Here is a 115,343-nt window from a genome sequence, read left to right on the forward strand (position 1 = left end):
ATCCTGGAGATATTACAAATATGCCACGAGCAGTTTATAGAACAGCTTATAACTGGCTTGGTTCAGATCGTTACGTTGAAGATGCCTCTTTTTTAAGATTTAGATCAGCTACTTTTAGCTATAAGTTTAGTAGCGAATTTTTGAAGAATTTAAAGTTGGATGACTTAAATCTCTTTTTTACGGCAGATAATATTTTAACTTTTACTAAGTATAGAGGTCAAGATCCAGAAGTAAACATGAGAGGTGGAGATCCTTTTGGGATAGCAATTGATTATTCTAGAACACCACCAACTAGACGTTTTACAATAGGTCTTAGAACTAGATTTTAATAATAAACTATTTGATTCATGCGAACAAAAATTATATATACTTTAGCTATTTTGATAGCAATATTAAATCTCTCTTGCGATAGCTATTTAGATTTAAAACCTGAAAACGGAACCATACGTGAAGAGTTTTGGAAAACGAAAGAAGATATCCGAGCAGCAGTAATAGGTATTTATTCATCAATGTTAAATACACCTCCAGGTTTAGGAAGCGACCGAACACTTGCAGAATTTGTTTTTATGTATGGTGAGCTTAGAGCAGATATGATAAGTCCAGGAGGATTTATGGTTGACGATCAAATAGATATGCTTACTTCTAATGTATTACCTTCTAATAGTTTTACTAGTTGGTCTCAATTTTACCGTATAATTAATTTTTGCAATACGGTTATTGATTTGGCTCCAGAGGTTTTAGAAAATGATCCAACTTTAACACAATCACAACTAAATAATTATTTATCTGAAGCTTTAGCCATAAGAGCGTATTTATATTTTACATTAGCTCGTACCTTTAAAGATGTACCTTTAAAATTGGAAGCAACACTTTCTGATGCCGATAATTTTCAATTGCCTACAACTTCACAATCAGAGGTTTTTGATCAAGTGGTTATAGATTTAATTACCGCTGAAGGGTTTGCGGTTGAGGATTATGGAGTAGAAGTAGAAAATAAAGGGCGAATTACTAAAAGTGCTATAAACGCTATGTTAACAGATGTTTATTTGTGGCAAGCAAATTATGATGCGGCCTTGGCAACAGCCAATAAAGTAATAAACACAGGTAATTTTGCATTAATTGATGGAACTAATAATAATTTATGGTTTACAACTGTTTTTGCTAGAGGAAATTCTACTGAAAGTATTTTTGAGCTTCAATATACAACTCAAAATCTTAATCCGTTTTATAGCATCTTTTTACAGCGTCCGCAATATCTAGCATCACCAATAGTTCTAGAAGGTGTATTTGGAGTTGATTTTGAAGATGCTGAGAACAAAGATGTTCGTGGAGAAAGAGCTTCTATGGTGCCAGGCACTAACGAAATTTATAAATATACTGGTCTTAACGAATTTCAGCGTAAATCGTTACAAGAATCAGATACTCATTGGTTTGTATATCGTTATGCTGATGTATTATTAATGAAAGCAGAGGCTTTAAACGAGTTAAATCGTGGTAGTGAAGCTTTAGATATTATAGCAGATCTTAGACAAAAAAGAGCGGCTATTCAACTTACAGAAGAGCAACTTGGTGTTGATGACACTCAAGGGATAAGATTATATATTCTTGCTGAGCGTGCACGAGAGTTTGCCTTTGAAGGTAAGCGTTGGTTTGATCTTTTACGAAATGCTAGGAAGGAAGATTATAAATATTTAGATATTCTTTTAGCCGTTGCCCTGCAAAGCGCTCCTGCAAATCAACAACAAAGTATAATAGCTAAGATGAAAGACTCTAATAGTCATTATCTTCCTATAAATGAGAATGAGTTGTTTACAAATAAGGAACTTGTTCAGAACCCGTTTTACAAATAAAAAAAGAGTCATGAAAAAAATATTTAATTCACACAATTTATTTAGACTTACACTAGCTGTTGTAATGACTATTTTTATTCTTAATTGTACATCTGAAAAATTTAAAGAATCTACAGATGAGACACTTAATATTACAGAATTTTTAAGAGTAAATGATGATTATTCATTGTTTTTAGAGATTTTAGATGTTACTGGTTATGCTGCTTTTATGAATACATATGGTACATACACATTATTTCTACCTACTAATGATGCCATCACTCAATTTTTAAATGAGCAAGGTGTTAGTTCTGTAAATGATATGCCATTAGAATATCTTCAAGAATTAGCAAAGCTTCATATCTTACCAGAAGCAGTAAATACCACTTCTTTTAACGATGGAAAAATAGCAAGTCCTAGTTTACAGGGGCAATTCCTAATTACTGGTGCTGCTTTTATAGATGGAGCTTCAAGTATTACTGTTAATAAAGAAGCTCGTATAGTAAATTCTAACATAGTTGTTGGAAATGGAATTATACATGTTTTAGATAAAACATTACTTGTGGCAGATAAAACATTGGCTGAAACTTTTGAAGAAGATCCTTCACTTTCTCTTTTTACTGAAGCACTTAAGGTTACAGGTTGGTTTGATAGATTAAATGAACCTTTGACGTATGATGCCGATAGTATATCCAATCATTTAACAATTCTTGCTCAAAAAAACGAGGTATTTCAAGAAGCAGGATTTAGTAATATTGATGATTTAAAATCAAGATACAGTCATTTAGATGATCCTTTGAATCCAGAAGATAGTTTAAATTTATTTGTCGCGTATCGTATTGTACCAAGTTTAAGTTATTTAGCCGATTTAGCAGTAACACCGGCATCTCTTACAAAGGCTCCTCTAGAAGTTGTAACTTTTAAATTAGCTGCTGATAGCCTATTAATTAATGAACAAACTTTTGCTGGTGTTTTAGAAAAGGGCGTAGAAATTAATCGTAGTGAAAGTGACATTACTGCATCAAATGGTGTTTTACATTATGTTAAAGAGAATTTTTTCATTAAAAAAAGATTTCCATCACCAGTTTATTTTGATGTTGGAGATCAACCAGAAGTAAGACAACTTAGCTCAGTTTTTAGAAAACCTGATAATAGAGCTTCTTTCCTAAAAAGTGAATTAAGTAGAGTTGATTGGCCAGATAATCAATCTTTAATTTATCGAGCTCCTGCAATTGGTGATGGTGCTTATTTAGATAGAGCTTGGCACGGTGATATAATGGAATTAACTAGGTTCAGAAATGGGTTTTTAGACCCTATAACTTTTGATACACCAGTAATTATAAAAGGAACATATAAAGTTTGGGTGTCTTACAGACAAAATGGAAGATCTTCAGCTGCCGTTAGTGTAAAAGTTGATGATGTAACACTTTCAAGATTCATTAATTTCACAGAATATGGTAATACATCACTTCCAGAACGTGTCTTAGAATCTCAAGGTTATAAAAGACATATTGAGCCTCATACCAACAGATTTAATTGTAGACTAGCTGGTATTGTAGAGATTAAAACAACAGGAACACATAAGTTAACCTTAGAAGCTGTTCAAGATAGTAGAAATGGTGAAACTTGGATAGATATAGTTGAATTCAGACCTATAGATATGGATCAATTATATCCTAAGTTCGAATCGGGTGGTGACGGACTCATTTATGAATAAGCATCATAATTAATATAATTAATAATATTTAAACTAATCCATTAAGGATGATATCAATTAAAACATACACAAAAGGCTTTTTGGCCAGTTTTGCTCTTATTGCAGCTATTTCTTGCTCAGACCCTTGGGAAGAACGTAGTAATACGAACGACAAAAGCCTCACAGAAAATCTAAGTGAGCGTATACAGAATACTTCTGAAACTTCTGAATTTGGTAAGCTTTTAGTAGAAACAGGTTATGATACTCAGCTATCTAATTCTAAAACCTATACGGTTTGGGCTCCTACAAATGAAGCATTAAATCAGGTTGATCCCACTTTATTAAGTGATTTGAACAGCAAAAAATTATTTGTAAAAAATCATATTGCTTTAACAGCTTTTTCTTCAGTTACAGAAGCCGATACTGTTACCGTACAAATGCTTTCTAATAAATACTTAGAATTCAAAAATGGTAATGTTATGGCACAGTCGCCTGTTGTTACTACAGATCAATATGCTTCTAATGGGGTATTTCATATTATTAATAAAGCATTAGAGCCTAAATCTAATATTTGGCAGTATATAAATGAGAAATCTGGTACTAATGAAATGAGTGCATATTTATTATCGCTAACTGAATTTAACGTATACCAATCTGATAGTATAGCTAAGGCAAGTGAAGAAGAAATTCATGAAATGTACGCAGATTCATTAACTAACTCCTATCTTAAAAATATTTATAATCTAAATAATGAGAAAAATAAATATACTTTTTTCATGTTAGAAAATGATGGTTACAATTCAGAGGTAGAAAAAATGGAGCCATATTTAACAAAAAGCAATCAAGATTCTACAACCATTTATGCTAGGTACTTTACTACAAGAGATTTTGCTTTCCATAAGGCTGTAGCACGTGAGAATCTTCCAGATACACTTGTATCAAGTTTTGGAGTTAAAGTTCCTATTGATAAGAGTAATATTGTAGAAGAAGTGCAATTAAGTAATGGTATTGTTTATATAATGAGTACGCTTGAAGTACCTTTAGAAACAAGATTATTGACAACACAAATAGAAGGAGAAGAACCAGATAGTTTTAGTGAAAATAAACGTTCTAATACATATTATAGAGAAAAAGAAGATCCGGACGGAGTTATGTTTTATGATATTATGGTTCAAAATCATAAAACCCCTTTGTTTGCAATTAATTATAGTGCAAATAATTTATACAGTACAACCTATAAAGTGTATTGGAGGGCTATTAACGATATACAAGGGAATGATTTTCAGCAAACTTTACGCTTTGGAGGTACTATTTTACCAGATGGTACAGTAGAAAACCCAATAGCTGAACTTGAGTATACAGATGTGTTACAAGATGTATATGACGAAACATTTGTAGGCGAGTTTACTCTTGATGAAGCAGGTAGGCTAGACCTAATATCTCTTGTTGCTGCAAATACAGGAACAAACGGTAATAACACTCTAACTCTAGATTACTTAAAACTAGTTCCAGTAATTAAATAAATGTCTTTTAAACCAACTATTATGCTTAAAATATTGAAACTAACTAGTCTACTCTGCATACTTTTATTAGGTGGAATTGACAGTAACCTTTATGCTCAAGATTCTACATCTGTAGATTCTAAAAAAAATAAAGGAATCCAAGTTATTGGACTTATAAAAAATGCTAAAACAGGAGAGGGCATTTCTGGAATTAATATTGCTGTTGAAGGCTTTTCTGCTGCAATTTCAGACGAAGATGGAAGCTTTTCTATTAACGTACCACATCTTAATAGCCTACTTTTAGTAAGCGGGCAAAATTATCAAACTAAAGTTTTTCCTTTAAATAATAGAAATAAAGAAATTGAAATTAATCTTTTTGAAGATAGTTATTCTCAATTTTATCAAACAGCAAATTTATCTAGTACAGAACAATTGCAATATACTAGTCCAAAAGCAGCACAAGTGGTCGATTTTGAAAAAGACCAATGGGGAAATCCTGTTAATCAATCAGTAACAAGCTTCCTGCAAGGTCGTGTGGCAGGTCTTAACAGTGTTGGTAACTCTGGTGTACCTGGAGTTGGTTCTTATTTAACATTAAGAGGTTTTAATTCACTTTATGCAACAAATAAGCCCTTAATAGTTTTAGATGGAATGATTTATGATGATGAAGATTATGGTTCAGGAATTATTCAGTATAATATTTCATCACCGCTTTCAATGTTAGATGTAAAGGATATTGAAGATATAACTGTTTTAAAAGATGGTTCTTCATTATATGGAACAAAGGGAGCAAATGGAGTAATAATAATTACTACAACTCGACCAGTTGATTTAAGTACAAAAATCGATTTCACCATGTATGGAGGTATTAATGAAGACTCTCATGAATTACCTGTAATGAACTCTGGTGAATATAGAACTTATTTGTCTCAATTATTTGCTACCGGTGGAGCTAGTCAAGAACAAATTGCTGCTCAGCCATGGATGTTAGATAATCGTGATAGTGGATCTTATTACCAATACCACAATCAAACAAATTGGCAAGATCAAGTTTTTAAAAGCAGTGCAAATCAAAGTTATTTCTTAAAAATTAGAGGTGGAGATGAAATTGCAAAATATGGTATATCTGTAGGCTATTTAAATAGTGAAGGTATTGCAGGGAACTCTGATTTACAAAGATATAATGTAAGATTGAACTCTTCTTTACGTCTTTCAGAAAAGCTTTTAGTCAATGCTAATTTGTCTTTTGTTTATAATAATGAGAACCAAAACAATCAAGGGCTTGCATATAAAACAAGTCCAATTTATTTGGGTCTTACTAAATCACCATTTACAGCAGTAAACGTTATAAACGAAACAGGAGAAGTTTCTCCAAATCTAGCAGATGTTGATATTTTTGATGTAGGTAACCCAAATGCAATTATTGAAAATGGTATTGCTATAAATAAGAATTACAGATTCTTTGGTAATCTAAAATTTCAATATGATTTTACTAAAGCATTAAAAGCAAATCTTTTAGTTGGATTAACTTATAACAAAGAGCGTGAAAACTTTTTTATTCCAGATTTTGGTGTAGCAAACATTCAATCTCCAATAGAGTTAATTACAGCGACTAATCGTAGTGGTAGTGAAGTACAACGTTACTATTCTCTTTATACAGATGGTTTTTTAAGTTTCACTAAGGACTTTAATTATAAAAGTAATATTGATGTTCGTTTAGGTTTGAGAACACAATCAAATGAGTCTGAAAGTGATTTAGGATTAGGTTTTAATTCAGCTACAGATGACTTTACAACAGTTGGAGCAGGGAGTAATCTTTTAAGACAAGTAGGAGGAGCTTTAGGAGAATGGAATTGGTATAACGCCTACTTTAGCGGACAGTATAGTCACCTAAATAAATATTTTTTAACACTTAATGCTTCATATGATGGTTCAAGCCGATTTGGAGAAGATATATCTGCTACAGGTCTAGGTTCTTTATCAGCAGCATGGTTAGTTTCATCTGAAAAGTTTATGAAAAATTCAGGTATCAATTTATTTAAACTTCGCGCAAGTATAGGAATAAGTGGTAATGACGATATTGGAAACTATACAGCACAACAATTATATGTGTCTCAAAATTTATTAGGTATTCAAGGTTTGGTTAGAGGAAATATTGGAAACCCTGAATTAAAATGGGAAACGGTGCGTAAAATAAATTTGGGAACAGATTTATCGCTGTTTAATGAGCGTCTTAATGCATCTTTAGATGTTTTTGAAAATAAAACTACAGACATGATTACTTATGAAACATTAACAACTCCGAGTGGTTTTGATTATATTGTTTCTAATAGTGGCACTATGAATACCCGTGGTTTTGAAGTTGGACTTAATAGCCGATTAATTAACACACCGGATGTGAAATTCGATTTAGGCTTAAATGTAGCTAGATATAAAAATGAAGTTTTAGATATACCTAATGATAGAATTATTACTCAATTTGGAGGTGCAACATACATAACTGATGAAGGTCAAGATGCTAATTTGTTTTATGGATTTAAAGCAAATGGGGTGTATGAAACAACAGCTCAAGCAACTTCAATAGGACTATCTAAACGTTTAGAAAACGGAAGTTTAATGCCTTTTAGAGGAGGAGATGTTATTTTTGAAGATATTAATGGAGATAAAGTTATTGATAATGATGACCGACAAGTAATTGGTAATCCAAATCCAGATTTCACAGGAAGCTTAAGTACCAACTTTACTTATAAGAAATTAAGTGTTTCTGCTTTATTCAGTTTTTCAGAAGGAAATGATTTATACAATGGTGTACGTCAAAGTTTAGAGAAAATGAGTGGTTTCGAAAATCAAAGTACGGCAATAAACAATCGTTGGATAGCTGAAGGACAACAAACTTCAATACCAAGAGCTACTTGGGGAGATCCATTAGGAAATGCTTCATTTTCTAGTAGATGGATAGAAAATGGATCATACATAAGGCTTAAAACACTTGTTATATCTTACGATATTGATGTAGATTCTAAATCTATAAAATATATGAAGGTTTATGCTAGTGGAAATAACCTATTTACATTAACTGATTATTTAGGTTATGATCCTGAGTTTAGTGCATCATCATCTATTTTTGGTCAAGGTGCAGATATTGGTTTGATGCCTCAGTTTATGACAATACAATTAGGATTACGCTTAGGACTATAATGATTTTTAAAATGAGAAAAATGAGAACAATGATTAACAATATTAGTAAAAAAATCACTCTAGGAACCTTAGTCGTTTTTTTGGGTTTATCTTCTTGTCAGGATTATATAGAAGTTGAGCCTCAAGATAAATTAAACATAGATCAAGTTTACCGTGATGTTTTTGATGCAGATGCAGCCATAGTTGGGCTTTATGGCAAATTTATAGGCCTTGCAGAGAAATATGTTGTACTTAATGAATTAAGAGCAGATTTGCTTAGTCCAACAATTAATGCTGATTTAACGCTTCAAGAATTAAATGAACATTCAGTTAGTCAAAAAAATCCATACGCAAACCCTAAAGATTTTTATGAATTAATTAACAACTGTAATGATATTCTGAAAAATTTTCTATTAATGAGGGCAGATAATAGAATGGATGCGACCGATTTTAATCAACGGTATTCTGATGTTGGTGCTTTAAGAAGTTGGTTATATTTACAGTTAGGAATTCATTATGGAAGTGTTCCTTATATTACTGAACCAATTGCTAATATTAATGATGTTAAAGATTTAACTACTTATCCTAGAATTTCTTTTGATGAATTACTTGATGAGCTAATAGCATTTACTGAGGATTTACCTTATAAGGATTTGTATGCTACTGGTAGTTCTTTACTTATTAATGTAGATGGATTTAGTACAGAGAAATTTTTTATAAATAAAGGATGTCTTCTTGGAGATATTCAATTATGGAAAGGTAATTATTTAGAAGCTGCAAGTCATTATAAAAATGTCATGGAAACAGGTACAGGCAGTGGAAATGATTCTGAAGTTTTTGATACATATCGTGTTAAATATGCTGAGATTGCTTCAAATGAAGACTTAGCAGTAGGATATTTAAGATATAGAGAACAAGATGCTACTGGTTTAGTTATTAGCAATACTAAAGGTTGGGGTAGTATTTTTGCTCGTGAAGCTGATGTTTTGTGGAATACAGAATGGGTTTGGTCTATACCATATTCTTTTGTTTTTTCTCCTAAATACCCTTTTGTCGATCTTTTTGCTAATGATTATCTTATTAAACCATCTCAAGAAGCTATTTCGTTATGGGATAATGAGAAACAAAACAACGGAATTCCTTATGATGCTAGAGGTCAGAAATTCAGCTATTTTATGGATGGGGAAAATCCTGTTGTAAAAAAGTATTTATATAATTATATAGATCCAGTGACTAATTTTTATACCAATACTATTTCTTCAAATAAAACAGGACGTTGGATGCTTTACCGTGCAGCAAAACTTCATTTGCGTTTTGCAGAAGCTGCAAATCGTGATGGTCAACACAGAGTAGCTGATGCACTTTTAAATTTTGGCTTGCAGCGTGAATATACTGTTTCAGGAGAAACTGATGTAACAAATATAGAACAAACACATTTGCCATATCCATATAATTTTGATGCAAGACAAGGTGATTTCCCTTATTTCAGAAGTGATTGGCATCGAAATGGAGGTATAAGAGGTAGAGCTTATGTACAAAGAGCTGAAGTAGTTGGAGATAGTTTAATTTCTATTGAAGACAATCTTATTAAAGAAAGCGCTTTAGAATTAGCTTTTGAAGGTAACCGTTGGGGAGATTTAGTTCGAGTTGCTTTACGCCGTAATGATCCTGCATTTCTTGCTGATAAAATTCGAGATAAACTTATAAAAGAAGGTAATGCAAATGCTGAAGCTGTTCATTCTAGATTATTGAATACTGATAATTGGTATTTGCCATTTACATGGAAAGAAGACGAATAACTAAGGATTTAGCTTCCTATAAAATTAATAAAATAGATTTTTGTAACTATACATTTACGAAAATCTATTTTCTTATAATTAACCTATAAAATATCCCCTAAATTTATACTTAAAAAAGTAATATTATGTTAAAAAAAATAGTTACAATTTTAACAATTGTTTTTACAAACTCCATGATGTTTGCAGCTGATTATTACGTTGCTCCTAATGGTAATGATACTACAAATTACGGAACCATATCAAGTCCTGTTGAGTCTATTAAAAGAGCACAAGAATTAGCTTCATTTGGTGATACTGTTTATATTAGAGGAGGCAACTATATTATGCGAGAAGATCAAATAGATAGATATAAAGATATATGGGCTTATGTTACAGAATTAGATAAAAACGGAATAAACTATTTTGCTTACCAAGATGAAAAACCTGTTTTTGATTATTCGAATATAAAACCTGCTGATAAACGCATTTTTGCTTTTTACCTAACAGGAAGTAATATTCATATTAAAGGTATTGAAATAATAGGTGTTCAGGTAACTATTACAGGTCATACACAATCTGAATGTTTTGAAATAAAAGGAAGTAACAATACACTAGAAAATATTAGCATGCATAACAATATGGCTATTGGTGTTTATATACTTGATGGCTCTAATAACTTAATCTTAAATTGTGATGCTTACGAAAATTGGGATTCAGTTTCTGATGGAGGTAGAGGAGGAAACGTTGATGGGTTTGGTTGTCATGTTAGAAATGGTGACACAGGAAATGTTTTTAGAGGTTGTCGTGCTTGGTTAAACAGTGATGATGGTTTTGATTTGATTAATTCAGCAGAACCAGTATTAATAGAGAATTGTTGGGCTTTTTATAACGGATATTCATCTGTTACAGGAACAGGGAATGATTTAGTTGCAAGAGGTGATGGTACAGGTTTTAAAGCAGGAGGTTATGGTAAGGCAGCACAAACTTTTACCCAAGTTCGAGATAGATATTCGCCTATACCAATGAATACAGTTCAATTTTGTATAGCTGCAAAAAACAGATTAAGAGGGTTTTATGCAAATCATCATTTAAATGGAAATTATTGGTATAATAATTCTGCATTTCAAAACCCTGAAAACTATAATATGCTAAATTGTAAAGCATTAAATGCTACAGATTATGGTACAGATGTTGATGGTTGGGGGCATGTAATGGCTAACAATTTAGGAGCTGGTGCATCTTCGCCTTCAGACGAAGTAACAAAAATTGATAAAGCTCAATGTACTCTTAATAATAATTATTTTGATTTAAGTGTATCTATTACACCTGAAGATTTTATTGCTTATGATATAGAGTTATTAAAGGCACCTAGAAAACCAGATGGTAGCCTTCCCGATACTGATTTTTTAAAACTGGCTGCAGGTAGCGACCTTATTGATGCGGGGTTAGATGTAGGTTTTTCTTTTAATGGACTTGCTCCAGATTTAGGGTATTCAGAATTTGCAACTTTAAGTTTAAAAAAGAATGAATTGCTAAATAACTTTTCAAATTATCCAAACCCTTTTTCAAATGAAACCAGAATAGTTTTTAATTTAAAGCAAGCTTCAAAAGTAAAAACATATGTTTATAACTTAATGGGGGTAAAAGTATTTGAATTACCAGAAAGAACATTTTCTGGAGGTAAAAATGCATTCAATTTGAATAGAAATGATTTAGCATCAGGGAACTATTTATTAGTTATAAAAAGTTCTGATGGTCAAACGAATAGTAAACTTATTAGTGTATACTAATTAAATTAAAACGAGATATTTAAAACCAAGCCTTTGTACTTGGTTTTTTTATGAAAAATATTTTCGCTTTTATATTTATAGCGAAACTTACTTTTTCTTAATAAGTTAAAAAATAAAAAAAAACAAGGGTTATTATAATCTGTCTTGTAATTTGTTTAGTCTATGATTAATTATTATAGAATATTATCAACTAAATAAATTATTATGAAACATAAATTATTAATTGTCCTACTACTTTTTAATTATTTAACAGCTATTGCTACAGAAACTACTGTAAGTACTTCACAACAAGTTTTATCTGCATTATCAACTGCGTCAGCAGGAGATGTTATTTATGTTTTAGAAGGTACGTATACTTTTAATTCAAAATTTTCAATTTCTAGAAGTGGTACAAATGGGAACATGATTTCTTTTTTATCGCATCCAGATAATAATTCTAGACCTCTTTTTGATTTTTCTTCTATGTCTGAAAGTTCATCTAATCGTGCTATATCATTATCTGGTAGTTATTGGCATATAAAAGGTATTGATGTTTTTGGTGCAGGAGATAATGGCTTATTTATAAATGGAGCTTATAATTTAATAGAATTTTGCACATTTAGTGAGTGTAAAGACACGGGACTTCAAATAGCAAGTGGAGGAAATAATAATACTGTTTTAAATTGTGATTCCTTTTATAATGCAGATTCAAGTAAAGAAAATGCCGATGGTTTTGCATGTAAGCTAGATGCAGGAACTGGTAATAAATTTATAGGTTGCCGTGCATGGCAAAACCTTGATGATGGTTGGGATGGCTACTTAAGAGGAGCTGATAATATTACTACTACTCACGAAAATTGTTGGGCCATTAAAAACGGTTATTTAAAAGATGGAACCGTTGGTTCAGGAGATGGAAATGGTTTTAAAACAGGAGGTAGCGATAAATCATCTAGTGGCGTTAAGTTATTAAAGCATAATGCTAGTTATGCAAACTGTATTGCTGCTGGTAATGTATATGATGGATTTGACCATAATAGTAATAGAGGAGATGTTGTTATTTATAATTGTGCATCTTATAGTAACGGCAGAAATATAAATTTTAGTAGCTCTAACATAGCAAATTTACTTGAAATTAAAAATACCGTTAGTCTTTCTGGAAATAGCAGCGATAGTTACAGAGCAACTACATTAGACTTAACAAATAATAGTTGGCAGAATGGTATTGTAGTAAATGCTAGCGATTATGTAAGCTTAGATATAGCCTTATTAACATCAGCTAGAAAAGCAGACGGAAGTTTACCAGATATTGATTTTATGAAGGTGAATGCAGGAAGCGATCTTATTGACGCTGGTATTGATGTTGGTTTAGCTTTTAATGGTACAGCACCAGATTTAGGTCCTTTTGAAACGTCAACACTAGGTGTTAATGCGATTAATAAGTTTGAAGGTGTTTCTAATTATCCAAATCCTTTTTCTAGTGAAACCAATGTTGTTTTTAATTTAAATCAAGCTTCAAAGGTTAAAATATCTATATATAATTTGATGGGTGTTAAGGTGTTTGATGTTCCTGAAAAGAGCTATTCTCAAGGAAGAAATGCTATTGTTTTAGGTAGAAACAAATTAGCATCTGGTAATTATTTACTAGTATTAAAAGGAAAAGACACCCAAAGAAGTAGTAAAATAATTACTATTCAATAGTTTAAATATAGTTGTTTGTTTTCAGATTTTTAGTCCATATGAAAAACCTCTTTTAAAGGTTTTTCAATGGGCGAATTATCTGGATTTGTTTCCATAATATCTCCCATATATGCCCACCATTTTTTTACTATAGGATGGTTTGGTAAATAATCTTTGTCAAAGTTTTTACTTATTTTTTGTACAGCAAAAAGTATCAAGGTTTCTTCATCTAAATAAATACTATAATCTTGTATGCCGGTTTCAGAAAGTAACGCAGAAAGTTCTGGCCATATTTCGTCGTGTCGCTTTTTATATTCTGTCTCAAAACCAGGTTTTAATTTCATTTTAAAGGCGTTTTTTATGGTGTCATTCATTTATTTTGATGGTTTTAGGTTAATGTAAACAGGTTTGTTTCTATTACAGATAATTTCTCCATTTTCGTATTCTAATTCGGCTACTTGAATAGAGCTTCTTCTTGTAGCATAAGAATCTATTTTATTATTATCTGGTGTTCTTTCAGGATGTGTAAAATAAAACACATAGGCTTTCTCTCCTTGAACAATAATATCAGGATGTCCGCCTTTTACCATGTCGTCTTTCCCAGTTCCTGGGATTTGTAAAATATTCTTTTTTTGGCGTTTCCAATTTATAAAGTCTTGAGAAGAATAAACACCTAGTCCTTTCCAGGCATCATTAACCATCCAATTTTTACCTTTCCAATAAAAAACATTTGGTCCTTCTCCTCGATCTTTTATTGCTCTTTTTCTGCTATCTACCCAATGGTATAAATCTTCACTATCTGCATAATAAATTGATTTCCCATCATTTTCATTATTGTAATACATACGCCATGTGCCATTTGGTAATTGGAAAACATCGGCATCTATACAACGTTCTGAAGCTAGTTTTAATTTGGATTCGAATTTCCAATCAATTAAATTTTTACTTGTTAAATGAATTATTTGCCTCGGGTGGTACCAATCTTCAAAAATACCAGGAACAATAGTTAAATACATATGATATATACCGTCATGTTCTAATACATCGGGAGCCCAATATGTAACATCTTTTATATCATAATTTATATTACAAGTTTCTTTATACTTCCAATGGGCACCGTCTTTAGATTCGGCTACACCTATTTTAGTACCATGTACCCAAGCAACACCTTTTGCAGAACTATCACTCGCACGTCTATTTGTATAGAACATAAACCATTTTTTTTCCTTTGCGTTCCAAATAATTGATGGGTCGGCAGCGCCATTAAAAACAGGGTCTTTAAAAAGAGGTTTATCTGCTATATTATTTTTTTTAACAGTATTATTTGTCTTGCAAGACACGCAAAATAGTAGCAATATTAAATATATGAGTTTTAACTTCATTTAATTATCAAGATTATTTTAATTCAACATTTACGGTTTTATCATCTTTAATAAATTGATTTTGAAGTAATGTTTTCATTTCAGCTAATACAGAAGCATTTTCATTAATTAAATTTTCTTTTTCTTCAGGATCTAATTCAATATTATATAGCTGATAAGTTGCTGGTGAATTATCTTTATAACGGTTTCTAATAATTTTCCAAGGCTTATGTATTAGGCTTTCTTGTTTGTGTCCACGAACATAAATGTCATGTGTTGTTTCTTCTTGAGAATTTAAAATTGAAGGCCAAGTATTAACACCTTCAACACCTTTAGGAATGTCTACATTAATTAATGAAAGTATTGTTGGCATAACATCTGAAACCGACATGAAATTCAAATTGTTTTCAGAATTTAAGTGGTTTTTCCAATATAAAATGGCGGGTACACGTATAGCTCCTTCGTAGTTAGAAGCTTTCCAGTCGCGTAGTGGTTCATTATTTCCTAATACAGGATTTGGACCATGTTCGCCGTTATATTGATAAGTTGGGTACCATTTTTCCATAGCGCCATTATCGCTCATAAAAATAACTAATGTATTATCTTCTATATTTAGCTCCTTTAAGGTTTTTAAAACCTTTCCAATACTGTGATCCATATGAGCCATTGCTGCTGCGTAATCTCTTCTAGAATCGTCTGCAATAGTCTCTAAATAAGGTTCTTTCCATTTGTTTTCTTCTTGTAAAGGAAAATGAGGAGCGCTATGTGCCAATTGTAAGTAGAAGCTTTTAGTAGTATCTCGTTTTGTAGTTAGCCATTCTATGACTTCTTTTGTTAATAAATCGGTAGTATGGCCTTCTTCTTCAATCATTTTATCATTCCTGTACCAACTCGCATCTCCATTTTTATAACGATGTGTATATTGATCTATTTGTCCGTGAAGAAACCCATACGAATAGTCAAATCCAAAGGCATTTGGGCCATTTTTTATATCTAATCCTAAATGCCATTTTCCAAACAATGCATTTTCGTAATGATGCTTTTTTAGCACTTGGGGTAAAGTTGTAATAGAATCTGGAAGTGTTTTTTTACTTTTTCCACTAATAGGAGCCACTATACCAATTCTACTGGCAGGCATACCTGTTAACAAAGATACTCGCGATGGAGAACAGGTTGGGTTTGCATAAAACCTATCTAACTGCACACCATTATTAGCGAGCCAGTCGATATTAGGTGTTTTAATTTCAGAACCATGATAGCCAACATCATTCCAACCAGCATCATCTGCTATAATAACTAGAATGTTAGGATTTTGTTTTTTTACTTTTTGCTCTGTTTTTTTGTTACAACTTAATATCAAAAAGCATAGAAAAAGGAAGAGGAGATTTATTGATTTAAACATAAATATTACTTGATTTTTAATTGAAGGGAGCTATCATTTATTTCAAATTCGTTGTTTTTCAATAGTGTTATTATTTCAGCACCAGCTAATAATACAGGGCCATAGCCATGAGCCGCATAAATATTTATAGGCCTGTAATAGTAAAATGCAGGATCAAAGCCCATACCTGTACCTACACAAGTTCCTTCAACATGGCCTTTTGTGTTTACTTTTGTTGATATGGCATTCCAAGCTAATAATGCTATTGGAGAATACACCATTTTTTCAATATAACCTCTATTTATAGCTTTTGTAATTGCGTAGGCATAAATAGCAGTTGCAGATGTTTCTAAATAAGTGTCATTTCTATCAATAAGTTGATGCCAAAAACCTGTGCCATCTTGATATTTCACAAGCCCTTTAATATGTGCTTGCAATTGTTTTAAAACATCATTATAACCTTCATGATTCTTTGGCAGTACTTCTAATAGTTCTACAAGTGTCATGACTGCCCAACCATTAGCACGTGCCCAATGAAATTCTGGGTGTTCATCCATAGCCTGCACCCAACCATGCATATATAAATTATTTTCTGTGTTGAACATACGTTCTGAAAATTGACGAACTTGTTTTACGGCATCATCAAAATATTTATCATCTCCTGTTAGTTTTCCCATTTGTGCTAAAGCGGGAACACTCATAAATAAATCATCTAACCATAATGTGTTAGGTTGTGGCCTATTTCTAGCTAAAGTACCATCTGGTAAACGAAATTGTTTGTTGCTTATATAATTAATAAAATTATCAATTAAAGGTTGAAGATTAGCATTTGACCCTGATCTTTTGGCCTTAATCATAGCAGCACAAATAGCACCGGCATCATCTAGAGCATGTGGTTTTAATGATTTTTTTATTGGAGATGCAAAATCTTTGTTGTTTGCTAGTTGTTTTGAGTAATATGGAGCTATATCTGCAAAAATTTGTAACCTTTTATTCGTGTAATCGGCATATTTTTTATCACCTGTAGCATCTGTTACGGCTAACATTCCTGCATAGGTAACACCCCATTCATAACTTGTAAGTCTAAAGGCTCCTTCTTCAAAAATAGTATTTTCGCTAAGGTCTTCTAAATTAGTTATTTCCTCTTTTGTTTTATTATCTAAAAGCTTAGAAGCAGTATTTGTTTCTAAAAATGAATATACTTTGTCTAAGGTTTTTGTAATATCTTCAACAGACCTAACTCCATATGGAATAGGGTAGTCCGGTTGTAAAGCATGTAAAGGCGCATTGGTGTCATTTTGCGGTTCTTCTACCACTTCTTTTTTTACTGAATTTGTACAGGAAACAAAACAAATTACTGATAAAAATATTAAATTTTTTTTGATACTGATGGTATTTGTAAATGTCTTAATATTCATTTCTTTGGTGTCATTTTAGTTGGTTATTTTAATATCTATCTCTGTAGAAAGTTGATTGGTTACTTTATTTAAATAGTTAACAAAAAAAGCTTCATCAACAAAACCAGAATCGCTAAGTTCCCAACCAGCAATGGCATAGTAACCAATAGGTTTATTGTTTTCAATTTTAAGTTTTGCTAAAAAAGTATTAGAAAGTGCACCTGTTTTTGGAGCTTCTGTATAACCAAGGTATAATTCTTTAGGAACAATTAGTGCCATTCCTAACCACCACTTTTTATCGTAGGTTTGTTTATCATGTGTGTATAGTGCAACGTAATTTTCATTCTCATTAATTATAGATAGTTCCTTATCATTATTAATGTTTACAATACCAACAACTAAACTTTCATCACCATGAATACCAGAAATAGACACGGTGTTTTTATATCCATATAAACCAGGATAAATTGTTGTGGTTTCTTTTACTGAATAGTTTCTGTTACCTTCATTAGGTTGCCAGTTTTGATAGTTATAGTTTAAAATAGATTTTTGTGATCCTTCTACAAGAATTTTGAAGGTTGTTTTTTCAACATTATTTATAGAATCGTTTACTGTTACACCTAGTCTCATTAATTCGTTTCTTGTGGCAAGTGCATATCCTCCAATACCTATTGAATTTCCTACTGCTAAAATATCTCTGCCCCAATCTTCCATAACATGGTAATTATCTTCTACAGCGCCTTTAGAGTTTATACCTACTTGTTCTGGAGACATGGTTGATACTTTTTTTCCAAAAAGGTCTTTTGCGTTTCTTCCATCTAAATAATGCCTAAAGCCAACTTTATCATTTTCCCAAGAAGGACCATCGGTTTGGTATTGTTGATACCCGATACTTTTTGGTAATTGGTTTGCCAACATTATTTCAGCGGTTTTTGGTACAACAGGTGTCGTTGAAGATTCTCTTTTGCCAAATCGAGCACTAGTTCTAATTTTATAATTTGGCTTTTTATTAGTCCATTTAAGAGTTATTGTTTTTTTCTCTTGTGCAGAAAAATTGGCAACAAAAAAGAGTTCGTCCCAGTTACCATCTTCATCTAAATCATTAAGTTGAGAAGGGATGGTGTCTAAAGCATTAATTAATAATGGATAATGATTAATACTGTCTGAAGATACAAGGTTTCTTTTTATAGAAATAGGTTTGTCTGTTAATTCAAAATCAGAATTATTGGTTAGTATAATTTCTTGTAGAACTTCCTTTTTACAAGAAAACAGCGATAGCGCTATGACTATTAATGAGATGGTGTTTCTTTTCATTGTTTCGTCTTATTAAGTTTTATTTATTTTACGGCAACATCCCAAACCTTTGATAGTTTAGATGTTCCTTTAGGGCCTTTAATTTCAAGTACTACAACATATTTCCCAGCTTCTTTGTATTGATGTATTGGGTTTTGTTCAGATGACGTTTGCCCGTCACCAAAATCCCATTTCCAAGATTCTATATCGCCATTTGATTCATCTAAAAATGAAATGATACGATTTTTTATGTCTATAGTTTTAAAACGCCATTTTGCTTCTATATCTTTTTTAAACGAATTTTCTAGAGGCATCAGTTTAAAAGGTAAGCTGTAGCTTGCATTTCCGTACATAGTATGCTCTTTAGATAAATTCCAGAAACCATTATTTTCTTTTGTGTTTACATCGTCGTAATCAATTACTGCCCAGCATAAACCAATATTATTATTTTCTTGTAAAATAGATTTAATAGCTCTTTCTGGATTATTACCTGCATAATCAAAAGGTGTTACCCAAAACTCAAGAATGAGCTTACCTGCTTCACCTGGTTTAAAATTATAATTATAAGCTTTGTTTGCATAGGGTAAGTCTTTAATCCAAGGCTGACTACCCCAAACCATGGTCCAATCTTTATCTTTTGCAGGAGTGAAAATATGGTAATTTTGAGCGTGAACACCATGAAAAGAAAAGTAAGCATCCATCATACTTAAGCTTTTGTTTGGGTGAAACCTATCAATAAATGGACCTCCAGATAAATCGGCATCTACAATTAATTCGAAGGTATCATTTTGTAATCCTGATAACGAAAAATTCCAATAATCATCATAGGCTTCATATAAGAAATACAAACGATTTAATCCTTTTACCCAACCAACTTTTACTGTTACATCTAGGTTTTTTAAATCTGCTTTAGAATGTTTTCCGCTATCTTCCCATAATTGATCCATACCTACAGAGTAACTTTCTGGTACTATATCCCAGTCTTTAGTATCTCCATCAATTCTAGGAATCATATTTGTTGGAAATTGAAAAACTTGAAAGGATCTAGTTTCTTGTGAAACGGCTTTTATCCATATAAGAAAACAAAGAACCCCTGTTGTTATTAGTGTTTTATTCATTACTATTTTAATCTATATATTTTTATATCATCTATTTCTTGTCTAGATTGGGTCGTTCTAAATCCAAAATATCCTTCCTTAAATGGATCTTTATCAAAATATGAGAAATATTCCTTATTATCAACAAACACTTTAACTACACCATTGTAAATAATTGTTTTTATACTATATGTTTTATTCGCTTTTAATAAGAATTTTTGATCTCTTAAATCTTTTATAAGATATCTTTCACCAGTACCTAAATACTTTCTAAAGCGTGTTGTTGTATTTGTATTACCGCCAATGCCAAAATAATAAAGTTTTAAATTATGATATTGAGAAAAGGTTCCTTTCCTAGTAAACAAATTCAGGTTTTCAGGATCATTAGCCATCCAAAATTGGTTTAAATCAGATAGTCTATCATTTAATCCATCTTCCATTATAACTTTGCGTTTATATTCTATTAAAAGATTTCCTGAAAGCTTTTTGTTTAACCAAACAGTAGCGCCACAATCTACATCAATAATTAATTTTTTATTGATAATGCCAATTTTGGTATTACGTAAAGTATCTGTTTCTATTTTCCATTCAGTAAGATTTTTATCAAAGGAGTCTTCAAATAAAAGTGCTCCTTTTTCATAATCTATTCTTTCAATTACTTGTGCATTTGATATAAAACTTAAGCATAAAAAAAATAAAAATAGGGTCCATTTATTTTGAATATTAATCATAACAAAACTCATAATGGTTTATTTCTTTTTAGTTAAAAAGGCCTTATTTATTAATATGAATTGTGATTTTATTTTTATTCGTTGCTTTTGGAGCGATTGTTAATATGCCATCTTGAAACATTTCGTTTTGTGCTAAATAGGTTTTGTTATTTACTTTAACTGAATTTGGTTTTTTATCTAAATGAAATTTTACGATATATGTTATTTCATTTCCATTAAATTCACCTTGTGTAGCATTAATATTTAGTACAATGTTGTTTTCTGAAACTTCTGATTGAATTAGGGTTGTATTAAATTCACCTTTTTGATAGTCTAAACTTTTACCATCATCATTATAAATTGTAAAAGTATTTGATGCATTAGGATACACATCTAAAGTTAATTTTGAAATTTCTTTTTCACCAACATATTGTATTGGTTCTTGAGTTGGAATAATAGCGCCTTCTTTTACAAAAATGGGTAATTTATCTAAAGGAGATAAAACATTGTAATGCTTTTTGCCTTCAAAGGTTTTACCTGTCCAATAGTCTGTCCAAGTACCTTTTGGTAAATAAACAACTCGTGTTTGCGCTCCTTTTTCTGTTACCGGACAAATCATTAAACTTTCACCCAGCATGTATTGATTGGTTATATTATAAACGTTTTCATCTTCTTGATTAGCTAATACTAAAGCTCTCATAAGTGGTGTGCCTTTAGTATGATTTATATATGAATAGCTATATAAATATGGCATTAAACTATAGCGCAAATTATCATACTTCGTAAAAACACGTAAGGCATCATCACCATAATTCCAAGGTTCTTTATAATTAGGGTGTTCCATTCCGAATAAATGGGCAATAGGACTTAATAACCCGAACTGACACCAACGAATGTATAATTCTGGGTCAGCTACATGCTCGAAACCACCCATGCAGTGTGCCCAATTACCAACACCAGAAAGACCAATGTTTAATCCAGCTTTTATTACTGGCTCAAAATATTGCCATTCACTAGGCCAATCGCCAGCAAAAATAAACGGATAACGTTGAATACCTGCAAAGCCTTCGCGGGTATTATTCATACCTCTAATATTGTTATAATCTTGAAATTTCTCATAGGCAGCTTTCGCATAAGCTAAAGGAAATACATTATGTAAAGCTTTAATTGATTCGCCTTGCGGACCTGTTTTATTGCTTTCGTTTGCTTTTCTACCAAAGGCACTTCCTTCATCGGTTTTTAAAAACATAGCACCTTGGTCGGCAACACGTTTTACACCATTTTCAAACCACCAATCGACAGATTTTTGATCGAAAAAATTAACAAATTCACCAGGGTTATTTTCTTCAGGATATACAAATCCTTTTTCTCTAGCTTCATCAAGCAGTCGTAATTTTTTACCATTATCAAATCGTGGTCTTAAATGAACACCAACCATATTCAATTTTAAATCGTATAAATCTGAAAACATTTTTTCTGGATTATCAAAAGTTTCACGCCACTCAAAGCTTGTTGCTCCTTTTCCTCCGTTTTCACCAAAAATGCGCCATGTAGAATCTAGATGTAAAACATCTAACGGAATTTGTAAATCTCTAAACTTTTGAGCTAAAGCCACCACGTAATCTGTTGATGTATCTTCTTCATGTCCCCATGTTCCTCCGCTATAGGTTCCAACTTGTAATCCTAAAGCAAATTTTGGTAATAAAGGTGATTTTCCTGTAATAGAGGTATAGCCATCTAAAATATTAGTAAATGTTGGTCCGTAAATAAAATAATAATCTAATTCACCGCCTTCAGCACTAAAGCTATAGCTATTTGAGTTAGTTGAGCCCATATCCCAAGTAGTTGGATGTGCGTTATGAAAAAAGATACCATATCCTTTTGTGCTCATAAAAAATGGCACTGGACTATAATTAGCTTTAAGCACATTGTATGCTCCAGTAATATGAGGTCTTCCAATACCTCTACCAACATCTAATCTTACTTTTTTACCACGTCTGTCTAAAAAGTCCATACGCTCACCAAAACCAAAGAAATGCTCATCTGGTTGTAGTTTTTTTATAGCACTAACGGTTTTGTTTTCTTGAAATGAACCTAAGTTGTTATTTGTTTCTGATGATAATAAATTTCCTTTAGTATCAAAAAATTGAATTCCAAAAGGTTGTTTTTGAATTTTTAATTGAAGTAGGGCAGTAGTGATGTTAATAATAGACTCCGTTTCTTCTAATTTGTAGTTTACAGCATACCAATTGTAATTAGAAACCATCCAAGGTTCGTTAGCCTCAAAATTATTATTCCAACTGGTTCTATATCTAATAATTGATGGTGTACAAAGTTCAATAATTACAGTTCCGTTTTCTGTTTGTAATTTGATTATATTTTCTTTTTCTGAAATAACTTTTTCATAATTACCTATATGCTTTTGAGCATTAGTGTTTAATGATGTTAAGAACATGAAAAAGCAATAAAAAATCAAAAAATTATATTTCATAAGAATAAATTATGGTGTTTAAATTCAAAGATATTTGTTTACTGTTTTATTGGCATCCTGTGCTATACTGGAATTTTATTTAAAAAACAAAAAGCGTTATAATAGAAATTTATTATAACGCTTTTTTAATTAACTAAACTAAACAATTATTGTGGATATCCAGGGTTTTGATTTAATTTAGGATTTGCTTCAATTGCAGCTTTAGGTATAGGGAAAATAGTTCTATAAGCTTCAGAAGCTTGTTTAAACTCCCAAGTATTTCCAAATTCACCAAAACGGATTAAATCTCTTCTTCTTTGCATCTCAAAGGCTAATTCTCTACCTCTTTCATCTAATATATCGTCTAAGGTTAATGAAGCTAATGGAGCAGCATTACTTCTGTCTCTAACATCGTTAACTATAGGTAAAGCTAAATCAAATTTACCTTGTCTAGCTAAAGCTTCGGCTTTTATTAATAATACATCTGCATACCTTATGAAAGCAATGTCGTTACCTGCACTACCTCCATTTGTTTTAGGGTCTAAGCCCCATTTTATCCATTTTAAACCAGCGTTCATTGGTTGCAAACGAATACCTGTAGCAGGAATAATAGTGTAAGGAACTGGTCCTTCTGTAGAAGTTTCAGGATCATATAAGCTAGAGTTATGATCTGGAACGATACGTTCTACCATAATTGTTTCGCCGTTTCTAGGATCTTTTAAATCGCCATAAGGTATAATAAGATTTTTTCTGTCATCTCCGTCTTCATATAAAGCAAGAACAGATGGTCTAGTTCCAAAACCATTTTGAGGGGTATATGGTAAGCCAAATAAACCACCTTGAATTCCAGGAAGTACTTTTTGTACTAATGGATGTCCAACACCACCAGATACATCAGGTGAGTAAACAGCTCCAAAAATAAACTCGTTGTTACCTTCGTTATTGGCAACAAAATTGTCAAAATAATCAGGCAATAAGCTATAAGCTCCAGAGTTTATTACTAAATCAGCATATTCTATGGCTTTAGCATTTTGTTCTGTACCAGTATATACTTCTGCATTTAAATATATAGTTGCTAATAAAGCTTGAGCAGCTTCTTTAGTAAACCGACCATAATAGCTACCGCCAGCTTCTGCTTTAGTAGGTAAATCTGCTGTTGCAGCAATTAGTTCTGAAGTAACAAAATCAAAAACTTCAGCTCTTGTATTTTGTTCTGGTAAATTTAATGCATCTACTTTAGGAAGTGTGAAAACAGGAACATTTCCAAATAAATCCATTAAAAAGAAATAAGCATAAGCACGTAAAGAGTGTAACTCTGCAAGTGGACCAGCAACTTCATCTTCTGATAAGGCAGAACCTTCTAAAGAAGCAATAAGTGCATTAGTTTGTCCAACCGTTTTGAAATAAGAATTCCAAGTTCCATTAATATAACTATGACTTGGAGTCCAAGTATGTTCCATTAATTCTGCAAAGTTAGCGCCTCCCCACCAACCTTGGATTTTCTCATGAACGACTACTTGATCTCCAGGAAGTTCTAAACATCTATATTCTACACCCATACCCGTTGTACGAGCAAAGTTTCTATATATTCCTGACAGGGATGATAAAACTTGTGCTTCGTTAGAATAAAAAGTCTCAGGCGTGTATATTGAATATACCTCTTCTTCTAGAGTACATCCTGATAAAATGACTAATAGACAGCTAATGCTAAGTAACTTAGCTCTTTTTGTTATTATTTGTATATTTTTCATACTATGTTTCTTTATATTTTTCATAGGTTTCTAATTAAAAAGTTATACTAGTTCCTATTTGGAAAGTTCTTGGTCTTGGATAAACAAGATAATCTATACCTACAGATCTTGTTTTAACTTCTGGATCGAATCCTGAATAGCCTGTAATAACAAATAAATTGCTTCCACTTACATAAACTCTAGCTTTTTTTAGGAAACTCACCTTATCTACATCAAAGTTATAACCAATAGTTAAATTGTCTAATCTTAAATAACTACCATCTTCTAGCCATTGTGAAGAAAATTGAGCTGTTTGCGTTCTACTTGCTCCAATATTTAATGCAGAATTAAGAACATTTACTCCAGGTGCTTGACTAACATACGAAAACTCAGCAGCAGTGTTGTTGTAAATGTCATTACCAATAACACCTCTAAAATTCATAGACAGTTCTAAATTCTTGTAATTAATAGTGTTATTAAAACCAAATGTCCAATCTGGGTTTGCGTTACCAATTGCAAGTTCATCGGGCCCATCAGTACCATCTACATCAAGATACGTTTCTAAACCATTAGCATCATACCCTGTAAATTCCCATCCGTAGAATGTATTTAAAGGTAATCCTGGTTTAATTATTTGGGTATTGGCATTATTACCAACTACACCAGAACCACTTGATGTTCTAATTTCATCTCTTTGAAAGTTTTCATTAGAAAGACTAATTACTTCATTCTTATTTGTTGAAAAGTTTAAGTTAGTAGACCATTTTAAATCTTCTTTATCTATAATATCAGCATTTAAATTTATCTCAATACCTTTATTTTCAACTTCTCCAACATTAGCCCATTGAGTAGGTACTACTGATGGTGCAGCAGTTGAAAATTGTAATAATAGATCTGTTGTCTTTTTTAAATAATAGTCAACAGAACCTGAAATACGTTGATTGAATAATCCAAAATCTACACCAAAATTTAGCTGACTTGTTTCTTCCCATTTTAAATCTGGGTTAGGGAAATTGGTAGGTAATACACTTGGAATCGCTTGTCCTCCAAAAACATAAACAGCAGAACCTGCAATAGAAAGTTGTTCTCTGTATAAGTTATTAGGGATTTCTTGGTTACCAGTAATACCGTAACCAATTCTTAATTTTAAGTTACTAATTTTTGAATCAGACATGAAATCTTCATCAGCAACATTCCAAGCTAAAGCACCAGATGGGAATGTTCCCCATTTATTGTTACCTCCAAATCGGCTAGAACCATCTCGTCTTAATGTAAATGTAACTAAATATCTATCTTTCAATTTGTAGTTTATACGACCATAATAAGAAGACAAACGATTCGCATCTTTAAAAGAGGTATTAGATTGAATAGAACCTGATTGGATTAAATTCCATTGCGTAGCATCTGACACAAAGTTATTTGCAGATGTAAAGGTGTTTTCTGTTAAAAATCTTTGGTAAGAATAACCTGCTAAAACTGTAATGTGGTTATCATCATCAATTTGCTTATCATAAGTTAGGTTGGTTTCAGCTAATATATTAGAGTTTTTATACTTGCTAATAGAAGCTGTTCCTCCTTGTCCTTCTCCTGCTGGGTGAGTTGATGGAATATTAGTGAATCTACTTACGTTTTCACTAGAGTGCCCTATGTTAGATGATAACTTTAAACCATCTATTATTTCAAAAGATGTATTTAAATTACCTAATAATAAAGAAGTATCACTTTCATCTGTAACATCTCTCCAAGAAACAGGGTTTACTCTTAATGCTCCAATTTGGTAATAACTACCATCTGGATTTCTAACAGGTAATGTTGGAGCCCAACGAAGTGCATCTTTCAAGATATTACCACCTTCATCTCCAATATTAGAGTTTACAGCAGCTCTTTGGTCATCAATATTAGCATAGGTTAAATTTATACCTATTTTTAATCTATTATCAATAGCAGAATGATTAGCATTTAATCTTCCTGTATATTTTTCAAGTTGAGAATTTAATAAAGTTCCTTCTTGATTATTATAGCCTAAAGAACCTGTAACATTCGTTGTTTCAGAACCTCCTGCAAAGGATAGGTTGTGATTTTGTGTTATAGCTGTTCTAAAAACTTCTTTTTGCCAATTAGTATTTACTCCTTGATCAGAATACGGTAAACTGTTGCTATTTGCGTAGTCTCTATACTCATCTGCAGATAAAAATGGAAGATATTCGGGAACACTTGAAACTCCAAGATACGAGTCGTAAGTTAAAAAATCGCCATATTTTCCTTTGTTTTTTGTTGTAATAACAATAACACCATTTGCTCCTCTAGATCCATAAATAGCAGTTGCTGAAGCATCTTTTAAAACATCAATACTTTCTATATCAGCAGGATTTATTAAACTTAAAGGGTTTATCGATTCTTCAGATAAAGGTGAAGAACCAGAAGAAACCGTCCTAACTTGATTATTTGCACTTCCAAATTGTAATGGAACACCATCAATAACATAAAGCGGATCATTTCCAGCAGATATTGAACTTGTTCCTCTAATTCGAACTGTAGAAGAAGCACCTGGCTGACCACTACTTTGTACAATATTTACACCTGCTATTTTACCTTGTAAAAGTTGCTCAGGAGTAACAGGTAACGCATCAATAAAACTTTCAGATTTAATAGAAGCAACAGCTCCAGTTACGTCTTTTCTTTTTAAAGTTCCATAACCAACAACTACAACTTCATCTAATTCCGAATTATTAGATTCCATTGAAATATTATAAGTCGTTTCAGAGCCAATTGTTTTTTCTACATTATTATATCCAATATAAGAAAACACTAAAATTTCTCCAGGATTTGCTTTAATAGTATAGTTACCATCAAAATCTGTACTTGTTCCTTTCTGAGTATCTTTAATAATAACATTTACACCAGGTAATGGAATATTATTTTCGTCTGTTACTGTACCACTAATCTGATTTTGAATAGCCGTGTTTGTAATAGAGGGCAAATCGCTTTCGTCTTTTAAAACAGCTGGCTTTTTCTTTACTATAACGGTTTGGTTTTTGCTAAACTCGAAGGTGAAATTTATAGGTGCTAAAAACTTATCTAATAGTACACCTGCTTTAATAACGCCTTTTTTTAATTGTAATTCTGGTGCTTTCTTAATTAAATCATGCCTATAAACAAACTTATAATCGGTTTGCTTATTTATAAGCTTAAATAACTGTTTGACATTTACAGTCCTATCTGAATCAATTATGATGTCGGTATCCTGTGAAAAGGCATCTTTAGACCCAAAAGCAAAGGAAATTGTACAACATAAGAAGATAAATGTTTTCATAATACATTTTAGAAGTTTATCCTTTTTACAGAATACTTCCCTAATAAAATTAATTTTCATAATTTAGTCTTGGTTTTAGTTAAACGTGGTTTTAATTAATTAATCAACTAGGAAAAAGGCTATTACCTTCGAACGTTTAGCCTTTTCCTTTTTTTATTTCACAATAATTGTTTTTTTGCTAATATTAAATTTTATGTCTTCCTCTCCAGTTGCCTGAATAAGTTCTAAAATGTTCTCTATCGATTTAGTACGTTCTAAAATTCCTGTAAAAACATAATTTTTTCGTTCTGCTGTTTCAAAAACAACTTCAACATTATACCAGCGAGACAATACTTGCATCATGTCTCCTAGAGTTTCTTCGTTAAAAGAAAAGTTTCCTTTTACCCAGGCAATTTCTTGCATCGCATCAATTTCTGATACTTTTATTGAATTAGGGTTTTTATTGTTTATAATAGATTGTTGGTTCGGTTTTATGGTTTTCTTTGTATTGCCACTGTTAACTTGAACACTACCATTTACTAATGTTGTAGCAATTTCATCCTCGTTATTATAAGCTTTAATGTTAAACTCTGTTCCTAAAACATTAATTTCTTGTTGCTTAGTAATAACTTTAAATGCATCACCATTATGATTTGTACTTGGAGATACTTCAAAGTAAGCTTCACCATATAACAGTTCTACTATACGAGTTTCACCTTTTATAAATTCTGTTGGATATTTTATTTTTGATTCTGAATTCAACCATACTTTTGTACCATCAACTAATTTGATAAAGAATTCGCCTCCGCGAGGAATTGCTAAATAATTATAAGAAGGAGATTTTTTTGTGTTTTTATTTAGTAATGTTTCAGAATACACAAGTTCTTCTCCATTACTACTAACTTTTTCCGATTTATATGCTTTTCCTTTTTCAAGATGAACTTGGTTGCCATTTTCTAAAGTGAGGATGGCTTTACTAGAGCCAATATCTATAGGTGTTGTATTTACAACTTCTATTTCCTTTTTATTATTATGTATGAAACCTAAAGTTAATAATAGAGCAAAAGAAGCAGCTATGGCTATTTTTTTGTAGATGGCTATTCTGCGTACTTTTTCAGCTTTCTTGAGCTTTTTGTTTATGTTTTTTTTTGCTTTATGCAAATCGTAATCACTCATACAAGCTGTTGTTAAATATTCTACCTTAACTAAACGGTTAAATACAGTATGGTTCTTTTTTGTTTCTAGCCAATTATTCAGTAATTCCAGTTCATTCGAAGATGCTTCCTTATTAAGGAATTTAACTATTATTTTATGAATTTCTGACTTGTTCATTTCACATGTTATATTACTAATTACGTAATAATTTGGGCTACCCCTCTATTATTTCTTAATTTTTTTTAATTTTTTTGAGTATTTGATACAAAAACCTGCAAAAAAATGAGTTTTTATCAGTGTCAAAAAAGTGCTAAATACTTGGAATCATGAAGGATTAAGGCTTGTTTTTTAAAATTTAGGACTAATTTTTAATAAAAAAAATAATTTTATTTTTATGTGTAAATAAAAAACGTAACAGGACGCTACAGGATAGCATTCCATTTATTAGATTATATATTTACAAAAAAAACTAGATAAAAAATTGAATTTTTCTGAAAATCTTACGCTTGCCCAACAATTGAAATTAGGTAATACTAAGGCTTATGATTTTTTAATGACTACTTATTACAAGAATTTATGCATATATGCTTTTACATTAACTAATAATAAAGCTAAAGCAGAAGATGTTGTTCAAAATGTATTTGTGAAAATTTGGGTAAATAGAAAGAATATTAATACTCATTTTGATATTAAGAATTACGTTTATAAATCTGTTTATAATGAATTCGTTGATCAATTTAGAAAAAACAAACCTGTAATTTATTTAGAGAAGAAATATTTAGAAGCACTCGATTTGGTGGTTGAAAATGAATATGAGAATTTAAATGAATTAATAAAATTGGTAAACGAAGAAATAAAAAATTTACCACCAAAATGCAGACAAATTTTTATACTTAATAAAAAGGATGGTCTAACACATACCGAAATATCTGAGCATCTAAATATATCAATTAAGACTATTGAAGGACATATGACAAGAGCTTTTAAAGTTCTTGCTGATAATTTAAGTCCTAAAGTTGAAGCTATTCTTTTTTTGCTTTATGACTTTAATAATGAGATGCAGGAGATTAAATAATTATAAAAGCAGCAAATTTTCTAATTATTCTTTTTTAGAAGATAAAAATTTATAAAATTAATTACCTCATTTTAAGTAATTATAAAACCTAATACCAATTCTGTATTGAAATTACTGTAAAATAAAATGATATTTTTTTTTCTTTATACAAGATAGAAAGATAAAGCATAGCTGTAGTTACGGTTTCTTTTTATATTGAAGTAGAAAGGAAAAAGGCGCGTTTTATTACGGTAATTTTAATGCGGAATTGGTATAAACAGGATGCTACAGGATAGCATTTAATTTGGTACATTTTATATTTACAAAAGATTTTAAAGCGTTTTTTTATGAAACATTCATAATTAAATTTTCAATACCCAAGGAAAGAATTAAATGAATGTTACATGTGACCAAAAAAGAATAATTATAAACACATGAAGGCTCCTATAATATATTTTTTCTTATTTATTTTACTTGGTTTTTCATGTAAAGAAAATAAAGCAACACAAGATACTATCACTCAATTAAATCAAGAACAAATTCCTGTAATGCAAACGGGTGAAGCAAGTTCCCTAGCAAAAGTTTGGATAGATTCTGAGACTGGACATAAAGTAGAAAAATTAGTTGATAGAGTTGGAGATAATAAAAGTTTTTATTTTCATAATAATCCCTTTTTGCTAACAGAAGACAACAAAGGTTGGCTCATGATTTTTTATGGAAGCACAAAAAATGGTAAGCAATTATTCTCTTTTAATTTAGAAACAAAAGAAATTACTCAAATTACCCATAAAAAAGGAAACAAAAAAGGAGAAATTGTTGGCGACAAAACACGTAAAGTGTATTACAGGATGCGTGACAGTATTTTTGCCACACATATTGATACACATAAAACCGAGTTTATTTATAAATTTCCAGAAGATATGGTGGGATCTATTGCTACCTTAAATGCAGATGAAACATTATTAGGAGGTGTATTGTCATCAAAAGAAGAACAAGAAATATTTAGGAAGAATCCTGAAAAGAGAAATTTTTTCGATAAAATCTATGAAGCTAAGCTAAAACGAACACTTGTTACTATTAATGTTTCTAATGGTAAATTAACACAATTGTTTGATGAACATGCTTGGTTAAATCATGAACAATTTTCACCTACAGATCCAAATTTATTTATGTATTGTCATGAAGGACCTTGGCATAAAGTTGATAGAATTTGGAATATATATATAACTACAAAGGAGCGAAATCTTATTCATAAAAGAACAGTTCATAGAGAAATAGCAGGGCATGAATTTTTTAGTCCAGATGGTAAAACTATTTGGTTCGATCTTCAAATTCCTAGAGGAGAAACGTTTTATTTAGCAGGAAAGCATTTAGATACAGGTGATGAAACACGATATGCACTTAAAAGAAATGAATGGTCTATTCATTATAATGTGTCACCAGATTTAAAAACATTTGCTGGAGATGGAGGCGATGAAGGGCAAGTGGCTCATGCAAAAGATGGTCAATGGATATATCATTTTGTACCAAAAGGTGATAGTCTCGTTTCTACTAAATTGGTAAATATGAAAAACCATAATTATCATTTAGAACCCAATGTGCATTTTTCGCCAGACGGGAAACAAATCATTTTTAGAGCTAATTTTGAAGGGAAATCTCAAATATATGCAGTCGATATACAAAAACACCACTAAATTTATATAATGCAAAAAACGAATTTATTTATAATAATAGCACTAAGTGTTTTAGTGCTTTCGTGTGTAGAATCACAAAACACAAATGTTTCAGATACTAGTGTATTACCTGAAATAACCAATCAGCAAAAACCATGGACACGTTGGTGGTGGATGGGTAGTGCAGTTGATTCAGTTAATATTAAACAAAATTTAATCGATTTACAAAAAGTAGGTATTGGAGGTGTTGAAATAGCACCTATTTACGGAGTTAAAGGTGAAGAAGATAACTTCATTGATTATTTGTCGCCTAAATGGATGAACATGCTTAATTATACTATTGCGGTTGCCGATAGTTTGGATATGCAAGTCGATTTAACTTTAGGTACTGGTTGGCCATATGGCGGACCACAAGTAACGCCTGAATTTGCTGCTACAAAACTGATTACTCAAAACTATGAAGTAAAAAAAGGACATACTTTTTCTAAAGAAATTAAAGTTGAAAACCCAAAAGAAAAGCGACCAGCAAAACTAAATTGTCTTTTAGCTTTTGGCGAGAATGGTACTTATTTAGATTTAACGAAACAGGTTAAAAATAATAGTATTAGTTGGAAAGCAGAAGATGATAATTATAAAATTTATGCTGTTTTTACAGGTAAAACAGGTCAAAAAGTAAAACGAGCAGCACCTGGAGCGAGTGGATTTACGTTAGATCATTATTCTGAAGAAGCTCTTAATGTTTATGTAAAACCTTTTGATAACGCATTGGTTGGTTTTGATGGAAAAATAAGATCTATTTTTAACGATAGTTATGAAGTTTACGGCACGAATTTCACACCGAACTTTTTTGAAGCTTTTGAGAAATTTAGAGGTTACGATTTAAAACCACATTTACAGTTATTATTAAGTGAAGAAGATAGTGAAGAAGGCAATCGTGTGAAAAGTGATTATAGAGAAACGTTATCTAATTTGTTGCTTTATAAGTTTGACGAACCTTGGACAAATTGGGCTAATAAGCATGATTTTAAATCTAGATTACAAGCTCATGGATCGCCAGGGAATTTAATCGATTTATATGCATCGGCAGATATTCCAGAATGTGAAACGTTTGGTTCTATGCCCTATGATGTTTTAGGGTTAAGAAGAGAAATGGAAGATATTAGAGAAGGCGATGCAGATCCTGTGATGTTGAAATTTTCGTCATCTGCAGCTCATATTTCGGGTAAACCGTTAACATCATCAGAAACCTTTACTTGGTTACGCGACCATTTTAAAGTAGCCTTATCTCAATGTAAACCAGAGGTTGAAGATTTATTATTAAATGGGGTTAATCATGTGTTTTTACATGGCACAACCTATTCCCCAAAACGTGCCGAATGGCCAGGGTGGAAATTTTATGCATCTGTCAATTTTAATCCTAATTTAGCACTTGGTGAAGATGAAAATCAATTGTTTTCATACATTGCTAATTGTCAATCGTTATTACAATCGGGGAATCCTGATAACGAAAACCTATTGTATTGGCCTATTTATGATGTTTGGAATTCGTATTTAAACAACAACTTGTTTTTTCAGTTTAAAATACATTCTTTAGACGAGTGGTTACACAATCAGCCTTTTTATGAAACCACTAAAAGTCTTATGGAAAAAGGCTATGGACTAGATTTTATTTCAGATAATTTTATTGAAACGGCTACTTTCGAAAATGGCAAAATAAAATTACCTGGAGGTAGTTACAAAACCTTGATTGTTCCTACGTCAACGAATATGCCTTTGGCTACTTTAAATAAGTTAATCGAATTAAAGAAGCAAGGAGCTAAAATTATTTTTCAAAATCTTCCAAAATCAGTTCCAGGATTTAAAAATTATGTTGAGCAGAATGATGCCATGCAAAAACTGATTTTAGATAATAAGTCAATTGTTTTTCCTTCAGAAGATATTTTTGCTGATTTGCAGGAAGCTCAAGTGCAACCTGAAAAGTTAGTAGAAACGGGTTTAAAATTTATAAGAAGAGCTATTAATGGTGATAAAATTTACTATTTAGTAAATCATACGTCTAAAATGATAGATCAATTTATTCCTGTAAATGTGAAATCTGAAAATGTTATTATTTTCAATCCTAATACATCGGTTTACGGTAAGGCTGAAACAAAAACTGAAGGCGATATTACTTTAGTTAAAGTTCAAATAAAGTCTGGTGAGAGTTTGTTTTTGAAAACAAGCAATAAGAATGATGTTGAAGCTTGGAATTATTTTACAGCGACTGATGCTGTTTATAATTTAGAAGGCGATTGGGATATTTCATTTTTAAGAGGCGGACCAACTTTACCTGAGAGCAGTAAGGTTTCAGAATTAAACTCTTGGACAACATTAAGCAAGGAAGCAGAAGATTTTTCTGGAACAGCTAAATACGAAATCACATTTCAAAATCCAGATAAAAGCGCTAAAAACTGGCTTTTAAAACTAGGTGATGTTAGAGAAAGTGCTAAAGTTTGGGTGAATAATAAGTTCATAGGAACACTTTGGTCTAACCCTTTTGAAATTAATGTTGGAACACTTCTTGAAGGTGAGAATACACTAACTTTAGAAGTTACAAATCTTTCAGCAAATAGAATTAGAGCAAAAGAATTTAGAGGCGAAGAGTGGAAGAATTTTTATGAAATAAATATGGTTAACAAAGATTATCAAAAATTTGATGCCACTAAATGGAATCCAATGCCTTCAGGTGTTTTAGGACCTGTAACTATAACAGCTTTAAAGAAAAATTAATTTACATAATATTATAAAATGAACAAACACATATTAATAGTTTGCCTTTCAGTTTTAAGTTTACAAACTGCTTTTGGCCAAATTTCAGATAAGAAGAAAGTTTTAGAAAGCATGCAACTTGCTAACGATTATTTCATGAATAAATGGCAAGATGTTGGAAAAACCATAGTAACCAATAAAGAACGTCCAAGTAATATTTGGACACGTGGCGTATATTACGAAGGATTAATGGCTTTATATGAAATTTATCCGAAAGAAGCATATTACGATTATGCTTATGATTGGTCTGAGTTTCACAAATGGGGTTTTAGAAACGGAAGTGCAAACCGTAATGCAGATGACTATTGTGCAGCCCAAACTTATATAGATTTATACAATTTAGAACCAGATCCTAAAAAACTAAAAAACACAAAGGCAACTATTAATATGTTGTTGAACACACCGCAGTTAGATGATTGGTCGTGGATTGATGCCATACAAATGGGGATGCCTGTGTTTGCTAAATTAGGTGTTTTAGAAAATGATAATCGTTATTTCGAAAAAATGTACGATATGTATATGTACACCAGAGATAAACATGGAGATAATGGTTTATTCAATCCAAAGGACGGACTTTGGTGGCGTGATGCCGATTTCGATCCACCTTATACAGAACCAAATGGTGAAGATAGTTATTGGAGTAGAGGTAATGGTTGGGTTATTGCAGCCTTAGCAAAAGTTTTAACTATTATTCCAGAAGATGCACCTCATAGAGAGCAGTATATTATGGATTTAAAATCGATGGCTCAAGCTCTTGTACCTATTCAAAGAAAAGATGGTTTTTGGAATGTAAGTTTACACGATCCTAAGCATTATGGAGGTAAAGAAACGTCTGGAACAGCTCTTTTTGTTTATGGAATAGCTTACGGAATAAACAACGGTATTTTAGATAAAGATAAATATATGCCTGTAATAGAAAAAGCCTGGGATGCTATGATTGAAGAAAGTTTACATGATAATGGCTTTTTAGGGTATTTACAATCTACAGGAAAAGAACCAAAAGATGGACAACCATTATCTTACGATAAAGTTCCAGATTTTGAAGATTATGGATTAGGATGTTTCTTATTAGCTGGTGCAGAAATTTATAGATTGAAGTAATTTATGAAATACTTTTTATCGGTTTTATGTTTGATTATTGGAAGTCAAATTTTATTAGCAACTACTTTTTCCATTGATAAAAATATAAATCAGAAAGCTTTTGAAATTTTTACTTCAGAACATCAATCTGTTATCTTATACGATAAAAATGGTAGTTCTTTAGATTCTATTTCAGCTTATTTATTAGCAGATGATATCTTTAAAGTAACAAACTACAAACCCGAAGTTCTTACTAATTTTAAGAAAGCAAAAGGGCATGTTATTGTTATAGGAACAATCAAATCAAAACTTTTAAAGAAGTTTTTATGTAAAACGAATATAAAATCAGACTTCGAAAATCAATGGGAAAGCTATTCGTATCAAACGGTTTTAAATCCGAATAAAAGAATAAAAAAAGCATTTGTTATAGCGGGAACAAATCCAAGAGGTACTGCTTATGGTGTTTTTAATATTTCAAAAATAATAGGCGTTTCTCCTTGGTATTGGTGGGCTGATGTTTCGGTTAAAAAACAAAAAGAATTAATTCTAAACGAATCTAATTTTTATAGTAAAGCACCTTCTGTAAATTATCGTGGTATTTTTTTAAACGATGAAGATTGGGGCTTACAACCATGGGCAGCAAAAACATTCGAACCTGAAATAGGCGATATTGGTCCAAAAACCTATGCCAAAATATTCGAGTTATTATTACGCTTAAATGCGAATTCTATTTGGCCCGCAATGCATCCAAGTACCAAAGCATTTTTTTATTATCCAGGTAATGCTAAAATGGCAAATTTATACAACATTGTTATTGGTACGTCTCATGCAGAACCTATGTTAAGAAACAATGTGGACGAATGGAATAAAGAGGCATTTGGCAGTTTTAATTATAAAACAAATAAATCTACTGTTCTTAATTATTGGGAAACTCGTGTTAAAGAAGCTAAAGAAATTGATGCTATTTACACTATGGGTATGCGTGGTGTACATGACAGTGGTATGGAAGGCGTAAAAAGTAAAGATGAAGCCGTTTCAATTTTAGATGGCATCATCATGGATCAAAGAAACCTGCTTAAAAATTATATAAATGATGATGTAACTCAAGTTCCTCAAGCATTTACTATTTACAAAGAAGTTTTAGATTTATATAAAAACGGTCTTATTGTTCCAGAAGATATTACATTGGTTTGGACAGATGATAATTATGGATATATTAGAAACCTAAGTAATACAGAAGAGCGTAAACGTATTGGAGGCGCAGGCGTTTATTATCATGCGTCGTATTGGGGAAGGCCTCATGATTATTTGTGGTTAAGCACAACAAATCCGGCATTGATACGAGAGGAAATGATGAAGGCTTATAATTTGAATAATAAAAATATTTGGATTTTAAATGTTGGAGATATTAAACCTGCTGAATACAATACTCAGTTATTTTTAGATATGGCTTATGATGCCGAAAAGTTCCAAAATTCAGAATATATAACAACGCATCAACAAGAATTTTATGGAAATATTTTTGGTTCAGAATTAGGGAAAAGTATTTCCGATATTAGAGCAGATTATTTTCAGTTAGCATTCGAACGTAAGCCAGAATTTATGGGATGGAGTCAAACAGAAAGAACTACACCTATTTATAATACAGCATATAACACACTAAGTTATGGTGATGAAATTCAAGAGCGTATTGATGCTTATGACTATATTGAAACAGAAGTTGATGTTATTGAAAAAAAGTTACCTGAGCATTTAAAAAGTGCGTTTACACAATTAGTTGGTTATCCTGTAAAGGCATCATCTCATATGAATAAAAAATTCTTGTTTAGAGATAAAGCGATGACTTATGCTAAACAAGGAAGAAAAAGCGCTTTAAATTATGCAAGATTATCTCATCAATCTTATAATGAAATAAAGTCTTTAACAGAGGCATACAATCAATTATCAGAAAGTAAATGGAATGGTATGATGGACATGAAACCTAGAAGACTTCCTGTTTTTGATGATCCTGAAATAATTTTAGCTAAAGTAAATACAAAAGAAAGTATTGGTATTTCAGTTGAAGATACATTAAAAACGCATAATGGAGAATTACAATTACCAACGTTTTATATAAACGATTCAATATCATATTTCATAGACATCTATTTAAAGAATGATGAAAATGGAACTTGGTCTTTTAATGAGTTTCCTAAATGGATAAAACTGAGTAAAAACATCGGTAGTTTAGAAGCTTCAAGTATTAATGAAGATCGTGTTTTTGTTTCAATTGATTGGAATGCGTGGATTGAAGTAGGAGCACCTAAATCTGAAGTATTAAATGTTCAGTTAAATTCAATAGAGAAAGTCATTCATTTAAAAATTTCAGATAGCTATAAAAAAACACATAAGAATAGTGTTGTTGAAAAAAATGGAATGGCAGTTATTTATGCAAATCACTTGTCTTCAATAAACAATGTAGAATCATTAAAATGGGAAGAAATTAAAGGTTTAGGGCATTCAAAAGTAGTGATGCAGTCTTTACCATTAGAAGCATTGCCAGTTTTAAATCATGAGGAAGCACCTGTTTTAAGTTATGAATTATTTACTGAAACAATCACTGAAAATGCTATACTAAATCTAGTAGCTATACCAACACATCCTATATCAACCGATACCGAACTTAGAGTGGCAGTACAATGGAATGAACACCCCATTCAAATAATTAGTTTTAAAACAGAAGGAAGAAGCAATACGTGGAAACAAAATGTATTGAGTAATACGGCCATTAAACAAATTAAAGTACCTATTAATAAACAAGGTAAACAAGAATTAAAAGTTTATATGGTTGACCCTGGGGTGTTGCTAGATTATTTTGTTCTAGATACACGAAATCAAAAAAGCGTTCCTTATAAATTAATGCCAGAAACCATATTAAATTATCTAAAAGAAAAGAATAGATAAAAAGGGAAATAGTATATTTAGGGGGTCTTTTTGGAATACACATAAATTAATGATTCAAGAATTTAAAACAACTAACCATGAATGGGATTAATAAAGTATTATTTTTAAGTTTAATTTTTGGAATTATCATTAATATGCATTCACAAAATAAAGAAATCAAACTTTGGGATGAGGTACCTAATTCTAAAGAAAGCAAAGATTATCAAGAAGTTTTCAGATTAGATTCAGAAGGTAAACCAAACGCTATTAGAAAGGTTGTAAATCCAAGACTTAAACTGTTTTTAGTAGATAATAAAAAAACTAATAATACGGCTGTAATAATTTATCCTGGTGGCGGGTATGCTGTTTTGTCACACGATAAAGAAGGTGATAAAATAGCAGAATGGCTTAATTCTATTGGTGTTTCAGCATTTGTTTTAAAGTACAGATTGCCAAGTGATATCATTATGAATGATAAAACTATTGGTCCACTTCAAGATGCTCAAGAAGCTATGAGAATGGTAAGGGGAAACGCTAAAGAATGGAATATCAATCCTAATAAAATAGGCGTTATAGGCTTTTCAGCAGGCGGTCATTTAGCTTCAACAATTTCAACACATTATAATGACAACGTTTATACTTCAGATGAAACCAGTGCTAGACCAGATTTTTCTATGTTAATTTATCCTGTAATTTCTATGGAAGATGGCATTACTCACAATGGTTCAAAAGTTAATCTTTTAGGAGATATCCCTTCTGAAGTATTAATTGAAAAATATTCCAATGAAAAACAGGTAAATGAAAACACACCTCCTACTATTTTAATCCATGCTTCAGATGATGGATCTGTTCCTGTTGAAAACAGCATCAATTATTATTTAGCATTAAAGCAAAATAAAGTGCCCGCAGAAATGCATATTTATGAAAACGGCGGACATGGCTTTGGATTAGGAAGATTTGGAACACATTTAAACTGGCCAAAAGCATGTGAAGATTGGTTAATAGCAAATAAGTTTATTCCTGAAAAAGAGGTTTATATGTTTTCTTATTTTAAAGGAAATGGAGAAGACGGTTTGCATTTAGCATATAGTGAAGATGGTTATACATGGGAATCGTTAAAAAACGACACTTCTTTTTTAACACCAGAAGTAGGAAAAGATAAATTAATGCGCGACCCTTGTATTATTAAAGGTGGTGATGGTTTATATCATATGGTATGGACAGTGAGTTGGACAGATAAAGGTATTGGATATGCACATTCTAAAGATTTAATTAATTGGTCTGAACAACAATTTATTCCAGTAATGCAATACGAAGAAGGGACTCGTAACACATGGGCTCCTGAAATTACTTATGACGAAGAGCGTAAAGAGTATATGATTTATTGGGCGTCTACAATCAGAGGACATTTTCCAGAAACTCAAATAGAAGAAGATGATGGTTATAATCACAGAATGTATTATACAACTACTAAAGATTTTAAAACTTTTAGCGACACCAAATTGTTATACGAACCAGGATTTAATGTTATTGATGCTACCATTAAAAAGCAAAACAATAAATACATCATGTTTTTAAAGGATGAGACAAAAAATCCTGTTCAGAAAAACCTCAAAATAGCATTTAGTGATAAACTAACAGGACCTTACACAAAAGCAAGTGATCCTATTACAGGAAACTACTGGGCAGAAGGGCCAACAGTTATAAATATAGATGGTAATTGGATTGTTTATTTTGATAAATATAAAGACCATAAATATGGGGCTATTAAATCTACAGATTTAAAAACTTGGGAAGATATTTCAGATAAAATTCAATTTCCTAAAGGCACAAGACACGGTAGTGTTTTTAAAATTTCTTCAAGCGAATTTCAAAAATTAAAAGATTAAGATTTTTAAGTGGGTATGTTATGTTTTAAGAAGCTTTAAAATGAAATAATAACTATGAATCCCCTTTTGAAGTATTAATAGATTACACTTTCATTTTACTATTATTAATTAATAGAATAATGTGTTTATTGCATTTACTTCTTTAAATGTAAATCTATTTTAAATTATATATTATTTAAATAAAAACACTTGTAAGATTTTTATTTGAATAATTAATTTTATTAAATAAAAAAATAAATAATAGGTCTTATATCCGATTAGTTGTGCATTTCGTCTAAAATTTAGAAGCTCTCAGGTAGGTGCAGGATAGTGGTACTGATATATCATAATATATTTATAAAATGTAATGGATTACATTAACTAATATTTAAACCACTTTGTACATCACATTTACATTAAAATATATTTATTAACTAATTAAAACAACTTTACTAAAATTATGAAAAAAACTTTACTAAAAAACGTATTATCGTTTTGTGCTTTAGTCTTCACTGTGGGGACTTTAAGTGCACAAAATACAATTACATGGACAGGAGCTGTAGATTCTGTATTTGTTAACCCTGCAAACTGGAGTCCTGCTGGAATACCAGATAATGCTTCTGATGTAGTTATTGATTCAACTACAATTAAACCTTTTTATATAACATCTGTACAAGATGCAGGTAATTCGGATAATTATATTTCACATTTAACTGGTTCTGGAGGTGTATTAAATATTTCTGGACCAATTTTAATTGGTGGCGGTAGTGGTAATTACTTTGGAGGTAATTTAACACTTAATGCAGGTGCAGATGTAAATATCAGAAATCAAGGTCGTTTTGGTCAAGCTGGAAACCCATCTGTAATTAATGTTTATGGAGGTCTTTTAAATACTAAAAATCAATTAATAGTTGGTGATGGTGGAGACTGTACTTTTAATATAAATGGTGCCGATGCTAAAGTAACTTCTACTGGAAATGGATTGATTTTAGGAGGTTATGCGGGTAATGGTGTTATTAACCTTTTTAATGGAGAATTAATCCTTAACGGAGGAGTAAAAATTAATGAAGCTGGTGCTGGTGATGGTTACATGGTTATTTATTATAAGAGTGACACAGATAGAGGTACTTTAAAATTGCCTGGAGATCAAAAAACTCTTGTAGATGGATTAATCGCTGCTAATAAAATAAGACCAAGACCAAGTCAAATGTTGGGAGTAATAGTAGCAAACGATACAACTTCTGTTATTGCTTATGAGCCTAAATCAACTGGCGATAATATTGATTTAATAACTTGGACTGGAGCTGAAGATACAGATTTCTTAAATCCAAATAACTGGGATTTAGGTGTTATTCCAAATGAGTTTGATGATGTGCAGATAGAAACATCAGCTAATGCACCAGTATTAGGTTCTTCATTGAGAAGTATTGATTCTGATAATAACTTTTTACAAGGTGTAATAAGTCATCTTTATGGTAGATCAGGAACAGCTCTTACTATTGCAGCACCTTTAGCTATTTATGGTGGAAGTGGAAATTATATGGGTGGAGATTTGACACTAGAAGACGGAGCTGATGTTAACATCAGAAATCAAGCACGTTTTGGTGGTTCAAATGACCCATCTTTAGTTAATATAAATGGTGGGATATTAAATTCTAAGAATTATTTAATTGTTGGTGATAACGGCGACTGTGAGTTTAACGTTAATGGAGGTGAAGTAACATCAACAGGTCAAGGAATTATCTTAGGAGGATATAATGGTTATGGAGCAGTAAACTTAAATGGAGGTAGTATGAAATTAAAAGGCTTAGCTATTGATGGACGTGCTGATCGTGCTGGTGCTGGCCACATTACTATTGATGGTGGTAGTTTAATTGTTGTTGGAGACCAAAGAGGAGAATTAGAAGGATTGATTGCTGATGGTAAAATAAAAGCAGCTCCTGGTAAAGACATCGTTTCTAGTTTCGATTTTACAAACACAACATTTACAACTGTTGATGCAGCAGGACCAAAAGAAGTAGTATACCTTACAAAGGCTAAAACTATGGCTGCTGGAGCTTCTACTGTAGATAATGATGCTATTATTAGAATGTTACAAGCTGATGCTAATTTCAATGTAACAGTTGTACAAGATCCAGATGCAAATATTGATCTTTCAGGTTATGATTTAGTTATTGTACAAGAAACGTTTGGTTCAGGTGATGCTATATTTACTGGTTCTGCTAGTATTAGAAATATTAGTGTGCCAATGATTATTAATAAAACATATGCTTGGAAAAGTGGTAAGCCTGGTATTACAGAAGCTGATGCAAGTATTGTAGAATCTACGTCTTTATCAGTATCTGTTAATCATAGTCCTAGAAGAGCTGACCCATTATTTAGTGGTATAGATTTTTCAGAAGGAAATGATATTCAGTTATTTGCTGATTTAAGTACTGATGATATTGGAACTGCAGGTGGAGGAGCTAAAGGACTTCAAGTTCTTAATGATATAGATATTGCTAATAACAACATTGGTGGTAGTACAGGTTCAATGCATGCTGAAACAGCAGACGTTACAACTCCAAGTGCAGCCATTGTATTCAATGAATTACGTGCTGGTGTTCAATTAGGAGAAGATGCTTTAGATGTACTTCAAGTACCTGTAATTGCTTTCTCAATGAATTATGGAGCAATTGCATTAGGAGATGGTGAAAATATTTCATCTGAAGCTTTAACTATCTGGAGAAATGCTGCATATCACTTAACTGGTATGATATCTCCAAATACATTATATGTAAACCCTGATTATATAGCATTAGGAATTGATGATATTACTAAATCTAATGTTTCAACTAATGTAAAATCTTATGGTAATAGAGTTTATGTTTCAAATGTAAAATCTGCAACAGAAGTAAATATCTATAGTATTACTGGAGCATTAGTAAAATCTTTAAAAACTAATGAAGATACTAACTTTGCATTTAAATCAGGACTTTGGATTGCGACTGTTAAAACAATTGAAGGTCAAAAATCTGTAAAATTTATTACTAAATAAAATACATAAAATTTAATTAATAGTATCTTTTATAATTTTAGTAAGGGTGTATATTTAAATATACACCCTTACTTATATATAGAAAACAAATGAATTGGCTAAGACTATAAAGGTTTTTCCAAATCCAACAAATGGTGTTTTTAATGTTAGTTTAAGTAATAAATCCTTAATACAGTTAATTCAGAATTGTATAGTATAAGTGGAGCTTTAATTTCATCACAAAAACATAATGTTAATCAAGATAAGATTGAGTTAAACATTACTGATAAGCCATCTGAAATATTTTTTCTTAAAGTGTTATTAGAAGAACCTGTAATATTAAAAGTAATAAAACATTAATCTTTTTTACTTTTTATTATAGATTTTAATTTAAAAAAAGCTATTTCTTTTTAAAGAAATAGCTTTTTTGTTTAGTTCTAAAACTTATCTTATCTGTTTAATTCTAATGCAGCCATTATAAATGGACCTAAACCATGAGAGTTGTTCGTTAAGATAGGTTCACTTAAATAGTATTCATAAGAACCATCTCTATAGGGATTACCTCCTAAACCTGCACTTTTACAAATTTGATTTAAATGTATTTCTCCATCTGCATCAACTGTAACTAATTTATTAATTAAACCATCAAAACCTTTATTGGCAATAGTTTCAAATTTAGCTGGTAAGTATCCTTTATGAGCACCTTTTGCAAAGGCATATATAAACATTGAAGATCCAGAGGCTTCTAAATAATTTCCTTCTCTATCTTGCATATTAGGTACTTGATACCATAATCCAGATTCGTCTTGAAAATTACTTACAGCTTCTGCTAATTCATTTAAATAATCAATTAACAGTTGGTGTTTTGGGTGCTCTTTTGGCATATAATCTAACACATCAACTAAGGCCATAGAATACCATCCTAATGCTCTTAACCATATATTAGGAGCACATCCTGTTTCTTTGTTTGCCCAATCCATTTGTTTGCTTTCATCCCAAGCATGAAAATACAAACCTGTATTTTTGTCAAAAGTTTTATCATGTAAAAGTTTAAATTGGTGAGCTATATCGTCAAAGTTTTTTCCGTTTTCAAATACCGAAGTATATCTAGCGTAAAAAGGTTCACCCATATATAAACCATCTAACCACATTTGGTTAGGATATATTTTCTTGTGCCAAAATCCATTAGATTTTGTTCTTGGGTGTCCATCAAGCTGACTTCTTAAAAGTTTTAAGGCGATTAAATACTTTTCGTCTTTGGTTTTATCATATAGATTAAAGAGTAGTTTTCCAGAATTTATTAAATCTATATTATAACTTTCAAGTTTATAACCTTTAATCGTACCTGTGCTATCAATCATCATATCAACAAAATCCTTGATATAATTATAATATTTTTCATTTTTAGTTTTCTCGTAAAGTCTTTCGTAAGCCTTTAAAACTAAACCTATTTTGTATTCCCATTTTGGTTCAGGAATATGATCGATATCCCAAGCTTGAGGATTGCGTTTTATTATTGAAAGTGCCATACGTTCAGACCATTTTAATGTATCAGAAATCGTTAGTTGTTTAGTTTTCTCTACTTTAGGACTTTCTTTTTTTTCTTGTTTACAACTATTAAATATAGCTACACAAAAAAATATAAGAACAAGAATAGAGGTATGTTTGTTAATTTTCATTGTTTTATTATTTTAATTCTTGATAAAAAATAACCCGCAACAGTTATGAAGCGGGTTATTAGTATTAAAACAAATATTAATTATTCTGATGCGTGACCGTATCCTTGAGTAATTAAACCGTTTGAAGTTGATAACGTTGTAAAAGGAACAGCTCTCATATAGCGAGGTGGTTCACCTGCTGAATAATAAGAATCTGGATACCCTTTAAATATATCTGAAGTGTATTGACTTTCATTAGCAATAATGTTAGAACCCCAATCAGATTTTTCATAACCATCTGCTTCTAAAGCAGCTGCTATAGGTCCATCTGGATCAATGTATTCGTATAAACCACGAATTGCTAAGTTAACTTTATCGCTAGAAAGCGTAGCAATATAGTCTGTCCATAAATCACTAGTACCTCTCCAACCCGGAACTAATACAGGGTATTTAGGATCTGCAGTAGTAATACCGTCAGGAGTTTGAGTTGTTAAAAGATTTAAAGAAGGATCTATGTCAGTTTTAATATTTACATATTTAGTCCAAACATAATTAGAAATTGTCATTCCAGTTTCTGGGAATGTATAATATCCATCAGCTTTTAAACCTTCTACCATAGCTATTTGTCTGTCACGAAGTGCTTTTATTCTTTCAGGCATTGTACCATAAAGCGTCATATCCCAACGTGTTTTACCTTCAGCTGCTAATTCTAACTTACGTTCTTGAGCAATAGCGTCGATTAAACTTTGTCCAGAAAGGCCATTAATATAAGCGGTAACCTTTGTAGCTTGATCTGCAGCACTAAAAGCACGACTACGTACTTTTGTTAATTCTGTTTTTGCATTAGCATCCTCACCAAGTGCAGCATATGCATAAGCAAGGTCTAAAATAACATCTCCCATTCTTACTTGTTGCCAGTTACAACCAGATTGACGTTGCTTAGTTGTGTATGGTTCAGCAAAACGAGATTCATCAAGTTTATTGTGAGCTAAGCCACCTTTTTCACGACTTCCAGGATTAAAATTGATTAATCTTTCAGAAGCTGCTCCAGAATTTGCAGTCACACAAGCTGTAACATCACGACGTAAATCTCCTGCTATGTAATCGCCATAGTAGAAACTTGCATAAATACGGCTTTGTCCATAATTTTTACATGGATAAGCATTTCTACTTCCACCACCTGATGGACGACCAAAAGAATAAGGGAAATCTGAATTTTGACCACGTGTATAGCCAGATTCATATAAAGATTCCGGGCTTATTTCTAAATCCATTAAATATTGGAAGTTACGTTGGAAAGGGTTATTAAAACCAGCACCACGCTCATCATTAGTTATTAAACGGGCAGAACCTGGATTATCAACAACTTTTCTGTAATGATCTTTAGCAATATTCATATAAGTCTGCCAATCGCTACGTCTAACATATTTTGCTTGCCAAGTTGAGTTTTCGATTCCTATTTGATCAAAAGAAACACTTCCGTAATCAAAATCTGTACGACGTAATTGATAACCTGCAGCATCAAATGCTAGTCTACCAGCTACATAATCAGCATAGGTTCCAGAAAAACGCTCAGCAGTTAGTCCGCCACCACCTAATCTATACATTAAAGGAATTGCTTTTTTAAGAGCAGCAATTTCTTTCTCGTAAATTACATCACGAGAAGTCATTCCTAAAGTATCGGTTTGAGCTGTACTTCTAATAGCATAATCATAATAAGGTACATCACCAAAATAACGTACTAACAATTTATAAGCTGTAGCACGAAATGCAACAGCTTCACCGTATAATTGTGTCCATGCACTAGGTTGACCAGCAGCTACAGCAGCTTGATAATCTTCATTAGCTTCTAGAGCCTCTAACATGATGTTAACTCTATTAATAATGATATAACATTCATTCCACTCTTTTGAAGAATTTCCATCGTTAATATTGAATTCAGAAGCAAAAAGTCCTTCTGGGATATGACGTCCTTGAGACGCATAATTTTCAGGGTGACATTCAGAATCTGATCCTACAACTTCTGTTTCATAAAACATCAATCTATCTAAATCATACCAAATTTCATATAATCCCGCAAGAACTTTAAAAGCCTCACTAGGTGAACCAAAAACAAAATCTTCATCAACACTGGAAGGTGCTTGCACCTCCAAGAAATCTTCCTTACAGGCTGTATTTAAAAGTATAAATACAGATAGTATTAAATAAAATAATTTTTTCATAATTTAATTTTTTTTTTTATTAAAACTCAATATTCACACCAAATGTATATGTTCGAGGTCTTGGGTAGGCATTTAAATCTAAACCTGGTGTAGGGAAATTACCACCACCATCATTATCATCTACATTAACTTCTGGATCGAACCCTTTATAACCAGTTAGAGTAAAAGCATTAAATATAGACGTGTAAAAACGCAATCTATTAATACCTAATTTATCAATAACATTTTGAGGAAGTGAATATCCAAGAGTAAATGTATTAAGTCTTAAATAAGACCCATCTTCAACACCAAACGTAGAACTTACAGCACTTTCAGGATAAGGTAAATAAGTAGTAGCATTTGCATTAAGTGCATCTAGTGCAGCAGGTTCAACTACTTTAGTTAATTGACCATTTACTATATCGTAAATTTTATAATGTCCAGCTAATTCTTGAAATCTATTTCTAAATAATCCAGACTCTTTATTACCTAAATATGCTTGTACTCGGTTTGCATTATAAATATCGTTTCCTACACTCCAAGTAAAATCTGCATTAAAATCGAAGTTTTTATAGTTACCACTTAAATTAAAACCACCTGTATGAGCAGGGTTTGTATCACCAATAACACCAATATCATTATCATCAATAACTCCATCATTATTAATGTCTCTTAGTTTTTGAACACCAGGATATGCCGTTTGAGCACCAGGTTTATTACTAAAAGTACCATAAATATTAGGTAATATACCACTTGCAATATCTGGAACTCCAGCTTTTAGTGTATATATTTGAGTCCCTGGATCATAGTCAAAATCTGCAGTAGTATACATACCATCATGCGTATAACCTCGTAGTAAACCTACAGGGTCTCCTACACGTAAGAAGTAGTCGTTACGAGGGTTAAGACGTACACCACCAAAACCAGAACTGTATTCTCCATTAACACTATCATCAAGTTCGTCAATATTACCTTTATTAATATTGATGTTAAAACTACCATATAGATTAAAGTCTTCAGAGCTTATAAGAGTTCCTCCTAAAGAGAATTCAATACCCTTATTACTTGTTGCACCAATGTTGTTATATCCAGTGCTGAAACCTGTAAGAGCACTTCTAGGAGTTCTTACTAATAGGTCTTCAACGGTGTTTTTATAAAGGTCTATAGCACCAGTAACATTACCATTAAATAATGTAAAATCGAAACCTAAGTTTCTAGTAATAGTTGTTTCCCATACTAAATTAGAGTTAGCGAGCTCACCAGTTGCAGGGATGTTTGATGATAGTCTTGTTTCGCCTAAAGAGAATCTAGTTTGAGCAGCTTTCCAGTTTTGTTTCCATAATTCTGAATTAATACCATCTGCCCCAACAGCTCCATATGATATACGAACTTTAAGGTCGTCTAACCAGCTTACATCATTTAAGAAATTTTCTTCAGATACACGCCATGCAAAGGCAGCAGCAGGGAAATATCCCCAGTTTTTTGTTGGTGCAAACTTTGAAGATCCATCTGCACGAAAAGTACCTGTAAATAAATATTTACCTTTAAACCCGTAAGTTAGTCTAGTAAATAAGGACTGTTGTGTTACTGGAGTGCCTCCAGCTGTAGTGTATGAGTGATTCGCAGAACCATCTTCAGGATCACGATAATATTCTTGCATATTGTTCCATGCACGTTCAGCATCATAAGCTTCTGGGAATTTTGATGCATTTATAGTAACCGTTTCACTACCAGAGTCGGCAACCTCATAACCAGCTAATAATCCTAATTTGTGGTTTTCACCTAATCCTTGAACATCATAGTTTAATGTGTTTATCCATCTGTAGTTCCACCCTTGTTTTTGTTGAGTTCTAGCGGCACCAACTAGGTTTATGCCGTCTTCAGTAACTTCATTTTGAGGACCACCAGACCAAGATTTACTATTACTCCATAAGCTTACTAAGCTAAAATCTGTTTTTGCAGTAAGACCTGGAATAACTTCATAGCTCAAAGATGTATTGGTAACTAATGAGCGTGATACACCATCATTTTGATTATTATTTAAAGCAGCAATTGGGCTAAAGTCATCATCTAAAACACCAAGATAATCACCTAATTGTGTATTACTTGTTATATCAGAATCACCAAGAATATCAGCAGAATTAATAGGGCGGAAGTAGTATGCTGTAGAATTACCTCCATTGTCACCTTCACTTGTTTGTGAATAACGTGTGTTAAGTGAAAATTTAAGTTTGCTTCCTAAGTTTTGGTCTAATCTTAATTGAAGGTTTGTTCTTTCAAAAAATGATCCAACTTTATTTCCTTCTTGGTCAAAATGATTTAATGCTAAAAGGTATTTAGCATTTTCGTTTCCACCAGAAACATTAACATTATGACTATGTGAAAAAGCACTATTATATAGTTCTTTAGTATAATCACGACTAGTAACATTTTTGTAATAATCAATGCCTGCAGAATTGCTACCATTTTGACTACCAATTAACCATAATCTTTCCCAAGCATCACTGTATTGACTACCAATAGCATCTGCATAAGACCAGTTATAAGCTATATAATCATATCCATTCATTACTGGTAAGTATTCTGGAATTGTACTAAACTGCGTAAAACCATCGTATGTTACTTTTGGTTTACCAGATTTACCTCCTTTGGTAGTAACTATAATTACACCATTCGCACCACGAGCACCATAAATAGCTGTTGAAGATGCATCTTTTAATACATCAATACTTAAAATTTGGTCACCAGGTATATTATCTATAGAACCTACAGGGAAACCATCAACAACAAAAAGTGGTTGGTTACTTTGAGTAAGAGAACCACCACCACGAACACGTATTGCAATATTTGCACCTGGACGTCCATCTTGAGTTGTAACTCTTACACCTGGTAGTTTACCTTGTATAGCTTGTGCAGCATTTGCTACAGGTACTTTTACAATGTCTTCTCCAGATACAGATGCAATAGCACCAGTAACATCACGTCTTGTAGTACTACCATAACCAATTACAACAACTTCGTCTAATTGACCAGCTTCTTCTGCCATATTAACATCTATGGTAGATTTACTGCCTACAGTAATTTCTTTTGAAGTATAACCAAGGTAACTAAATACTAAAACGTCACTAGAATTAGCTTTAAGGGTATAGTTACCATCAAAATCGGTGGCTGTTCCTGTAGTGGTGTTTTTAATAATTACCGATACACCTGGTAAAGGAATTCCAGATTCATCTGAAACTGTACCTTTAACAGTATTTTCGTTTTGCCCATAAATAGGTAGGCATAGTATTAATCCTAATAAAAAGAAGTAATACTTAATGTTTTTGTTTGTTTTCATTCTTTTTTGTTTAGTTGTGGTTTTTAATTTTGTTTGTTAGTTTGATTGTTTTTTTTTTCATACGCGATTTGTTATTAAGTTATTAAATCATTCCATCGATTGCTATTATATAATAGTTACCAAAATTCACGAATAGTAGAAGATGCATTTTTTTGGTAAATACTTTTTTGTTTGTAATCGATTACACAAATGTATTAAAAAAAAGATATTTTGCAAATATTTTAGGATAAAAACAATGAATAGGTGTAAATATTATTGAATTAATATTTTAAAGATATTCAAATAACTGAATATACTGTAAGTATTAGCTTTTCTATAATCAAAAAACAATTATTACTCTTTATTATAAATAAGCAAAATAAATATAAAATAGAGAAAAAATATAATATGTAGAATGTTTTTTATTGTATGATAATTTATACCTACTTTCTATATTTATTAATGCGCAAAATATTTGTTTAAAAAAACCCACTTCAGTTAAGAAGCGGGTTTATAAAAAAGTTAATTTTATTAACTATTACTTTTAGATTAAAACTAAATATTAGTTATAAGCTGGGTTTTGAGGAAAATCTCTATTTTGATTTAAATCTAATGCAGCTTGTGGTATCGGTCTTAAAATTTTAAGATTTCCACCAGCTCCTGCAAAATTACTTTCTTCAATTTGGTTATTATACATTGAAGCTCTTTCAACTAACTTACCAGTACGTTTTAAATCAAACCATCTGTGATATTCACCAAATAATTCTCTCGCACGCTCATCTAATAAATAATCAATATCAAACTCGCCTAGAGTAGCAGGTGTAACACCAGCTCTTCTTCTTACCTCATTTAATCTGGCCAAACCAGTTGTAGGGTTACTTTGTAAATAAGCTTCAGCAGCTACTAAGTATGTTTCACCTAATCTACCAAGAATAATATCCCTAGTACTTGATCTACCTCCAAAAGCAGTAGTTGGACTTGGATCATCAAATTTCTTTACACAGATTACTTCGTAATCTAATGTTACTTGATCTGTCCATTCTGATGAGAACTCTCCCCATTCATGATATTCGAATCCAGGGGCAAGATTTTTAGTTGCTAAATAATTTGCTCTATCTGCTAGAGTAAACCATTGTGGCTCATAAAATTCATTAATAGGTAGGGTTGCATGATCTGCTTTAGGACTTCTATAATATTGAAAGTATGCAGGTCCAGCATAATCGTCATTATTAACATAAAAAATCTCAGTCATAAATGTAGATTCCCAACGTGTGTCGTCTTGAGTAAATAAACTTAAAGCAAAATTTGTTGGACTTGTTGAGTAATCTCTTGCTGGAGCATACCCTTCAACTTCAGCACCTCCAAGATAAGAACCGAAATATGCATATTGTCTACTTCCTAAACCATCATTATCTGAACTAATTGAACCAGCATCAAACTGAACTGAAAAAATAACTTCTTCGTTCATATCATTTCCTGGAGTAAAGACTTCTTCATGAGTTAAGTTTAATGTTTGTCCAGCAATCACTTCATCTGCTAAAGTTGCAGCTGTTGTAAAATCACTAGCAGAACCAAAAGACTCGTATGCTCTTGTTAAGTGTACTTTTGCTAATAAATTTTTAGCAGCTCTTTTATTTACACGACCATCATAAGCACCATTGCCTACTGCAGCAATAGATTCATTTAAATCTGTAATAATTTGAGCATATACTTCTTCTGCCGAATTTCTATCAAACTCTAACACAGCAGTATCAATATAATCAGTTATAGCAACACCTCCATATGTTTGAACTAGTAAGAAGTAAGAAAGCGCTCTTAAAAATTTAACTTCTCCAACTAATTGACCTAAATCATCTGTTTGTTCTGTAATCTCAGAATAATAAACAGCTCTGTTAGCAAGTTGTATAGCGGTATAGGCTGATTTGTATAAATCATCTATAGCACTATTAGTAGAGTTTAACTCGGTATACTCTGCTAAACCTAGATTTCCACGTCCACGTCCTTTTGAGTATAAATCTGTACCTCCAATATATAGCCATGGTGAATCTCCATAAATTTTTCTTAGTTGTGCATAGTTTGCGTTAACCAGAGAATTAAAACCATCTGGTGTTACATAAAAGCTTTCAGCAGAAACACTAGAAAGATTTTCTTCCTCAATAAAATCACTACAAGAAAAAAATGTAGCTATAAGTATTCCAAAAATTAATATTTTTTTCATTTTCTTTTTTTTAAAATTTTAAACTAACACCTAATTGATACGTAGTTGAACTTGGTCGACCTGTTCCTAAACCTGCGGAAGCCCATTCCGGATCCCATCCATCATAATCAGTAATTACAAAAGGGTTTAAAATATTAGCATAAATTCTACATTTACTAATTTTTAATTTTTTAAGTACATCATCATTAAGTGTATAACCTAAATTAATATTCTTAATTTTTGTAAATGAAGCGTCTCTGTAGAACCCAAAATTAGTTCCCCAGAAAGAACCTTGACCTCTAGGTCTAGGATTTGTATTAGATGCTTGTACAGGTAATCCAGCACCATTAGCAGGAACATAATAGCTATCAAAAGCTACTTTTTGACGTCCTCTATCATTCGTATCAGCAAAATTATCATGGAACCTACTTAATACATGTACACCTTGATTTGTTATAGCTGTAATTGAAAAATCAAAATTCCCTACTTTTAAATTTGAAACAATACTACCACTCCAATCAGGAGCTTCAGTTCCTAAAATAGCTCTATCGTCATCAGCGCTAATCTTTCCATCATTATTTAAATCTTTTGGTCTAGCTTGTCCTTCTTTCATTCCGTATGATGCTGCTTCAGCTACTTCATCAGCTTGCCAAATACCATCAAACACATAGTTGTAATTTGCAAAAAGAGGTTCACCAATAAAGAAACGGTTTCCAGGATCATCAACTTCACTTTGTCCATATACAGATTCTAAAGCATTTGTGTTTTTAGTAAATGTAAATGTAGTGGTCCATGATACATTATCTGTTTGAATATTTCTTGTAACTAAACCAATTTCAAAACCTTTGTTACTTACCTCTCCAACATTATTATTGATAACTGGGATTCCAGACTCAATAGGTAAATCTTGTTCAACAATTAGAGCCTCAGATAGTCTGTCGTATACATCTATACTACCAGAAATTCTTCCCTTAAAAAATCCAAAATCAAGACCAAAGTTTAATTCTCTAGTTTTTTCCCATCCTAAATTTTTGTTAGCTATTTGATTTGAAATAAACCCATTAACAGTAGATCCGTCAAAATCGTAATAAGTTTGTGAAGGAATACCGTTCAATGTAGAATAAGGATCTACATTATCACTTCCAGTGTATCCAATACTAGCTCTAAGTTTTAAGTTAGAAATAATGTTGTTGTCATTTAAAAAATCTTCGTTAGAAATTTTCCAACCTAAAGCTAAAGAAGGGAAGGTGTCCCATTGATTTCCTGCTGCTAATACTGAAGAACCATCCCATCTATTAGATGCCGTTAGTAAGTATTTGTCTAAATAAGTATAATTTAAACGAACAGCATACGAACTCAATGTATTCTTTGTAAAACCTGAAGTTAGATTATAAGTAGATTGTGCTCCAGACCCTAAATTATACCAATCTGTCTCAAATGGTTGATTTGCAGATTTAGCAAATGATCTTTCTGTTCTATTTGAATATAAACTTTGAAGTCCTAAAAAGTTAAATACATGATCCTCATTTAATGTATAATTTATATTAAATTGATTATCCCAAGTGTAATTAAAGTTTTCACTATTAGAAATTTGTGAATTATTTCCATTACCACCACCTGCGTTAGATAGCTCTCCATAAGCGATACCAGTTCTATTTGTAGATAGACCAGCAGATAAAGTTGTTTTAAGTGTTAACCAGCTTAAAGGTTTGTATTCTAAAAACATATTAGTAAGTGTTCTCCATTTTCTTTTTTCTTGAGAAGAATTAGCTATTTCTAGCAAAGGGTTTCTTGTACTTGTTTTGTTAAAGGCCCAATCTCCATTAGGATATTTTAATTTTCCAGGTTGAAACCATAGTTCTCCCACTAATTGATTACCATCGGCGTCTATAGCCCAAGGAGAAGTTAAAGGATTTAACCTCATAGCTTCCTGCATGGCTCTATCACTACCTAATTGATCTATTTGATGTGATAATGTAAGGTTTACGCCCGCAGAGAATTTATCATTAATTTTATGATTTACTCCTGCTTTAAACGTATACTTATCAATAGATTCTTTATCAAGTAAACCTTTATCATTTTGCATACCTAAACTTAGGTTATATGACAATCCGTTAGCTGCACGACCAGAAGCCGATATATAATTATTTTGCGAAACACCTGTTTTAAAGACAACATCTGCCCAATCAAATGAATATCCTGCTGCTGCTCTTTTTAATAGTTCAGGACTATTATTACCTGCTAATCTTAAATTATTTTCAGGAGTATCTCCTAATGGGTCATTCTGGTTTAAATAAGCTACTTGATGATATGCCCACCATTCTTCACCAGTCATAAATTCAGGCATTCTAGCTATCTGGGTCATACCAAAAGAACTTTCTACCGATACATTGAAACCTGCTTTAGCCTCAGTACCTCCTTTTGTAGTAACTATTACAACTCCATTTGCTCCTCTAGATCCATATATTGCTGCAGAAGATGCATCTTTTAAAATATCTATTCTTTCAATATCTTGAGGGTTTAAAAAGTCAATAGTACTCGTAGGGACACCATCAACTACATATAATGGAGTTGCTCCTTGAAATGAGTTTTGACCTCTAATAGAAACATCAAATCCATCACCAAGACGTCCTGATTTGTTTGATATAACTACACCAGGGATAGAACCTTGAATGGCTTCAATTGGATTATTAAGGTTTCTTTCAGTTATTGTTTCTGTATCAATACTACCTACAGAACCTGTAAGATCTGATTTTTTTACAGAACCATAACCTACAACAACAACTTCATCTAATAAACCAGCTTCTTCCACTAAACTTATATTTAAAGTAGATTTACTGTTTACTGATACTTCTTGTGTTGTATAACCTAAATAGCTAAAAACTAATATAGCATCAGAACTTGCTTTAAGTGTATAATTACCATCAAAATCGGTAGCAGTACCTGTCGTTGTATTTTTAATAATTACTGAGACACCCGGCAGCGGCATACCTGTTTCATCAGTAACTGTACCATTTATATTCGCATCTTGTGCATAAATTGGTAAGCATAGTAGCATTCCTAGAAATAAGAAATAATACTTAATGTTTTTGTTTGTTTTCATTCTTTTTTGTTTAGTTGTTTTTTTTGTTTGTTTAAATCTTGTTTACAGGTGTTTTTTCACATAGGCACTATTTTTTAATATTAAATAATTGATTTTTTGTTTTTAAATATTTAATAATTACTCATTTTTTTGTACAAAAAAAGCGTAATTAATTATTGCAATCGATTGTATTTAATTATGCAATCGATTGGCTAAAATAAATAAAAATATATATATTGCAACTCGTTTTGATAAAAAATCATAAAATTTAGTTAATAAAAGTATAAACAGTGTTAAAAATTTATATAATGTTTTCTTATCAAAGTAAGTGTCATTATTAATCTATTTTATATGTTATTAATTTTATTAATGTACTTTTGAAAATTCTATCCAAATATTAAAGATGAAAAAAAAGACAACTATATATGATATAGCTAAAAAGCTTAATATTACTGCAGCAACAGTTTCTAGAGCTTTGAATGATAATTCTAAAATAAGTGTAACTACCCGGAAGCTAGTACTAGAGACTGCTAAAGAAATGAATTATGAGCAAAATAAACTGGCTCTAGCATTAAAAAGTGGTAAGAGTTATAATGTTGGTGTTATTGTTCCTAGAATTGATAGTAATTTTTTTGCTTCTGTAATTAGGGGGATTGAAGAAGAACTTTATCCTAAAGGCTATCATGTTATTATTTGTCAAACTCATGATCAACAAAGTTTAGAAATTGAAAATATTAATTCATTATTAAATGCTCAAGTAGATGGTGTTTTAATGTCAATATCTAATGCTAAAACAGAAAATAATAATAATAGTTTTAATAAGTTAATTAGAAAAAATGTACCATTAATATTTTTTGATAGAAAGAAGGATATTGAAGGTGTGAGTTCTGTAACTATTGACGATTATAAAGGTGCTTATGATGCCACTAAGCATTTAATTGATCAAGGTTATAAACGTATAGCGCATTTATCTAATGATCGTTCATTACAAATCTTTAAGAATAGATATTTAGGTTATAAACAAGCTATTATAGATAATGGGCTTGAGTTTGATGAAAGTTTGGTTATTGAAACGATGAGTAAAGTAGCTGAAGGAAGAAAAACAACTAAATTATTTTTAGATATGGATAGGCGACCTGATGCTATCTTTTCTTCAAGTGATTTTACGGCGCTTGGTGCTATTCAAGAAATTAAAGCAAATGGACTTAAAATTCCTGAAGACATTAGTGTTGTAGGTTTTAGTAATGAACCTTTTACAAAATTTATGGAACTATCAATAACATCTGTAGATCAATCTCCTATACAGATGGGAAGAATTGCAGCTCAGGTATTTCTTGAAGAGGTTAATAGTAAAGTAGATAAAACTGAAAAACATGTTGTTTTGGCACCAGAATTAATTGTTAGAAAGTCTTCAAAAAGATTGTCTCAATTAGTTTAATAAAAAAAAAGTTAAAAAAAAATCATGATTATCAATTGATAATCATGATTTTTTTTTGTTTAAAACTCTAATTTTATACTTAAATGTTTTTTTGTGAATATTTACTAAATACAAGAAATAGTAAACCGCAAAGTAACCAAGCTGGAAGGGTTACAAATGATAAGAAAACATCAAATTGTATAGATATAAAATAAAATATTCCAAAACTAATAGCCCAAGCAAATAATACCGATTTGTTAAATTTTATATTGGCATGTTCTGCATAATTTTTAATGATACCATATTTTTTATGGAAGAAATGTTCAAATACTATAACAGCTCCAAAAGGTGCTAAAATAAATCCGTATAAAGCAACGAAACCTAATAGTTTCATAGCAAATGCAGGAAACAAACCAGCTATTGTAGCTATAGTACCAGCTAAAATAGTAACCTTTGCTGTTGATAGTTTTGGAAGTATTGCTTGAAAAGCTAAACCTGCTCTGTATATTGTAGGGTTAGCAGTTGTCCAACCTGCTAATACTACAGCTATAATTCCAAATATACCAATAGCATTATGTGCTAATGGACCAGGAGCTACAGGCGGTGCTTCTCCGTTTGATAAAAAGGCTTGTGCTTCAGGAGATTTTAAGTAAACAGCGTATAATAATGCTGCAGCTATCCAAGCCATATAATGACCTACATACATACCAGCAGAAGTTGTCCATCCAGAACTTGCTTTTTTAGCAAACCTAAAAACAGATAAATCAGACATACCAATATGCATAGCGCCATTAGCAAACCAAGACCATATTAAAACATGCCAAAAAGTAAATTTTATTTGCCCAGGAAATGGGTCAGAACCTTCTCCCCAAATATTCCAAAAATCAGAAAAACTAGTAACACCTAATTGATTTAAAGCAACAATGCCACAAGCAATGAATGCAATTACTATAACAGGAGACATCCAGTTGGCTGCTTTAGATACTGTATCATATCCACGAGCAGCAATTATAGAAATAACAGCACCTATAAGAATAACTATAACAATCCATGTTAATCCGTTTGGCATCGTATCAGATAATTTAGGCATTGGCATATCGAAAGGAATGCCAACTGCGGTAGCAGATACCGTTATCATAGAGCCAGCTAAGAAGCAAAAGAGAATTCCGTTTGCTAAATTATAACCTGTAACAAGGTTTTTACCACATATTTTTTCTAGTTGAAAATATAATGTTAGTCTATTTTTAACAGCAATTTCAGCAGTTAAAAAACGCCAAGATAAAACAGCTAATAAGTTACCTAGTAAAAGGCCAATTATTAAATCGAAGGCACTAACACCTGCTGTTAAAAATAAAGGGCCAATCATGAATTCTGTTCCAGCAGCATGCTCACCAGCATACATACCAAGAAAACTTTTCCAGCCTTTTAATTTTGATTGAGGAACAGGAGTTCTTTCAAACTCACCGCCAGCAATCTCGTCCATTATTTCTTCTTCTTTGTGGTATTGTGTCATAGTTGTCTTATTTAGTTTTGTTGGTTAGTCGGTTTGTTTTTTTGTTGTTATTAAGTTAGAAATTTTTTCCTTAATTCTTCAACTTGATCATCGTTTATAGGAACCATTTCTCCTAATGAGGTACCTAATACAATTGATTTTGCACTAAATTCTGCAACTTCTAGATAATCAAAAGTTTGTAATAATTTATCGCCTGTTATAATCACAGAATCATTTTCAATAATTAAAGCTGTTGTACAGTTTTCTGTAATTTTACTATCTGCATTTGTTTTAAAATGATTGCCATAACTTATAGATGGAATATCTTGTAAAAAGATCCAGCTCTCAGGAATGGTACGTACGTTTAAGTATGATTTAGTAACTCCAAAAGCCATTAAATAAGGCGATTGTGTCATAATTATAGAATTAACATTTGGATTTCTTTTGTAAATTTCTTGATGGATCCAAGTGGCTCTACTCGGTTTTTTACCTTTTTCTCTTTTGCCGTCTTTTATTTGTACAATATCTTCCATTCCCATTTCCCATCTACTAGCATCTGTTGGAGTAATTAAAAAGTCGTTATCTTTCCACCTCATTGATACGGTTCCGTAAGAACTAATCATTAGACCTTGTTGGCAAGAGCGTTGTACAATTTTACATATTTCTAAACGCTTTTCTACCTCATCAGAAGGATGCAAAGTTGTATCCATTTCTGGTATCTTTGTATGAGTTTGGGCTTCAAAGGCATCAATTTGTTTATCAGTTAAGTAATTTGGTTTCCCTATTTGAGAACCATACAATATGGTACTAGCACAGAATTCTAAAGTCTCAAAGCGTTCAAAAGCATCTGTTAAATCACTCCCACCTAAAACGGTTCCGTGATTTTCCATAATAATGGCTTTATAGCCTTTCTTAAATTCTTCTCCAATAACATTTCCTAATTCTTCACTACCAGGTAGTTCATATTTTGCATAACCTATTGGCCCACAAATATGTTTTGCTTGAGAAATAATATTGGTATTAGGTATTTGGCGCACAATACTAAAAGAAACTAGGGCAGGTGGGTGTGCGTGTATTACAGATTTTATATCAGGTCTAGATTCATAAATAGCTTTATGAAAAGGGAATTCTGATGATGGTTTGTGTTTACCAATTATGGTTCCATCTTTTTTTACACAAATAATATCTGAAGCTCTTAAAGAGCCTTTATCTACAGCAGATGGTGTTACCCAAATATCTCCTTCATCATCTATTATAGAAATATTACCACCAGAAGTAGTGGTCATTCCTCTTTTGTAAATTCTACTAATAATTTTAGTAATTTGATCTCTTGGGTGTTCTAATTTAACATTTTTTGACATTTTTTGTTTTTATTTAATAAGGAAACGGGTTCCAAAAAAACAGTTATTAAGATTAAAATACTATTACTAATAGTTATGAAAGGTTAATTAACTAATTATGAATGGGACGTGTTTCTTTAATGAGTAATTCTTTTTTAGAAATTTGGAGTTTAATTTTTTATCAGAAATTGAAATAGCCGCACCTAAAGCAGATCCTAATGAAGAATCTGTAGTTCTTAATTTCATATTTCTAAAATGATGTGATAGTAATTTAACGAAAAGGTCATTATCGCTAAATCCGCCATCTACATATAATCGTTTTATATCATCATCACCAACAACGTCTTTTATGCTTTTTATTTGTAAAAGCACGAGTTCTGTCATAAGCTGATGGTAAGCATCTTCAAAATTATTGTGTGTTATTTTAGTTTCAGAAGGCATATCAATATCAGTAATACCTTCCCATTTAAACATATGATTAAAATCTTTTACAATTTCAAAATATGTATCATAATTAAATTTTACATGACGATGAAAATCTTCAGAAACACCAAATTGTTTTTGTAATTTGTCAACTTGAATTTTGTATTCATTACCTAAAAATAAGCGTGTTGCTTTTACAGGTTTACCATTAATACGCATGTAGTTAATGGAATCTTTATCATGATCTGCAACAATAGGATGATCTGTAAAAGGGTTTAAAGTAATGCTCCAAGTACCCGTAGAAACTAAAATAAATTTTTTCTTTACACTACGTACATAAGGTAGAAGCGCCGCAGAACTATCGTGAATACCAACACCAATTTTGATGCGCTTTCCATTATAGTTCATGTTGATACTAGTTTCAGTTGAAACTATTGTTGGTAATATGCTATTGATTCCTTCTTTATAAACCCACTCGTGATAGTCTTTTTTAGTATAATCCCAAAGCGCTGTATGGCATCCAATACTTGTGTATTCACTTAAAGGAATCCCCGTAAAAATGTAACTTAAATATTGAGGCAAGTGTAATGAATACTTTATCTTTTTATAAACTTCTGGTTTTGTATGTTTTAACCAATATAGTTGTAAACCAGAATTTAAAAGACTTAAATCAAAACAGCCAGACGTAGTTAAGAAAGATTCTCTTGGACCGTATTTTTCAATAAAAGAATCAATAACAGTTTGATCTATTGGTTTTGTATAGTTGTAAAGCGGTGTAAGAACATCTCCGTTTTCATCCAGATGTACAAAGCTAGCACCGTAAGTTGAAAAATTTATGGCTTGTACATTAAATTCTGAAGCTTCAAGAATGCTTTCAAATACCTTTTTTAACCATGCTTGAAGCGCAGGTAAGTTCTCCGTTGGATAACCATCTTCATCTTCAATTTCTTCAAAATGCGTGTATTCTTTGTATACTTCTTTATAATCTTTATCAAAAAGAAAGAACTTTTTATTGGTTTTTCCAATATCAAAAACCGCTGTTACATCTATCATAATAAATATATTATAGTCCTGTTGCTACAGTGTTTTTTCCTCTTTCTTTTATTAATTCATTTCTAACATCTAATGAACGATAAGCTTTTATAGGGCTTAAAGCACCACCTCTTTCTAATCTAGCTTTTTCTAATAACGGTCTTACATCTGTTCTATATGCGTCTTGTAAAATTTCTTGACATTTAACAACGTCATTATTTAATTGTGCCGATTTTAATTGATCTTGATCTATTAAAAGCGCTTTGGCATAAGCTTCTTGAATGGCTTCAAGAGATTGAATTAAATCTTCTAAAGGATCTTTTACATTATGACTAGCATCAATCATCCACGCTAAATCAGGATTTTGTGGATTATTTTGCATACCGTAAACCAGTTCGTTAAAAATTAAGAATAGGGCATAAGGTTTAATGCTTCCAACAGTTAAATCATCATCCCCATATTTGCTATCGTTAAAGTGGAAACCACCTAGTTTTCCTTTAGACATTAAAATAGAAACAATCTGTTCAATATTACTATTTGGTAAATGATGTCCTAAATCTACAAGCGAGTACGCTTTGTCTCCACAAGCGTTTGCTAACATAAACGATGTTCCCCAATCTTGAATTACAGTACTGTAAAAGTTTGGCTCGTAAGGTTTATATTCAATTAACATGCTCCAATCGTTAGGCAAACCTTTATAAATATCTTTTAAGCTGTTTTCTGTATTTTGAAGTGCTGTTTGAAAGTTGTTCTGACCAGGAAAGCATGATCCATCTGCTAACCAAACGGTTAAGCTTTTAGACCCTAATTTATCTCCAATATTTAAAACATCTAAATTATGTTGAATAGCTTGTTGTCTTACAGCTTCACTCGTATTACTTAAAGAGCCATATTTATAACTTTCTTTAGCATTTATTTGATCTTGAAATGTATTAGAGTTTACAGCATCAAATTTAATATCTAAAGAACCAGCTAATTCTTTTATAGCATTATAATCTTCTGGAATATCCCATGGAATATGAAGCGAAACCGCACCAGCCGTTTGTGTTAATGAATGAAGAATTCCAACATCTTGAATTTTTTGTTCTAGGTTTGAAGGTTCTCCGTAAAAAGAAAAACGACCAAAACGTGTGCCTCCAGCACCCAATGCCCAACTTGGTATAGCTACTTGAAAATCTTGTAGTTTTTTTATAATGCTATTAACATTAGCACCTTTTTTTGTTAGTTTATCTGATAAGAAATCAAAATGATCTTGGTGAGATTTAAGATCCTTGCTATTACTGTCTTGAATATGACTTTGTTCTATTTTCATAAGTTTATATCTATTGTCTTATTATTGGTCACGTTTAGCATCCATTTTGTCATTCCCTTTTGGTTTAATATGATACAATGGACGTTTGGTTATGAGTATAGATTATTAAAAAAACTTCCATATATATGTATCCATATGCTATGGAAGTTTTTGACAAACTAAAACTAACTCAAATTTTATTAGCGTACAAATGCATTAGCCATTCCACCATCAACATTAATTATGTTTCCTGTAGATTTATCTAATATTCCTACTAAAGAAAATACGCCGTTTGCGATATCATCAGGAGTGATGATTTCGTTTAATAAATTTCTTTTTGCATAAAATGCTGGTAATTCTTCAACGGTAATACCATTGGCTTTAGCTCTTCCTTCAGCCCAAGCACCTTCCCAGATTTTACTTCCTACAATAACACCATCAGGGTTTACTGTATTTACTCTAATTTTATCTTTTGCTAATTCTGCTGCTAATAAACGAACCATGTGCTGTTGTGCAGCTTTGGCTGTTCCGTAAGCAACATTGTTAGGGCCAGCAACTAATCCGTTTTTACTAGCAATAGCAATATAATTACCACCAAGCCCTTGTTTACGCATAATGGCTGCAGATTGTTTTGCTAAGTCAAATTGACCTTTTACCAAAATACTTTGTAAGATGTTCCAATCTTTATCGGTAGTATCTTCTAAGGCTTTAGAAATTGCTAATCCAGCACTATGAACTATAATATCTACACCTCCAAACTCTATACAAGCCTTATTGTAAGCCGATGCAATAGATTCTGTATTGGTTACATCGCAAATAGCATATGTAGATACATCTCTTTTATAAGTCGCATGTGCTTCTTTTAAGCTATCTTCATTTATATCCGTTAATACAACATTCGCTCCTTCGGCAGCTAATTTATCTGCAATGGCTTTACCAATTCCACCTCCTGCACCAGTAACAAAAGCTACTTTACGAGATAATGGTTGTTCTTTTGGCATACGTTGTAATTTAGCTTCTTCTAATAACCAGTATTCAATATCAAAAGCTTCTTGTCTTGGTAATGATGTGTATGCTGTAATCGCTTCTGCACCACGCATTACATTAATAGCGTTAATGTAAAATTCACTAGCAACACGCGTTGTTTGTTTGTTTTTTGCAAAACTGAACATACCAACACCTGGGTAAATAATAATTACTGGGTTAGGGTCACGCATTGCAGGACTATTATCTTTTTTACAAGTGTTGTAATAATCTGCATATTCTTGTCTGTACTGTTCAAATGCTGGTTCTAATTTTTTAAGAATAGCATCGGCATCAGAAAGATCTTCATTAGTATCAAGTGTTAATACTAATGGTTGAATTTTTGTACGTAAGAAATGATCTGGACAAGACGTTCCCATAGGAGCTAATCGTTCTAAATCATGACTATTAATATATTCTAAAACAACATCATTATCTGAAAAATGACCAATCATGCTTTTTTCTGAAGAGCATAAACCTCTTAATAAAGGCATTAATTGTGCTGCTTTTTCTAAACGTTCTTCTTGAGGAAGACTTTGAACTTTTTGTCCACCAAAAACAGAACCTTTTTCTTTTATTTTTTTCTCAATATATTCAGAAGCTGTTTCAATAACTTCTAAACTATTCATATAACATTCGTATGAAGTATCACCCCATGTGAATAAACCATGACTTCCTAAAACAATACCTCTAATTCCAGGGTTATCAGCTAAACATTTTTCTAACTGAAGTCCTAAATCGAAACCAGGACGTTGCCAAGGCACCCATCCCATAGTATCTCCCCAAATTTCTTTGGTTACTTTTTCGCTATCTTCTGCTGCTGCTACAGCAATAAGTGCATCTGGATGTAAATGATCAATATGTGCAAAAGGTAATAATCCGTGAAGCGGTGTATCAATAGATGGTGCTTTACTATCTAAATCATAAATACAGTGATTAAAAAGTCCAACCATACGGTCTTCATCATCTAAGCCTCCATATACATTTTTTAAATCGCGCAATCTACCAGTATATAAACCAGCAATTCCTGCACGTGTTAAAGTTCCAATATCACCACCAGAACCTTTTACCCACATAACTTCAACGTCTTCGTTTGTTAAAGGGTCTTTTTCTATGGTTTTACAGCTCGTGTTTCCACCTCCGTAATTGGTGATTCTTAAATCTGCTCCTAATATGTTTGAACGGTATAAAAATAAAGCAACTTGATCGTCTTTTAAAGACGCTGCTTTTTCTTCATCCCATAAATAATCTACGTAATTAAATTTTTTTGTGTTTGTATTCATGCCTGCGGTTAAATATTTGATGCTAAAATATATCAACATTAAAATATCTCTATCCTGTACTGTACTGTAATTCTAGAAAAAAATGATTTTTTTATCAGGCTAGTTGTTTTTCTATTTATAATTGAATAGCTTTTAGTTTTTTAGACGTTTGGCTGAATTATTTAAGCCTTTAAAAAGATAGTTAGGCTCAACGCTCCATGTGCTCCAATTACTAGAGATTGTTCAATATCTGCAGTTTTTGAAGGGCCTGAAATAAAAACACCAAAGTCTGTTGAAGATTCTGAAAGTTTATGATAAGCTTGATGCATATATGGTTTAATGTTTTCTTTTGAAAGTACAAAAACAAGATGCTTAGTAATAAAAGGTAAAGCTCTCATAGGAAGGTTTTTGTCGGTAACCCATACGGCTCCATTTTCGGCAACTCCTAAATCGCTTTCAAGAATTAGAATATCTAAATCTTCTAGCTCTTGTGGCTTTTTTATGGTTTCAAAATTAATTGTATTGAAATCTTGTGAGTCTGGTAATGTCGAAAAATTAACAGAAGTATTAGGAATCATTTCTGTTATTTGTTTAATAACATCTTGATTAGATTTGGCCTCTAAAACATTGCCACCTACAACTTCTACTTTTTTAGTAAATTCTTTGATTAAATCGTATCCGTCATCAAATAAAGTTTCATCTATTTGAGGTAAGCTAATAGCTTCTGGTTTGTTTGCCTTTATTCTAGCTAATATTGTATCTCTGCTTGCCATGATTTAATCTTTTTTCTTGTTATTTTCTCTTTCATTATACCACTGATCAAAACTTTGTTTCGGTCCTGTTGGTAAATCTCTAGCTTTCCCCCAAGCATTCGGTTTTGAGTTTATCATAGATTTTGGTAAACTTCTTAAAGACCAACGTGCTATTTTTCCAACTTTTTCAAATTGTGTAGGTTTTGAGAATACTTTACCCATCATTTCCATAGATTTCTTCTTAATGAAAGGCTGTGGTGTTTCTTTTGTAATTATTTGTCGCCACTTATATAATTGCGCATGAATGTCAATTTTTACAGGACACACATCAGAACAAGAACCGCATAAGGTAGAGGCAAATGGTAAAGAACTGTGTTTTGTTAAATCTTTTCCTGGCGATAAAATAGAACCAATAGGTCCTGGAATAGTAGCATCGTAACTATGACCGCCACTTCTTCTGTAAATTGGACAGGTATTCATACAGGCTCCACAGCGAATACAGTGTAATGACGCTCTAAAGTCGGGTCTGCTTAGTTGTTCTGAGCGTCCGTTGTCAACAATTACAACATGCATTTTAGCACCTTTTCTAGGTTTTTTAAAATGCGACGAATAGGTTGTTATAGGTTGTCCTGTTGCAGACCTTGCTAATAAGCGTAAAAACACAGATAAATGTTCTTGTTTCGGAATTATTTTTTCAACACCCATACAAGCAATGTGAACAGGTGCTAAATGTGCTCCCATATCGGCATTTCCTTCGTTGGTACAAACTACAAAACCACCAGTATCTGCAATAGCAAAGTTAACACCAGTAATAGCGGCGTCTGCTTCAATAAATTTTTCGCGTAAATGCTTTCTAGCTTCACCTGTTAAATATTGTGGATCACCATCACAAGGTTTAGTGCCTAAATGTTCTTGAAACAATTCATCTACTTCATGCTTGTTTTTATGAATAGCGGGTAGTACAATATGACTTGGCGGTTCTTTTGCTAATTGCACAATGCGTTCACCTAAATCAGTATCAATAACTTCAATATCATCAGCTTCTAAAAATGGATTTAAATGACATTCTTCCGTAAGCATCGATTTACTTTTAACAACTTTTTTGGCATTGTTGTCTTTAAGAATTTTATGTACTATTTGGTTGTGTTCTTCACCATTAGCAGCCCAATGTACTTCTATGCCATTTTTTTTGGCATTTTCTTCAAATTGAATTAAATAAGAATCTAGATTAGATAACATATGTGCTTTTATGCCATGACCTAAGTTTCTTAATTCCTCCCAACCTTTAACTTGGTGAACAGATAAATCTCTTTTATGCCTAACAAACCATAAGGCTTTGTCGTGCCAATCGACTCTTTTTTCATCTTTATTAAATATACTGGCTAGTTGTGAATGACTCATAGTGGTTTTATTAGAAGTTACTGTTTAAAATTTCAGCAATGTGTAAAATTTTAAGGGGTTGATTATTACGATTTACTAAACCTTCTAAATGCATTAAGCACGAAGTATCTGTAGCCGTAATAACTTCAACACCACTTTCTAAATGGTCTTTAATTTTATCTTTCCCCATTTTTACAGAGATAGCTTCTTCGGTAACAGCAAATGTGCCACCAAATCCGCAACATTCATCGCTTCTTTTTACAGGCATTAATTCGGTGCCTTTAACTTCTTGTAAAAGAGTTTCTATATATGAAAAAGAATCGCCAACAACTTCAGAACAAGAGCCTAATCTTAATCCTCTTAGTCCGTGACAACTTTTATGAACGCCTACTTTATGAGGAAATGAGGCGCCAACATTTTTTACTTTTAAAACATTTAAAATGAAATCACATAATTCGTAAACATTATTACGAATCTTAGTGACTTCATCAGTTTGTGGAATAATATTGTAATGTTTTTTAACGTGGTAGGCGCAACTTCCAGAAGGTGTTACTATATAGTCAAAATCTTTAAAGTTATCTACAAAATTATTGCATGCGCCTTCAGACTCGTATTCATACCCTGAATTAGCCATGGGTTGTCCGCAACAGGTTTGCCCTGAAGGATATACCACATCGACGTTTAGTTTTTCTAAAAGCTCTAAAGTAGCCTTTCCTACTTGAGGGTATAATTGATTAATATAACAGGGTATGAATAAGCCTACTCGCATGATTTTTTGTTTTATTTTTTATATGCTACCACATTTTGTTTTGAAGTACCTAAACCTTCAATACCAAGTTCTACAACATCACCAGCTTTTAAATATAATGGTGGAGTTAAACCAAGACCAACACCGAAAGGTGTTCCTGTAGAGATAATATCACCAGGTAGTAAGGTCATAAATTGACTAATATGACTGATAGATTGTTGAATGTTAAAAATAAAGTCGGAAGTTGAACTGTTTTGCATCACTTCACCATTTAATTTTAACCATAAGTTTAAATTATTAGGATCTTTAATTTCATCGGTAGTAGCAATAAAAGGACCAATAGGAGCGAAGGTGTCGCAACTTTTCCCTTTTACCCATTGTCCAGAACGTTCTAATTGAAAAGCACGTTCGCTAACATCATTATGTAATACGTAACCCGCAATATGATCGAAAACATCAGCTTCTTCAACATACGATGCTTTTTTACCAATAACAACAGATAACTCAACTTCCCAGTCGGTTTTAGTACTACCTTTAGGAATCATGATATCATCATTAGGACCAACGATAGCAGAGGTTGCTTTAAAAAATAATACAGGTTCTTTAGGAACATCCATACCAGCTTCAGCAGCATGTTGTGCATAGTTTAAACCAATACATACAATTTTAGAAGGTCTTGTTAAAGGCGCTCCTAAACGTACGTTATCATCAACTTCAGGACAATTAGATTGATTTGTTTCTAACCAAGTTTTTAATTTTTCAATACCATTATTTCCAAAAAAAGCTTCATCATAATCGGTTCCAAATGCAGATACATCTAGTCTTGTTCCGTTTGCTAATTGAACGCCTGGTTTTTCATTATTGACGTCTCCAAATCGTATTAATTTCATCTTCTATATATTTAAATTCTTAATTTCCGTTTAATGTTACAAAACCGCCATCAATGGCGTAGTTTGAGCCTGTAATAAAACCTGCTTCATCAGAGCATAAAAACAAGGTTAAATCGGCTATTTCTTGTGTGCTTCCCATACGACCAATAGGCTGAGTTTTTGATAATTTATCAAACATTTCGTCTTCTTTTCCTGGGTAGTTGTTTTTTATAAAACCATCTACAAAAGGCGTATGTACTCTTCCTGGTGCAATGCAATTACAACGAATACCGTCTTTAATATAATCTTTAGCAATAGAATAAGTCATAGTAAGAACTGCGCCTTTTGTCATTGAATAGGCAAACCTATCATTGATACCAACAGTTGAAGCAATAGAAGCTAAATTTAAAATAACACCGCCACCGTTACTTTTTAAAGACGGAATTGCGGCTTTTATACAATTATAAACACCTTTAATGTTTACGTTATATAAACGATCTAAATCACCTTCTTCAACACTTTCAATATTACCAACATGGGCAATACCAGCATTATTTATTAGAATATCAATTTTTTCATTTTGTGTAATGTTATTGATAATATCAACCACATTTTGTTGGTTAGCAACATCGCATTTGTGAGCTTCTGCTTGAGCTTCAATAGCTTTTATTTCAGAAATAGTTTCTTCTGCAGCTTCTATATTGAAATCTAAAATATGAACTTTAGCACCTTGTTTAGCAAAGGTTAGAGAAATAGCTTTTCCTATGCCACTTCCGCCACCAGTTACAATAGCGACTTTGTTTTTTAAACTGAATTTTGCCATTTTTATAATGATTTATTTTGATGATTAATGTTGAATCTAATAAGCAGAAAAAACATTGATACAATAGTACAAGGAATATATAGGTGAATCTTCCTAAAATTTGATGAATTATGATACTATTTTTGCATTATTTGATTGTTTCGTAGGTTAAATGCAATCTATCGATCTGGTTTTAGAGCTTCATTTTTATGGTTTTTCACATAAACAGAAGGCGTACAATGCATTATTAATTTAAACTGTCTGTTAAAGTTTGAAATATTATTGAAACCAGACTCGTAGCAAACAGCAGCGATATTAAATTTGTTTTCGAGTAGTAATTTACAAGCATAACCAATACGTATTTCTGAAACATAACGCGAAAATGTTTTACGATTAATACGTTTAAAAAAACGACTAAACGCAGAAGCATTCATATGAGCAATTTTAGCAGCCTCTTCAAGACTGATACTTTTATTAAAGTTTTTAAAAATATAAGCTTGTACCTTATCTTGCGTGTCACTTTTTGTAGCATTAAAAGAATTTATAAAACCGAGACTCGATAAGCGTTTTACCTCTTTATGCTTTGCTAATTTATTGAGTATTTGTAAAAAAGACATGGTTTTATCAAAACCATCTAATTCCAGCATATTTTGAATATCACGAATGATGCTTTTGTCTGTATTAAGAAATTTTAAACCAAAACGCGCGCGCTCAAAAAGTTCTAAAAGGTGAATCATTTCGGGAGTTTCAAAAAATGTTCTGCCCAAATAATCTTGTTTAAAATGTATAGCAATGGCTTTGGCAGATTGTTTCGGACTTTTTTTAAAATAGTCTTCATCGTTTAACCACATGTGTGGCAAATTTTTTCCTATGAGAACAATATCTCCCACGCTAAATTTTTCAATACTATCACCAATAAAGCAGGTGCCTTCACTTTTAAGTACTACAACAAGTTCTAATTCTGGGTGATAATGCCATATTTTTAAAAAGTATGGGTATTCATTTACTTTTGTTGTAAAAGAACTGTTTGTTAGGTTGCTTCTGTCTAATAAATGAAGTTTCATTTATTCTGTTATTTTTATTCTATTTTGTTCTTGAATTGTTTTACTAGTTTCTGAATTAAATAAAGTAGCAAAAATATCAATATACTCTTCGTTAAAAACAATTTTATCAATGCATCCATTTTCGGGTGACAGATTGCACTTGTTCTTGAATTTTACAGATTTATCGATTCCTTTTTTTAAATCAGAAATAGCTATTTCAAATGTTTCAAGACTATAACTACTTTCAGGTGTATAAACAATTTGATTTAAATGCGTGTTATATGCAATTACTTCAAGAAAATCTTTTGCTTTAGGCTTAGCTTCCTTCGATAATGTTAAAACAGCATAACAACTCGTAGCACATCCGTGAGTCATATATATGTATTTATCATTATGTTCGGTTAAAATAGGTATAAAATATTTACGCATCAGTAAAGCGTTTTCCATCATAAATATGTTAGAATATTCTCCTTTTGACCATTTTATATATAAATCTGTTCTTTTTGTGTTATCATTTTTTACTAAGTAATTGATTTTCAATCCATCTGATGTTATAGTGTCTTTAGCGTACATCTTTAAATCAGCGAATTCACTATTTGAAAAATCAATCTTCTTAAATTCTATTTTTTTATTGCTTTTTGAGGTTAATTTTGAGGAGGGTATTCTTGTTGGTTTTTCTTTACAACTTAATACTCCTAATATTAAAAAAATGAAAAGTAAATTCGATTTCATTTGAATTTTTTATGATTCTAATATTACTAAAATAGCAATAATAATTTTATAAAAGCAAAAATAGTATTATTATTTGTTAATTGCTTTTAAAGAAGAATCTCTAATAACGAGCTCAGAATCAATAATAGTATTGTTTAATTTTGGAGTCCAATTAGTGGTATTTACTCTTTTTAAGAATGTTTCGGCAGCTAATTGCCCTATAGTTTCACTACGCTGATTAATAGTTGTTATAGAAGGTTTTACAAACGAGGTAAAAGTTTCATTACTAAAACCTACTAGAGCGATATCTTCGGGTACTTTAATATTGTTTTCTTCCAAGACTTGTAGTGCTCCCATTGCAGCAAAATCACTTGCAGCATAAACAGCATCAGGTCTTTCAGGAAGTTCTAATAATTGTTTCATGATTTTACGTCCATCAGCAATATAAAGTGTGCTTTCAGATATTAATTCTTCAACAATTGGTAATTTATATTTTGTTAACGCATCCTTATAACCAGAGATTCTGTTTTTGTAAATTCTAGTATGACTATGACCACCAATATGTGCAATCCTTTTGCAACCTTGGTTTTTAAGATGTTCAATGATTTTGAAACTGCTCTGGTAATCGTCAATACCAATATAATCGACAGCTAAGGCATCTTCACCACGGTCAAACATAATTAAGGGTGTGTCACTAGATTTTATTTTTTCGAAATGCTCTAATGTTTTTGTTTCATTAGCCATTGATGCAATGATGCCATCTACTTGAGTTAAAAGCAGCGATTCAATATTTTTACATTCTCTTGTAAATGATTCGTTTGATTGTGTTATAATAATATTATAGCCTTCTTTACTTAAAACGTTTTCAATTTTTTCAACAACCGATGAGAAAAAATGACTATTGGCTCTAGGTATCATAACACCAACTAAATTGCTTTTTCCTTTTCGTAAAGCTGTGGCTATATGGTTTGGTTGATAATTTAATGTTTCAGCAACTTGTTTAACGGCAGCTTTCGTTTTATCGCTAATTCTAGGGTGATTGTTTAAAGCTTTAGATACAGCAGAAGGTGTAATGTTTAAAGCATTAGCAATATCTTTTATGGTTGTTTTCTTTTTATTTTTCAAAAAAAAGTATAAGTTTGTTCAATCGATTGAACAAATATACTTTATTCTTTTTTAATGTAAAAAAATGAAGCTTATTTTGTTTACTGTTTAATCGATAAAAAGATATAATTAAATAAGAGGATGAAGTATATAGTTTGTGAAAAACCAGGAGCGTTTATCTTAAAAGAAAAGGAAGCACCTATAAGAAAGTCAGGAGAGGCTTTATTGAAAATAAAAAAAGTAGGTATCTGTGGAACAGATTTACATGCCTATGGAGGCAATCAAGCGTTTTTTACGTATCCAAGAATTTTGGGGCATGAATTAGCTTCAGAAGTTATAGAAATTGACGCCAATGAAAAAGGTATTAAGGCCGGAGATAAAGTTGTAGTGATGCCTTATGTTAGTTGTGGAGTATGTATAGCATGTAAAAATGGAAAAACAAATTGCTGCACAAATATAAGAGTACTTGGTGTGCATGCAGATGGCGGTATGCAAGAACAAATTTCTGTACCTGCTAATATTTTATTACCTGCAAATAATTTGTCGGATAACGAAATGGCTATTGTAGAACCTTTGGCTATTGGCGCACATGCGGTAAGAAGAGCTGATATAAAACCAGGTGAAACCGTTGCCGTTGTTGGTTGCGGACCTATTGGTATTGGTATTATGAAATTAGCTCAAATTGCTGGTGCAAAAGTAATTGCCATCGATATGAATGAGCAACGATTGCAATATGCTAAAGAAAAAATAGGCGTTGATTATATAGTGAAAGCGGGGGACAATGCTGTAAATGACATTTCTGAAATTACAAATGGCGATTTATGTACAGCAGTATTTGATGCTTCAGGAAATAAATTCGCATTAGAAGCTTGTCCTAGTTATATGTCGCATGGCGGCCGATTTGTTTTAGTAGGTTTATCAAAAGGCGAGTTAACATATAATCATCCAGCAGTACATGCTAAAGAAATGACTTTAATGTGTAGTAGAAATGCAACTACCGAAGATTTTGAACATGTAATAAGTGTGCTAAATCAATTTCCAACAGATTCTTTTATAACGCATTCTGTGCCTTTTACAGAGATGATAGCACATTTTGATAGTTGGTTAAATCCTGAAACAGGTGTTATAAAAGCAACCGTGAGTTTTAATTAAAAGAGTATTAAAATGATAATAGATTCTCATCAACATTTTTGGAAATATGAACCTGTTAAACACGAGTGGATTGATGATGATATGTCTACAATTCGTCGCGATTTTTTACCTTCCGATTTAGAAAAAGTTTATCATGAGAATGGTGTTGATGGTTGTGTCGCAGTTCAAGCAGATCAAACTTTAGCTGAAAATGATTTTTTATTAGATCTAGCAGCTAAGAATGATTTTATTAAAGGCATAGTTGGTTGGGTAGATTTACGAGGATATACTATTGATTCTGATTTAGAAAAATATAGAGCATTTGATAAAGTAAAAGGTTTTAGGCACGTTGTTCAAGGAGAATCCGATCATAATTTTTTGTTACGTTCTGATTTTTTAAAAGGCATTTCAAAGTTAGAAGCACATAATTTTACTTATGATATTTTAATTTTTCCGCATCAATTAGGAGCAACCTTAGAGTTTGTGAAACGTTTTCCAAATCAGAAATTTGTTATAGATCATATTGCAAAACCCTATATAAAAGATGATTTCTTTGATGGTTGGGCAGTATTAATGCAAGAAATTGCAAAGCAAGAAAATGTGTATTGTAAACTTTCTGGAATGATAACTGAAGCAGATTATAATACATGGACACCAAAACAGCTAGAGCCTTATATGGATTTAGTTTTAAATGCTTTTGGAACAAAACGCGTTATGTTTGGTTCCGACTGGCCTGTGTGTTTGGTAGCAGGAAATTATTCGCAAGTAAAATCAATTGTCACAAATTTTATAGTAAACCTTTCAGAAACTGAACAAGAAGCTATTATGGGAGGAAATGCTATTCAATTTTATAATTTAAAATAAGTATCATGGATTTAGGTTTAAAAGGAAAAGTGGTAGTTGTAACTGGAGCTGCAGGAATTAAAGGTAGTATAGGAGAAACTATTGTACAGCATTTAGCCGCAGAAGGTGCTATTCCTGTAATTGTGTGTCGCAACGATCGTGGATTTGGATATGAAAAAGCATTACAAGAACAAGGTATTGATGCTTTATTTGTAAAAACAGATTTATCTGATTATAAACAAATTGAGCAAGCTGCAAAAGTTATAGAAAATAAATACGGTAGAGTAGATGCGCTTATAAATAATGTGGGTGTTAATGATGGAGCAGGCTTAGATGCTTCTATGGACGATTTTATGTATTCGGTAAAATTAAATATGGTAAGCTATTTTGCAATGACTAAGTATTGTTTGCCTATGATTAAAAAAGTTAAAGGAAACATTTTGAATATAGGTTCTAAAGTAGCGCTAACTGGTCAAGGAGGAACCTCTGGTTATGCAGCTTCTAAAGGTGGTGTATATGGGTTAACCCGAGAATGGGCTGTCGATTTAATTAAGTATGGTATTCGTTCTAATGCCATTGTAATTGCCGAAAGTTGGACACCAGCTTACGATAATTGGATTAAAACATTGGAAAACGGAGAAGAGAAACTTCAATCTATTGTTAAAAAGATTCCTTTAGAAAACAGAATGACAATGCCTTCTGAAATTGCAGATCAATGTTTGTTTACAATCTCTGATAAAGCATCACATACTACAGGTCAATTTATTACTGTTGACGGAGGCTATGTACATTTAGACCGATCATTACTTACTAACTAGTGCTCAAAATCTTCATTAGTCTAAAAAAATAGGAATTTGATATTTTAATTGTTATTTTTTGCCAATAAAATAATTTAACTCATAAATACAATGAATAACACAATAAACAAGCCAATAGTGGTATCTAAAAAGATACTTATACCATTTATACTTGTAACATCTTTATTTGCCTTGTGGGGGTTTGCTAATGCAGTTACAGATCCAATGGTAAATGCATTTAAAAAGGTTTTAGAGTTATCAAATACACAAGCTTCATGGGTTCAAATGGCATTTTATGGTGGCTATTTTTGTATGGCATTGCCAGCGGCTATGTTTATGCGTAAATATTCTTATAAAGTAGGTGTATTAATAGGTTTGGCATTATATGCAACTGGCGCTTTATTGTTTTATCCGGCAGCTCAAAGTGAAAGTTTTGTTTTTTTCTGTTTAGGGCTATATGTACTAACATTTGGTTTAGCTTTTTTAGAAACGGCTGCTAACCCTTATATTTTGGCAATGGGGACAAAAGAAACAGCTACCCAACGTTTAAATTTAGCACAATCTGTAAATCCTCTAGGGTTACTAGCAGGTTTGTTAGTGGCAAAATACTTTGTTTATGACAATTTACAATCTGATGACATTGCAGATTTTGGAGCTTTAGATGAAGCAAAAAGAACTATGATAAGAGTCGCAGATTTAGCAGTAATTCGTGACCCTTATGTTGTTTTAGGTTTAGTTATCACAGCTGTATTTGTTCTATTTTTAGTTAGTAAAATGCCACAATCTAAAGAAGAAGGTACGATGCCTAGTTTAGGGAGTACTTTTTCAAAGTTAGCAGGCAATAGTAAATATGTTTTGGGTGTTTTAGCACAAATACTATATGTAGGTGCACAAATTATGACATGGACATACATCTATCAATATGCAGAAGCTATTGATTTAGCTAATCTAGGCGTAGAAGAATATGAAAAGATTGATGTGTTTGCATATCAGTTTTTAGCTTTTATACTATTTACTGTAGGACGTATTGTTGGTACTGCTATGCTACGTTATATGAGTCCAGGTAAACTGTTAATGTTTTTTGCTTTATTGGCAGTAGGGTTTGTTGCAGGATCTATTTTTATTGAAGGTATGTTTGGTTTGTATAGTGTTGTGGGCATTTCTTTTTGTATGTCTTTAATGTTTCCAACCATATACGGTATTGCTTTAAACGATTTAACAGAGGAGCAATCTAAAGTAGGGTCTGCAGGATTAGTGATGGCAATTGTAGGAGGTGCTTTATTACCTATGTTACAAGGTATGATAATTGATGCTGGAGGGAGTGGAGTTGCCGACACTAAAATAATGGGAGTATCTGAGGTTAATTTTTCTTTTATATTGCCATTAGCTTGTTTTATATACATTGCTTGGTATGGTATGCATGTTTTTAAGAAACATGAAGTAAAAACTAATTAATAAATAATTATGAAAAGGTTTTTTCTTTTTTGTGATTTAAAAGATGATGCTAAATTAATTGCAGAATATAAAGATCATCATAAATCTGTTTGGCCAGAAATAATAAAAAGTATTAAAGATTCTGGTATTGAAAACATGGAAATCTATAATAATGGTAATAGATTATTCATGGTTATTCAAGCTAATGATACATTTTCATTTGAAGCTAAGGCTAAAATGGATGCTTCTAATTCTAAAGTACAAGAATGGGAGAATTTAATGTGGAAATACCAGCAAAAGATACCATGGGCTAAAGAGGGGGAGAAATGGCTTTCTTTGGAGCAAATTTTTAAGCTATAAATTAGTTTTTTCGAAAACGCTGTGTTTTTAAAATGTTCTTTTTTCTTATTATGAAGATTATTGATAAATGGGGCTTTGTTAACCTGTTTATTCTCAATAAAAACAAAACCCTGTAAACTAATGTTTATAGAATATTAAAAACATCATGTTAATAATAAGGAACTGATTCGGCACTGCATCTTAAAATTTATTTTAAATAGAATATGGATATTCAATATTCTTATTAATTCTTGAAAATCACATAGAATTACTTCACAGTTTGGTTAAATTTTATAATCACGAAGCAAAGAGCACGAACTAATTATTAACGCTTGAACTAAAGTGAAAATATAAGCGTTTCTATATTAATTATTAAAATATTCTTTAGGAGATTTACCATAAAATTCTCTAAAAGAGCGCGAAAAGTATGTAGGGCTTGAGAAACCTGTTTCATAAGCAGCCTGAGAATAATTATGTTTTCCTTTTGAAATAAGTTTAACGGCTTCTTTTAAACGGATTGCTTTTATAAATTCGGTAGAAGAACACCCTGTTAGTTTTTTTAGTTTTATGTGAAGTAATGAACGACTAACACTCATTTCTTTAGTTATAAAAGTAACGTCTAGATTTTTATTATTAATATTATCTTTTATTAGGGTTGTTAAGTTTTTAATGAAAATTTTATCAGATTCACTATGTCCAATATCTTCTGTATTGATAAATTCATCTGATCTAAATTTTTCAATAATATGCTTACGTGTATTTAGTATGTTCTCTATATTTTGTTTTAGGATTTTAGGATAAAATGGTTTTTCAACATAATAATCTGCTCCAGATTGAAAGCCTTCAAGTTTACTTTCTGGACTAGTTTTTGAAGTTAATAATACAATTGGTATGTGAGAAAATTCAATGTTTTTCTTTATTTTAGTTGAGAATTCAATACCATCCATTTCAGGCATCATTACGTCGCTAATTATAAGTTCTGGCGAGATGCTTTTTAACTTTTCTAAAGCAACCTTTCCATTTTCTGCCGTAACTATTTTGTAGTTTGTACTTAATATTTCTTTCATAAATACAATTAATTCAATATTGTCTTCTACTATTAAAATTAGAGGTTTTGACGAAAATAAATCTAAATTATTTACTAGTTTGTTTCCTTCAGAAATGGTGTGTTTTAAAATATTTAAATTATCACTATTCATTTTATTGTTTTGACTAGCATCTTCTACTATTTCATCTTGAGTATAGTCATCAATAGAAGCAGGCAGTATTACGGTAAAAGTGGTTTTTTTATTTTCAATACTTTCAATATTAATAGAACCTTTGTGTAAATCAACAATACTTTTTACATAAGCTAAACCAATTCCAGAACTAAGGTGATTATAATTGTTTTTATTTTCTACTTGAAAAAAACGGTCAAAGACCTTATCTAGCATTTCAGGTTTTATTCCTTTTCCTGAGTTTGAAACTTTTATAATTAAATCTGTTTTTGAGTTTAATTGATTTCGTTTTTTTAATGATACAGAAAAACTAACTTTACCATCTCTTGGGGTGTGATTAAAGGCATTAGATAATAGGTTTAAAACTATTTTGTCAACTTTGTTAATATCAAAGTAAGCTTGTTTATTTGGTTTAGTAAACGTTTGTTTGTATTTAATGTTTTTGTTTTTTGCTAGAGCGTCAAATGATATTGAAATATCTTCCATGTATTCTAAAACGTTACAAGATGAAACTTTTAATTTTTCACTCCCAGTATCTATTTTTCTGAATTCTAGTAATTCTTTAATTAGTTGTAGTAATCTATTCGCATTGCGGTCAATACCTAAAAGTTGTTTTTTTAACTTTGGACTAAGTTTTTCTTCGTCAATAATTTTTTTAAGAGGTCCTAATATAAGAGTTAATGGTGTTTTTAGTTCATGAGATATATTAGTAAAAAATTCAAGTTTTACTTTATTTATTTCATTAGCATGTGTTTTTTCTCTACGTTCTAGTTCTACTAAAGTTTTAGATTTTTCTATTTTTTTACCAATTTTAAAAACAATAATAATAGCAATAAGAACTAATAAAAAGTAAATAAAATACGCCCAATTAGTTAGCCAAAAAGGAGGGCTGATTATTATGATAAGTTGCCTTTCTTTAGCGTCCTCTTGATTTGTATTTAAAAATGCTTTTACTTTAAAGGTATAAGTACCGGGACTTAAATTAGTATACGTAGCAAAGTTGTTATTGCTTTTGTTGTTCCATGGTGTTTCTAAACCTTCTAAGTAGTATAGGTATTTACATCGTCCGTTAGAATTATAATTAAAAGCAGAAAATTCTATGGTAAAAATATTTTGATTATATTTTAATTCAAGTGTATCAATTTGATTGATAGACTCTTTCAGAGTTTCAGAATTTAAGGGGCTTTGTTGTTTATTAAATAATTGAAAACTTGTAAACGCTATGGGGTGGTTTTTTATAGGTAATGGCTTTAATTTTTCATTAAAAGAAATCATTCCATTGTTTCCTCCAAAATAAGTAAAGTCATGACTGTCTTTAAATGATGCACGAAAGTTAAATTGATTAAAAGGAATTCCAGAATTATTATCAAAAAGTATATACTTGTTTTTTTTGACAGAAAATTTCACAAGTCCTTTATCGGTACTTGCCCAATACCAGTCATTAATACCTTCTTCAATACTAAAAATCCAATTAGCAGGAAATCTATTGTCGGTATTAAATTGTTGTATTGTTTTGTTTTTAGTATTGTAGCAAGTTAAGCCTTTATAGCAATCTCCAATCCATAATTGGTCCTTAGAGTCTGATTTTACAAAGGTTATGTTTTTAATTTCAGGAATTAAGTCAAAGGGTTTTAAAATGTCGTTTTCTAAGTCGTAGCTATAAGCCTGACTTGTTGTTGCAAACCAAAGTTTATTATTACTATAGGTTATACTTTGAAATTGTTTAGACCCAATTATTTCGGGCTTTAATTTTTTAAACTTTTTTTCTTTTAAATTGTAACTAACTATTCCTGAGTTAGTCGCAATATATATAGTGTTTTTTAATAAATAGAATTTAAAAATTGAGTTAGATAATTGATTGTTTGTGTTTTCTCTATTATAATATTTAATTTTATTGGTTTTGGTATTAATAATATTAATGCCTCCTGTATATGTAGCAACCCAAAGTTCATGTTTGCTAACAAAAAGTAGATCATGAATATTGTTATAACTAAGTTTAACCTTACTGTCTTTAGAATTGTAACTTGTAATTTCTCCTGTTAGGGTATTTATTTTATTTATACCATTATCTTCCATTCCAACCCATAAATTCTTTTCAAAATCTTCAGTTAAACTACTTACTACACTTCCAGTTATTTGCCATTTACCATAACCAGATTTCCAAGATTTAAAAAATGTTTGTTCTCCATCCCATAAATTGATGCCTCCAAAATAAGTACCTAACCAAACATTACCGTTTACATCGCAAAATGATGAATAAATAGGATTCGAATTTAACCCATTAGGGTTTGATAATTTAAAATTATGAATATCAATTAGAGCATCTTTTAAAGAATAAATTGCTAAGCCATTTTCGGTTCCTATCCAAATTCTTCCATATTTATCCTCAGTTATGCAATGAATAAAATCATGAGGTAGTTTTTTGTTTTTTTTAGAGAAAAAAGATGAAGTATTATTATCTAGATTTAATGATGCTATACCATGATCATAAGAACTTACCCATAAATTATTTTGGGAATCAATAAAACGGAAATCAAATTGATTAGTATTTAGCTTTTGAGGTAAGTTATATTTAATAAGTTTTTTTTCAATAATGTTATAGCAATATATTATAGCTTCATTATTATTTGAAAATGTTAACCAGTTATTTTTTATATATAAATTAGTGTATTTAGTATCTTTTTTAAGTTGAAAAAGCTTCGTTTTTTGTCTTAGACTTTCTCTTTTATTAGTTTTTTTATTTAAAAAAAATATCTGGTCGTTTTGCCGAACCCAAAAACCATCTTCGACATTGTATATGTTGTTTGTAGGTCCAAGATTTGTTAATAATGTGTATTCGAAAAAAGCTTCTTTGTTATTATCATAATAAAAATACTTTTCATTATTAGCTCTTGCTAATAATATAGAATCATTCGTAATCAATAATTTATTTGAAAAAAAATTTACTAGCTTATTATTTCTATCATATGCGGGGAATTCTCGGAATGTTATGCCATCAAAACGTACAACAGCATTACGTGTAGCGGCCCAAATATAACCTTCATGATCTTGAATAATACTTTTTACGTAAGATGATGGTAGACCATCTTCTGTTGTGAAATGAGTAAATTGAATACTCTTATTGTTTTGAGATACTGAAACTTTAAAAAAGAATAGAGCTAATAATATAAATATTACATGTGGATAATTTTTTTCAATTATGAACTTTTTTTTCATTTAAAAAAATAATAAAATTATAAAAACACAAATATTTATGACTGAATAATCAAAGTAAAAATTATCTTTAATAGTGTTTTAAAGCAATTTGAATTTTTACCAAAATAGTAAATTAGATATTATATAAAAATAAATAAATAATCCTAAAGTAATACTATATTATCTTTATTTAGTACTTGTTAATGAGGTTTTGTTTAATATAGTGTAGTGAAAGTTAATTGTTTCATTGTGTTTTTACCCTATTAAAAATTCATCTCCATACATTTTATAAGAGTGAATAAGCTATTTATTTTTATAAAAAGGGTTTTATAATTGTGATAGTATAACCAGTTTATATTTATAAATTTAAAATTCAACCACATCTGTGTTAATTAATTTAAATTGGTAAGGCCATTGTTCATCAGGTGTTTTATCAGGGTTTTCTCCCCATCTATTTGGTCTAGACCAATGTTTGGTAGGAGCACCAGTAACCACTAGCCATAAATGTGCTGTATTTTTGGGAACTTTAAAAGATACTTTGTCTTTTGTTTTTTTGAAAACTTTGCTATATATGCGTTCTCCATTTTTGATTTGAGCCACAAAACCATAATGCCATCCTGCATTTTCAATTTTTACTTTAGCAAAACCATCTGTTCCAGCAATTCCTTTAAAAGCTAACTTTATTTTAGATTTTGATTCAGGAACTTTAAGTTTTATACCATTATATCCATAGTTTTGAGGGCAGTTAATAGAGTCAACTGCATACCAACCATTTTTTAATTTATTTACTTTTGTCTTGTGTATATTGGCATATGGTTTAGCTATAGAATCAATTCTTTTTAAATCCCAAGTAATAAACCTTCTAGAAGCATCAAACATTTCATCATTAAACTCCTCTTGTGAAAGGTTCTTCAAACGTTTGTATGTCATAATAGCATCTTCTCCTTCTTCAGTATTTCTCATTAGTTTACCAAAAAAATCTTTTCCATGTTTTTGAGACCAATATTCAATTACATAAGGCGAGTGATAGGTGTTGTATGGATGTAAAAAGCCATAGTGTGTACCTTTTAAATAATCTACTAAATGATAGTTTTCAAAAGTCATCCATTCTGGGTACACTTGCCATAGCATATATTGAGCAGACATTTCCATAATAGGTCCTTGAGGTCCTTTGCCTGTGTCTGCATGACTTAAATACTGAAAACTATGACCTAATTCATGTGCTAAAACGCCATAAGGTTCTTTGTTTACACGAATAGCAGGTGTCCAGAAAACCCCAACTTTATTTTCTTGTCCGCCTCCGTAGGCGGTTCTTCCTTCTCCTTTAAATACATAGATTAAAATTTTATAGGTATCGATAAGAGAATTACCTGTTTGAACAAGTTTTAATTCATTTACATATTTATCATAGATACGCTCGCATTCACTTAGCATTTTTTTTGGATTGAATCTTTCGGATTCATTTTTGTTATTTATAGGATTCTTACCATAATCTTTATGCCAAAAAATCGCAAAATTTTCAGATGAGACCATATGATTAAAATTATAGTCACTATTTGAATTGGTGTAATTATTTGCTTCAGGAACCATCCATACTTTTGAAGGGATGTAAAGTTCTTTCTTTGTTTTTTCTTGTGCAGGTACAGTAAAGAATAAAAAGAAAAAGGAGATAATAAAAAGTGGTGTTAAAGCTCTTTTTTGTGCCATATTATACTAATAATTAATTTTTTGTAAAATATTAACGTTTATTTACATCAAGATTATTTAGAATTGAATAATTCATAAAAATAAGAAGCAGCTACCAAATCTTCCAAAGCATGACCTACAGATTTAAAATAGGTGATTTCGGTTTCTGATTTTCTTCCTGTTTTTGTATTACTACATAATTCAAATAAATCTGCTTTTATATCTTCTTTTGTAATAACTCCGTTAGTTAGTGGAATTAAAATATCACCGCTTTCTTTTAGCCCACCTTGGTAGGTATCAATAAAAACACTTGACTTTTTAATAGCTTCGTCATCTGCTTCACGTGTATCTTTTTTATAAGCACCAACCAAGTCTAAATGTTGTCCTTCTTTCAGCCATTTTCCAAAAACAAGTGGAGTAGGAGATAAGGTTGCACAAGAAATAATATCAACATCAGAAACTTTGTCCTCTATATTTTCAATAGCTGTACATGTAAATGATTCGTTTTTAAGAGTATCACAAACTTTTTGAGCTTTTTCAATATTTCTTCCCCACACATAAACGGTTTTAATAGGTCTAACACTTGCATGGGCTTTGATTAAATTAATAGACAATGCTCCAGTTCCAACCATTAACATAGAAGAAGAGTCTACTCTTGAAAGAAAACTACTAGCCAATGCTGAGGCTCCTGCAGTTCTTTTTACGGTTAATGACTTTGCTTCTAAAATAGATTTGATATCGCCTTTATGTGCATCTAAGTATAAGTACATTCCTTGTATAGCAGGTAAATCATATTTACCGTTATTAGGACTTACGGTTACAATTTTTACACCTAAATTTTTACCTGGATTAAAAGCAGGCATTAATAACAAAGTAGAATCTTTATTTTCTTGTGGATTTTGAAAATCATGATGATGTCGCATAGGGACTTCAATATCTGAGTTTGAAAATCCTTCTTTTAGTGCATTTATTAACGTGTTGAAATTACAGTTTTCATTAATGAAATCATCGGAAATAAAAGGTATTGTGCTCATTGTTAGTTTTAATTTTGTGTAATTTTTGTTTGATATATACTGAATATAAATTATAGTTTGTTTAAATGTTTATTAATTTTTTACTCATTAGATTTAATTGAATCAAAGTATTTTAATCTGTTAGGAATAGTTTGAGTGATTTTATTATAATCTATTGATGACATTCTGTTTTTTCGGTATCTTATTGCAAACCATGTTAAAAAACTTTCTGCAATATCTTCTCTAATAGGGTTTTCTTTAGCATAGGTTGAAATATAATGATGATCATCTTTTTGTGATTTCTTCCAATTGATTGATTTAGCATGGATTGAATCAAGAGATGTATGGCAAGCTTCGTGTATTAATGTTTCTTCAATAATACCATCTTTTTCATAAATTACGCTTTGTCCCGTATGTATAAGTATTGAATGATTACCACCTCCAAAAGGTTTAGTCCCTTTTTGAATCCATATTTCGTTTATACCAATTCTTAAAACATAAGGTAGTTGACCAATAAGGAAAGCATATTTTTTAGCCTCAATTGTAGCAGTGTTTAAATTACCAAATTCTGAATTTACCTGTGCTCTACTTGTTAAACCATCATTCCATTTAACATCAAATAGATAGGCGTTTACGGTAATCCAATCATTTTTTCTTCGGTCAAACATTTTAACCATTTTCACACTTGTGTAAGTTATGCTTATAAGAGAAGAAGGATCTGAATCTTTAACAATATTGGGGTTCATAAATATTGTTCCATGATAAGGTGGTTTTACTTGGGTATTGGTATTAATAAATAGAATAATAATAAGTAGAAGAAGTTGTTTCATGATTTTTGGACAGCTACTTTTAGAGATATTAAGCTTTATTTAAAAGCGTTAAATTAAATTTATTTATGTAGGAATACTAATTGTTTATTATCTGATGATTTGTAAAAATTATCATTTCTATTTTCTGAGATGACAATGAGGGGATTACTTTTATTTAGTGATTTTAGGTTGATTTTTTAGTGTTTTAATGTTTCTAAATTAAAAATAAAAAGAGGTAATAGTTTAAAATTATTACCTCTTTTTTATTAAGAACTATTGGGAGTAAAAAATGTTTATAAATTTTATTTCAAATTCAATTATTTTATTAGAAGTTTATTTGTTATCACAGTTTCATCCATTTTAACTTTAACAAAATACATAGAATTAACCATTCCTAATGTTGATTTGTTTAATATAAGTCTGTTATTTCCTTTATGTAATGAATGATATATTTCTTTCCCTAATACATCATATATTGTTACGTCCATATTTCTCACAAGTTTCTGATTGTTTAACTCAATTACAAAATTTGAGTCTGTAGGGTTTGGGTGTATACGCAATAAGTCTCCATTGGTTTCAATATTATTTACAGCTAATGGATTTTCAATTGTACCATATGCTCTCCATTCTAAAATACCTGTTGATTCTATATTGTTTTTAAATGTAACTCTTAATGAATTAGTAAGTATAGTCTCCGATGTTAATTCATTAAAACTATCAGCTTCTATACCTATATCATTCCATTTAACCCATGCAGTACCGTCCCAATATTCAACATAAGCTTCTGTAGGAATCAAAATTCCGTTATTATCAGTCCACCAATATATATCGGTTAATGTAATGTAATATTCTTGTTCCCAATTGTATTGCACGTATCTAAAAGTATCTGGACTAGGCCAATTACCGTAAGCATCACCATTTTTATCAGTAGAAGATGTTGGTGTTATGCCATTATTTACAGCAAAAAGTTCTTCCCAATTAGAAACATAATCTGTAGTAACTTCTGCAAATACAGCAATATTACCATCAAAAGGATCTAACTCTTCAACATAGCATTGTTTATCAGTAGCTTCTGGAGCAGGATCACCAAAATAGGTGTTGTTACAGTTAAAGTTTCCGTCTACGTTGTATATGTAAAAGTAATTACCTGGAGATCCATAGGCAATATTTACCTTACCAGAATGAGGATAACTACAAGATCCATTATCTAATGAACAGCTACTATAAATGTTGGCTAAAGTCGTTTTTGCTTTTTCTAATATAAAAGTTTGACTACTTTCTATGTCACAACTGTTTGTATAACTTACTTTGTATTCTCCGAATTCTGAATCTGCAACAGAAGAAAGAATAATATCTCTTGATTGCGAAGTAAAGCCATTAGGCCCTGTCCAGCTCCACTTTCCTGTATCAGTTTCATCATCATGAAAAGAAGGGTGTAACTTTACACTTGTACCTAGATTAACTCCAACTTTTTGAGTAGGAAGTAAAGATCCTTGTTCTAACTGAAATTCAGGAAATAGTGACGTGAAACTACACCCTGTTTCAGTATATAATTCTGCTATTTCTGATTCAGAAAGTGAATAATCATACATTTTTAATGAAGCTATCGTTCCTGTTAAATATTCTGCAGCATCTCCTGAAAAACCTACTAAGATTCTACCATTAGAGTTTACATACAAATTCTTTTGTTCTTGTGCATTTAATACACCATCTACATATACGCGCTCAATATTACCGTCAAAAGTTAAGGTAATATTATGCCATTTACCTTTTTCAGGTACTGTTGTATAGCCCATATCATGTTGATCCCAGTGAGCGGAAGCTCCCCAGTTATTATTAGTTCCATAATTCAGTGCGGCATAAGTACCCATTGGGCCGCCACGATTTGCCCATGTAAGAATACATTCTGAAGGTCCTACATTGGGATTGTTTACCCATGTAGATACTGTATATGGAGCATTCCAAGTTTGACTATCTGGGTTTCTCTTGCTAAGCTCCATATAATCTGAACCTCCAAAAGTAAAACCTCTACGATTATCTATATCTTCAACAATAATATTACCTATAGTAGTAAATGTACCTCCTAAAGTACCTAGGTTTTGTAATTCAGTTATTTTTTCTCCCGTACTAAATGATGATGCATTAATATCAAGTAATTTATTTCCTCGTGTAACAATTACTGGCCCTTCTGTTTGCTCTGGATTTTCAAAAACACTAAAGTCAGTTGTATTATTATAAACCTTTATATTCCAAATTGCTGGAAATAAACCCGCTTTTTGAACTCCAGTAACGGTTACTTTGATGTATCTAGCCATCACATCTCCATCATCAAGCATTGGGCTTCCTACTTTTTTATTCTGAGTTTTGTCAGCATAAATCATCCAGTTTGTAGCATCAGAACTGTATTCTATTTTGTATTGGTAATAATAAATAGGAAATTCAAAATCAGTAAGTATTCTTTTTACATTTTGAGTAGATCCTAAGTCTATTTGCAACCATTCTCCCATATTTGAAGTACCTGCTTTCCAGATAGTGCCATTATTTTGGTCTACAGCATTCATAGGTAGGTAATCATAATTATTAATATCATCTGAATAATATGAAGAGGCTGTAACGGTTTTTTGATATGCAAGATCTGTTAATAGAATTTGATCCGTTCCTAATAGTCCGATTCCGGTATGTGTAAGATTTACTTTTTCAATTTTACCTACACCAAAAGTAACAGGATCAACACATACCTGTCTTACTAACCCTCCTAAACCATTGGGGTTTGTGTGTCTATGATAAGCAATATAGTAATCTTCTCCATCTTTAAAAAAGGAATGGTGTCCAGGGGCACTAATACCATTGTTAGTAGCTTCTGTAATTGGATTATTTGCTCCAGCAGTAAATGTTCCAGTAGGACTATTACTTGTTGCGTATAGCACTCTGTAAGAGTCATCATGAGTACTTCCGGCAGAATAGCTTAAATAGTAAACGCCATCCTTTTTAAGCATATAAGGAGCCTCAAATACATCTGGTAATTGAGTATTAGGTATAATCCCTTTTTGATTAGGGTCAGGCATCATATTTACATCTAGTTTGGCCCAACCTACACCATGACCATTATATGTAGCCCATGTACAGTAATATATATAGTAAGATCCGTCATCATCTTTGAAAACATGTGGGTCAAGTGGAATGATTGGTTCATTAAAATTAGCAGGTAATACAGGTGACCCATCATTCGTCATTGATACCCATGGACCAATAGGTGTGTCGGAAACATAACCAAATATATTACATCCTCCGTATTGACTTCTACAACTACTATAGTAATAGTAGTAGCGTCCATCATCTCCCTCAACAATATCAGGAGCCCATACATCTTCTGTTTTTAAATTTGGAAGATCGAATTTGTAATTACTCCAGTTTTTAAAATCTTTACTTACCCATACCTGAGGGTCTCCCGATGCTAATTCAATGGCATCAGTTGTTGCATATAGATACCATGTGTCTCCAAATTTTTTAATAGTAGGGTCTGCAAAATATCCTGGTACAATCGGATTTCCATTACCAGGTGCATTATATTGAGCAGATACTTTGAGACCTGTAAAGAAAAGACACAATATTGAAATTATTAAAATTCTAATTTTCATTGTTTACGATTTAAGTTTATTAGTTGTAATGAATTTATTATTACTCATAATTTAATCTACACATCTTCTTAACTATAAGCCTAAATTTCACTTGTCGCTCTTGGAGAAGATACCTCACTACCTTTTATAGAAGTATTGGCTAACAAACTAAACAAGAAAGCATGATATTTTTATATATAAATTATGCATTGAAATTTACAAATACTTTAATTTGTTATATATTATAATATTACCTTATACTTTGTATAAATTAACCTAAACCTTTGTTTTTTATTTCCCCTAAAAAAGGCTGTCTTTTTAGAATGTCTCTGCTAATTTGTGAGTTTTTTTCTTGTTGCATGTTATGTTAATTGCTATTAGTAGTACATTGTTAGTTTTAATGTTAAAAAAATGATTGATTTATTGTGTTTTAAGCGTAATAAAAAAGGAGGATACTTTTTATAGTATCCTCCTTATAAATAAAATAGTTATTATTATTTATAATGTATAAAAAAAATAACGGGTTTTTAATGTTAAATTTAATATTTAACTATTTTCATAACATTTCTTTTGTTATTAGATTGTAAGTCTAAAATGTAAGTTCCAGATTTTAATGAATTACCATATTTGTTAACGCCTAAACTTAATACACCTTCTTCTACTTTAGCACCAAGTAAATTAAATATTTTATAAGAAACAGATTGTTCAGTAGTTTCTATATTAAAACCATTAGAAGATGGGTTAGGGTATACTTTTACAGATTTTAAGGTATTCTTTTTTATGCTTAATACTCCAGCATCAAGATCAGCTACCGTATATGTTAAACTAGATTTACCAAAAGCAAATTTATCAAATCTTAATCCAAGCTCTCTAGCACCTACTTGAAAATCGAAAGTTGAATTGTTAGCTGCTACAGTATATGTAGTCTGAGATTCAGCTCTAGTCATTTTTGAAATGTTAATCCATTTCCAAACTTCATTTTTAGTATCAATTTCCGCATTTGAAGCTCCATCTACAGCATCTGTTGGTTCTGTATACCCGTGAAAGTTAGTTTCATTTATTTTAATCCAACTAGCTGCATCTGTAGTAGTTTGAGCACCAAAAGTTGCGGCAGTAAAAAAGCTATCATTACTACCTGCACCAGAACCAACGTAAACCTTTGCAAATAAATCATATGTGCCTGCATCAGGAAAAGTAGCACTATAAGTGATTACTTTGTCGTCACTACCAGGATAGTCTCCGCTTAATTTATCGGTTTTAGGTTGTACATAAGTAACTCCTCCTTCGGTAATTGTTTCATAATCAGTTGTAGCTGAAAAAGTGCCTGATTCAGCTTCAAAAACTATTGGATTGTCGTTTTGAGCAAAAACACTAGTTATACTTAATAAAAGTAAACAAATTGTTAAAGTAAATTTTTTCATGATTTTATAAGTTTAGATTAATTAATTAGTTACTAAATTAACAACATTAAGTTATTTTAAAATCAGGATTATTATCATAAAATAGTATTATATTAACAAGTTTGGTGTTTGTAAGTTTCTTATTGTCTTTGAGTTGTGTTTGTGAGGTAATAGTTTTTGGAGGTTTAAAAATTGGTCATAATATTTGTTTTTTTATAAATGGTTGCAAATAAATAGAGCTAAAAATATGATTTTCGATTATTAACATAACTCATTTAAAAAATGATAATTTTTAATCAAAAAAAAGGTTGTCTTTTAAAGACAACCTTTTTTTAAAATTATTAATATACTATTCTTTCTGGGTCTCCCAACACATACGTTGAATAATCTTATCAAAATCTTGTATTGTTTGAGCTTTATTCATTATAGAATTTAAAGAATTGTTGGCATTTGGATATTTACCAGGAGCATAGATATCATCATGAAAAAATGTATGACCCATTTCATGAGCAAATACTGTATAGCCTATTTCACCAATAGCATAGTCCGAAATTGCTCCACCTACTTTAAGATATTGTCGTGTAGCAACAGCATCCCAAGTTGCTTTGTGCCAAAATTTTGTAAAAAACATAGTTACACCTTCTGGATGTGTATAATTACTCCAGTCTTCAGGTGAAAATTTAATACTAGAATCGAGGCCAGTTTCATTACCAGTAACCTTTAATGTAGTAAAGTCTTTAATGTTGTACCAATTTTGGTCAGAAATGCTACCGTCAGGTTTTTCTACTCTCCAAGGTGATTTCTCTCCTGTATCTTTCCAATTAGTAACAATTGGATACTCACCATAAGTATCATAGAAACTATCATCAACAGAGACCCCTTCATTAAATACAAATCCAAAAACCTTAATCTTTACCGTTTTTGGAGCTTCAGCGTCAAAATCAACTAAAGTTTCTAACCATTGATTGGCTATTCTTTCATACTCTTTAGTTAAGTTTTCAATAGCTATTGCATAAACAGGGCCTTCCCATTCTTCAATATGATAATATATTACCCATTCACCAGAATTTTTAATACTCCATAAAGGGTTTCTGTTTTTCTGTTCTATATTATTGTCTAAAACTAAAGATTTAAATATATCTGCAGTTTCAATGTAAAGCGCTCTTTCATCATTATTTGCATTTATACCTGCGAAATAAGATTGATAACAATTTTCCCCAACTTTATAGTCTAAAGTACAAGGTATATTAATAATTGTACCTTCTGCAGACACGTCCTTAATTGTTATTTTATAGGTTTCATCATCTTCTTCAATATCATTATCAGTCAAAGCATTTATTGTAATAGAAAAATTTTCTATTCCAGCAGGAATTGTTATTTCTTCTTTTTCTGAATCATAGCTTACAGAGTTACTGAAATCAGGAATTGCATAATCACTGGAAGTAGTTGTTTCATTAGTTATTTTAAATGAATATTTTTCAGGTTTATCACTCTTTCCGCTCATTACAACTAAATGAATTAAATCATTCCCTTCCTTTTCATTACTAGTGCTTATACTGGTAACGTTAATTACTTCTGGTTCTTCTGTATTGGAGTTTGTTGAACAACAAATTAAAAATAATAATAATATGGATATAAAATATTTCATAGTTTCTATTATATAATAAATTTTGATTTATGAATGGTTGTTATTTAGAAATTATAATTTTGGTAGTCTGTGATACTTCGTTATTACTAACTCTAAGTATATACATGCCATTATTTAACTTAAGTTCTTGTGTGTAAAGCGTTATCTTGTTTTTGCCATCTATATTTTTTTTAGACCAAATTAATTTACCTGTTATATCTGAAATACTTAAGTTTAATTTGGTAGATGCAGCTAAAGAACCAAGTTTTACCGTAATTTTATTACTAGCAGGATTAGGGTAAACAGATATAGACTGAATTAATTCTTTAGATATACTCAAACTATTTGAAAGTTTTCCAATAACTCGAAACTCTATTATTCCTGTTGATTGTTGGCTGTTTTTCATTGCCACCCTAATATTGTTTGTATTTATTGCATCAAATGTAGCTATATTATATTGATTAGCATTTAATGTAACATCTTCAAGTTTTACCCAAGCGGTTCCGTTATAATACTCAACATAAGCTTCTGTAGGAATAAGAAGCCCACCTCCATCTGTAAACCAATATAGTTCTACAGATGTAATTTCATAATTTTCAACCCAATCATATTGTACCCAATTTAAGGTGTTTGGAGAAGCCCAATTTCCATAAATTGTGTGTGATTCATCTTCAGAATTTATTGGTACAAAGCCATCATTGACAGCGGCTAAAGATTCCCAAGCAGAAACAAGTGAAGTGGTGACATTAGATGCTTTTAATGCTATATTAGCATAATCAGAATTAGCTAAGTTAGTAATTACAGTAAGAGGCGTGTTTGCTGAAGAAATATTTCCTTCACTATCTTTTGCTTTAACTGAAAAAGAATAAGAAGTATCAGGAGATAAACCTGATATTTGAGTTGAATTTGTTGTAACAGATGTTATTAATGTCGTTCCTTGATATACATCGTATCCTACAGGAATAACACCATATTTAGGAAGCTCCCAAGTTAAGCTAAGGCTTGTGTCAGTAATATTAGTTGCTGATATTGTTCCAGCAGGAGAAGGAGGTAAGTTTGATTTTAAAAAATAATTAGTTGTAAACAGTCCTCTACCATGTGTTCCTGCTACTACTACACCATCAGATGCTCTTGATTTTACCATACGAACAATAACATTTGCTAACCCGTCATTAAAAGATTCCCAGTTTGTAGCAGTTCCATTTAGGTTTTCTGTTACCCAGACCCCCAGATGGGTAGCAAGAATAAACTTGTTAGTATCGTTTGGCGCAAAAATGCCATTATAAACAGGCATATCTGGGAAGTTATTAGAAATATCATTCCAGCTTGTTCCTCCATTTTTAGTTTCAACAATATGGTTTACACCAAAACTACTATAGGTTGCAATAATGTGGTTTTCATTACCTGGTTCAACTGCAATACTTGACATCCATCCATTAACTCCATCCATTATTCTTGTAGCAGTAGGTGTTGCAGAACTTGGATTAACCACTTTTACAATTACGCCATTATCACAACCAAAATAAACAATATCTGTATGGTTTATTTCATTATTGGGAGACACCATGGCACACGTAGTTCTACCTCCATTCATTTCAGTAATGGTTTTTGTTGATACAGGAACAGGGTCTGCAGTGCCAAAACCAGTTGCTACAGAATACGAATTTGTTTTACTCATACATGTATACAATCTATTGTTTGCATCATCATAATCTTTAGGTGTAATGAAATACACTTCATTTTGCGGAGCATATTCTACATATCTTTTAAATGAACTCCAACCGTCGGTTGTGTATTCTCCTCCTTCTCCCTGATATGCTGCTATTTGAATATTAGGTTCATCGGTATCTATAAAAGCAAATCCACCATCTCCTCCTAAAACATTATCAGACAAAGTAATACCTTCTCCAACCGATCTTTGAGTTCCATTATCTTGTGTGCCTCCTAAGAAATAATTCTTATATGTCTCTGGATGAATATCAATATTGTAGTACTGAAGTGTATTTAAGCCATTAGCAATAAATTTAAACGTTGGTTTATCTGCTGATGCATTGTCTGTTCTGTAAAGCCCTCCATCATTACCAATAAATGCAACATCTGAATTTAGAAATGCTATAGCGTGTGCATCAACATGTACTTCGTATCCAGTAATTCTTGACCAACTAGCTCCTGAATCATTAGATGCGTTATAGTTAATACCTCCTGCATAAATTCGGTTAGCATTATTAGGGTCAACTTCCATTGTAATACACCCATCTTTATTGCCATAAGAATTCACACTCATGTCTCCTGTTCTTGCCCAAGTCGTTCCTCCATCTGTAGTCAAAAAGTTTTTTGACCATTCTACAAACGCATACACTTTATTTGGATCTGAAGGCGCAACAGCAAGCCTTGTTAAATAATCATCAGAAGTTAAGCCAGGAATAGATATGTTAGTCCAGCTATCGCCACTATTAGTAGATTTGTATATTTTTTTATCTTTAGAAGTAGCGTATAATGTTCCGTTTGTTGCTAAATCTAAATCAAGTATTGCATTGGAAGTTCCTCCACCAACGGCATTTCCTAAGACTTTAGTCCATGTTAGCCCTTCATTTGTTGAACGTTGTACACCTCCTTCATGGGTTGCTACAAAAATAATGCCGTCAGCATTTATAACAACATTTCCTGAATGTCTAAAATTATTATTATTGGTAGCTGATAAATTACTCCATGTATCTCCTCCGTCAGTCGATTTATATAAACCTACACCAGCTGTTTCAGGACTAATCCATGCAATATTTCCTGTAGAGCAATACATTTCATTTAAATTAGCAGGATTTTGAACTACACTATGTGTATGTAGAAAGCTCATAAAATCATCAATAGGAGCCCATGTAGGGGCATCACTCATTGCATTGGTTGTTTTCCATAATCCTCCCGTATCACTTCCTACTATTAGGGTGTTTCCTGAAGGATCTCGTTTGTCTATAAGAATAGATTTTAATCGTCCTTGAATATTAGAACCGCCTCTTTCCTCCCAAATGGTATTTGTGTTTTTTGAATTATGTTCTTTTCTATATAAGCGATTTTTAGCCTGTATTTTATTACTTATTTCTACTAGGTTTTCTATAGGTATTTTTCCTGTTTTAGGGTTTCTAACCATTAGCTCAAAAAACTCTTGAGCTTCTTTTCCACCTGTTTCATGGTGTTCTTTTTTTATATTGAGCTCGCTTTTTTCTGATTTTAGATAAAAAAAAGAGGTAAAAAACACTGATATTAATAGAATTGATAATAATGTTATTTTAGTAATTGGTCTATTCATAGTTTATTAGTTTTTTTCCATTATTATATAATTATGTCAAAAAAAAACTCTTGTATATGTTTTAAATTCACCTATATAATAATTAAGTGTTCTGAAAATGTTCTTTTATCTTAAGGTGTTTTTTTGTTTAGTAGAGCAAATTAATATGTAAAATTAGCTAACATACTTGTTTAGGTATTAATGATATATTAACTCATATTGATACTATATTAATAGTTTTAGTTTTTATTGAAACAGTTGTTTTTAATAAGTTTTTTATATACAAAAGGAGCCTCTATATTTGAGACTCCTTTTAGAATTTGACCTTAAGTAAATAGTTTTATTTACCTCTAATAAAATTATAATTTAATCAATTTTTTAGTAACGTTACCTATAGAAGTTTCTATTGTAAAAAGATACAAACCTTTTGATAAGTCAGCTACGTTTATTTTGTTAGAGTTAGCAACTTTTTTTACAAGTTTACCAGTAATTGTATAAATATTTACAGAAGTAGTAATTCCATTTTTAATTGAAATATTAACAACATCTCCTGTTGCAGGATTAGGGTATAATTCACCTTCAACAACAGCATCTAAATTGTCTATTGATAAAGAACAAGATTCAGTATCATCATATGTTGCTGGAGCAGTTAGAGTTGGCCATCCTGCTACTACTGGATCAAAATCACAATCAATTTTTATAGAAGTAAGATTAGCAGATGCTTGTAACTCTAGATATAATATACCTGCATTATTTCCATTGGCTAGGTTTACAGAAGTAAGGTCTCCACTTCCAAATTTAAGATAATCTTTCAAATTGGTATTAGAACTAAAGTCTAAACTAGGAATTGCATTACCACGACAGTCAAGCCTTTCCAAATTAGGACAACCACTAAGATCAAGACCGGTATTGTCTTTACAATTATCCATCCACAATTGTTTTAATGATGAGTTAGTAATAGTTAATGTACCAGTTAAACCAGAAGCCGCCATGTTAATAAAGTTTAAATCTGCCATACCGTCAAGCCCTGTGTAACCTGTTATTCCACTTGTATTCCATGCTATAATATCTACCAATTTTGTATTGGCAGTAAGATTAACGTTTCCTGTAATGTTTGCATTCCCCCCAATATCAAGAACAGTAGCATTAATAAAAGCTTCAAGTCCTGTTAGATCTGCAACAGTATTTGGAGGAGCTATAGTTCCAGTAATAGCTTCCGCTTCTGATGTTTGTATCTCAGAATCAGAATCTGTGTCGGCTATTCCTACTAAGTAGGTTTTAAAATCTGCGTCAGGAATGTTCACTTGTGCGTTTACTGCTAAGCTTAAGCAGAAAAATAAAAATAGAGGGTAATTTTTTTTCATAATAGTTAAATGTTTTATAAACGGAATATATTTTCCGTTTTAGTTAATTAATTAATTAATAATGCTTTGGCAAGTTAACAGTACAAGAGTTAAATAGCTTGCACGTATGTTTAAAATAAAAGTAGATATGTCTATATTCTAGTATTTTAATAAATATATGTTTCACTTTGGTTTTTATATAAAAAAGGAACCTATATGTTAGAGATTCCTTTTAGAATTTATTTTAATTAAATATTCATTAAAGCAAAAGAAAAGACCTGTATTATATAGTGAAGATAGACACTCTTTTTAGGACTTAAGTTTGATTTTATTTCTCTAAAAATTCAAGCTCATAAATACCTGTAAATTTACCAGATTCATGTAGCATCACAATTCTCATTTTACTAGTTTTAACACTTTTGAATTTTACAATATTTAAAGCATTTCCTAATAATTTTTTTGGTGTTATAACCTGATGCTTTACACTTTCCCAAGTATCACCATTCCAATATTGTAACTCTAATTTTTGTGGAAGGGTAATATTGTAATTATCTTTCTCTAAATAGCGAACATCTTTTTCGTCACTAAAATAAATGTATGCTGTATTTATTTCTTCTTTTTGATTAAAATCTAGTTGTACCCAATCAGATTTGTTAGGCGATTGAAAAGCTGTCCATTGTTCATTTTTATTTGCTTTGCCATCAACAATAGTATTTACATTGTGGTGTTTAAAGGTATAAGAAGCACTTGCTGCTTTTACTTTAATTTTATTACTTTCAGGAGTGTGAGTAGGCTTTGCGATAGGAAGAATTGCTTTCCCCCAAGCTTCAATCTCACTGATACCAGTAGCACAATTATCTTTGTTTACCAATAAAACTCTAATTTTAGAAGTGTTTAATTCAGGAAATATAATTGCGTTTCCTTTTCGTCCAACAGCAGTTTTATACTGGCGTGTTTGATTTGGAATTTCTTTCCAACTCTCTCCATTCCAATATTGAAGCGTGTACTTTTTTGGTGCTTTTATTTGATCATCATCTTCTACAAAATAAAGGATGATTTTTTCAATTTTTCTATCAATACCAAAATCTATAGATGCCCAACTTTCTTTTTCATCAGAATATTGATTACTCCACTGATTTGAGGTTCTTGTTAAATACCAAAAATTCCCATCATTTAATTTATAAATAGGGTTTCCTATTCCTGGAAAAGATGCTTCAGCTTTAGGGTAATAGTCATTACTGTTATTAACAGCGTAGTTTATTAATTGTACTGATTCTGGTGTTTTTTTATACGGGATGTATGCTTTTAATTCACCTACAGTTTCAGAAGAAGTAATGGTTTTTCCATCTGATAATAATCTAAATCCTTTTCCTTGGTTATATTTTTCTCCTGTTTTATCCCAAACAACAGAAATGTTATGCCCGTGATAAAATACGTTGTCTAAGCTAAAATAATCCCATTCTTTAGGTACTAATGGTTTTATGATTATTGAATCATTTGCTTGTGGTTTAATACCTATTAAATCTGAAATAATAAGATCTACATATGATGAATGATAATAATGATCGCTATGACCTTTCATATCGTTACCATCCCAAGAACCTGTATCTGGGTGTACAGATTCTGCAATGTATGGCTTTCCATCTTTTCTTTGTGTTAGCGTATATATGTTTAAGAGTTCTAAAAAGTCTTTTTTAGAAACAGCGTCTACATTCTTGTAGTTATTAACTACGTTTGATAATGCTTTAAGGGTTTGAGACGTTGCAAAAGGCCAGGAATCGCCACTCCAAACACAGCATCTTTCTGCAATTATAAATTGTGGATCATGACGCTCTACAGTTGTAGGACCGTAGTTTGCATAAAAATAATCTTTATTCATCAAGAATTTCCATGCAGTACCAAATTCTTTGGTATCATCAATCATATTAAAATACCAAGGCACATAGGCCATTAATTCTCTCCCATGTTCATTCCCTGCAAAAGGGCCATCTTGGTACGTAAGCGTATTGGCTTTTATAGTATCTTTTTTATTTGCTGTTAACTCATCTTTTTGAAAACGATGGAAGAAGAAATTCCTTGAAGCATCCCAGTTTTTTTTCTCAAAATTACTTTTGATGGTATTGGCTTTGGCGTTATAAATATTGACAGTTTCGGTATCATCTACCATTTTTGCAATATTAGAAATTGCATTTGCATGAGACCACATATAAGCATTGAATGTTGGACGATATCCTGGAGCTCCTTCAAACCATTGTGGTGTTTGGCGACTATTAATGTTAGTTTCCATACCATCATACATGCCTCCTCTAGCAAACATGCCTTCTTTTTCTACCCAATATTCTTTTTCCCAATCGGAATAATCCTTTTTAAGATCATCATATATTTCAGTAATAAATTTTTTATCTTGGTTTACTTTATAACTTTGCCAGATAGCATCACCAATCCAGTTGGTATAGCTGTGAGGTTGAGCACCAGGTGTTTTAAACCAGAAGTTAGAAAAATCTTTCACATATTCTTGATTTCTAAGCCATCTCCAATCGTATAATTGATGAGCCGCAGCACAACTTATTGTTCCAAATGATCCAGACCACCAAGGTCTATCTATAAACTCTGTTGCTGCATATCCACTTTCTGGAGAACCATAGACCATGTGAATAGTAGCTAGCTCCCAACGGTAGTAATATGTTTTATCTATTTCATTGTCAGGTGTCTCTAAAAAAGGAATGTTTTCTTTATACCAATTCCAATCTTGGTTTGACCAAAACGTAAACTTTTCTAAAGTTTTTTGTTTGTCTAACACATTTTGTGCTGTGTTTTTATTTGAGATTAAACACAATAGAATAATCACTGTTATTTTTTTCATATTATTAAAGTTCTGTTTTATTTATTTCTAATTATTATTTATTAATTCATATGGTTTCTTTAAGAAAGATGCGATTTTTATAAAAACATAAAGCATCTGTTTTCAGATGCTCTATGCGTTGTTATTGCCTTATTTATTTGCTATTAAAATTTAAGTATAAGGCAACCACCAGTGTATTAATCCTTTTACTGTATTATTAATTTTTTTGTTTGATTCAAATTCTGAGATTTTACCGAAATAAAATAAATACCTTTAGCTAATTTTGATGTAGAAAATTGTTCATGCTTTTTACAATTTTCCTTATTATAAAGAACTTGTCCGTTTAAATTGATAACTTTTAAGCTGTAATTGGTAATATTTACGTTCTCAAGTTTTATGTTTATTAAAGATGATTTTTTTGAAGGATTTGGATAAATTATAAAATTTGAGGTATTTTCTGAAAAATCGTTAGTTGATAGTGGAGTATCTGTAATTGTAGCTTTCCAATCCCACCAATTCTTATGAATTCCAGCAGCATAAACTGCACCTTCACCAAGTTTTAATTTATAATTAAACTTTGTAGTTCGGGTAGTTTCACCTTCATAAATATAATCTGAGTTGCAAATAACAGCAAAAATAACGCCATTTGCAGGTTGTCCACCGTCGAAAGATATACTACAATTACCAGCGTAAGAAGGTTGACTGTAAAAAGTGTCGCCAGCTTTAGTTCTATAGCATAATTGAACAGACATATTGCTACCTAAAGGTTTAAAAAGCACAGTTGCTTGATCTCCAGTAACATGAATAGGAATAATATTAGCACCAGACCAACCAGGAAGTGTTCTTTCTTCTGGAATTAAATAACCTTCAGAATCTTTTGTTGTTTTTGCATATGGTGTAGCTTTCCATATTTGAAGATCAGGAACAAGAGCAGGTTGTTCAGGACCTACATTGTTACCCATATTATTTCTGTACATATTTAAAATAGGCTCTGTTAATTTACCAAAATCAGCCAGAGCAAGTCTAGCTCTATATTCTTGAATTAAAGTACGCGTTTTTTGTTCGCCAATACCATTAACACCTTGAAGACTACTACCATTAGCAATACCTTCTAAAACTCGTCCTTCGGAATATTTCCATATCCAAGCTAAACTACCCACACCTACTATTTCAGTCATAAATGCAGGGAATACAGTACTGTATTGCATGCCTCCAATAACTTGTCTTGATTGAAGTAGTAGTTGGTTTTCAGAATTAAATTTACCAGAATGTACACCTTGAGCAGATGGACCTCCAAAAGTTCCGTCTTGTAGCCACCCAGTGTAAGATTCTATAGGGATAAATGGAGCAAGAATAGATCCCATACTTAACCAACCAAGGTCTAGTTTGTCATAGTCTTCTTGGGTTGATACTCCCGTTTTTTCAATATCTAATAAGGTTTGTAACCATACATCAGAACCTTCGTGAAACCATGCTGCTTCTTTACAACCTGGTAAAGAGGCTTGTAAGGCGTGAATGCCTTCATGAACCACAGCACCTGTTTGAAATTGTGCACCATCAAGAGTGGTGTTTGGATCGAAACTATTTACAGGGTAATACGATAATAATACCATAGGCCAAACTTCATCATCATGTGTCTTAACTCCACTCTGCCAACCTCCTAGAGCTGTGTTAGGTTCATTATCAGTACATAAGTTAGATCCAAATAAATAAACAGAACTACGGTATCCTGCTCTGTATAATTTATCTGGTGGCCATCCCATGTTGTTTATTAAAAAGGAAAAATCCTCATCTAATCGTTTAAGCATTAAATCTACTGCCGTATCAGTAACTAAAGCGTTTGCATTGGAACCAGCATTAAATGTCCAAGCACCATAGTTTCTACTCCAAGCAACATCACAGCCGCTATATCCAGGATAATCTTCTTCTAGGTTTTTTATTGGAATAGGAAAGTCTGGATACTCACTTTTCCAATCATACTGTAGAGTGTTATCATAAACTGGCCAATTTGAAAAAGATGTTGTTGAATCGTCTTTAACAGTTAAATAGAATATGGTTGCTATGTCTTCACCACAATCGTTGGTATAAATATAAGAGTATGATCCAGAGTCGCTAATTTGTACGTTTGATAACGAAATAGAAAGCGATGTAGCATTAAAATTATTTGGACCAGTCCATTTTTTTGTAGCACTAGATATATCTGTAGATGGTTCTACTGTAAATTCAACAGAATCTCCAATATTAATGTTTGCATAGTTTTGTTCAATAGTAGTACTGTTTATTGTAACACTTTGGGTGAAGGTTACAGGATCACAAACAGCATCTATTCCATAAAATTCTAATTCAGAGATTTGCATTAAAGAAGCTGTAGGTCCTGTTGTTGATGTTGACAAGTCAGGACACTTGTATCTTATGTATTTATAGTTTTGGTCTATATTAACAGTAAATTCTGTCCAATTACCTAAGTTTGGTAAACCAGATACTGTAGCTAAGACAACAGCATCTGAAAAATCAGAACTATTAGCCCCTTCAAAAGTACCTCCTTTAATTCTATCTAATGTCCAGACCTCAGTCATGCCTCTAGGAAACACCCTTACTTTTGTAATTTTAGCTGATTTAGCTAATTCTAAACCTATCCATCCATCATTTTCACCATCTTTACCATAGATTTCGAAAAAATTACCTAAGTTATCAGCTGCCGTTATACCATCAAAAGGAATACTTGTTCCATTATTTCCACTATCAATACCTGGGCCTGTTGGACCCCAAATAATAGTCCCTTTTAATAATTCTTGTGCATTAGAGTAGTTAAAGTTTAATAAGTTAAAAAGGCACATAAACATTAATAGTTTGTGTGCCTTTTTAAAATTGTTTTTTTTTCGCATAATAAAGTATTTATTGTTTTAATACATTGATTATTTAATCAAATAATTAATTTCAATAAAATTAAACATGCTTTTAACTATTTGTTAATAGTTAATTATCCATTTTTATGTAAAAGTTAGCATCATTTACTTTAAATGATTAAAAATTTAAAAATGTTATTGATTTGCACTTGGAAGTTTTTATTTAAGTTTAATTTTAAACTTATTTCCACTTTTTATAAGTAATAATTCCGATGAATCTTTAGCGTATTTCCAACTATCAGCTTTTTTTACCTTTATAGGTTTATTATTACCTAAAACTATAAAAGCATAATCCAGTTTGTTTTTACCTTTTACCGATATTTCATTTTTTAGACCATCGTAAATAATTTTAATAGGGTCATATTCAATTCCATCTCCAGTTGGTCTATAATAATTGTATTCGGTTTTCTCTTTACCAGCAACAATGAGTATGGTTTGTTTTTCTTTTAAAGTTGAATCTCCAATTCCCGAATAATCATTTGTAATATTCATAGGAATAATAGCGCCCTCTTTTAAGAATAAAGGAAATTCGTTTAGTGGATATGTTTTATTAATGGTTGTACCGCCATTGATTACTTTTCTCGACCAAAAGTCCATCCATTTTCCTTCTTTTGGCAAATTATAAGATATTGTATTGTTTTCAGAAGTGATAGCTTTGGTAAATATGTAATTACCAACCATATGGCTTTCTTGTTCGAATGAAGGATTTTTAATTAACGAGCCTCCGTTTTTATGAGCATCAACAATGGTACTAAATAAATAGGGGATAAGCTGACTATGTAACCAAACCACTTGTTTATACGAGGCATTTGCTTCTTCACCATGAAACCAAGGTAAGTGATTAGTGAATCCTCCGTTTTCTCCACCATTTATCATATTGGCAGTAAAAGCACCAAATTGAGCGTAACGAATTAATTCGTTTTTAGAGGGTCTTGCTTTCCAAAACCCACCAACTTCACATCCAGGTGCACCATATCCTAATTCTGCTGTTTTATAGATATTATTAATTTGAAGTTTTAAACCATCCCAAGACCCTTCAAAATCACCACACCAGCCTAAACTTAATTCTTCAACAGATGCTTCTACACCTCCTTGATGCGAGAATGGTCTACCAAGAATGGCGCCAGTAGTTTTTAAATTAGTAGCATATTGGTACATGCTATTGTAATAATATTTTCTAAACGCTTCATTTGTCATTGAACCAATAGAAGTTTCAACAGTGTCTCCAAAATAAACTTCACCTTGGTCTACTTTAAATCCATATACACCATCAATCATCACTTTGTCTATCTGTGAATTCCACCATTTTACGGCATCAGGATTTGTAAAATCAATATGCACGCCATCTCCTTTCCACCATGAAGAAACTTTTCCATTGTTTACTGCGTAACCCTTTTCTATAACTTCGTCAAATGCGGGTGCTTTCTGTATAGGAACATCAGATCCAGTAAGATTTATACAACCTGTTAACCATAAAATAACTTTAACACCTTTGGCATTAAAGTCTTGAATCATTTTTGTTGAATTTGGGTACCGTTTTGTATCCCATTCAAAGTTATTATAAGCTGTTGTCCACGGACTATCTATAATTATAGCACCTACAGGCATATCGTGCTCAAGATATAAGTTTACCAGTTTTTCTGAGACTAATTGCGTATTACCACCATCTTCCCACACAATGTGTTCTAATGCCCATCTTGGTGTTATAGGAGGTAGTTTTTTAGATTGAGAATATAAGTTCTGTTGTAGTAATATTTGAAGAACAAATAAGAATAAAATATTTTTTTTCATTTTTAATTGATTTGTAATATTTGATATTAGAATATTATAGGTAATAATGTTTCTGGATAATTAATAGTTTGTTTTCTTCATATCTAATTTAATAATTTTATGTTTTTTGTCTATAATAATTTAGGACTTATTAAAAAACAGAGTATCTGTTTTTGCAGATACTCTGTTTTTTGTGTTTTAAGTATTGATTTGTTATAGTAACTTAAAATAATAAACGAATTAACATTATAATTCTTTTTTATTGAATAATAATTTTTTTTGTTTGATAGAATTTTTGAGCTTTTATTGAAATAAAATAAATGCCCTTAGCTAATTTTGATGAAGAAAATTGCTCATGTGTTTTACAATTTTCTTTTTTATAAAGAACCTGTCCGTTTAAATTTATAATTTCTAAACTATAATTTGTAATCTCTTTATTATTTAGTTTTATATTTATTATAGATGATTTATCAGAAGGGTTAGGGTAAATTATAAATGTATTAGTCTCATTTATATCATCAATACCTAATTTACCACATTGATATTGTTTAGAAAAGCTTATTTCTTGACTGGTAAATGTATTATACGTACTGTTAATATCTATATCTATCTCGCTATTAAAATTTCCGTCACAACTTTTTCTTTCTAATACATTTGGAGTTTGTAAATATTTACCGGTATTACAACTACCACCTATTTCTGCATCACCACCTATTTCTATATCGCCATAAGCGTTTTCATTGCCAACAGAAAAAGCATTGCCATATATTTTAGCATTTTCGTTAATTTTATTATTCATTATAACAGAATTCCCTCTAACTTGAGCATCCCCAGTTACAACATTGTTTTCTATTAAGTAAGCATATTCACTTATAACAGCGTTGTCTTTTACTTGTGAATACCTAACTCTTGCAAAATCTTTTACGATAGCATTACCACTAATAGTTGAATTTCCTGTAATTATTGCTTTACCTTCTATTCTAGCGAGCCCAGTAATTCTTGCATAATCTAATACAACAGCATGAGGACCTACATAAGCAGTAGCATCTACACGTGCTGTATTGGCTACGAATCCACCTCCATTGCTATGGGGAGCTCCTGCGATATTTGTAGGTATTCTAAAGTCTTGTTGGTATCCTTCTGGAATTGCACCTTCTATATTTATTTCCCAAGGAAATCTATACAGTTTAGGGAACCCAATTTCAAACTTCCCAATATGTACATAAAAATCAGTTGGTACACCTGTTACAACTAGGAACAATTTATCAGAATCAGCAGGGACTTCATAATTTATTTCTCCATCGTCATAGATTTCACTAAAAGTAGATACGCCAGAGGCATCAACGCTTACAAAGCTAAATTTCCAACTAGCAGTATTGTCATTAACTTCATGCCCTTTAAGTTTTAAATGGATATAACTATTAGAGCAGTTAGCATCTGTTTGAGGATATAGTCTTATAGTGTTAAAAGCATATTGCTGAGGTGCTAAATTATCTGGAATGGCATAATGATTAGTTCCTATAGAGTCCAAAATTTGAGTTTGTCTCCATACCCACTTTTTCTCAAGCTCATCTTCAGCAGCCTTAATATATGATTTGTTTGAAAAATCGCCATTGATACGTCTTCTTCCATAATCTGCCATCAAATTTGCCATGCCATCATTTGATAAATTTAAAAGACGTTGAATTGTTTGTATAGGATGTTCTTGACTTCCTGGATTTGATTCTCTCCACATTCTACCTATAAAATCAATACCGTACTTATCTTTAAGATATTGTAGCAAAAACCAATCACCATAATGTTTACGTGCGGATCCAAAAAAGTAATTTGTAAAGTTTAAAGCTCTTGTATAGTCTGACCAAAGAATTCCTTGTGGATAGCTTTGAATAGCCATAAAATTAGCATGAGTTTCCCAGAAAAAACCTGAGGATGTTACATTTGTATATCCATGTCCTGGGTATAGTACAGGTGTTATTGTCTGAAAAGAATGTGTCATTTCATGAGCAGCTACCCAATAATTATTTTTAATCGATCGTGGGTCTACCCAAAATGCAGGAACAGTATCATCATAACTTCCACCAAATGCCCAACCAGTAAATACATCAGGCCCCCAGGTGTTATTCATCACAACAACCATTTTATACTTAGCTACGACTCCCTTTTCTTCAACTAATTTTAAGTCTTTTACATAGTAGTTATAAATAACCTCTAGACTATCAAGTGTTTGTTGAGGGTTAAATCTGATATCCTCATCGGGAGCATTTACAGGATCTGACCCCGCTACATCCCCCCAAACTAATAAAATATTATCTGATTGAGCAGCTCTATTTACTAAATCGTAATTTATTTTATCATTAGTATCCCATTCCTTAGGTATATATACTTCTTTTTCGGTGCTAGTTCTTACTAATAAATCGAAAGTTGTTATTACTTCTTTTAAACAACTATTAATATAAGAAAAAGTATATTCTCCAGAATCACTTGCATCAACATTTGTTAATGTAATAGAAAGCGATGTAGCATTAAAGTTATTTGGTCCAGACCATTTAGCACTACTAGATATATCTCCTACTGATACTTCTACATTAAACTTAACAGTTTCTCCTACAAGAACATTAGCATAAGTTTGTTGTAAAACGTTACCATTTAACGTTGTTGTAGTTATAAGTGATATTGGTTCAGGTGTACAAATAATTTCAGTTCCATAAAATTCTAATTCAGAGATTTGCATTAAAGAAGCTGTAGGTCCTGTTGTTGATGTTGATAAGTCAGGACACTTGTATCTTATGTATTTAAAGTTTTGGTCTATGCTAACCGTAAATTCAGTCCAATTACCTAAGTTTGGTAAATCGGATACTGTAGCCAAGACAACAGCATCTGAAAAATCAGAACTGTTTGCCCCTTCAAATGTACCTCCTTTAATTCTATCTAAGGTCCAGACCTCTGTCATGCCTCTTGGAAACACCCTTACTTTTGTGATTATAGCTGAATTAGCTAATTCTAAACCTATCCATCCATCATTTTCACCATCTTTACCCCATATTTCGAAAAAATTACCTAGGTCATCAGCTGCTGTTACACCGTCAAAAGGTTTACCTGTTCCATTATTTCCACTATCAATACCAGGGCCTGTTGGACCCCAAATCACACTTCCTGTTAATAATTCTTGAGCATCAACTACGCTAATATTTATTAGAGTAAAAAAGCAAATAAATAATAATATTTTGTGCTTAAAATTAAATATGTTTTTTTGTTTCATATTAAGTAAGGTTAAGTTGTTAATAATAATTAAACTAAAAAGTAAATTTAATTATGTTTTTAACTATTTGTTAATGGTTAATTACCCATTAGTTTGTAAAAATTATCATTTAACTTAATCGAGTATCTCAAATAAATCTACATTTGTACATATAGATTTATTTGAGATATTATTACTTATTCTTTTAAAGGAGATGTTGATTTCTTAAGACGTTTTATTTCCTTGTTGTTAAGTGCATAATCATACATACGAAATGAAGTCATATAACCTGAATAATTTTCTCCAACATCAGAGGCTCCAATTCTAATTTTAGCATTATCTATAGCAGAGGATAATAACATGTTTTGTGAGTTGTCTAGCACGCCATCTACATATAGTTTTTCAACTACACCGTCAAAAGTTAACACAATAAAGTGCCATTTGTTTGCTTCTGGAAGCTTGTTATATCTCATATCGAAATGACCATCTAAATGCGGTACAGCTCCATAATGACTACTATTGTATGCTAATGCATTATATGAATTTGCTAAACCATATTGATGTCTGTCACACCATGAAGCTAAAAACTCTCCATCTTTTGCTATTTCAGGATTTTTAACCCATGTTGCAATGGTAAAAGCACCATTCCATGCTAAGCTTTTAGGAACAGGTATGTCTAATACTAAAGATCCTTTTGTAAAATTAAATGCCTTAATACCCTCATGTTTTTCAAATGTGATATCTCCATTTTTTATAAAGTTTCCTCCTATAGATCCTTTATTTTCTATGCTAGTTAAATCATTCCCTTTTTTAATTTTACAAGCGTCTAGTTTAAGCAATAATTTATTAGAACTTACTGTTGCCGTTGTTTTTGTTGAAGCTTTACTTGTTAACTTTAAAGGAATCTCAAATAACTTACTATATACTTTTATGTTCCAAACGGCTGCCAATAATCCTTCTTTTTCAGTTCCTAAAATGGATAATTTTAAATAACGAGCAGAAACTGTGTTATCATCAATCATAGGACTTCCAGATGTGTGGTTTTCTGATTTATCAGCAAATAATTTCCATTTTTTTCCATTGTTAGAATACTCCAACTTATACTGGTAGTAATAACTAGCAAACTCAAATTGCGTCATTACTCTTTTTATTTCCTGTATTTTTCCTAAATCGATAATTAAATCTTGCGGAAGCGAATTGTTTTCAGCTTTCCACATAGTAGCATTATTGTTATCGGTAGCATACGACGGTTTGTACTCGTAATCATATTCTGTTGATTTTAAATGATAAAAAGAAGAAGCTGTTGTTTTTGCTTGATATGCAATATCTTTAGGAACATCAGATTTTATAAAATCTTCGATACCTTTTGCTGAAGGCACCACTTTTGTGATGGTTGAATCATTTTCAAATATCATTTTATCAATACACACTTGTCTTGCTAATCCACCACGAGTCATTGGATAATCGTGTTTATGATATACGATGTAATGATCGTCACCTTCTTTTAAAACTGAATGATGTCCTGGACCATGTGTTGTTTGGTCTTCATTAGTACTTAAAATAGGATTGTTTTCACCAGGTGTAAAAGGCCCATAAGGTGAATTTGAGTAAGAATAACGAACATTATAGGTTTCGTCATGACAAGAAGACCCTGAATACATCAAAATATATTTATCTCCTTTTTTCATCATGTAAGCAGCCTCAAAAGGCGCTGGTGTTTGTTCTAAAGGAATATTTGCTGAATTTACCATACTTTTCATGGTATTCTGATCTAATTCTCCAACAGCATAACCACCATTATAATGTACCCAAGTACCCCAATAACCATATACTTTACCGTCTGTATCTCTAAAAAATTGAGCATCTAAAGACGGGTAGTGTTCTCTAGGATATCCACTTGGTATAACAGCGGTATCATCGTCGTTTAATTTGGTCCATGGACCAACTGGTGTGTCTGACACATAGCCATAGATGTTACAACCTAATTCACAGTTCCCAAAATATAAATAGTATTTGTTATCATTTCCTTTTACAATATCAGGAGCCCAAAAATTGGTAATCTTTCTTTCGGTAAATGAAGGGATTTCCATAGTATAATTATACCAATTTTGAAAATCTTTACTATACCAAACCGTAGGAGCACCCGAAGCTAACATTTCATTGTCTGTTGTAGCATAGATATAATAAATATCATCAAATTTTTTGATGGTTGGATCAGCAAACCATCCTGGTAAAATAGGGTTTTTAGCCCCAGGTGTATTTACAGGAATATCTTTTTGTGCAAAAATATGTCCAGTAAATAATATTACGAAAAATAGGACGAGGTTGTTTTTTTTGAAAGTCATTTTTATTAAATGTTTATTTTCTATTCTTTAAAATTTTATAACGGTTTGTTTGCTGCTTAAAGGTATTTTATAAGCACCTCTAATTTTAGAATACTGAAGATTTAAATCTTTGTTTACTCTTAAATAAGCATCAGGCGTATAAGCATCTTTAGGGCTTAAAGTAATTTCTACTTCACCTGTTTTTGTATTGTAGGTTACAGTTTTAATTGTTCCTGCATCTAAAGTTAACCATAATTGTTTTGGAGCAATAAATACTCTCGATTTTGCAGCGGTTGTTAATTCTACTTTAACACAAGAACCTTTTTTAGATAAATTTCCTCCAAAAGCAAGCCAGCCTAAGTCTTTGTCTTTGGTTAAATAAGTTGATGTATTTACAGCATAACCATAAAATCCTGAACCATAATCACCAGAAAGTGCGTCATTTTTAAGTGTTGATGGAAAAGAGTGAAAAGCAGCTGGACCAAAACCATCTTGTGTAATATTTGAAATGCCGCCTAAAAGTCCGCCATAGCCAACACGTAATAAATATAAATCATCAGCATGTTTTCTGTATTGTCTTAACATTGGTATGGCATTTAAAGAAGATCCATAATGATGAATTTGACGTTCTACACGCGATGTTCTTCCTGCTTTACCACCATATAGAAAATCCCAATAGCGACGTGCATTACCATTATAAGCCCAGTGTGGCATAATTGGCATATAAGCTAAAATAGCGTTTAGAGTTACATCGGCTTTATCATTATAACCAAAATAATCAGACCACATATAGACTTCTTCTTGCCCAGTAGAGTCCCAAGGCATTTCGCTACCAAAAGGATAGTTAAGCGATTTCCAATGATCTGCTCTTGCTTTCATTTTTGCTTCTAAATTAGCAGCTTGCTCTGTTTGGTTTTCATTTTTTAAATCTTTTAAAATCAATAAAAAAACAGAGCCTTCCATTTGTCCAAATTCTGCGTAAAAAGGAGCTTGCTCTACCATAGCAATACTGGTTTCGTATGCTAGTTTTAAATACCATTCCCAAGATTTGTTATCTACCAAACCTTCATGATATCTTGCTAAACGATACATAGTCCAGTAGGCTGCTGCAACATGTGGGTAATTATAAGATCTGCCAGGGTCGTTAGCATGTTTATGATCCCAAGCAGCCCAAGTGTTATAATTTACATCTTTGCTATATGTTCCCTTAGGTAAAGAGTCTGGTTCATAATAAAACACACTTTTTTTAACGCCGTATTTATGTTTTCCTTCTTTATATTGAATGCTTCCCCATAAGGTATTATCAACAAATTCTTGAAGTTTTTTAATTTCTTTTCTATCTGGCTGAATTAATTGCTTCATCATAGCAGCTAACCAACCGCCAGCACCACCTTCATCACTTAAACCAGCAATCCATACGCGACTATCTTCTCTTACTTGTTTTTTTGTTTCGTAATCGTAACTAATTACAGAAGGGGTTCTACCAAAAGGATCGTTAGGAACATCAAACCATTGCTCGGTTGTTAAAAAATGGCCAAAGTCTTTTACAACTTCTGTTTCTGGTTTTATAATTTTGTAATTGATCGTTTGTTTTTTACCATTTTTATAAGTTATGGTTAATCTAGCGCGTCCCCATTTTTTTCCTTCAACTTTATACTTTATTAAACCATTGTTGGTTTTTCCAATCTTTTTTAATGTAAGCGCATCTTTAGGTTCTATTTCAATATTACTTACTTTGCTTTTGTAATTTAAAAATAATTGGGCTTTTACGTCCTTAGGAATTACATATCCAGGAATACCAATTGCAACAGGTTGTTCTTCTTCAACTAAAGTATTTTGTATGGTTTTTATACCTTCTGTAATTACAAATTTTAAAGCAAAATTTTTGCTTTCTTTTGGTTTTAGAATAAGTGATGTTGGTTTGTTCCATTGTTTAACACCTGTCCATTCATTTTCAGCATAAGCTTTACTAAAAGGCATCCATTCATGATAGCCTTCAAAAACAATACTTCTTCTTGTTGGGTCATCTAATAATGGGCGATAGGCTTCAAAAGACATGTTTTCTTGTGGTAATACTAATAAATTAGGGCCTTTACCACTTAAGCGTTTCACTTCTAAATATCCCGCATCTAAACCAATATAAGGATCGAAAAACACGTTTTGTTCATGGGTTTGGTCAAGGTTTTTGCCTTCTAAAATATTGTTGAACACCATAGGAATACCTAAAGCACCTATTTCAATAGTGTTAGCTGATTTATTTATGATTTCAAATCGTAACACTAACTGATTATTATCAATTTCATAATAACGTTTTATTGTTACTGGAATATCGTTAGGTAAAGTATTAGCTAAATCGGCTGCAGCTAAAATAGTTTTAGATGTTGGTAAAGGTGTTATCGCTTTACGTTTTGCTGCTGTTGAATAGCTTTTCCAATCTCCATTTAATTCTTTAATTCTTAAATTAATATCACCTAATTGATATAAGTCATCTTTATCTCTAATTTTTAGTCGATCTCCAGGTGTAAAATCGAAATCTAAATTACTATTAGGGTTTAAAGCTGCTACTGTTTGCGATGCTTTTACTATTTTAAGTTGAAATTGAGGCGTGTTAAATGTTTCAAAGCCTTGAGATATACCTAAGGTTGATTCTTTTTTTTCAATCTCACTCCAATAGGTGTTTTGGGCTTCTGTTTTTAGTATAGTTACCAAAAGGAATAATAGAGTGATACTATATTTTAATTCTTTCATCATTAACTTTTTTATTGGTATTACTCAAACGCTGTTGAAAACTTCCAATTTGTTTTATAATTCTTTTTTAAAGGAAGGTCTTGAAGTAAACTTCTCAATAATTCTACAGGCATCATGTTTTCTTGCATGACTCTATCGTGAAACTGTTTCTCCGTCCAGCCTTTGGCTAACATTTCGTTTCTTAAGGCAAAAAATTGTAAACCACCTGTCATATAAGCCATTTGGTATAGTGGTGGTGTGTAACTTGTAGCAAATGAACGTCTTACTTCGGCTTCAGCATTTGCGTATTCATGACCTACTTCATTAACCAACATGTCTATACATTGTTGCGGTGTCATCTCTCCTAAGTGGTATTTTAGAGAAAACACAATACGTGCACATCTATGTATTCTCCAAAACAGCATACCTAATTTTTGTTCTGGTGTTTTAGGGAAGCCTTTGTTCCATAAGTTTATTTCCCAATATAGTGCCCAACCTTCCATCCAGAAAGGAGTGTTGAAAGCTTCACGATAGCTTTTGTGGCGAGCATTCATAAAGTATTGTAGGTTATGACCTGGTAATAATTCATGCTGAACAGTAGCTCTAGAAAAATTAGGGTTATTACCACGCATACTCATTAACTTATCATCTTCATCCATATCTTGAGTAGGGTAGGAGATGCTTATTTCCCAACCTCCTGTAAAAAACGGATTTACTTTTTGTCGTTCAGGAGTCATCATAATCATGCCCCAAGTTTCTTTGGCTAATTCTGGAAATGTAATTAAGTCTCTTTCTTCAATAAAATCAACCGATTGGTTGTATAAATCGGTAATAGCTTGTGGTTGTTCACCAGCAGCAACATAAGTGTTTTTAACATGTTCTAAAGCTGCTTTCCAATCGGTTCCGTAGCCTAATTCTTGAGAGGCTTTAATCATTTCTGTTTTACACCAATCAAATTGTTTTTCTGCTGTTTTTATTAGCTCTTCTGGTGTGTAAGGAATGTATTCAAAATTTAAACTTTCAATAAGAGCGTCTTTACCAATGGGTTTACCTATAATACCACTGCCATCATCTTTTTGACTGGTATCTGAATAATTTGTTTTCAGAAAATGACCGTATTCGTTTAGTTTTTCAGATAGAGCTTCGTAAGGTTTTTTAACCCACCAAGTAAAATCAGGATCATAGCTAAAATAAAAACGATAGGCTTCACCCAACGCGTTATTTAATGAGAACACTACTTTTGATGCTTTCTCAGCCTCTAACCAATCTTTAAAAGGTATTTTTTTAAGTGTTTCTATTTGTTTGTTTATAGTTGCATTTGCATGATGCATGTTTTGCGCTAGAGTTTTAGCATCCGGTTTTTTTCCACGTTTACGTTCTTTTATAAACGTGTATATATCACTTGCAAAATCTGTAACCGAAGCCACTTCTTTAAAGGCATTGTAATCTAGATTTAGAAAGTAATTTTCTTTTTCAACTAAATTTTTTAAAACTAAGTAGTCTACTTTCTCTTGTTGATTAAGCTTTTCGAAATCTATACTTTTAATTTTTTTATCCCAATTTTCATATAAGGCTATAAACCGTTGATAATATGCTTCAGTTTCACTATTGTTATAAAAGGTGTTTAGGGCTTTTTTATCGGCAGAAAAGGCGTTAACTGCATCAGAAAGCTTACTGGTTTGAGCTGATACTATCATACTTAGAAATAAAATAATAAATGTGTTATAAAAATTAAGAGTTGTGTTTTTCATGATGATATATAGGGTGTTAGAGCTTTAGTATTATAACTATTTTAGTTTTACATCTAGATAGACAGAGTTACGGCCATACGTTTCATAGAACGGTTTAAAAAGTACGTCTCCTATATAAAACTCTAATGTTTCTGGATTTCCTTCTATTGATTTACTAATGTCTTTAGCATCTAATGTTATTTTATGCCAATCTTTACGAGATTCAGATTCTTGTGCTGCAAGTAAAACAGGTCCGTAAAATAGACTAGCAATGTTTTGTTGATCCATAACAGATTCTAGATGAAATTGAAATGGCATGCTAAGTTCAATAACATCACCGTTTTTCCATTTGCGACATAACGTTAAATAGCTTCCTGGTTTTGCATCTACTTTTTGTTTCTTTCCATTAATTGTTACAAAAAATCCTTTAGTAGCCCAATGTGGAACACGAACATTAATCTCAAATTTCCCTTTTCCTTTTATTGTTAATTGTGTGTTGTCTTTTTTAGGAAAAGCTGTTTTTTGTTCTATAATAACATTTTTTTCTGTCCAATTTAAAGTTGAAGGTATATATAGATTTACATATAAAGCTTTATTATCGTTACTTTTAAAATAAATAGAGTTTTGAAGTTTTGTACTACTTTCTAATGCTGTACCATTACAGCATGTAAACCCTTTCATATCTGGATTTGAAAAATGTTTTATAGATCCTGCTCTTAATGGTATATGATATGTGTTGGCAGGACTATCTTCTGCAACAGAAGCAAGAATGTCATTATAAATACCACGTTCATAGTAATCCATTAACTCTCCACGTTGATCGAAAAGAAATAGGTTTTTGGTTAATTTAAGCATGTTGTACGTTGCACAAGTTTCATTTTGCCCTCCAGCCGATAAACCATTTTTATAAATGGTTGCAGGTTCGCTTATAAAACATTCAGCATTATTAGGGTTACGAGCTCCTGCTACACCTCCAATACTATACATATAATCATTGGTAGTTTTATACCAAAAATTATCAGATATATGAAAATAGTCAGAGACATTAGAATCACGGTACATTTCTAAAGCTCCTACAATTTGTGGAATGTGTTGGTTAGCGTGTAATCCACGGAAGGTGTCTACGTTTTTAGCAAGCCCATGCGTATGATTAGCATCTCCAAAAAACATATCAATATTGTCAAATGCTTGTGCAAC

The 115,343-nt window shown here is 31.5% G+C and carries 68 protein-coding genes (2 of these 68 only partly in view); 22 read left to right on the forward strand and 46 right to left on the reverse strand.

All coding sequences use genetic code 11. From position 1 onward, the window contains the following. The 8 genes from ACH5TX_RS17010 to ACH5TX_RS17045 all read left to right on the forward strand — a co-directional run. Positions 1 to 329 carry the 3' portion of a SusC/RagA family TonB-linked outer membrane protein gene (locus ACH5TX_RS17010; protein WP_439340691.1) on the forward strand. It extends 2,950 nt beyond the left edge of the window, so only the last 329 of its 3,279 coding nucleotides appear in the window; its start codon lies beyond the left edge, outside the window; the stop codon is at positions 327 to 329. An 18-nt stretch (positions 330 to 347) separates the two neighbouring features. Next, positions 348 to 1,850 (forward strand): RagB/SusD family nutrient uptake outer membrane protein, encoded by a 1,503-nt coding sequence (locus tag ACH5TX_RS17015; RefSeq protein WP_439340692.1) that lies wholly within the window; start codon positions 348 to 350, stop codon positions 1,848 to 1,850. Positions 1,851 to 1,860: 10 nt separating this feature from the next. After that, complete coding sequence (locus ACH5TX_RS17020; protein WP_439340693.1) at positions 1,861 to 3,546, forward strand: fasciclin domain-containing protein; 1,686 nt, start codon at positions 1,861 to 1,863, stop codon at positions 3,544 to 3,546. Positions 3,547 to 3,593: 47 nt separating this feature from the next. Further along, positions 3,594 to 5,048 (forward strand): fasciclin domain-containing protein, encoded by a 1,455-nt coding sequence (locus tag ACH5TX_RS17025; protein WP_439340694.1) that lies wholly within the window; start codon positions 3,594 to 3,596, stop codon positions 5,046 to 5,048. A gap of 21 nt (positions 5,049 to 5,069) precedes the next feature. Next, on the forward strand, positions 5,070 to 8,225 hold the full coding sequence (locus ACH5TX_RS17030) for a SusC/RagA family TonB-linked outer membrane protein (protein ID WP_439340695.1): 3,156 nt from the start codon (positions 5,070 to 5,072) through the stop codon (positions 8,223 to 8,225). A 20-nt stretch (positions 8,226 to 8,245) separates the two neighbouring features. Continuing rightward, positions 8,246 to 10,003: a RagB/SusD family nutrient uptake outer membrane protein gene (locus tag ACH5TX_RS17035; protein WP_439340696.1), complete on the forward strand. Its 1,758-nt coding sequence runs from the start codon at positions 8,246 to 8,248 to the stop codon at positions 10,001 to 10,003. A 125-nt stretch (positions 10,004 to 10,128) separates the two neighbouring features. After that, a complete protein-coding gene (locus tag ACH5TX_RS17040; RefSeq protein WP_439340697.1) occupies positions 10,129 to 11,772 on the forward strand; it encodes a right-handed parallel beta-helix repeat-containing protein in 1,644 nt (547 codons plus the stop codon). Positions 11,773 to 11,976: 204 nt separating this feature from the next. Beyond that, on the forward strand, positions 11,977 to 13,449 hold the full coding sequence (locus tag ACH5TX_RS17045; RefSeq protein WP_439340698.1) for a right-handed parallel beta-helix repeat-containing protein: 1,473 nt from the start codon (positions 11,977 to 11,979) through the stop codon (positions 13,447 to 13,449). A gap of 29 nt (positions 13,450 to 13,478) precedes the next feature. Here ACH5TX_RS17045 and rhaM read toward each other — a convergent pair whose 3' ends face one another. The 11 genes from rhaM to ACH5TX_RS17100 all read right to left on the reverse strand — a co-directional run bounded on the left by rhaM (position 13,479) and on the right by ACH5TX_RS17100 (position 29,491). Continuing rightward, positions 13,479 to 13,802, reverse strand: coding sequence for an L-rhamnose mutarotase (gene rhaM, locus ACH5TX_RS17050; RefSeq protein ID WP_439340699.1), 324 nt, complete (start codon positions 13,800 to 13,802; stop codon positions 13,479 to 13,481). After that, positions 13,803 to 14,810, reverse strand: coding sequence for a family 43 glycosylhydrolase (locus ACH5TX_RS17055; protein ID WP_439340700.1), 1,008 nt, complete (start codon positions 14,808 to 14,810; stop codon positions 13,803 to 13,805). 13 nt (positions 14,811 to 14,823) lie between these two features. Continuing rightward, positions 14,824 to 16,191, reverse strand: a complete 1,368-nt coding sequence (locus tag ACH5TX_RS17060) for a sulfatase family protein (RefSeq protein ID WP_439340701.1) — start codon at positions 16,189 to 16,191, stop codon at positions 14,824 to 14,826. 5 nt (positions 16,192 to 16,196) lie between these two features. Beyond that, positions 16,197 to 17,588: a glycoside hydrolase family 88/105 protein gene (locus tag ACH5TX_RS17065; protein ID WP_439340702.1), complete on the reverse strand. Its 1,392-nt coding sequence runs from the start codon at positions 17,586 to 17,588 to the stop codon at positions 16,197 to 16,199. Between the two features lie 15 nt (positions 17,589 to 17,603). After that, positions 17,604 to 18,881 (reverse strand): DUF4861 domain-containing protein, encoded by a 1,278-nt coding sequence (locus ACH5TX_RS17070; RefSeq protein ID WP_439340703.1) that lies wholly within the window; start codon positions 18,879 to 18,881, stop codon positions 17,604 to 17,606. A gap of 23 nt (positions 18,882 to 18,904) precedes the next feature. Then, on the reverse strand, positions 18,905 to 19,978 hold the full coding sequence (locus tag ACH5TX_RS17075) for a PKD domain-containing protein (protein WP_439340704.1): 1,074 nt from the start codon (positions 19,976 to 19,978) through the stop codon (positions 18,905 to 18,907). 2 nt (positions 19,979 to 19,980) lie between these two features. Next, the gene (locus ACH5TX_RS17080; RefSeq protein ID WP_439340705.1) at positions 19,981 to 20,700 is read right to left on the reverse strand and encodes a DUF6250 domain-containing protein; all 720 of its coding nucleotides are present in this window, start codon (positions 20,698 to 20,700) and stop codon (positions 19,981 to 19,983) included. Positions 20,701 to 20,731: 31 nt separating this feature from the next. Continuing rightward, the gene (locus ACH5TX_RS17085; protein ID WP_439340706.1) at positions 20,732 to 23,158 is read right to left on the reverse strand and encodes a glycoside hydrolase family 31 protein; all 2,427 of its coding nucleotides are present in this window, start codon (positions 23,156 to 23,158) and stop codon (positions 20,732 to 20,734) included. A gap of 146 nt (positions 23,159 to 23,304) precedes the next feature. Beyond that, on the reverse strand, positions 23,305 to 24,888 hold the full coding sequence (locus ACH5TX_RS17090; RefSeq protein WP_439340707.1) for a RagB/SusD family nutrient uptake outer membrane protein: 1,584 nt from the start codon (positions 24,886 to 24,888) through the stop codon (positions 23,305 to 23,307). A gap of 34 nt (positions 24,889 to 24,922) precedes the next feature. Continuing rightward, a complete protein-coding gene (locus tag ACH5TX_RS17095; protein ID WP_439340708.1) occupies positions 24,923 to 28,180 on the reverse strand; it encodes a SusC/RagA family TonB-linked outer membrane protein in 3,258 nt (1,085 codons plus the stop codon). A gap of 153 nt (positions 28,181 to 28,333) precedes the next feature. Further along, positions 28,334 to 29,491, reverse strand: coding sequence for a FecR family protein (locus tag ACH5TX_RS17100; protein WP_439340709.1), 1,158 nt, complete (start codon positions 29,489 to 29,491; stop codon positions 28,334 to 28,336). 304 nt (positions 29,492 to 29,795) lie between these two features. On the opposite strand from ACH5TX_RS17100, the gene ACH5TX_RS17105 reads away from it, so the two are divergent. The 8 genes from ACH5TX_RS17105 to ACH5TX_RS19125 all read left to right on the forward strand — a co-directional run bounded on the left by ACH5TX_RS17105 (position 29,796) and on the right by ACH5TX_RS19125 (position 43,955). Further along, a complete protein-coding gene (locus ACH5TX_RS17105) occupies positions 29,796 to 30,389 on the forward strand; it encodes an RNA polymerase sigma factor (RefSeq protein WP_439340710.1) in 594 nt (197 codons plus the stop codon). A 413-nt stretch (positions 30,390 to 30,802) separates the two neighbouring features. After that, positions 30,803 to 32,062 carry an oligogalacturonate lyase family protein gene (locus tag ACH5TX_RS17110; RefSeq protein WP_439340711.1) on the forward strand — a complete coding sequence of 420 codons (1,260 nt, stop codon included), beginning with the start codon at positions 30,803 to 30,805 and terminating at the stop codon, positions 32,060 to 32,062. A gap of 9 nt (positions 32,063 to 32,071) precedes the next feature. After that, positions 32,072 to 34,810: a glycosyl hydrolase gene (locus tag ACH5TX_RS17115; protein WP_439340712.1), complete on the forward strand. Its 2,739-nt coding sequence runs from the start codon at positions 32,072 to 32,074 to the stop codon at positions 34,808 to 34,810. 18 nt (positions 34,811 to 34,828) lie between these two features. Continuing rightward, on the forward strand, positions 34,829 to 35,950 hold the full coding sequence (locus tag ACH5TX_RS17120; protein ID WP_439340713.1) for a glycoside hydrolase family 88/105 protein: 1,122 nt from the start codon (positions 34,829 to 34,831) through the stop codon (positions 35,948 to 35,950). Between the two features lie 3 nt (positions 35,951 to 35,953). Further along, positions 35,954 to 38,872, forward strand: a complete 2,919-nt coding sequence (locus ACH5TX_RS17125; protein ID WP_439340714.1) for a glycosyl hydrolase 115 family protein — start codon at positions 35,954 to 35,956, stop codon at positions 38,870 to 38,872. Between the two features lie 77 nt (positions 38,873 to 38,949). Continuing rightward, on the forward strand, positions 38,950 to 40,740 hold the full coding sequence (locus ACH5TX_RS17130) for a prolyl oligopeptidase family serine peptidase (RefSeq protein WP_439340715.1): 1,791 nt from the start codon (positions 38,950 to 38,952) through the stop codon (positions 40,738 to 40,740). A gap of 439 nt (positions 40,741 to 41,179) precedes the next feature. Next, positions 41,180 to 43,756, forward strand: a complete 2,577-nt coding sequence (locus ACH5TX_RS17135; RefSeq protein WP_439340716.1) for a hypothetical protein — start codon at positions 41,180 to 41,182, stop codon at positions 43,754 to 43,756. A 94-nt stretch (positions 43,757 to 43,850) separates the two neighbouring features. Further along, positions 43,851 to 43,955 (forward strand): T9SS type A sorting domain-containing protein, encoded by a 105-nt coding sequence (locus ACH5TX_RS19125; protein WP_500691797.1) that lies wholly within the window; start codon positions 43,851 to 43,853, stop codon positions 43,953 to 43,955. A 229-nt stretch (positions 43,956 to 44,184) separates the two neighbouring features. Here ACH5TX_RS19125 and ACH5TX_RS17140 read toward each other — a convergent pair whose 3' ends face one another. The 5 genes from ACH5TX_RS17140 to ACH5TX_RS17160 all read right to left on the reverse strand — a co-directional run bounded on the left by ACH5TX_RS17140 (position 44,185) and on the right by ACH5TX_RS17160 (position 56,210). Next, positions 44,185 to 45,414, reverse strand: a complete 1,230-nt coding sequence (locus ACH5TX_RS17140; protein ID WP_439340717.1) for a glycoside hydrolase family 88/105 protein — start codon at positions 45,412 to 45,414, stop codon at positions 44,185 to 44,187. An 80-nt stretch (positions 45,415 to 45,494) separates the two neighbouring features. Next, positions 45,495 to 47,615 carry a RagB/SusD family nutrient uptake outer membrane protein gene (locus ACH5TX_RS17145; RefSeq protein ID WP_439340718.1) on the reverse strand — a complete coding sequence of 707 codons (2,121 nt, stop codon included), beginning with the start codon at positions 47,613 to 47,615 and terminating at the stop codon, positions 45,495 to 45,497. A 19-nt stretch (positions 47,616 to 47,634) separates the two neighbouring features. Next, positions 47,635 to 50,931 carry a SusC/RagA family TonB-linked outer membrane protein gene (locus tag ACH5TX_RS17150; RefSeq protein WP_439340719.1) on the reverse strand — a complete coding sequence of 1,099 codons (3,297 nt, stop codon included), beginning with the start codon at positions 50,929 to 50,931 and terminating at the stop codon, positions 47,635 to 47,637. 541 nt (positions 50,932 to 51,472) lie between these two features. Then, positions 51,473 to 53,128, reverse strand: a complete 1,656-nt coding sequence (locus ACH5TX_RS17155; RefSeq protein WP_439340720.1) for a RagB/SusD family nutrient uptake outer membrane protein — start codon at positions 53,126 to 53,128, stop codon at positions 51,473 to 51,475. A 10-nt stretch (positions 53,129 to 53,138) separates the two neighbouring features. Continuing rightward, positions 53,139 to 56,210 carry a SusC/RagA family TonB-linked outer membrane protein gene (locus ACH5TX_RS17160; protein WP_439340721.1) on the reverse strand — a complete coding sequence of 1,024 codons (3,072 nt, stop codon included), beginning with the start codon at positions 56,208 to 56,210 and terminating at the stop codon, positions 53,139 to 53,141. A gap of 382 nt (positions 56,211 to 56,592) precedes the next feature. Between ACH5TX_RS17160 and ACH5TX_RS17165 the strand changes: the two genes are divergently transcribed. Then, entirely contained in the window at positions 56,593 to 57,627 is a 1,035-nt protein-coding gene (locus ACH5TX_RS17165; RefSeq protein WP_439340722.1) for a LacI family DNA-binding transcriptional regulator, read from the forward strand. 79 nt (positions 57,628 to 57,706) lie between these two features. On the opposite strand, the gene ACH5TX_RS17170 is transcribed toward ACH5TX_RS17165, so the two are convergent. The 13 genes from ACH5TX_RS17170 to ACH5TX_RS17230 form a co-directional block, all read right to left on the reverse strand. Next, positions 57,707 to 59,119: a purine-cytosine permease family protein gene (locus ACH5TX_RS17170; RefSeq protein ID WP_439340723.1), complete on the reverse strand. Its 1,413-nt coding sequence runs from the start codon at positions 59,117 to 59,119 to the stop codon at positions 57,707 to 57,709. Between the two features lie 50 nt (positions 59,120 to 59,169). Beyond that, positions 59,170 to 60,459 carry a class II aldolase/adducin family protein gene (locus ACH5TX_RS17175; protein WP_439340724.1) on the reverse strand — a complete coding sequence of 430 codons (1,290 nt, stop codon included), beginning with the start codon at positions 60,457 to 60,459 and terminating at the stop codon, positions 59,170 to 59,172. An 87-nt stretch (positions 60,460 to 60,546) separates the two neighbouring features. Further along, positions 60,547 to 61,914 carry an FGGY-family carbohydrate kinase gene (locus ACH5TX_RS17180; protein ID WP_439340725.1) on the reverse strand — a complete coding sequence of 456 codons (1,368 nt, stop codon included), beginning with the start codon at positions 61,912 to 61,914 and terminating at the stop codon, positions 60,547 to 60,549. A 10-nt stretch (positions 61,915 to 61,924) separates the two neighbouring features. Next, positions 61,925 to 63,205, reverse strand: a complete 1,281-nt coding sequence (locus ACH5TX_RS17185) for a sugar isomerase (RefSeq protein WP_439340726.1) — start codon at positions 63,203 to 63,205, stop codon at positions 61,925 to 61,927. Between the two features lie 179 nt (positions 63,206 to 63,384). After that, complete coding sequence (locus ACH5TX_RS17190; RefSeq protein ID WP_439340727.1) at positions 63,385 to 65,490, reverse strand: bifunctional aldolase/short-chain dehydrogenase; 2,106 nt, start codon at positions 65,488 to 65,490, stop codon at positions 63,385 to 63,387. A gap of 161 nt (positions 65,491 to 65,651) precedes the next feature. Next, the gene (locus tag ACH5TX_RS17195; protein ID WP_439340728.1) at positions 65,652 to 66,242 is read right to left on the reverse strand and encodes a LutC/YkgG family protein; all 591 of its coding nucleotides are present in this window, start codon (positions 66,240 to 66,242) and stop codon (positions 65,652 to 65,654) included. A 3-nt stretch (positions 66,243 to 66,245) separates the two neighbouring features. Then, positions 66,246 to 67,622, reverse strand: coding sequence for a lactate utilization protein B (locus ACH5TX_RS17200; protein ID WP_439340729.1), 1,377 nt, complete (start codon positions 67,620 to 67,622; stop codon positions 66,246 to 66,248). A 10-nt stretch (positions 67,623 to 67,632) separates the two neighbouring features. Next, complete coding sequence (locus ACH5TX_RS17205) at positions 67,633 to 68,370, reverse strand: (Fe-S)-binding protein (RefSeq protein WP_439340730.1); 738 nt, start codon at positions 68,368 to 68,370, stop codon at positions 67,633 to 67,635. An 11-nt stretch (positions 68,371 to 68,381) separates the two neighbouring features. Next, the gene (locus ACH5TX_RS17210; RefSeq protein ID WP_439340731.1) at positions 68,382 to 69,239 is read right to left on the reverse strand and encodes a fumarylacetoacetate hydrolase family protein; all 858 of its coding nucleotides are present in this window, start codon (positions 69,237 to 69,239) and stop codon (positions 68,382 to 68,384) included. Between the two features lie 19 nt (positions 69,240 to 69,258). Next, positions 69,259 to 70,041: an SDR family NAD(P)-dependent oxidoreductase gene (locus ACH5TX_RS17215; RefSeq protein WP_439340732.1), complete on the reverse strand. Its 783-nt coding sequence runs from the start codon at positions 70,039 to 70,041 to the stop codon at positions 69,259 to 69,261. 158 nt (positions 70,042 to 70,199) lie between these two features. Then, positions 70,200 to 71,084 carry an AraC family transcriptional regulator gene (locus ACH5TX_RS17220; RefSeq protein WP_439340733.1) on the reverse strand — a complete coding sequence of 295 codons (885 nt, stop codon included), beginning with the start codon at positions 71,082 to 71,084 and terminating at the stop codon, positions 70,200 to 70,202. Next, positions 71,085 to 71,795 carry a hypothetical protein gene (locus ACH5TX_RS17225; RefSeq protein WP_439340734.1) on the reverse strand — a complete coding sequence of 237 codons (711 nt, stop codon included), beginning with the start codon at positions 71,793 to 71,795 and terminating at the stop codon, positions 71,085 to 71,087. A gap of 69 nt (positions 71,796 to 71,864) precedes the next feature. Beyond that, a complete protein-coding gene (locus ACH5TX_RS17230) occupies positions 71,865 to 72,899 on the reverse strand; it encodes a LacI family DNA-binding transcriptional regulator (protein WP_439340735.1) in 1,035 nt (344 codons plus the stop codon). Between the two features lie 120 nt (positions 72,900 to 73,019). Here ACH5TX_RS17230 and ACH5TX_RS17235 point away from each other — a divergent pair, with 120 nt between their 5' ends. From ACH5TX_RS17235 to ACH5TX_RS17255, 5 genes are all read left to right on the forward strand, one after another. Next, a complete protein-coding gene (locus ACH5TX_RS17235; RefSeq protein WP_439340736.1) occupies positions 73,020 to 74,030 on the forward strand; it encodes a zinc-binding alcohol dehydrogenase family protein in 1,011 nt (336 codons plus the stop codon). A gap of 12 nt (positions 74,031 to 74,042) precedes the next feature. Further along, positions 74,043 to 74,873: an amidohydrolase family protein gene (locus ACH5TX_RS17240; protein ID WP_439340737.1), complete on the forward strand. Its 831-nt coding sequence runs from the start codon at positions 74,043 to 74,045 to the stop codon at positions 74,871 to 74,873. Between the two features lie 5 nt (positions 74,874 to 74,878). Next, positions 74,879 to 75,670 (forward strand): SDR family oxidoreductase, encoded by a 792-nt coding sequence (locus ACH5TX_RS17245; protein ID WP_439340738.1) that lies wholly within the window; start codon positions 74,879 to 74,881, stop codon positions 75,668 to 75,670. Positions 75,671 to 75,760: 90 nt separating this feature from the next. Beyond that, positions 75,761 to 77,104: an L-fucose:H+ symporter permease gene (fucP, locus tag ACH5TX_RS17250; protein WP_439340739.1), complete on the forward strand. Its 1,344-nt coding sequence runs from the start codon at positions 75,761 to 75,763 to the stop codon at positions 77,102 to 77,104. Between the two features lie 9 nt (positions 77,105 to 77,113). After that, a complete protein-coding gene (locus tag ACH5TX_RS17255; RefSeq protein ID WP_439340740.1) occupies positions 77,114 to 77,443 on the forward strand; it encodes an L-rhamnose mutarotase in 330 nt (109 codons plus the stop codon). Between the two features lie 344 nt (positions 77,444 to 77,787). On the opposite strand, the gene ACH5TX_RS17260 is transcribed toward ACH5TX_RS17255, so the two are convergent. From ACH5TX_RS17260 to ACH5TX_RS17340, 17 genes are all read right to left on the reverse strand, one after another. Continuing rightward, positions 77,788 to 81,855 (reverse strand): hybrid sensor histidine kinase/response regulator transcription factor, encoded by a 4,068-nt coding sequence (locus ACH5TX_RS17260; protein WP_439340741.1) that lies wholly within the window; start codon positions 81,853 to 81,855, stop codon positions 77,788 to 77,790. A gap of 345 nt (positions 81,856 to 82,200) precedes the next feature. After that, positions 82,201 to 83,541 (reverse strand): DUF6055 domain-containing protein, encoded by a 1,341-nt coding sequence (locus tag ACH5TX_RS17265; RefSeq protein WP_439340742.1) that lies wholly within the window; start codon positions 83,539 to 83,541, stop codon positions 82,201 to 82,203. Positions 83,542 to 83,594: 53 nt separating this feature from the next. Next, on the reverse strand, positions 83,595 to 84,554 hold the full coding sequence (gene lhpI, locus ACH5TX_RS17270; protein ID WP_439340743.1) for a bifunctional Delta(1)-pyrroline-2-carboxylate/Delta(1)-piperideine-2-carboxylate reductase: 960 nt from the start codon (positions 84,552 to 84,554) through the stop codon (positions 83,595 to 83,597). 80 nt (positions 84,555 to 84,634) lie between these two features. Further along, a complete protein-coding gene (locus ACH5TX_RS17275; protein WP_439340744.1) occupies positions 84,635 to 85,363 on the reverse strand; it encodes a hypothetical protein in 729 nt (242 codons plus the stop codon). 296 nt (positions 85,364 to 85,659) lie between these two features. Further along, positions 85,660 to 88,980, reverse strand: a complete 3,321-nt coding sequence (locus tag ACH5TX_RS17280) for a family 43 glycosylhydrolase (RefSeq protein WP_439340745.1) — start codon at positions 88,978 to 88,980, stop codon at positions 85,660 to 85,662. Positions 88,981 to 89,498: 518 nt separating this feature from the next. Next, positions 89,499 to 90,380, reverse strand: coding sequence for a T9SS type A sorting domain-containing protein (locus tag ACH5TX_RS17285; RefSeq protein WP_439340746.1), 882 nt, complete (start codon positions 90,378 to 90,380; stop codon positions 89,499 to 89,501). Between the two features lie 328 nt (positions 90,381 to 90,708). After that, on the reverse strand, positions 90,709 to 92,007 hold the full coding sequence (locus ACH5TX_RS17290; protein ID WP_439340747.1) for a hypothetical protein: 1,299 nt from the start codon (positions 92,005 to 92,007) through the stop codon (positions 90,709 to 90,711). Between the two features lie 40 nt (positions 92,008 to 92,047). Next, a complete protein-coding gene (locus tag ACH5TX_RS17295) occupies positions 92,048 to 95,287 on the reverse strand; it encodes a T9SS type A sorting domain-containing protein (protein ID WP_439340748.1) in 3,240 nt (1,079 codons plus the stop codon). Between the two features lie 338 nt (positions 95,288 to 95,625). Further along, the gene (locus tag ACH5TX_RS17300) at positions 95,626 to 96,630 is read right to left on the reverse strand and encodes a T9SS type A sorting domain-containing protein (RefSeq protein WP_439340749.1); all 1,005 of its coding nucleotides are present in this window, start codon (positions 96,628 to 96,630) and stop codon (positions 95,626 to 95,628) included. 307 nt (positions 96,631 to 96,937) lie between these two features. Next, positions 96,938 to 99,472, reverse strand: a complete 2,535-nt coding sequence (locus ACH5TX_RS17305) for an MGH1-like glycoside hydrolase domain-containing protein (RefSeq protein WP_439340750.1) — start codon at positions 99,470 to 99,472, stop codon at positions 96,938 to 96,940. A 185-nt stretch (positions 99,473 to 99,657) separates the two neighbouring features. After that, a complete protein-coding gene (locus ACH5TX_RS17310) occupies positions 99,658 to 102,336 on the reverse strand; it encodes a T9SS type A sorting domain-containing protein (RefSeq protein ID WP_439340751.1) in 2,679 nt (892 codons plus the stop codon). Between the two features lie 180 nt (positions 102,337 to 102,516). Then, positions 102,517 to 104,148 (reverse strand): TIM-barrel domain-containing protein, encoded by a 1,632-nt coding sequence (locus ACH5TX_RS17315; RefSeq protein WP_439340752.1) that lies wholly within the window; start codon positions 104,146 to 104,148, stop codon positions 102,517 to 102,519. Positions 104,149 to 104,386: 238 nt separating this feature from the next. Beyond that, positions 104,387 to 107,386 carry a DUF6055 domain-containing protein gene (locus ACH5TX_RS17320; protein ID WP_439340753.1) on the reverse strand — a complete coding sequence of 1,000 codons (3,000 nt, stop codon included), beginning with the start codon at positions 107,384 to 107,386 and terminating at the stop codon, positions 104,387 to 104,389. A gap of 176 nt (positions 107,387 to 107,562) precedes the next feature. Then, positions 107,563 to 109,710 carry a family 43 glycosylhydrolase gene (locus tag ACH5TX_RS17325; protein ID WP_439340754.1) on the reverse strand — a complete coding sequence of 716 codons (2,148 nt, stop codon included), beginning with the start codon at positions 109,708 to 109,710 and terminating at the stop codon, positions 107,563 to 107,565. Between the two features lie 27 nt (positions 109,711 to 109,737). Continuing rightward, complete coding sequence (locus tag ACH5TX_RS17330; protein ID WP_439340755.1) at positions 109,738 to 112,440, reverse strand: DUF5695 domain-containing protein; 2,703 nt, start codon at positions 112,438 to 112,440, stop codon at positions 109,738 to 109,740. Positions 112,441 to 112,457: 17 nt separating this feature from the next. Continuing rightward, complete coding sequence (locus ACH5TX_RS17335; protein WP_439340756.1) at positions 112,458 to 114,113, reverse strand: DUF885 family protein; 1,656 nt, start codon at positions 114,111 to 114,113, stop codon at positions 112,458 to 112,460. 90 nt (positions 114,114 to 114,203) lie between these two features. Next, on the reverse strand, positions 114,204 to 115,343 hold the final stretch of the coding sequence (locus ACH5TX_RS17340; protein WP_439340757.1) for a beta-L-arabinofuranosidase domain-containing protein. Its footprint extends 1,917 nt past the window's final position; the window shows 1,140 of its 3,057 coding nt (coding positions 1,918-3,057); the start codon falls outside the window, past its right edge — the gene reads right to left on this strand; it ends in the stop codon at positions 114,204 to 114,206.

The sequence above is a fragment of the Thalassobellus citreus genome, from assembly GCF_044385915.1.
In the GTDB taxonomy this organism is placed as follows: Bacteria; Bacteroidota; Bacteroidia; order Flavobacteriales; family Flavobacteriaceae; genus Thalassobellus; species Thalassobellus citreus.

What these genes read in the sequence shown, in the direction of transcription:
- ACH5TX_RS17015 (WP_439340692.1), top strand. Translation starts at nt 348, where the DNA reads ATGCGAACAAAAATTATATATACTTTAGCTATTTTGATAGCAATATTA.
- ACH5TX_RS17020 (WP_439340693.1), top strand. Translation starts at nt 1,861, where the DNA reads ATGAAAAAAATATTTAATTCACACAATTTATTTAGACTTACACTAGCT.
- ACH5TX_RS17025 (WP_439340694.1), top strand. Translation starts at nt 3,594, where the DNA reads ATGATATCAATTAAAACATACACAAAAGGCTTTTTGGCCAGTTTTGCT.
- ACH5TX_RS17030 (WP_439340695.1), top strand. Translation starts at nt 5,070, where the DNA reads ATGCTTAAAATATTGAAACTAACTAGTCTACTCTGCATACTTTTATTA.
- ACH5TX_RS17035 (WP_439340696.1), top strand. Translation starts at nt 8,246, where the DNA reads ATGAGAACAATGATTAACAATATTAGTAAAAAAATCACTCTAGGAACC.
- ACH5TX_RS17040 (WP_439340697.1), top strand. Translation starts at nt 10,129, where the DNA reads ATGTTAAAAAAAATAGTTACAATTTTAACAATTGTTTTTACAAACTCC.
- ACH5TX_RS17045 (WP_439340698.1), top strand. Translation starts at nt 11,977, where the DNA reads ATGAAACATAAATTATTAATTGTCCTACTACTTTTTAATTATTTAACA.
- rhaM (WP_439340699.1), bottom strand. Translation starts at nt 13,802, where the DNA reads ATGAATGACACCATAAAAAACGCCTTTAAAATGAAATTAAAACCTGGT.
- ACH5TX_RS17055 (WP_439340700.1), bottom strand. Translation starts at nt 14,810, where the DNA reads ATGAAGTTAAAACTCATATATTTAATATTGCTACTATTTTGCGTGTCT.
- ACH5TX_RS17060 (WP_439340701.1), bottom strand. Translation starts at nt 16,191, where the DNA reads ATGTTTAAATCAATAAATCTCCTCTTCCTTTTTCTATGCTTTTTGATA.
- ACH5TX_RS17065 (WP_439340702.1), bottom strand. Translation starts at nt 17,588, where the DNA reads ATGAATATTAAGACATTTACAAATACCATCAGTATCAAAAAAAATTTA.
- ACH5TX_RS17070 (WP_439340703.1), bottom strand. Translation starts at nt 18,881, where the DNA reads ATGAAAAGAAACACCATCTCATTAATAGTCATAGCGCTATCGCTGTTT.
- ACH5TX_RS17075 (WP_439340704.1), bottom strand. Translation starts at nt 19,978, where the DNA reads ATGAATAAAACACTAATAACAACAGGGGTTCTTTGTTTTCTTATATGG.
- ACH5TX_RS17080 (WP_439340705.1), bottom strand. Translation starts at nt 20,700, where the DNA reads ATGAGTTTTGTTATGATTAATATTCAAAATAAATGGACCCTATTTTTA.
- ACH5TX_RS17085 (WP_439340706.1), bottom strand. Translation starts at nt 23,158, where the DNA reads ATGAAATATAATTTTTTGATTTTTTATTGCTTTTTCATGTTCTTAACA.
- ACH5TX_RS17090 (WP_439340707.1), bottom strand. Translation starts at nt 24,888, where the DNA reads ATGAAAAATATACAAATAATAACAAAAAGAGCTAAGTTACTTAGCATT.
- ACH5TX_RS17095 (WP_439340708.1), bottom strand. Translation starts at nt 28,180, where the DNA reads ATGAAAACATTTATCTTCTTATGTTGTACAATTTCCTTTGCTTTTGGG.
- ACH5TX_RS17100 (WP_439340709.1), bottom strand. Translation starts at nt 29,491, where the DNA reads ATGAACAAGTCAGAAATTCATAAAATAATAGTTAAATTCCTTAATAAG.
- ACH5TX_RS17110 (WP_439340711.1), top strand. Translation starts at nt 30,803, where the DNA reads ATGAAGGCTCCTATAATATATTTTTTCTTATTTATTTTACTTGGTTTT.
- ACH5TX_RS17115 (WP_439340712.1), top strand. Translation starts at nt 32,072, where the DNA reads ATGCAAAAAACGAATTTATTTATAATAATAGCACTAAGTGTTTTAGTG.
- ACH5TX_RS17120 (WP_439340713.1), top strand. Translation starts at nt 34,829, where the DNA reads ATGAACAAACACATATTAATAGTTTGCCTTTCAGTTTTAAGTTTACAA.
- ACH5TX_RS17125 (WP_439340714.1), top strand. Translation starts at nt 35,954, where the DNA reads ATGAAATACTTTTTATCGGTTTTATGTTTGATTATTGGAAGTCAAATT.
- ACH5TX_RS17130 (WP_439340715.1), top strand. Translation starts at nt 38,950, where the DNA reads ATGAATGGGATTAATAAAGTATTATTTTTAAGTTTAATTTTTGGAATT.
- ACH5TX_RS17135 (WP_439340716.1), top strand. Translation starts at nt 41,180, where the DNA reads ATGAAAAAAACTTTACTAAAAAACGTATTATCGTTTTGTGCTTTAGTC.
- ACH5TX_RS17140 (WP_439340717.1), bottom strand. Translation starts at nt 45,414, where the DNA reads ATGAAAATTAACAAACATACCTCTATTCTTGTTCTTATATTTTTTTGT.
- ACH5TX_RS17145 (WP_439340718.1), bottom strand. Translation starts at nt 47,615, where the DNA reads ATGAAAAAATTATTTTATTTAATACTATCTGTATTTATACTTTTAAAT.
- ACH5TX_RS17150 (WP_439340719.1), bottom strand. Translation starts at nt 50,931, where the DNA reads ATGAAAACAAACAAAAACATTAAGTATTACTTCTTTTTATTAGGATTA.
- ACH5TX_RS17155 (WP_439340720.1), bottom strand. Translation starts at nt 53,128, where the DNA reads ATGAAAAAAATATTAATTTTTGGAATACTTATAGCTACATTTTTTTCT.
- ACH5TX_RS17160 (WP_439340721.1), bottom strand. Translation starts at nt 56,210, where the DNA reads ATGAAAACAAACAAAAACATTAAGTATTATTTCTTATTTCTAGGAATG.
- ACH5TX_RS17165 (WP_439340722.1), top strand. Translation starts at nt 56,593, where the DNA reads ATGAAAAAAAAGACAACTATATATGATATAGCTAAAAAGCTTAATATT.
- ACH5TX_RS17170 (WP_439340723.1), bottom strand. Translation starts at nt 59,119, where the DNA reads ATGACACAATACCACAAAGAAGAAGAAATAATGGACGAGATTGCTGGC.
- ACH5TX_RS17175 (WP_439340724.1), bottom strand. Translation starts at nt 60,459, where the DNA reads ATGTCAAAAAATGTTAAATTAGAACACCCAAGAGATCAAATTACTAAA.
- ACH5TX_RS17180 (WP_439340725.1), bottom strand. Translation starts at nt 61,914, where the DNA reads ATGATAGATGTAACAGCGGTTTTTGATATTGGAAAAACCAATAAAAAG.
- ACH5TX_RS17185 (WP_439340726.1), bottom strand. Translation starts at nt 63,205, where the DNA reads ATGAAAATAGAACAAAGTCATATTCAAGACAGTAATAGCAAGGATCTT.
- ACH5TX_RS17190 (WP_439340727.1), bottom strand. Translation starts at nt 65,490, where the DNA reads ATGAATACAAACACAAAAAAATTTAATTACGTAGATTATTTATGGGAT.
- ACH5TX_RS17195 (WP_439340728.1), bottom strand. Translation starts at nt 66,242, where the DNA reads ATGGCAAGCAGAGATACAATATTAGCTAGAATAAAGGCAAACAAACCA.
- ACH5TX_RS17200 (WP_439340729.1), bottom strand. Translation starts at nt 67,622, where the DNA reads ATGAGTCATTCACAACTAGCCAGTATATTTAATAAAGATGAAAAAAGA.
- ACH5TX_RS17205 (WP_439340730.1), bottom strand. Translation starts at nt 68,370, where the DNA reads ATGCGAGTAGGCTTATTCATACCCTGTTATATTAATCAATTATACCCT.
- ACH5TX_RS17210 (WP_439340731.1), bottom strand. Translation starts at nt 69,239, where the DNA reads ATGAAATTAATACGATTTGGAGACGTCAATAATGAAAAACCAGGCGTT.
- ACH5TX_RS17215 (WP_439340732.1), bottom strand. Translation starts at nt 70,041, where the DNA reads ATGGCAAAATTCAGTTTAAAAAACAAAGTCGCTATTGTAACTGGTGGC.
- ACH5TX_RS17220 (WP_439340733.1), bottom strand. Translation starts at nt 71,084, where the DNA reads ATGAAACTTCATTTATTAGACAGAAGCAACCTAACAAACAGTTCTTTT.
- ACH5TX_RS17225 (WP_439340734.1), bottom strand. Translation starts at nt 71,795, where the DNA reads ATGAAATCGAATTTACTTTTCATTTTTTTAATATTAGGAGTATTAAGT.
- ACH5TX_RS17235 (WP_439340736.1), top strand. Translation starts at nt 73,020, where the DNA reads ATGAAGTATATAGTTTGTGAAAAACCAGGAGCGTTTATCTTAAAAGAA.
- ACH5TX_RS17240 (WP_439340737.1), top strand. Translation starts at nt 74,043, where the DNA reads ATGATAATAGATTCTCATCAACATTTTTGGAAATATGAACCTGTTAAA.
- ACH5TX_RS17245 (WP_439340738.1), top strand. Translation starts at nt 74,879, where the DNA reads ATGGATTTAGGTTTAAAAGGAAAAGTGGTAGTTGTAACTGGAGCTGCA.
- fucP (WP_439340739.1), top strand. Translation starts at nt 75,761, where the DNA reads ATGAATAACACAATAAACAAGCCAATAGTGGTATCTAAAAAGATACTT.
- ACH5TX_RS17255 (WP_439340740.1), top strand. Translation starts at nt 77,114, where the DNA reads ATGAAAAGGTTTTTTCTTTTTTGTGATTTAAAAGATGATGCTAAATTA.
- ACH5TX_RS17260 (WP_439340741.1), bottom strand. Translation starts at nt 81,855, where the DNA reads ATGAAAAAAAAGTTCATAATTGAAAAAAATTATCCACATGTAATATTT.
- ACH5TX_RS17265 (WP_439340742.1), bottom strand. Translation starts at nt 83,541, where the DNA reads ATGGCACAAAAAAGAGCTTTAACACCACTTTTTATTATCTCCTTTTTC.
- lhpI (WP_439340743.1), bottom strand. Translation starts at nt 84,554, where the DNA reads ATGAGCACAATACCTTTTATTTCCGATGATTTCATTAATGAAAACTGT.
- ACH5TX_RS17275 (WP_439340744.1), bottom strand. Translation starts at nt 85,363, where the DNA reads ATGAAACAACTTCTTCTACTTATTATTATTCTATTTATTAATACCAAT.
- ACH5TX_RS17280 (WP_439340745.1), bottom strand. Translation starts at nt 88,980, where the DNA reads ATGAAAATTAGAATTTTAATAATTTCAATATTGTGTCTTTTCTTTACA.
- ACH5TX_RS17285 (WP_439340746.1), bottom strand. Translation starts at nt 90,380, where the DNA reads ATGAAAAAATTTACTTTAACAATTTGTTTACTTTTATTAAGTATAACT.
- ACH5TX_RS17290 (WP_439340747.1), bottom strand. Translation starts at nt 92,007, where the DNA reads ATGAAATATTTTATATCCATATTATTATTATTTTTAATTTGTTGTTCA.
- ACH5TX_RS17295 (WP_439340748.1), bottom strand. Translation starts at nt 95,287, where the DNA reads ATGAATAGACCAATTACTAAAATAACATTATTATCAATTCTATTAATA.
- ACH5TX_RS17300 (WP_439340749.1), bottom strand. Translation starts at nt 96,630, where the DNA reads ATGAAAAAAAATTACCCTCTATTTTTATTTTTCTGCTTAAGCTTAGCA.
- ACH5TX_RS17305 (WP_439340750.1), bottom strand. Translation starts at nt 99,472, where the DNA reads ATGAAAAAAATAACAGTGATTATTCTATTGTGTTTAATCTCAAATAAA.
- ACH5TX_RS17310 (WP_439340751.1), bottom strand. Translation starts at nt 102,336, where the DNA reads ATGCGAAAAAAAAACAATTTTAAAAAGGCACACAAACTATTAATGTTT.
- ACH5TX_RS17315 (WP_439340752.1), bottom strand. Translation starts at nt 104,148, where the DNA reads ATGAAAAAAAATATTTTATTCTTATTTGTTCTTCAAATATTACTACAA.
- ACH5TX_RS17320 (WP_439340753.1), bottom strand. Translation starts at nt 107,386, where the DNA reads ATGAAACAAAAAAACATATTTAATTTTAAGCACAAAATATTATTATTT.
- ACH5TX_RS17325 (WP_439340754.1), bottom strand. Translation starts at nt 109,710, where the DNA reads ATGACTTTCAAAAAAAACAACCTCGTCCTATTTTTCGTAATATTATTT.
- ACH5TX_RS17330 (WP_439340755.1), bottom strand. Translation starts at nt 112,440, where the DNA reads ATGATGAAAGAATTAAAATATAGTATCACTCTATTATTCCTTTTGGTA.
- ACH5TX_RS17335 (WP_439340756.1), bottom strand. Translation starts at nt 114,113, where the DNA reads ATGATAGTATCAGCTCAAACCAGTAAGCTTTCTGATGCAGTTAACGCC.